The sequence below is a fragment of the Flavobacterium sp. HJSW_4 genome, from assembly GCF_042436695.1.
Classification (GTDB): Bacteria; Bacteroidota; Bacteroidia; order Flavobacteriales; family Flavobacteriaceae; genus Flavobacterium.
Genome location: NZ_JBHNPP010000011.1, coordinates 57,672 through 173,014 on the forward strand (window position 1 = coordinate 57,672; position 115,343 = coordinate 173,014).

The 115,343-nt window shown below is 33.8% G+C and carries 97 protein-coding genes and 4 tRNA genes (2 of these 101 cut by a window edge); 57 read left to right on the forward strand and 44 right to left on the reverse strand.

Annotation, left to right across the window (positions count from 1 at the left end):
* The 5 genes from ACE01P_RS12275 to ACE01P_RS12295 form a co-directional block, all read left to right on the forward strand.
* Positions 1-748 carry the 3' portion of a hypothetical protein gene (locus ACE01P_RS12275; protein ID WP_379698073.1) on the forward strand. The gene continues 20 nt to the left of window position 1, outside the view, so 748 of the gene's 768 nt are visible here — the last part of the coding sequence; its start codon lies beyond the left edge, outside the window; its stop codon occupies positions 746-748.
* A 101-nt stretch (positions 749-849) separates the two neighbouring features.
* Entirely contained in the window at positions 850-1,806 is a 957-nt protein-coding gene (locus ACE01P_RS12280) for a GSCFA domain-containing protein (protein WP_379698076.1), read from the forward strand.
* Positions 1,807-2,006: 200 nt separating this feature from the next.
* Positions 2,007-7,118, forward strand: coding sequence for a translocation/assembly module TamB domain-containing protein (locus ACE01P_RS12285; protein WP_379698078.1), 5,112 nt, complete (start codon positions 2,007-2,009; stop codon positions 7,116-7,118).
* Entirely contained in the window at positions 7,102-9,420 is a 2,319-nt protein-coding gene (locus ACE01P_RS12290) for a BamA/TamA family outer membrane protein (protein ID WP_379698081.1), read from the forward strand. The genes ACE01P_RS12285 and ACE01P_RS12290 overlap by 17 nt, the downstream gene beginning before the upstream one ends.
* Positions 9,421-9,612: 192 nt before the next feature.
* Positions 9,613-10,242: a DUF4230 domain-containing protein gene (locus ACE01P_RS12295; protein WP_379698084.1), complete on the forward strand. Its 630-nt coding sequence runs from the start codon at positions 9,613-9,615 to the stop codon at positions 10,240-10,242.
* Positions 10,243-10,445: 203 nt separating this feature from the next.
* On the opposite strand, the gene ACE01P_RS12300 is transcribed toward ACE01P_RS12295, so the two are convergent.
* The 3 genes from ACE01P_RS12300 to ACE01P_RS12310 all read right to left on the reverse strand — a co-directional run bounded on the left by ACE01P_RS12300 (position 10,446) and on the right by ACE01P_RS12310 (position 13,287).
* Complete coding sequence (locus ACE01P_RS12300; RefSeq protein ID WP_379698086.1) at positions 10,446-12,218, reverse strand: aromatic amino acid hydroxylase; 1,773 nt, start codon at positions 12,216-12,218, stop codon at positions 10,446-10,448.
* A 137-nt stretch (positions 12,219-12,355) separates the two neighbouring features.
* On the reverse strand, positions 12,356-12,799 hold the full coding sequence (locus tag ACE01P_RS12305; protein ID WP_379698089.1) for a hypothetical protein: 444 nt from the start codon (positions 12,797-12,799) through the stop codon (positions 12,356-12,358).
* A 77-nt stretch (positions 12,800-12,876) separates the two neighbouring features.
* Positions 12,877-13,287 (reverse strand): group III truncated hemoglobin, encoded by a 411-nt coding sequence (locus ACE01P_RS12310; protein WP_379698091.1) that lies wholly within the window; start codon positions 13,285-13,287, stop codon positions 12,877-12,879.
* 374 nt (positions 13,288-13,661) lie between these two features.
* On the opposite strand from ACE01P_RS12310, the gene ACE01P_RS12315 reads away from it, so the two are divergent.
* Entirely contained in the window at positions 13,662-15,830 is a 2,169-nt protein-coding gene (locus ACE01P_RS12315; RefSeq protein WP_379698093.1) for an RICIN domain-containing protein, read from the forward strand.
* Between the two features lie 81 nt (positions 15,831-15,911).
* Here the strand turns inward: ACE01P_RS12315 and ilvA are convergent, their stop codons facing one another.
* The 5 genes from ilvA to ACE01P_RS12340 all read right to left on the reverse strand — a co-directional run bounded on the left by ilvA (position 15,912) and on the right by ACE01P_RS12340 (position 21,467).
* Positions 15,912-17,156 (reverse strand): threonine ammonia-lyase IlvA, encoded by a 1,245-nt coding sequence (gene ilvA / locus ACE01P_RS12320; RefSeq protein ID WP_379698096.1) that lies wholly within the window; start codon positions 17,154-17,156, stop codon positions 15,912-15,914.
* Positions 17,157-17,483: 327 nt separating this feature from the next.
* Positions 17,484-18,023, reverse strand: coding sequence for a DUF4136 domain-containing protein (locus tag ACE01P_RS12325; protein WP_379698099.1), 540 nt, complete (start codon positions 18,021-18,023; stop codon positions 17,484-17,486).
* Positions 18,024-18,052: 29 nt separating this feature from the next.
* Positions 18,053-20,029 carry a urocanate hydratase gene (locus tag ACE01P_RS12330; protein WP_379698102.1) on the reverse strand — a complete coding sequence of 659 codons (1,977 nt, stop codon included), beginning with the start codon at positions 20,027-20,029 and terminating at the stop codon, positions 18,053-18,055.
* 272 nt (positions 20,030-20,301) lie between these two features.
* Positions 20,302-21,276: a 2-hydroxyacid dehydrogenase gene (locus ACE01P_RS12335; RefSeq protein WP_379698105.1), complete on the reverse strand. Its 975-nt coding sequence runs from the start codon at positions 21,274-21,276 to the stop codon at positions 20,302-20,304.
* Positions 21,277-21,287: 11 nt separating this feature from the next.
* Positions 21,288-21,467, reverse strand: a complete 180-nt coding sequence (locus ACE01P_RS12340; protein WP_095928730.1) for a DUF5522 domain-containing protein — start codon at positions 21,465-21,467, stop codon at positions 21,288-21,290.
* Between the two features lie 116 nt (positions 21,468-21,583).
* Here ACE01P_RS12340 and ACE01P_RS12345 point away from each other — a divergent pair, with 116 nt between their 5' ends.
* The 4 genes from ACE01P_RS12345 (at position 21,584) to hemL (ending at position 25,109) form a co-directional block, all read left to right on the forward strand.
* Entirely contained in the window at positions 21,584-21,919 is a 336-nt protein-coding gene (locus tag ACE01P_RS12345) for a hypothetical protein (RefSeq protein ID WP_379698107.1), read from the forward strand.
* The gene (locus tag ACE01P_RS12350; RefSeq protein ID WP_379698111.1) at positions 21,916-22,824 is read left to right on the forward strand and encodes a 1-aminocyclopropane-1-carboxylate deaminase/D-cysteine desulfhydrase; all 909 of its coding nucleotides are present in this window, start codon (positions 21,916-21,918) and stop codon (positions 22,822-22,824) included. The genes ACE01P_RS12345 and ACE01P_RS12350 overlap by 4 nt, the downstream gene beginning before the upstream one ends.
* Positions 22,817-23,716 (forward strand): glucosaminidase domain-containing protein, encoded by a 900-nt coding sequence (locus ACE01P_RS12355; RefSeq protein WP_379698113.1) that lies wholly within the window; start codon positions 22,817-22,819, stop codon positions 23,714-23,716. The genes ACE01P_RS12350 and ACE01P_RS12355 overlap by 8 nt, the downstream gene beginning before the upstream one ends.
* Positions 23,717-23,822: 106 nt before the next feature.
* A complete protein-coding gene (gene hemL, locus ACE01P_RS12360; RefSeq protein WP_379698115.1) occupies positions 23,823-25,109 on the forward strand; it encodes a glutamate-1-semialdehyde 2,1-aminomutase in 1,287 nt (428 codons plus the stop codon).
* 47 nt (positions 25,110-25,156) lie between these two features.
* Here hemL and ACE01P_RS12365 read toward each other — a convergent pair whose 3' ends face one another.
* Positions 25,157-25,888 carry a hypothetical protein gene (locus tag ACE01P_RS12365; protein WP_379698118.1) on the reverse strand — a complete coding sequence of 244 codons (732 nt, stop codon included), beginning with the start codon at positions 25,886-25,888 and terminating at the stop codon, positions 25,157-25,159.
* Positions 25,889-26,041: 153 nt separating this feature from the next.
* The gene (locus tag ACE01P_RS12370; RefSeq protein ID WP_379698120.1) at positions 26,042-26,458 is read right to left on the reverse strand and encodes a hypothetical protein; all 417 of its coding nucleotides are present in this window, start codon (positions 26,456-26,458) and stop codon (positions 26,042-26,044) included.
* Positions 26,459-26,782: 324 nt separating this feature from the next.
* On the opposite strand from ACE01P_RS12370, the gene ACE01P_RS12375 reads away from it, so the two are divergent.
* The 8 genes from ACE01P_RS12375 (at position 26,783) to ACE01P_RS12410 (ending at position 34,689) form a co-directional block, all read left to right on the forward strand.
* Positions 26,783-28,252: a nitrate/nitrite transporter gene (locus ACE01P_RS12375; RefSeq protein ID WP_379698123.1), complete on the forward strand. Its 1,470-nt coding sequence runs from the start codon at positions 26,783-26,785 to the stop codon at positions 28,250-28,252.
* Between the two features lie 4 nt (positions 28,253-28,256).
* Positions 28,257-29,306 carry an MFS transporter gene (locus ACE01P_RS12380; RefSeq protein WP_379698126.1) on the forward strand — a complete coding sequence of 350 codons (1,050 nt, stop codon included), beginning with the start codon at positions 28,257-28,259 and terminating at the stop codon, positions 29,304-29,306.
* Between the two features lie 126 nt (positions 29,307-29,432).
* Entirely contained in the window at positions 29,433-31,649 is a 2,217-nt protein-coding gene (locus ACE01P_RS12385) for a molybdopterin oxidoreductase family protein (protein WP_379698129.1), read from the forward strand.
* A gap of 19 nt (positions 31,650-31,668) precedes the next feature.
* Positions 31,669-32,238 carry a 4Fe-4S dicluster domain-containing protein gene (locus ACE01P_RS12390; RefSeq protein WP_144215177.1) on the forward strand — a complete coding sequence of 190 codons (570 nt, stop codon included), beginning with the start codon at positions 31,669-31,671 and terminating at the stop codon, positions 32,236-32,238.
* Positions 32,239-32,249: 11 nt separating this feature from the next.
* On the forward strand, positions 32,250-32,759 hold the full coding sequence (locus tag ACE01P_RS12395; RefSeq protein ID WP_379698132.1) for a ubiquinol-cytochrome c reductase iron-sulfur subunit: 510 nt from the start codon (positions 32,250-32,252) through the stop codon (positions 32,757-32,759).
* Positions 32,760-32,777: 18 nt separating this feature from the next.
* A complete protein-coding gene (locus tag ACE01P_RS12400) occupies positions 32,778-33,032 on the forward strand; it encodes a DUF6755 family protein (RefSeq protein ID WP_379698134.1) in 255 nt (84 codons plus the stop codon).
* 13 nt (positions 33,033-33,045) lie between these two features.
* Complete coding sequence (locus tag ACE01P_RS12405; protein ID WP_379698136.1) at positions 33,046-34,065, forward strand: 2-hydroxyacid dehydrogenase; 1,020 nt, start codon at positions 33,046-33,048, stop codon at positions 34,063-34,065.
* A gap of 27 nt (positions 34,066-34,092) precedes the next feature.
* Positions 34,093-34,689, forward strand: coding sequence for a hypothetical protein (locus ACE01P_RS12410; protein ID WP_379698138.1), 597 nt, complete (start codon positions 34,093-34,095; stop codon positions 34,687-34,689).
* 77 nt (positions 34,690-34,766) lie between these two features.
* On the opposite strand, the gene ACE01P_RS12415 is transcribed toward ACE01P_RS12410, so the two are convergent.
* The 5 genes from ACE01P_RS12415 to lysS form a co-directional block, all read right to left on the reverse strand.
* Entirely contained in the window at positions 34,767-37,562 is a 2,796-nt protein-coding gene (locus ACE01P_RS12415; RefSeq protein ID WP_379698141.1) for a VIT domain-containing protein, read from the reverse strand.
* Positions 37,563-37,643: 81 nt separating this feature from the next.
* Entirely contained in the window at positions 37,644-38,795 is a 1,152-nt protein-coding gene (locus ACE01P_RS12420) for a serine protease (protein WP_379698144.1), read from the reverse strand.
* A 230-nt stretch (positions 38,796-39,025) separates the two neighbouring features.
* Positions 39,026-39,325, reverse strand: coding sequence for a type II toxin-antitoxin system RelE/ParE family toxin (locus ACE01P_RS12425; protein WP_379698147.1), 300 nt, complete (start codon positions 39,323-39,325; stop codon positions 39,026-39,028).
* On the reverse strand, positions 39,310-39,543 hold the full coding sequence (locus ACE01P_RS12430; protein ID WP_379698150.1) for a hypothetical protein: 234 nt from the start codon (positions 39,541-39,543) through the stop codon (positions 39,310-39,312). Before ACE01P_RS12430 ends, ACE01P_RS12425 begins: the two co-directional genes overlap by 16 nt.
* 98 nt (positions 39,544-39,641) lie before the next feature.
* Positions 39,642-41,342, reverse strand: coding sequence for a lysine--tRNA ligase (gene lysS, locus ACE01P_RS12435; RefSeq protein ID WP_379698153.1), 1,701 nt, complete (start codon positions 41,340-41,342; stop codon positions 39,642-39,644).
* A gap of 276 nt (positions 41,343-41,618) precedes the next feature.
* Between lysS and ACE01P_RS12440 the strand changes: the two genes are divergently transcribed.
* The 5 genes from ACE01P_RS12440 (at position 41,619) to ACE01P_RS12460 (ending at position 45,805) form a co-directional block, all read left to right on the forward strand.
* Positions 41,619-42,344 carry a hypothetical protein gene (locus ACE01P_RS12440; protein ID WP_379698156.1) on the forward strand — a complete coding sequence of 242 codons (726 nt, stop codon included), beginning with the start codon at positions 41,619-41,621 and terminating at the stop codon, positions 42,342-42,344.
* Between the two features lie 56 nt (positions 42,345-42,400).
* Complete coding sequence (locus ACE01P_RS12445; RefSeq protein ID WP_379698159.1) at positions 42,401-43,204, forward strand: hypothetical protein; 804 nt, start codon at positions 42,401-42,403, stop codon at positions 43,202-43,204.
* A 67-nt stretch (positions 43,205-43,271) separates the two neighbouring features.
* The gene (locus ACE01P_RS12450; RefSeq protein WP_379698162.1) at positions 43,272-44,012 is read left to right on the forward strand and encodes a hypothetical protein; all 741 of its coding nucleotides are present in this window, start codon (positions 43,272-43,274) and stop codon (positions 44,010-44,012) included.
* A gap of 5 nt (positions 44,013-44,017) precedes the next feature.
* Positions 44,018-44,716, forward strand: a complete 699-nt coding sequence (gene lipB / locus ACE01P_RS12455; protein ID WP_379698165.1) for a lipoyl(octanoyl) transferase LipB — start codon at positions 44,018-44,020, stop codon at positions 44,714-44,716.
* 237 nt (positions 44,717-44,953) lie between these two features.
* Positions 44,954-45,805 carry a nuclear transport factor 2 family protein gene (locus ACE01P_RS12460; protein WP_379698167.1) on the forward strand — a complete coding sequence of 284 codons (852 nt, stop codon included), beginning with the start codon at positions 44,954-44,956 and terminating at the stop codon, positions 45,803-45,805.
* A 27-nt stretch (positions 45,806-45,832) separates the two neighbouring features.
* On the opposite strand, the gene ACE01P_RS12465 is transcribed toward ACE01P_RS12460, so the two are convergent.
* Positions 45,833-46,495: a ribonuclease HII gene (locus tag ACE01P_RS12465; protein ID WP_379698170.1), complete on the reverse strand. Its 663-nt coding sequence runs from the start codon at positions 46,493-46,495 to the stop codon at positions 45,833-45,835.
* Positions 46,496-46,663: 168 nt separating this feature from the next.
* Between ACE01P_RS12465 and ACE01P_RS12470 the strand changes: the two genes are divergently transcribed.
* From ACE01P_RS12470 to ACE01P_RS12490, 5 genes are all read left to right on the forward strand, one after another.
* Positions 46,664-48,649 (forward strand): putative porin, encoded by a 1,986-nt coding sequence (locus ACE01P_RS12470; protein ID WP_379698172.1) that lies wholly within the window; start codon positions 46,664-46,666, stop codon positions 48,647-48,649.
* A 48-nt stretch (positions 48,650-48,697) separates the two neighbouring features.
* On the forward strand, positions 48,698-50,059 hold the full coding sequence (locus ACE01P_RS12475; protein WP_379698175.1) for a pyridoxal-phosphate dependent enzyme: 1,362 nt from the start codon (positions 48,698-48,700) through the stop codon (positions 50,057-50,059).
* Positions 50,060-50,138: 79 nt separating this feature from the next.
* On the forward strand, positions 50,139-50,621 hold the full coding sequence (locus ACE01P_RS12480; RefSeq protein WP_379698178.1) for a 3'-5' exonuclease: 483 nt from the start codon (positions 50,139-50,141) through the stop codon (positions 50,619-50,621).
* A gap of 75 nt (positions 50,622-50,696) precedes the next feature.
* The gene (locus ACE01P_RS12485) at positions 50,697-51,968 is read left to right on the forward strand and encodes a DUF2851 family protein (protein WP_379698180.1); all 1,272 of its coding nucleotides are present in this window, start codon (positions 50,697-50,699) and stop codon (positions 51,966-51,968) included.
* Between the two features lie 63 nt (positions 51,969-52,031).
* Entirely contained in the window at positions 52,032-52,259 is a 228-nt protein-coding gene (locus tag ACE01P_RS12490; protein WP_008466940.1) for a PspC family transcriptional regulator, read from the forward strand.
* A gap of 49 nt (positions 52,260-52,308) precedes the next feature.
* Here the strand turns inward: ACE01P_RS12490 and ACE01P_RS12495 are convergent, their stop codons facing one another.
* Complete coding sequence (locus ACE01P_RS12495) at positions 52,309-53,775, reverse strand: APC family permease (RefSeq protein ID WP_379698183.1); 1,467 nt, start codon at positions 53,773-53,775, stop codon at positions 52,309-52,311.
* Positions 53,776-54,036: 261 nt separating this feature from the next.
* Here ACE01P_RS12495 and ACE01P_RS12500 point away from each other — a divergent pair, with 261 nt between their 5' ends.
* The 20 genes from ACE01P_RS12500 (at position 54,037) to ACE01P_RS12595 (ending at position 72,721) form a co-directional block, all read left to right on the forward strand.
* Entirely contained in the window at positions 54,037-54,924 is an 888-nt protein-coding gene (locus tag ACE01P_RS12500; RefSeq protein ID WP_379698186.1) for a helix-hairpin-helix domain-containing protein, read from the forward strand.
* 13 nt (positions 54,925-54,937) lie between these two features.
* Positions 54,938-56,077, forward strand: a complete 1,140-nt coding sequence (locus ACE01P_RS12505; RefSeq protein WP_379698189.1) for an acyl-CoA dehydrogenase family protein — start codon at positions 54,938-54,940, stop codon at positions 56,075-56,077.
* 248 nt (positions 56,078-56,325) lie between these two features.
* On the forward strand, positions 56,326-56,520 hold the full coding sequence (gene rpsU, locus ACE01P_RS12510; protein WP_026730435.1) for a 30S ribosomal protein S21: 195 nt from the start codon (positions 56,326-56,328) through the stop codon (positions 56,518-56,520).
* A gap of 91 nt (positions 56,521-56,611) precedes the next feature.
* Positions 56,612-57,505, forward strand: a complete 894-nt coding sequence (locus ACE01P_RS12515; protein WP_379698192.1) for a tyrosine-type recombinase/integrase — start codon at positions 56,612-56,614, stop codon at positions 57,503-57,505.
* A 32-nt stretch (positions 57,506-57,537) separates the two neighbouring features.
* Entirely contained in the window at positions 57,538-57,840 is a 303-nt protein-coding gene (gene hpf, locus ACE01P_RS12520) for a ribosome hibernation-promoting factor, HPF/YfiA family (RefSeq protein WP_008466930.1), read from the forward strand.
* A 90-nt stretch (positions 57,841-57,930) separates the two neighbouring features.
* A tRNA-Thr gene (locus tag ACE01P_RS12525) sits at positions 57,931-58,004 on the forward strand.
* A gap of 59 nt (positions 58,005-58,063) precedes the next feature.
* Positions 58,064-58,144 (forward strand) — tRNA-Tyr (locus ACE01P_RS12530).
* 81 nt (positions 58,145-58,225) lie between these two features.
* Positions 58,226-58,297 (forward strand) — tRNA-Thr (locus ACE01P_RS12535).
* A gap of 55 nt (positions 58,298-58,352) precedes the next feature.
* Positions 58,353-59,540, forward strand: coding sequence for an elongation factor Tu (tuf, locus tag ACE01P_RS12540; RefSeq protein WP_026730432.1), 1,188 nt, complete (start codon positions 58,353-58,355; stop codon positions 59,538-59,540).
* A 57-nt stretch (positions 59,541-59,597) separates the two neighbouring features.
* Positions 59,598-59,668 (forward strand) — tRNA-Trp (locus ACE01P_RS12545).
* 18 nt (positions 59,669-59,686) lie between these two features.
* Entirely contained in the window at positions 59,687-59,884 is a 198-nt protein-coding gene (gene secE, locus ACE01P_RS12550) for a preprotein translocase subunit SecE (protein WP_008466927.1), read from the forward strand.
* 11 nt (positions 59,885-59,895) lie between these two features.
* Positions 59,896-60,447, forward strand: a complete 552-nt coding sequence (gene nusG, locus ACE01P_RS12555; RefSeq protein WP_008466925.1) for a transcription termination/antitermination protein NusG — start codon at positions 59,896-59,898, stop codon at positions 60,445-60,447.
* 68 nt (positions 60,448-60,515) lie between these two features.
* Positions 60,516-60,953 carry a 50S ribosomal protein L11 gene (rplK, locus tag ACE01P_RS12560; RefSeq protein WP_008466923.1) on the forward strand — a complete coding sequence of 146 codons (438 nt, stop codon included), beginning with the start codon at positions 60,516-60,518 and terminating at the stop codon, positions 60,951-60,953.
* A gap of 13 nt (positions 60,954-60,966) precedes the next feature.
* Positions 60,967-61,656, forward strand: coding sequence for a 50S ribosomal protein L1 (rplA, locus tag ACE01P_RS12565; RefSeq protein ID WP_132989545.1), 690 nt, complete (start codon positions 60,967-60,969; stop codon positions 61,654-61,656).
* 22 nt (positions 61,657-61,678) lie between these two features.
* Positions 61,679-62,182 carry a 50S ribosomal protein L10 gene (gene rplJ, locus ACE01P_RS12570; protein ID WP_379698197.1) on the forward strand — a complete coding sequence of 168 codons (504 nt, stop codon included), beginning with the start codon at positions 61,679-61,681 and terminating at the stop codon, positions 62,180-62,182.
* Between the two features lie 91 nt (positions 62,183-62,273).
* Complete coding sequence (rplL, locus tag ACE01P_RS12575; protein WP_276174946.1) at positions 62,274-62,645, forward strand: 50S ribosomal protein L7/L12; 372 nt, start codon at positions 62,274-62,276, stop codon at positions 62,643-62,645.
* A gap of 266 nt (positions 62,646-62,911) precedes the next feature.
* On the forward strand, positions 62,912-66,724 hold the full coding sequence (rpoB, locus tag ACE01P_RS12580) for a DNA-directed RNA polymerase subunit beta (protein ID WP_379698200.1): 3,813 nt from the start codon (positions 62,912-62,914) through the stop codon (positions 66,722-66,724).
* A gap of 282 nt (positions 66,725-67,006) precedes the next feature.
* Positions 67,007-71,314 (forward strand): DNA-directed RNA polymerase subunit beta', encoded by a 4,308-nt coding sequence (gene rpoC / locus ACE01P_RS12585; RefSeq protein WP_379698202.1) that lies wholly within the window; start codon positions 67,007-67,009, stop codon positions 71,312-71,314.
* Between the two features lie 10 nt (positions 71,315-71,324).
* Entirely contained in the window at positions 71,325-71,636 is a 312-nt protein-coding gene (locus ACE01P_RS12590) for a DUF3467 domain-containing protein (RefSeq protein WP_308066959.1), read from the forward strand.
* A gap of 332 nt (positions 71,637-71,968) precedes the next feature.
* Positions 71,969-72,721, forward strand: a complete 753-nt coding sequence (locus ACE01P_RS12595) for a hypothetical protein (protein WP_379698205.1) — start codon at positions 71,969-71,971, stop codon at positions 72,719-72,721.
* Positions 72,722-72,779: 58 nt separating this feature from the next.
* Here the strand turns inward: ACE01P_RS12595 and ACE01P_RS12600 are convergent, their stop codons facing one another.
* Entirely contained in the window at positions 72,780-74,372 is a 1,593-nt protein-coding gene (locus ACE01P_RS12600) for a peptide chain release factor 3 (protein WP_379698208.1), read from the reverse strand.
* A gap of 149 nt (positions 74,373-74,521) precedes the next feature.
* Positions 74,522-75,964, reverse strand: coding sequence for an alpha-amylase (locus ACE01P_RS12605; protein ID WP_379698211.1), 1,443 nt, complete (start codon positions 75,962-75,964; stop codon positions 74,522-74,524).
* 467 nt (positions 75,965-76,431) lie between these two features.
* Between ACE01P_RS12605 and ACE01P_RS12610 the strand changes: the two genes are divergently transcribed.
* The 4 genes from ACE01P_RS12610 (at position 76,432) to ACE01P_RS12625 (ending at position 84,434) form a co-directional block, all read left to right on the forward strand.
* Entirely contained in the window at positions 76,432-77,862 is a 1,431-nt protein-coding gene (locus ACE01P_RS12610; protein ID WP_379698214.1) for a peptidylprolyl isomerase, read from the forward strand.
* 78 nt (positions 77,863-77,940) lie between these two features.
* On the forward strand, positions 77,941-78,894 hold the full coding sequence (locus tag ACE01P_RS12615) for an AAA family ATPase (protein WP_379698217.1): 954 nt from the start codon (positions 77,941-77,943) through the stop codon (positions 78,892-78,894).
* 379 nt (positions 78,895-79,273) lie between these two features.
* Positions 79,274-82,045, forward strand: a complete 2,772-nt coding sequence (locus ACE01P_RS12620; RefSeq protein WP_379698220.1) for a bifunctional aconitate hydratase 2/2-methylisocitrate dehydratase — start codon at positions 79,274-79,276, stop codon at positions 82,043-82,045.
* A gap of 124 nt (positions 82,046-82,169) precedes the next feature.
* Complete coding sequence (locus ACE01P_RS12625) at positions 82,170-84,434, forward strand: aconitate hydratase (protein WP_379698223.1); 2,265 nt, start codon at positions 82,170-82,172, stop codon at positions 84,432-84,434.
* Positions 84,435-84,494: 60 nt separating this feature from the next.
* Here ACE01P_RS12625 and ACE01P_RS12630 read toward each other — a convergent pair whose 3' ends face one another.
* On the reverse strand, positions 84,495-85,871 hold the full coding sequence (locus tag ACE01P_RS12630; RefSeq protein ID WP_379698226.1) for a carboxypeptidase-like regulatory domain-containing protein: 1,377 nt from the start codon (positions 85,869-85,871) through the stop codon (positions 84,495-84,497).
* Between the two features lie 111 nt (positions 85,872-85,982).
* On the reverse strand, positions 85,983-87,371 hold the full coding sequence (locus tag ACE01P_RS12635) for a kelch repeat-containing protein (protein WP_379698229.1): 1,389 nt from the start codon (positions 87,369-87,371) through the stop codon (positions 85,983-85,985).
* Positions 87,372-87,610: 239 nt separating this feature from the next.
* Between ACE01P_RS12635 and ACE01P_RS12640 the strand changes: the two genes are divergently transcribed.
* A complete protein-coding gene (locus ACE01P_RS12640; RefSeq protein ID WP_379698232.1) occupies positions 87,611-88,771 on the forward strand; it encodes an NlpC/P60 family protein in 1,161 nt (386 codons plus the stop codon).
* On the opposite strand, the gene ACE01P_RS12645 is transcribed toward ACE01P_RS12640, so the two are convergent.
* The 9 genes from ACE01P_RS12645 to ACE01P_RS12685 form a co-directional block, all read right to left on the reverse strand.
* Complete coding sequence (locus ACE01P_RS12645) at positions 88,768-89,157, reverse strand: response regulator (RefSeq protein ID WP_379698235.1); 390 nt, start codon at positions 89,155-89,157, stop codon at positions 88,768-88,770. The two genes, ACE01P_RS12640 and ACE01P_RS12645, sit on opposite strands and share 4 nt — an antisense overlap.
* Positions 89,147-90,571 carry a sensor histidine kinase gene (locus tag ACE01P_RS12650; protein ID WP_379698238.1) on the reverse strand — a complete coding sequence of 475 codons (1,425 nt, stop codon included), beginning with the start codon at positions 90,569-90,571 and terminating at the stop codon, positions 89,147-89,149. Before ACE01P_RS12650 ends, ACE01P_RS12645 begins: the two co-directional genes overlap by 11 nt.
* A gap of 417 nt (positions 90,572-90,988) precedes the next feature.
* Positions 90,989-91,747, reverse strand: a complete 759-nt coding sequence (locus ACE01P_RS12655; protein WP_379698241.1) for a methyltransferase domain-containing protein — start codon at positions 91,745-91,747, stop codon at positions 90,989-90,991.
* A gap of 33 nt (positions 91,748-91,780) precedes the next feature.
* Positions 91,781-92,125 (reverse strand): hypothetical protein, encoded by a 345-nt coding sequence (locus ACE01P_RS12660; protein ID WP_379698244.1) that lies wholly within the window; start codon positions 92,123-92,125, stop codon positions 91,781-91,783.
* A gap of 182 nt (positions 92,126-92,307) precedes the next feature.
* Positions 92,308-93,861 (reverse strand): AAA family ATPase, encoded by a 1,554-nt coding sequence (locus ACE01P_RS12665; RefSeq protein ID WP_379698246.1) that lies wholly within the window; start codon positions 93,859-93,861, stop codon positions 92,308-92,310.
* Positions 93,862-94,389, reverse strand: coding sequence for a hypothetical protein (locus ACE01P_RS12670; RefSeq protein WP_379698249.1), 528 nt, complete (start codon positions 94,387-94,389; stop codon positions 93,862-93,864). It abuts the gene before it with no gap.
* Complete coding sequence (locus ACE01P_RS12675; protein WP_379698252.1) at positions 94,389-94,580, reverse strand: hypothetical protein; 192 nt, start codon at positions 94,578-94,580, stop codon at positions 94,389-94,391. Before ACE01P_RS12675 ends, ACE01P_RS12670 begins: the two co-directional genes overlap by 1 nt.
* An 18-nt stretch (positions 94,581-94,598) precedes the next feature.
* The gene (locus tag ACE01P_RS12680; protein WP_379698255.1) at positions 94,599-96,299 is read right to left on the reverse strand and encodes a hypothetical protein; all 1,701 of its coding nucleotides are present in this window, start codon (positions 96,297-96,299) and stop codon (positions 94,599-94,601) included.
* A 20-nt stretch (positions 96,300-96,319) separates the two neighbouring features.
* A complete protein-coding gene (locus ACE01P_RS12685) occupies positions 96,320-96,769 on the reverse strand; it encodes a hypothetical protein (RefSeq protein ID WP_379698257.1) in 450 nt (149 codons plus the stop codon).
* A 203-nt stretch (positions 96,770-96,972) separates the two neighbouring features.
* Between ACE01P_RS12685 and ACE01P_RS12690 the strand changes: the two genes are divergently transcribed.
* Entirely contained in the window at positions 96,973-98,382 is a 1,410-nt protein-coding gene (locus ACE01P_RS12690; protein ID WP_379698260.1) for an APC family permease, read from the forward strand.
* Between the two features lie 80 nt (positions 98,383-98,462).
* Here ACE01P_RS12690 and ACE01P_RS12695 read toward each other — a convergent pair whose 3' ends face one another.
* From ACE01P_RS12695 to ACE01P_RS12720, 6 genes are all read right to left on the reverse strand, one after another.
* A complete protein-coding gene (locus ACE01P_RS12695; RefSeq protein ID WP_379698263.1) occupies positions 98,463-98,867 on the reverse strand; it encodes an MFS transporter in 405 nt (134 codons plus the stop codon).
* Positions 98,868-99,015: 148 nt separating this feature from the next.
* Positions 99,016-99,477 (reverse strand): DUF1810 domain-containing protein, encoded by a 462-nt coding sequence (locus tag ACE01P_RS12700; protein ID WP_379698266.1) that lies wholly within the window; start codon positions 99,475-99,477, stop codon positions 99,016-99,018.
* 161 nt (positions 99,478-99,638) lie between these two features.
* A complete protein-coding gene (locus ACE01P_RS12705) occupies positions 99,639-100,265 on the reverse strand; it encodes an alpha-ketoglutarate-dependent dioxygenase AlkB family protein (RefSeq protein ID WP_379698268.1) in 627 nt (208 codons plus the stop codon).
* Between the two features lie 44 nt (positions 100,266-100,309).
* On the reverse strand, positions 100,310-101,689 hold the full coding sequence (locus tag ACE01P_RS12710; protein WP_379698271.1) for an exonuclease domain-containing protein: 1,380 nt from the start codon (positions 101,687-101,689) through the stop codon (positions 100,310-100,312).
* A 34-nt stretch (positions 101,690-101,723) separates the two neighbouring features.
* Complete coding sequence (locus ACE01P_RS12715) at positions 101,724-102,983, reverse strand: Y-family DNA polymerase (protein ID WP_379698274.1); 1,260 nt, start codon at positions 102,981-102,983, stop codon at positions 101,724-101,726.
* An 8-nt stretch (positions 102,984-102,991) separates the two neighbouring features.
* Positions 102,992-103,441, reverse strand: coding sequence for a LexA family protein (locus ACE01P_RS12720; protein ID WP_379698278.1), 450 nt, complete (start codon positions 103,439-103,441; stop codon positions 102,992-102,994).
* 98 nt (positions 103,442-103,539) lie between these two features.
* Between ACE01P_RS12720 and ACE01P_RS12725 the strand changes: the two genes are divergently transcribed.
* Genes ACE01P_RS12725 through ACE01P_RS12735 form a run of 3 tightly spaced genes read left to right on the forward strand, consistent with a single transcriptional unit; the run spans position 103,540 to position 105,332 of the window.
* Positions 103,540-104,313: an XRE family transcriptional regulator gene (locus tag ACE01P_RS12725; protein ID WP_379698281.1), complete on the forward strand. Its 774-nt coding sequence runs from the start codon at positions 103,540-103,542 to the stop codon at positions 104,311-104,313.
* A 29-nt stretch (positions 104,314-104,342) separates the two neighbouring features.
* Positions 104,343-104,870, forward strand: a complete 528-nt coding sequence (locus tag ACE01P_RS12730) for a hypothetical protein (protein ID WP_379698283.1) — start codon at positions 104,343-104,345, stop codon at positions 104,868-104,870.
* Between the two features lie 12 nt (positions 104,871-104,882).
* Positions 104,883-105,332: a GNAT family N-acetyltransferase gene (locus ACE01P_RS12735; RefSeq protein WP_379698286.1), complete on the forward strand. Its 450-nt coding sequence runs from the start codon at positions 104,883-104,885 to the stop codon at positions 105,330-105,332.
* Positions 105,333-105,408: 76 nt separating this feature from the next.
* Here ACE01P_RS12735 and ACE01P_RS12740 read toward each other — a convergent pair whose 3' ends face one another.
* The 8 genes from ACE01P_RS12740 to kdpA all read right to left on the reverse strand — a co-directional run.
* Positions 105,409-105,930: an exonuclease domain-containing protein gene (locus tag ACE01P_RS12740; RefSeq protein WP_379698289.1), complete on the reverse strand. Its 522-nt coding sequence runs from the start codon at positions 105,928-105,930 to the stop codon at positions 105,409-105,411.
* A gap of 76 nt (positions 105,931-106,006) precedes the next feature.
* Entirely contained in the window at positions 106,007-106,768 is a 762-nt protein-coding gene (locus tag ACE01P_RS12745; protein ID WP_379698292.1) for a phosphatase PAP2 family protein, read from the reverse strand.
* Between the two features lie 152 nt (positions 106,769-106,920).
* The gene (locus tag ACE01P_RS12750; protein ID WP_379698295.1) at positions 106,921-108,636 is read right to left on the reverse strand and encodes an ATP-binding protein; all 1,716 of its coding nucleotides are present in this window, start codon (positions 108,634-108,636) and stop codon (positions 106,921-106,923) included.
* Positions 108,637-108,757: 121 nt separating this feature from the next.
* On the reverse strand, positions 108,758-109,879 hold the full coding sequence (locus tag ACE01P_RS12755; RefSeq protein ID WP_379698298.1) for a sensor protein KdpD: 1,122 nt from the start codon (positions 109,877-109,879) through the stop codon (positions 108,758-108,760).
* A 149-nt stretch (positions 109,880-110,028) separates the two neighbouring features.
* Complete coding sequence (locus ACE01P_RS12760; RefSeq protein WP_379698300.1) at positions 110,029-111,105, reverse strand: porin; 1,077 nt, start codon at positions 111,103-111,105, stop codon at positions 110,029-110,031.
* A 396-nt stretch (positions 111,106-111,501) separates the two neighbouring features.
* Positions 111,502-112,053: a K(+)-transporting ATPase subunit C gene (locus ACE01P_RS12765; RefSeq protein WP_379698303.1), complete on the reverse strand. Its 552-nt coding sequence runs from the start codon at positions 112,051-112,053 to the stop codon at positions 111,502-111,504.
* A gap of 115 nt (positions 112,054-112,168) precedes the next feature.
* Complete coding sequence (gene kdpB, locus ACE01P_RS12770) at positions 112,169-114,226, reverse strand: potassium-transporting ATPase subunit KdpB (protein ID WP_379698306.1); 2,058 nt, start codon at positions 114,224-114,226, stop codon at positions 112,169-112,171.
* Positions 114,227-114,409: 183 nt separating this feature from the next.
* Positions 114,410-115,343, reverse strand: the 3' portion of a protein-coding gene (gene kdpA / locus ACE01P_RS12775; protein WP_379698309.1) for a potassium-transporting ATPase subunit KdpA. It continues 785 nt past the right edge of the window; only the last 934 of its 1,719 coding nucleotides appear in the window; its start codon lies beyond the right edge, outside the window — the gene reads right to left on this strand; its stop codon occupies positions 114,410-114,412.

Here is a 115,343-nt window from a genome sequence, read left to right on the forward strand (position 1 = left end):
TTTTGGTGCTTTAGCACTAGTTTTAACATCTTGTTCAAGCGATGATTCATCAGAATCTACAGATGCAGTATTATTACCAAAAAAAATTACTGAAACAGAAGTAATTAATGGACAATCAGGAAGTACTACTTACACAATAACTTATGACGGAAACAAGTTGAAAGAGATTGCTGTTTCAGATGCTTCTAGATCTGTTTACACTTACACAGGAGATTTAATTACCAAAGTAGAGGTATATTACTCAGGTATTTTGAATTCTACTGACGTTTATGCATATGAAAGCGGAAAATTAGTTTCTAGAATTACAACAAGAGAAGCTAATAAAACTATTCAAGATAAATTAACTTTCGTTTACAACGCAAACGGGACAGTTAATGTTAACGAGTCTGACATCATCAATAGACAAGAAATTAAGTATGATACAACAACGCTTTATACTTTTTCTAACGGAAACATTGTTTCTTCAGAATATATTAATGGAGAAAGAGAAAAAATTACAAGTACATTTGATGACAAGAAAAGCCCTTATACTAACATAACAGGAGTAAAAGCATTGTTAGATTTAGATTATTTCGATTTCTATTCAGCTAACAATACAACAAAAAATGTAACTGTAGATTATGATAGTGACGGAAAAGTTACACAAACAGCAACAGTAGAAAACGGTATTAAATACATTAGTAATTATTTTTCTGAAGCATTTTCTGGAGACACAAAAAACTCTTCTAAATTAGAAGTTGCTTACTAATTTAGTTTTAAATAAAAAGGAATCCCCAATTGACTAATGTTGATTGGGGATTTTTTTGATTGAAAAATGAGTATTAAACTGTATTTTTGAATAAAAAAGTCATGCAATTCAGAACTCAAATTCCAATTTCAAAAAGTAATAATCCGATTGATTATAATTCGAAAGTACTTTCTATTGGTTCTTGTTTTGCAGAAAATATGGCGGAGAAATTCGATTATTTTAAATTCCAGAATGAAACCAATCCGTTTGGGATAATTTTTAACCCAGCTTCAATTGAAAAATTATTTGATAGAATTTCTAAACAAGAAATGTTTGGAGAAAAAGATGTTTTCTTTCATAACGAACGTTGGCACAGTTATGATGTACATTCGGATTTGAGTAATTCAGATCGCCAAGAATTGCTGGAATCATTAAATAAAGCGATTACAGAAACCTACAAACAAATAAAAGAAGCGACACACATTATCATCACTTTCGGAACGTCTTGGATTTACAGAAACCTAGAAAAAGATGAAATTGTAGCCAATTGCCATAAAGTTCCTCAAAAGCAATTTTCAAAAGAATTATTATCAGCAGAAGTAATTCAGAAAAGCATTCAAAATACAATTGAAGCGATTCAGACTTTAAATCCAAATGTCAATTTCATATTTACCATTTCTCCAGTTCGCCACATTAAAGATGGTTTTGTAGAAAACCAATTAAGTAAATCGCATTTATTTACGGCTTTGCATAGTATTCTAAAATCTGAAATCTACAATCTAAAATTAGAATATTTCCCTTCTTACGAAATCATGATGGACGAACTTCGCGATTATCGTTTTTATAACGAAGATATGCTTCATCCTAACCAAATTGCGATAGATTATATTTGGAAGCTTTTCAGCGAAAATTACGTTGCAGAAAATGATTTTTCGATAATGAAAGAAGTAGACGAAATCCAAAAAAGTCTGCGCCACAGAAGTTTCAATCCAGAATCTGACCAGCATCAAAAATTCTTAGCAAAACTGCAACAGAAAATTGAAGCTTTAGGAGAAAAACAGCCACACATTAAATTTTAAATTGATTTTGCAATTTTCCACAACGTTAAAATAAAACTTTGTGCCTTTGCGTCTTCGTGGCAAAAGTAATTTAGCAGTAAAATTTTAGAATAATTCCTCATAATTATGTAAATTGTTAAGGTTTAAATTTTACATTTTTGTAAAATGTGTAACCCTGCTTTTTTCAGAAGCAATTTTAATCTAGAAGATTTTATTGACGTATGAATAAGAAACCGAAACATTTTCTAAAAAAAATACTTCGTGTACTCCTGTGGTGCGTGGTTTCTATAGTTGCACTTTTATTGCTTATCATAATTTTAATTCAAGTTCCGTCTGTCCAAAATTTCGTTAAGGATAAAGCGATAACGTATCTTCAAGGCAAGATAAAAACCAAAGTTTCTTTAGATAAAATATTAATTAAATTTCCAAAAGATGTAGTGCTGGAAGGTTTTTATTTTGAAGATCAAAAGAAAGATACTTTACTGGCTGGTAAACGATTAGAAGTTGATGTTGATCTTTTTAAATTAGTAAGCAGCGAATTGGAAATTAATTCGGTTTCATTAGAAAATGTAAAAGCCAATATTTCAAGAAACAAAGACGGCGTTTTCAATTTCGATTATATCATAAAAGCATTCGAATCTAAAGAACCAAAAGTTGAAGATCCAAATGCAAAACCTTTTAAAATTTCTGTTGTAAAGGTAAATCTCGATCAGGTTAAATTTAATTTTAAAGACGATTTTTCGAAAAATGATATTCGAGTAAATCTGACACATTTTGATACTAAATTCAAGAAATTCGATTTAGATCAAATGGATTTTAATATTCCAAACATCAATTTAAACGGACTAAAAGTCGTTTTAGATCAAGATGTTGTGGAGAAAATCGCTGAAGTTTCGGTTAAAACGGTCGATACCATTTCGAAAAGTCCAGATTTCAAACTGAAATTGGATAAAATAGCGTTGTCTAAAATTGATATTTTATATGATAATAAAGACTCGAAATTAAATTCGGGTATTAGTTTAGGGAATTTAAATTTATTAGTAAATGAGATTGATCTTAATAAACAGCTTTTGGATTTTGATACTTTTGAAGTTAAAAATCTTAAAGGAAATTTACGTCTGGGTGCAAAAGATAAGCAGATTCAGACACCAGATTTAGATACAACTGCTATAAAACAAGCGGGCTGGAAAGTAAAACTCAATGAAACCAATCTAGAAAATATCGCTTTCAAGTTTGACGATATGCAATCAAAACCCAAAACAAAAGGTTTAGATTATGCGCATTTAGATTTGAGTAAATTCAATTTTAAAGCAGAGAAATTGTATTACGGAAATGATACCATTTCTGGAAATATCCAAACTTTGACTGTAAACGAAAAAAGCGGTTTGCAGATTCAGGCTTTAAAAACAGATTTCTTTTATGGGCCGAAAAATGCTTCTTTAGAAAATCTGTATTTAAAAACACCTCAAACGCTTGTACAAGATAAAGTTAAAGCACAATATAAATCATTAGAATCACTTCAAAAAGATTTAGGAAATCTTGCGATTGATGCCAATTTAAAACAATCAAAAATTGGTTTTAAAGACATTTTATTGTTCGTTCCAGATTTACAGAAAACGAATCCGTTTAAGAGTAATCCAAATGCAATTTTATACGTCGACAGCCGTGTGAGCGGAAAAGTAAAAGATTTGAATATTTCGAAATTTGAAATGAGCGGAATTGGTTCTACAAAAGTTTCCCTTTCGGGGAAAATCGCTGGACTTCCTGATGCGCAAAAAGCGTATTATGATCTGAATATCAAGAAGCTTTCGAGTACTTCAAAAGACATTAATATGTTTGTGCCAGCGGGAACAATTCCGAAGAATATTCAATTGCCTTCGCAGTTAAGTTTGCAAGGGAAATTTAAAGGTTCGGTACAGAATTTTAAAACTAATTTGGCTCTAAACAGCAGTTTTGGAAACGCAAAAGTAGACGCTCTTTTTGATCAGAGAATTAAAAATAAAGAAAAATACGATGCAGATGTTTCGCTGCAGGAATTCGATTTAGGCCGATTGATTAAAAACGATTCAATCGGAAAAATTACGCTTAAAGCGAAAGTCAAAGGAAATGGATTAGACCCTAAAACCGCAAATGCTGCGATTGATGGTTTAGTGCAGAAAGCGGTTTTTAATCGATACACTTATAGGGATTTAGCTTTAAAAGGAAATATAGAAAATGGTTCTTTCGCCGTAAAATCTGGAATGAAAGATCCGAACTTGAATTTTGATTTAACCGCAAGCGGAGACACAAAAGACAAATATCCGACAGTAAAATTAAAACTGAATTTGGATATTGCCGATTTAGAAAAACTGAATTTGCACGCTGGCCCGATGAAACTTCGCGGAAATGTCGACGCCGATATTACCAACAGTAATCCTGATTTTCTTAACGGAAAAGTGTTTTTATCCAACATTCAGATTTTGCAAGATGTTGAGCCAATTGTTTTAGACTCGATTCGTGTTTTTGCTTTCGCAGATAAAGACAGCAATTCGATCAAAATTTCGTCTCAGTTTCTAAAAGCGGAAGTGACAGGAAAATACAAATTGACGACTTTGACGAATTCAATTCAAAAATCATTATCGAAATATATTGATCTTGAAAATCCGAAAGTTAACGCAGAATCAGACGAGCAAAGATTGGCGTTTACGCTGAAAGTAGATAATGATCCAGTACTTTTTAAATTATTGCCAAAACTGACAGGTTTAGAGCCTTTTACGATTAATGGGAAATACAATAATCAGACAGATTCTTTGGAAGTAAAAGGAACGATTCCGAGAATTGTTTATGCAGACAATACTATTTCAGATGGAAGAATTAATATTGAAGCAAAGGAAAATGCTCTAGAATATTCTGTTTCTGTTGCGACAATTGAAAGCGGTTCTTTAAAAATTCCGTTTACAAGTTTAAAAGGAAATGTTCAAAATAATATTTTGACTTATGCGCTTGAAGTTCAAGATGCAAAACAAAAACAGCAGTATTTTATTGCGGGCGAATTTAAAGCTGAAAATTCTAAAAATATAGTAAAACTGGATTCTGAAAACTTCATTTTAAATTATGATAAATGGAATGTTGATCCAGAAAATTCAATTGAAATTGGAGAAAAAAGATTGTATATCAATAAATTCAATTTGAATAATAACGGAAATGAATTAAAAATACAATCGCAAGGAAATCAAGACAATGCGCCGTTGCAAGTCGATTTTGTAAACTTCAAAATTGAGACCATTATGAATATGGTCAAAAAAGACGAATTGTTGATGCAAGGTTTGATAAACGGAAATGCTTTGGTTGAAAATGTAATGACCAATCCAACTTTTACATCAGATTTAAAAATAGAAGATTTTACTTTTAAAGGATCAAAAGTTGGTGATTTAGAGATAAAAGTTGACAATAAAACTGCCAATACGCTTGCCGCGAATGTAACGTTGAGCGACGAAGGAAATGATCTGAAACTGACGGGAGATTATCAATTAGACGCAGGAAATTTTGATTTTGATGTTGCGATTAACAAACTGTACATCAAAAGTATTCAAGGTTTCAGTATGGGAAATATTACGGAAGGACAAGGCTTTTTATCAGGAAATTTTAAATTGACGGGGAATACTTCGGCTCCAAAAATTAATGGAGAATTGAACTTTAATGATGCAGGTTTTAGAGTAACGCAATTGAATTCGTATTTTAAAACTAAAAATGAAAAAATCACTTTCAGTAACGAAACGATTTCATTCGATAAATTCTCTCTTTTCGACGAAAATGACAATGAATTGTACGTAAATGGAACAATCCAATCTCCCGATTTTGTTAAATATAATTTCAATCTAGTTGTTGAAGCAAACGATTTTAGAGCCATTCATTCAAAAGCAAAAGACAACGATTTGTTTTATGGCGATTTGTTTTTAGATACAAAACTGAACATCAAAGGAAATCTGGATAGCCCTGTTGTTGACGGAACGCTTAAAATCAATAAAGAAACCAAATTTACAGTTGTAATGCCTCAATCGGATCCTTCAATTGCAGATCGAGAAGGAATTGTAGAATTTGTTGATGAAGACAATGCATATCTTAAGCAAACGGTTGATATGCAGAATAAACTGAATCAATCGGAATTGAAAGGAATGAACGTCAATGTAGCCATTTCGATTGATAAAGAAGCAGAATTAACTTTATTGATTGATAAATCAAATGGCGATTATTTGAATTTGAAAGGTGAAGCAGAATTAGTCGGCGGAATTGATCAATCTGGAAAAACAACTTTGACTGGGAAATATGAATTTTCAGATGGTTCTTATCAAATGAATTTCAACGGAATAAAAAGAAAATTCGATATTCAGAAAGGAAGTTTCATTACTTGGAATGGTGAGCCGACCATGGCAACTTTGAATATTACAGCCATTTACAAAGTAAATACAGCGCCAATTGATTTATTAGGAAATCAGATAAAAAATCTGCCTCCGTCGGTTCAAAATACCTACAAACAAAAACTTCCATTTCAAACTTTGTTGAAAATGAATGGAGAATTATTGAAACCAGAAATCTCATTTGGAATTGTACTTCCAGAAGGAAATTATAATGTTTCTACAGATGTTGTAGAAATGACACAAACAAAACTGAAACAGTTGGAACAAGATCCAGCGGAATTAAATAAGCAGGTTTTTGCACTTTTATTATTAAACCGATTTGTGGGCGAAAATCCATTTGCGAGCGAAAGTGGTGGTGCAAGCGCCGAATCTTTTGCTAGACAAAGTGTGAGTAAAATTCTTTCGCAGCAATTAAATAATCTGGCAGGAGATCTTGTTGAAGGATTTGAAGTGAATTTTGATCTAGAATCGACAGAAGATTACACGACAGGAACGATGCAAAACAGAACCGATTTGAATGTCGAAGTTTCTAAAAAATTATTAGACGATCGATTGAAAGTTACTGTTGGAAGCAGTTTTGGAGTAGAAGGACAAGAACGCGCCAATGAAGAAACAACCAATATTGCAGGCGATGTTGCTTTAGATTATCAATTGACAAAAGACGGCCGTTATATGATTCGTGCGTATCGTAAAAATCAGTATCAGGTTGCGGTTGAAGGTCAGGTGATTGAAACTGGAGTTGCGTTTGTTATTACGATGAGTTACAATAAATTTAGAGAACTTTTTCATCGTTCAGAAAAAGAAAAGGAATTGATCAGAGAAGAGAAAATCCGCAAGGAAAAAGAAAAACAGAAAAAGAAAGAGCAGAAGGAAAAGGAAAAATTGCAGGAGAACGAAGACGAAAAAACAATTGAAGGAAATGAGCAGAAAACATAATCATATAAACCCATTTTATGTAAAGTGTATAGCACTGCTTACCTTATTTTTTGTTGTAGGATGCAGTAATACAAAATACCTTCCTGAAGGCGATTTGCTTTACACAGGCGGTTCTGTGACCATTAAAGATTCGATTATGAAAAAGAAAAATCGAAAAGCATTGGAAAAAGAACTCGAAGGTTTATTGCGTCCAAAACCAAACAAACAAATCTTCGGATTACGTCCTAAATTATTGATTTATAATCTTGCTGGCGAACCTAAAAAAGATAAAGGAACAAGATATTGGTTAAGAAATAAAGTAGGAGAACCGCCAGTACTTTTTAGTCAAGTTGATTTGGATTATAATGCATCTGTTCTTCGAAATTTTACTGAAAACAGAGGTTATTTTAAAACTCGTGTAAGTGCCGATTCTACTGTTCGAAATAAAAGAGTTACAGCAGAATATATCGTTACGCCAAGACAGCAATACATTATAAAAAGCGTCATATTTCCAGACGATTCTTTAAAGATGTCAAAGATTATTGCAAAAAGTCACAGAAGAAGTTTGCTTAAAGTCGGTCAACCTTATGATTTGGACGTTATAAAAGCAGAAAGAGAAAGAATCGATGCGAGATTGAAAGAGAAAGGTTATTTCTATTTTAATCCAGATTATATTTTGGCTAAAGTTGATAGCAGTAAAGGTGATCACGAAGTAAAAATAAGATTGGTTATAAAAGACGATACGCCAGTAAAAGCTTTGACTGCTTACAAAATTGATAAGATTTTTGTGTATCCAAATTATTCTCTAACGAATGATAGTGCGGTTTATCGAAAAAGAAATATTACGCAATACAAAGATTTCACGATTATTGATACGGCAGATACTTTTAAACCAAGAATTTACGATCGAACGATTTATTTCAAAAAAGGAGATGTTTACAACAGAAAAGATCATAATCTGACTTTAAACCGATTTGTAAATCTGGGGACTTTCAGTTTTGTAAAGAACGAATTTAAACCGTCAGACTCAATTCCGAATGCGTTAGATTCTTACTACTTTTTGACACTTTTGCCTAAAAAGTTTATTCGTGTTGAAGTTATTGGTAAAACGAATTCTGCGAGTTATACAGGAACTGAATTAAACTTAAATTGGAACAACCGAAACTTTCTAAAAGGAGCAGAATTGTTCACGGCTTCAGTTTTTGGTGGAGCTGATTTTCAACTTGGCGGAACAAACAAAGGGAAGAATATTTATAAACTTGGAGGTGAAGTAAGTTTGACTTGGCCAAGATTTATAACGCCTTTTAATATTGAAGGTAACAGCGAATATGTGCCGAGAACCAAAGCAACTTTGCGTTACGAATATCAAAAACGAACTCAACTTTATGCCTTGAATTCTTTTAATACTTCGTTCGGATATATGTGGAAAGAAAACATTCGTAAAGAACATCAATTGAATGTTGTTGATGTAACGTATGTGAGTCCAAATCATGTTACGCCAGAATATTTGGAAGACATTAAAACTGATCCAGCACTAGGAAAAGTAATTGAAAAACAGTTGATTTTTGGGCCAACATACAATTATACGTATACGAATACGATGCAAAAACGTAAAAAGAATACGATCTATTTTAATGGAGAATTAGATTTGGCTGGAAATTTAACGGGAGCGATTACTGGGGCTAATATCAAGAAAAATGATACGATAAAAATCTTCGATGTTCCGTTTAGCCAATATGTAAAAATCAAATCTGATTTTAGGCATTATTTAAAGCTTGGAAAAGAAAGTGAATTAGCCAGCAGATTGATTGTTGGAGCAGGTTTTGCTTATGGAAATTCAAGAACGCTTCCCGCATCAAAACAGTTTGTAGTAGGAGGTACGAATAGTATTAGAGCTTTTAGAGCGAGAACTTTAGGACCAGGAAGTTATGTTATTCCGCCTCCAACAAATAACAACTTTACGCCCGATCAATCAGCCGATTTAAAACTGGAATTCAATACCGAATATCGAGCTAAATTATTTAGCATTGTAAGAGGAGCTGTATTTGTAGATGCAGGAAATATTTGGCTTTTACATGCCGATCCTAATAAACCTGGAGCTGAAATTTCGAAAGATTTTATGAAAGAAATAGCGATTGGAGCGGGAGCAGGTTTGCGTTTCGATTTGTCGTTTTTGGTCTTAAGAACAGATTTAGCCATTCCACTTCGAAATCCAGCTTTACCAGAGGGACAAAGATGGGTAATTGATGATATTAATTTCGGAAGCAGTTCTTGGAGAAAAGACAACCTAATTTTGAATATCGCCATCGGATATCCATTCTAGTTTTTTGCTGGGGTCGATTCGCCACGAATTCACGAATTATTTTTAATTTGTTGATTGGCAGGGTCGAATTTTTCGAATTTGATTTGTGAAATACGTCCATATTTTAAACCCAAAGGAATTAGCGAAAATTCGTGAATTCGTGGCGAAAAAAAGAATAAAAAGAAGTAAATTGGTCTAAAATATTTTAAGAGAATGCAAAACTTGATCAAAAGAATTATTGGTGTTAGCGCAATTGTTTTACTTATTGTCTTGGCTTTTAAATATTGCCAATTCAAAAAAGAAGACGATTCAGATATAAACTACAATACCAATTTAATTCAGCAGCAGATTCTTAACGTTGGAAAATTAGTTGTAACCGAAGGACATTTCTCTGAAGTGATTACTTATAAAAATCAGCAGAAATATTTGATGGACATGGTTTCTTTTGAAAAGAAAGCATTGGTTGTCGTAAATGCAAATGTCACGGTTGCTTACGATTTGCATCAAATGAAATATGATATTGATGAAAAAAACAAAACCATCACGATTTTAAATATTCCAAAAGAAGAAATCACTATAAATCCAGATATTCAGTTTTATGATGTTGAACAAAGCAAACTGAATCCGTTTACGGGTGATGATTACAATAAAATCAATAAATCGGTAAAAGCGAATCTGGCTAAAAAAATCGAAAAATCTACACTTAAAACCAACGCTCAAAATAGACTGATCAGCGAATTGTCTAAGATTTTAATTATGACAAATTCAATGGGTTGGAAACTCCAATACAACGGAAAAACTATTGAATCAGAGACTGAATTGACTCAGGATTTGAAGCTTTAGGGAAGATTTCAAAGGGACAAAGTAACAAAGGTTCGGAGTTGCAAAGGCTTCCCGCAATCTTGTCATTTCGACGAAGGAGAAATCTCCGTAAGTAACTCCGCAACGAATATCCAATCTTTGCAGAGCTTCTTACGGAGATTTCTCCTTCGTCGAAATGACAAATAGTACTTTATTATTTTATATAGTATAAAAAACTTCGCGTCTTAGTGTCTTTGTGGCAAATTAGGCAAAGAATCAAAAATCAAATCCAATCCTCCAGAAATTAAATGTGCAACTTCAGGACGTCTCTCTTTCAATTGATCCAGATAAACTAAAACTTCTTGTAAAAGCTGTTTCTCTTCTGAATCTTTCAAAAGCTCAGTGATTTCAACACTTAACAACCAATCATTTGAATGATTGCTTTTGACTTTTTCAAAAACCGGTTTTAACTCCGCTTTAGAATCTTTATTATTTCTGATGTTTCGAACTGTGGCGTACAAAATTTCTAATTCGTCACGCTCATCTGTATGTTTTGCTTTAATAGTTTTAGTTGAAGGAACGATATTAATTAAGTCAAAACTATTGACATCGGCTGGGCCAGAAAAAGCAGAAATTACTTTTTTACCAATCGCCATATCGTAATTGCCCCATTCTGGCTGGAACAAAATAGTTTCTCCATGCGTTACGGTACAATTTCTAAAACTAATTAAAATGATTTCTCCGTGTAAGTTTCGAGAACCCGTAATAATTTCTCCTTCAACAAGAATATTGCCTTCAAACTCCAATTTTACCGTTTCGTTTTCAACAATGCTGTAAGCTTGTAAATCTTTCGGACTCATGTCTTCAATCGCAAGATTAAATCCTTTTAATTTGCCAATTGGACTACCAAATCCGTGTGGATGCGTTAGAGTTCCGTGGCCAACTAATTCTTTTTCACGATTTGAAAGCGCAGTTTTTCCAGTAGTTTGAATATAAACTGGTTTTCCTTCTTCTTCAATTACATTAGTGAAAACTCCTGAAATTTGTAAACCTGTACTCAATTCAATTGTTCCTAAAGCATTCGATTGAATCAGTTTTTTTATTCCAGATAACCCACCAGTTCGTAAAGCCATTTTATTAGCAAACTCTTCCAAAATCAAACTCAAATGAGAGAAAGTTGGCGTAACATAAAGCTGTGGCTGTAATTGCGTAATATCAAAATTCTGATTGGCAGCAGAAATATCATAAGGGATTTTCTTCACATTATCGGTCATGCAGTGCGCACTTTCTCCAATAGAAGAAAGCAATCCAGCACCATAAATTTTCGGATTTTCAACAGTTCCAATCAAACCGTATTCTACTGTCCACCAATGCAGATTTCGAATTTGAGCCATTTCAGATAATTCACCCATGTCATTTTGTAAATCGGCAACTGCTTTTTCAGCTTCGTCAATTTTTTCTTGTGGCGTATCTTCCGCTTCTTTTAAAATTGAAAGCAAACGAATCGCTTCGTACATCTGATAATCTTTATGAGAAGAAATCGCTTTGCAACCAATTTCACCAAAACGTCTTAAATATTCAGCATATTCCGGATTGGCAATAATAGGAGCGTGGCCTGCACCTTCGTGAATGATGTCTGGCGCAGGAGTATATTCAATATGTTCTAATTGTCTAATGTCTGAAGCAATAACCAAAACGTTATACGCCTGAAATTCCATAAAAGCATTTGGCGGAATAAATCCGTCAACAGCAACCGCAGCCCAACCAATTTCGCTTAGAATTCGGTTCATTCCGTACATACTTGGAATAGAATCAATTTCGATTCCTGTTTTGCGTAAACCTTCCAAATAAGAATGATGCGCAACTTTAGAAAGATAATCTACATTTTTACGCATAACATATCGCCAAACCGCTTGATTAATAGGAGTGTAGTCGCTATAATCTTGAGGTTTAATAAATTGCTGTAAATGCTTCGGCAATCGCTCTAATAACGGATTGGTTTCAATATTTGGATTCATTTCGAAAACGATGTAGATTAGATTGTAAAATTACGAATTTACAGCTCGATTTTTTACCATCCATCATAAAATTTTTATCCGAAAGTGCGTTTTATTGCATTTTTATTGATTTTGAAGCTTGCGTAGAAAACTGTTTTTTAGCAGTCGTTATTTTCAAAACTTACTCTTTCCATTGTGTTTTCGTAGTTTTCAATCTCCTTTTTCGTCATTGAAGCTTCTTTTACTTCGATTTTTAGCTGCTTTTTGGCATCAGGGCTAATCCATAAACCAGAGAAAGTATTTCCTGTTTTCTTTAAAATTAAAACGCCGCTAAAACCATGTTCAACCATGACAAATTCATTTTCAACCTTTTTACTTTGGGTAGGATAAAGTTGAATCCATTTGCCTGATTTATAACGATACATTGCAACATAGTCTAAATCGGCATTGCATTGATTTTCTCGAGTCTTAATATAAAAGGTTACGGGAGTTTTTCCGTCGACAGTTCCTTTGTATAAATTAGAAACTGACTCTTGAGATTGTGCTGATAATTGGTTGAAGAACGAGAAACAGATTGCAATAAAGAAAAGTGCTTTTTTCATAAATAAAAGAATATAGATTTGGGTTTAATTCATTTTAATCAAATATAAAACTCTACTTTTTATTTGAAAGAATTTCTTTAAGATTTTTTTGCTGCGTTTCTAAGTTCGTTTTCTGCATTTCTAAAATATTCAATTTTATGGCTGAACATAAAAGCCATATTGGTAGCACGCATTTTGGCTTCTTCTGTTATTGGTCCTGCAAATTGAGCATCTATTGTCGAATTAAAAATGGCAATCCAACGGTCAAAATGTGTTTTATCTACAGGCAATTGCTTGTGTGGAGGGAAAGGAGTTCCAGAATACGCACGAACATCAAACAGAATGGTCTGCCAAAAGTTGTACATTTTCTGTAAATGTGGCTCCCAGCGATCTTGCAATTTATCATTAAAGATTGGGCCAATTAAATCGTCTTTTCGAACATTAGCATAAAAGCTGTTAACCATTTGCTGAATGTCTTCTATAGTGGAAATATCTTTTAAAGTTGTCATTTTATTGTATTTAAAGTAAACTGCAAAAATACAATATATCTTTCTTCTCCTTCCCTGATAATTGTCATATGCCCTTTATTTGCTAGCAAAATGGCAATTTGTAAGGAATTGTATAGATTTTATATTTTATGATGAGTTATTTTGGTTTTAACAGGTAAGTTTTTTATGATTTTTAATTTTTTAAAATATTGTATATCAGTATTTTGAAAAACAATTAGATGCGTTTTTGTTATATCCGATTTTTCAATTTGATGTGTATTTGTAAAGTATTAAAAATGACAATATTGCAAAAATACTCATAATATTGTGCTGTTTTAGTAAAATAAAACTGAATAAATGTCAAAAAACTAATTATCAAACCAAAACCACAAAAAATGCACAAAACTACTCAAACACCTACAGATCGTGTGTGTAAAGCGTTGAAATTGCTATGTTGCAGTACGCTTTTATTTATGAACAGCTTAAATGCTCAGACGGTAACTCCTTGGATGACTACAGGAGATCAGACGAAACTGCTTCAACAGCAAGCAAATGTAAGTTTCGGAACCAATTCAGGAACTAATCCTTCTACAGTTACAGTAAATGCAGGAACTACTTATCAAACCATGGATGGGTTTGGTTACACACTTACAGAAGGAAGTTGCGAAGTCATTTCTGGAATGGCGGCCACACAACAAAATCAATTGTTGAATGATTTGTATAATCCAACAACAGGACTTAATGCAAGCGTAGTTCGTATTAGTATTGCAGCCTCAGATTTAAGCAGTTCTTCTTACAGTTATAATGAAACTTCAGGAGACACCAATATGAATAACTTCAGTTTGAATGGTCCTGATTTAACGTATTTAATTCCAATCATTAAAAAAATCCAACAGATTAATCCTAACATCAAAATTTTAGCAACGCCTTGGTCTGCGCCAAGATGGATGAAAACGAACGGATCTTGGGTTGGAGGTTCGTTGCAAACGCAATATTATGCCGCTTACGCGAAATATTTCGTAAAATATTTTGATGCAATGAAAGCACAAGGTATTAATATTTGGGCAATTACACCTCAAAATGAACCAGAAAATCCGCATAACGAACCAAGCATGCTGATGAATTCTACAGAACAAAAGAATTTCATCAACCAACAACTTGGGCCACAAATGGCAGCGGCTGGTTATGGCAATATAAAAATCATTGCCTTTGATCATAACTGCGATAATACAGCCTATCCAATTGATGTTTTAAATAACAGTTCTTATGTTGATGGGGCAGCATTCCATTTGTATTTAGGAAATATCTCTGCGATGTCAACAGTAAAAACACAAACGAATAAAAACGTTTATTTTACAGAACAATATACTGGCGCAGGCGGAAGTTTTAGCGGAGATTTCGGCTGGCACATGCAAAACGTTGTAATTGGAAGCACCACAAACTGGTCAAAAACTGTTTTAGAATGGAATACAGCGAATAATCCAAGTTTTGGTCCGCGCACTCCAGGAGGATGTACTTCTTGTTTAGGCGCGATTACGGTTAATAACAGTACAAGTTATACTAAAAATGTAGCATATTATATCATTGGTCAAATTTCAAAATTTGTAAAACCAGGAGCAGTGAGAATTGCTTCTTCAAGTACAAGCGGAAGTATCTCTTCAGTTGCATTCAAAAATCCTGATGGGTCAACAGCATTAGTTGTTTACAATTCAGGTGGATCGTCAAATACAATAAAAGTAGTTTCAGGATCAGCAGCGTTTAATTATGCAGTTCCGGCGTCTTCTGCAGTTACCTTCACTTGGGGAGCTACAACACCACCGGTTACTGGATTTCCTGGTTATTATAACATTATTTCAAGAAACAGTAATAAAGGTTTGGATGTTGCCGATAATTCTACTACAAGCGGAGGACGTATTCAGCAATATGATATCACAAACGGAGGAGGAAGCAATCAGCGTTGGAAATTTGTTTCTGATGGAAGCGGGAATTATTACATCATCGTAAAATCGACAGGAATGTATTTGGCTGTTGAAAATAATGGCACTGCAGATGGATTAAAAGTGCAGCAGAGAAGTTTTTCTTCTTCAAATGAATTCAAATGGACCGTAACAAGTCTTGGAACTGGATATTACAAAATTATAAATGTAAACAGCGGTAAATCGCTTGATGTTGAAAATGTTTCTACAGCAAATGGAGCTAACATTCAAGTTTGGGCTGATAGTGGAGGATTAAATCAGCAATGGCAATTGGTTCAAGTTGAAACTTCTGCAACAGCAAAAAGTACTTTAGCTACTGAAACCGTTGCAGTTGAAAATACTAATCCAAACGATATGATGATTTTTGTTGATGAAGCAGATGATACTTTAAAAATCGATACGAATCACGAAGGAGATGCTGATGTACAGATTTTCAATATTACTGGTCAGCCAGTTTTAAAGGAGAATGTAAATTTTATAAAAGGAAATCAAACTAAAGTAGGAATTTCTCGATTACCAAAAGGCGTTTATGTTGTAAAAGTAAAAGACAATAAAGGTTCGTATTCGAAGAAAATCTTAAAGCAATAATTACAATCCACACAATTCAATTAGTAATTTGTATTGAATGTGAAAAGGCTGTCATCCCATCTGACAGCCTTTGTTTTTTATTTATCCAATCAATTGTGTAAACAGATCTTGATTATCATTTAGATATTGAAATTCAAAACCATTTTCAGTCATTTTTAATTTAATTGGCATAATATCGTTTTTGTTTTTCAATTCTAAACCAACCACAACAGAACCAACTTCACGGCTGTTTTTCTTAGCAAACTGAAAATAAGTGATGTCGTCATCTGGCCCTAAAATGTTATTTACGAATTCTTTTAATGCTCCAGGACGCTGCGGAAACTGAATCATAAAATAATGCATTAAACCTTCGTAAAGTAGAGAACGCTCTTTTATTTCGGCAGTTCTTTCAATGTCATTGTTACTTCCGCTTACAATGCAAACCACGTTTTTTCCTTTAATTTTTTCTTTATAAAAATCCAAAGCAGCAATTGTCAAAGCGCCTGCAGGTTCTACAACCATTGCTTCTTCATTGTATAATCTTAAAATTGTAGTGCAGACTTTTCCTTCTGGAACTAGAATAATATCTTCTAAATTATAACGGCAAATTTCAAAAGTTTTGTCTCCAACTTGTTTTACTGCTGCGCCATCCACAAATTTATCGATTGATTTTAGTGTCGTATTTTTGTTTTCTTCGATTGAAGTTTTCATCGAAGGAGCGCCTTTTGGTTCAACTCCAATGATTTTGGTATGTGGACTTAAATGTTTAAAAACTTCAGAAAGACCAGATGCCAGTCCGCCACCGCCAATTGGAACAAAAACATAATCGATTGGCTCTTTAAAACTTTCTAAGATTTCTAATCCAACAGTTCCTTGTCCAGCGATTACTTTTTCATCATCAAAAGGATGAATAAATGTTTTGTGGTTTTTGATGGCATCAGCCGTTGCGGAAGCATAAGCATCATCAAAAGTATCTCCGGTTAAAACAATTTCTACAAACGATTTTCCGAATAATTGGACTTGTTTCACTTTTTGTTTTGGAGTGGTTTTTGGCATATAAATTTTGCCATGAATCTTCAGAAGATTACAAGAATAAGCAACGCCTTGCGCGTGATTTCCAGCACTGGCACATACAGTTCCGTTTGCTTTTTCTTTTTCGCTTAACGAAGAAATCTTATTGTACGCGCCCCGAATTTTATACGAACGAACAATTTGTAAATCTTCTCTTTTTAATAAAATAGTAGATTCAAATTCGTCTGAAAGATTTAAATTTTGTGTTAGGGGAGTAGCAGCAACGACATTTTCAAGTTGCTTTTTTGCGTTAAGTACTTCGTTAAATAGATCCATCGTGTTTAGGTTTTTTTGCCACGAATTACACGAATGAGCACGAATTGTTTTTTTTTAAATAAAAATTAGTGTCAATTGGTGTAATTCATGGCGATATTAAAAAATAAAAAACCTCCCAATTGGGAGGTTCTTATAAATTATATTTTACAAACTTATATAACACCTCGCCACTACTGCTGAATTGCAATAATGCTAATAATAGCGATAATAATGTTGTTAAAGTTTTTCATTTTTTTAGCTGATTGAATAACAAAAGTAAAAAATATATTTAAGTAGCCAACTTCAATTTTAAAGTTTTACATGAAAACTGGAAACTGAGACTGAAAACTATTTTTTAACTGGCGGATATTGCGCTAAAATTTTAGCTACGAATTCAGCAATTTTTTCATCTTTTTTATCAATGTTTCTTGTCAAAGTTCCGACTCCTTCACCTTGCCAGATCATTTCTTTCTTTTTAGCATCGATTAAATCAATGTACAAAGTTCCTTCAGTTGAAGTCGAAACTGTAGTTTGGTTTCCATACATCATATAAGGATTCCAACCCCAGCCCCAGCCGTAACCCCAGCCAGCACTAAATTGGTTTACATCTACTTGCTCTCTTGATTTAGTAAAAATGTTTATTAGCAAATCTGGATTGTCACTTTTTGTAAATCCTTTAGCTAGCATTTGATCATCAATCGCGCGAAGAATTCTTCTTTTGTCTAAATCTGATATTTCAACCTTGTCAATTCCGGGCTTAAAGTAAGCGTATGTTTTATAAGGCGCAAAATCGACAGTTTTGTCATAGTCAGAATAAACAGTCACACTGCTACATGAAGCGACAAGCATCAAGAGCAGGAAAAACGGAATTAACTTTAGTGTTTTCATATATTCAAAAATTAAGTGTTCAGTTTTAGTTAAAGCAAACTTTCGTCAACAAGATTTGGCAAAGTTACTTTTAATAAAGGCTCAACTTCCATTGCTCTTTTTATAGCAAAAACAGCACCTTCATTTCGAGCCCAGCTTCTTCTTGAAATTCCGTTGTTAACATCCCAGAAAAGCATTGATGCTAAACGCTTTGAAGCCTCAGTAGAACCATCAAGAACCATACCAAATCCGCCATTTATAACCTCTCCCCAGCCAACTCCGCCGCCATTATGAATAGAAACCCAAGTGGCACCTCTAAAGCTATCTCCAATAACGTTATGAATCGCCATATCAGCCGTAAAACGAGATCCGTCGTAGATATTTGAAGTTTCTCTGTAAGGTGAATCAGTTCCAGAAACGTCATGATGATCGCGTCCTAAAACCACAGCGCCAATTTCTCCTTTTGCAATTGCCTGATTAAAAGCTTCTGCAATTTTGATTCTTCCTTCAGCATCAGCATACAAAATACGCGCTTGCGAACCTACAACCAGTTTATTTTCTTGCGCGCCTTTAATCCACTTAATGTTATCCTGCATTTGCTGCTGAATTTCATTTGGAGCGGTTTCTGCCATTTTCTCTAAAACTTCGCAAGCAATCGCATCTGTTTTTAATAAATCTTCAGGTTTTCCAGAAGTGCAAACCCAACGGAAAGGTCCAAATCCGTAATCGAAACACATTGGCCCCATAATATCCTGAACGTAACTTGGATATTTAAAATCGATATTATTTTCTGCCATAACATCAGCTCCTGCGCGAGAAGCTTCTAATAAAAATGCATTTCCATAATCGAAGAAATATGTTCCTTTTGCAGTATGTTTGTTGATAGTATCCGCATGACGGCGCAAACTTTCCTGAACTTTTTCTTTGAATAAATCCGGATTTTCAGCCATCATTTTGTTAGCCTCTTCAAATGAAATTCCGACAGGATAATAACCTCCAGCCCAAGGATTATGAAGTGAAGTTTGATCTGAACCTAAATCAATTTTAATGTTTTCTTGATCGAAACGTTCCCAAACATCAACCACATTTCCTAAATAAGCGATCGAAACCGTTTCTTTTTTGGCTTTCGCCGAAGCTACTCTCGCAACCAATTCGTCAGTTGAAGTTACAACTTCATTAATCCATCCTTGTTCGTGACGAATTTTAGTAATCTTCGGATTTACCTCAGCGCAAACCGTAATACAACCCGCAATATTTCCTGCTTTTGGCTGCGCTCCAGACATTCCGCCAAGACCAGAAGTTACAAATAAATTTCCTTCTGGATTTTGTTTTATTTTTCTAAAACCATTCAAAACTGTAATCGTAGTTCCGTGAACAATTCCTTGTGGGCCAATATACATATAACTTCCCGCAGTCATTTGTCCGTATTGCGAAACTCCAAGAGCATTCATTTTTTCCCAATCGTCAGGTTTCGAATAATTTGGGATAACCATTCCGTTTGTAACCACAACTCTCGGCGCTTCTTTATGTGAAGGAAATAATCCCATAGGATGTCCAGAATACATCGTTAAAGTCTGTTCATCTGTCATTTCAGACAAATATTGCATTGTCAATAAATATTGCGCCCAGTTTTGAAAAACTGCTCCGTTTCCTCCATAAGTAATCAATTCATGCGGATGTTGTGCCACAGCATAATCTAAATTGTTCTGAATCATGTGCATGATCGCTTTTGCTTGCAATGATTTCCCAGGATATTCGTCAATTGGTCTTGCGTACATTTTATAATCTGGACGAAGACGATACATATAGATACGACCGTAAGTTTCTAATTCTTCTGAAAATTCAGGAAGTAATGCGGCGTGGTGTTTTGGATCAAAATAACGTAAAGCATTTTTCAACGCCAGTTTTTTTTCTTCTGCCGAAAGAATTTCTTTTCTTTTCGGAGCATGATTAATAGCTGGATCGTAAGCCTGCTTTGGTGGCAATATAGAAGGTATTCCTTGTTGTATTTGTTCTTTGAAAGTCATTTTTTAAGATGCTGAGTTGCTAAGATTCTAAGCTACTAAGTTGCTAAAGTAGTTTTGTTAGATTAACAACAGATTAATTTTTGTTTTTTAATTATCTAATAGACAAATTGTCACATTTTCTAATTAAAGAAACTAAGGATAACGGATATCCGACCTATGATACGATTTATGAATCGTAATCTTAAACTTTCTTGAACGAATATCCATATATAAATTTTAGATTGTCAATTTTAGAATTATCTAATTGTCGCATTTTCAAATTGCCACATTAATTAAGAATAAACTTCCTCATTAACACAAAACGGCATTTTTTTATCTTCAAAAAGCGCGATTATATTTTGCGCAGCGCAAACTGCCATTCCGTTTCGGGCTTCGTAAGTTGCTGAACCAATATGCGGTAAAATGCAACAATTTGTAAGCGATAATAACGGATTATCAAATTTCATAGGTTCTGGATTTGTTACATCCAATCCAGCTCCCCAAATTATATTGTTAGTTAAAGCGTGAAATAAATCATCTTCATTTTGAAATTTTCCTCTTGCGGTGTTAATGAAAATTGCATTCTTTTTCATTTTCGCAAAAGTGTTTTTATTGAAAAGTTCATTGTTTTCTTCACTGTAATTCGAATGAATACTCAAAACATCACTTTCTGCAAGTAAGGTTTCAAAATCTACATATTTTGCATCCAATTCTTTTTCGGCCGCTTCATTATGAGAACGATTATGATAAATAATATTCATTCCGAAAGCGGCTTTACATTTTTTAGCCATTTCAATACCAATTCTTCCTAAGCCGAAAATCCCTAAAGTTTTTCCATAAAGTTCTTGTCCTAAATTGGCTAACGGATCAAAACTTCCCCAATCATCATTTAGAATTCTTTTGTGATTGAAAAATGATTTTCTCGCAACGCTTTGCATTAATAAAAAAGCAACATCAGACGTCGCTCGGCTTAAAACATCGGGCGTATTTCCAACAGGAATTTTTCTGCTATTTGCTGACGGAATATTCACAGCATCAAATCCGACAGAAAATAAAGCGATTCCTTTTAAATTCGGACATTGTTGAAAAAAATCTTCGTCTAATTTATTTGTTCCAACATTCAAAAGCGCATCATGTTCCTGACAGATTTTTATAAACTCTTCTCTTGACAATACATTTTCGGTTGGATTTATTGTAAAGTTAATTCCTTTATCTTGAAGCAATTTAATGCCGGCTTCGGGTATATTTTTATTGATAAAAACCTTCATGTTGTGGTATTCTAATTTTTATTTATTCTTCCTGTTTTTTTATCATATCCGTACGGACAGTGGCGACAACCGCTTTTGCAGCAATAACCACGTTTTAAATGATGTTTTTCAGTAAAGCATTTGTAACCTTCGGGCGTATAGTAAAAATCTTCGCCTTCGATTAATTTATTTTCATTACTTTGCTCTTTCATAAATCTGTTTCGGGTTCAATTTCGAGTGAACTTAAAATCAAAAATAATAATATTTGATTATGATTTTATCGAAATTGAATAATTCTATAGCTACAAATTTATAAATTTTACAGCCAATGTTTCTGATTGTTGCTAAATATTTAATTCCGAAAGGATATCGAGGAATGGCTTTATTTCCTTTCGTTTTAGTTAAATATGATTTTGATAAAACAAACGGAACTTTCGTAAATCATGAAAAAATACATTTGCGCCAACAGTTAGAATTGCTGATTCTTCCGTTTTTTATTTGGTACGTTTTGGAGTTTTTAATTCGTTTAATTCAATACAAAAACAAAGATTTGGCATATCGAAATATTAGTTTTGAAAGAGAAGCTTACGCAAAAGAAATGGACTTAAATTATTTAAAAAACCGATCTTTTTTTCAGTTTTTAAATTACATCAAATTAAAATGAATACCGTTTTCAATCAATCCATAAATATTCAATTTCCGAATGCTGTTTCGCTGACTATAAAGCGTGAAGATTTAATTCATCCTTTTGTTTCAGGAAATAAATTCAGAAAACTGAAATACAATTTACTTCAGGCGAAAGCCGAAAATAAAACAACTTTATTGACTTTTGGCGGTGCATTTTCTAATCATATCGCTGCGGTTGCTTATGCAGGAAAGGAGGAAGGTTTTAAAACCATTGGCATCATTCGCGGAGACGAACTTTTAGATAAAATAGAAGAAAATCCAACTTTGAAATTTGCTCAGGAAAACGGAATGCAATTCGAGTTTGTTTCGAGAGAAGAGTATCGTTTAAAAAGCGAAATTTCATTTATAGAAAAGCTAAAGGATAAGTTTGGAGATTTTTATTTAGTTCCCGAAGGCGGAACAAACGAACTGGCCGTAAAAGGCTGCGAAGAGATTTTGACAGACGAAGATTCTGTTTTTAATTACGTTTGCTGTGCGGTTGGAACAGGCGGTACGATTTCGGGATTAATTAATAGTTCGCTACAAAATCAGAAAATTTTGGGCTTTCCAGCGTTAAAAGGTGACTTTTTAAACGATGAAATTCGTATTTTTGCAAAAAAAGATAACTGGAATTTAATTTCTGACTATCATTTTGGAGGTTATGGAAAGATAAATTTAGAATTAATCGAATTTATTAATGCTTTTTTTGAAGAAACAAAAGTGCCCTTAGATCCAATTTATACAGGAAAGATGGTTTTTGGCGTTATAGATTTAATTAGCAAAAATTATTTTCCTGCACATTCCAAAATTTTACTCATTCACACAGGCGGATTGCAGGGAATTGACGGAATGAATATAAAGTTGAAGCAGAAGAAATTACCAATACTCAAAACCAATGATTAAAAAAATTGTATTACTTCTCGTAATATTAGCTTTAGCAAGCTGCTCTTCTAGTAAGCCTGCCATCGCGACGACTAAAAAAGCGGCAGCAGTTCAATCTCGAACGGCGGCAACAAAAAGAAGTACTCCTGCTAAACCAATCGGTAAAAATTACCCTTCTACAAATAATACAACTGAGGTTATTCAATCTACTTCCAAAACGGTTGTTACCAGCGATTTAATTAATAATTATGTTTTGCAATACAAAGAGATTGCAATGGGAAACATGAAAACGTACGGAATTCCAGCAAGTATTATTCTAGCGCAGGGAATTTTGGAATCTGGTGCAGGTAGAGGAGATTTGGCTGTAGATGCTAATAATCATTTCGGAATAAAATGCCACAATGATTGGTTGGGAGAAAGTGTTCGCCACGACGATGATTCGGCTCAAGAATGCTTTAGGAAATATCCTCAAGCATCAGAATCGTATAGAGATCACGCTTTATTTTTGGTTGGAAAAAAAAGATATGCAACTTTGTTTACTTACGAAAAAGACGATTATAAAGCTTGGGCAAAAGGATTGAGAGCAGCTGGTTATGCAACAGATCCGAAATATCCAGACAAATTAATCAGTTATATCGAGCGTTACAATTTGCATCAATACGATTGTCAGGTTACAGGGAGAAATTATGAACCGATAAACAAATCGCTTCCTGCAAGAAGTTCATCTTCGGTTGCAAACTCTGATCCAAAGATAAATATGAATCCATATGATCCGAATTTGTACGAAGTTCAAAAAGGAGATACATTGTATTCCATTTCAAAGAAATTCAATTTATTGGTTGAGGATTTAAAAAGGAAAAATAATTTGACTGATAATGCGATTTCGATAGGGCAGAGGTTAAAAGTTAAGTAAGTTTCCAGTCGCAGTCTCAGTTTTCAATTCTGTTGAAATTAAGCTAGAAATTAAAATAGGTTTTCAGTTTTAATCTAAAATCTGAATTCTAAAATCAAAAATCACAATGTTATATAAAAGAAGTAGTCAGCTTTTTGCTGAAGCAGAAAAAGTAATTCCGGGAGGAGTAAATTCACCAGTAAGAGCATTTAAAGCCGTTGGCGGAACTCCAATTTTTGTAAAAAGCGCAAAAGGCGCTTATTTATATGATGAAGATGGAAATAAATTAATCGATTATATCAACTCTTGGGGGCCAATGGTTTTGGGTCATGCTTATCAACCAGTTGTTGATGCTGTGATTGAAAAAGCAAAACTAGGAACTTCATTTGGTATGCCAACAGAATTGGAAACAGAAATTGCTGCTTTAGCGGTTTCGATGGTTCCAAATATTGATAAAATTCGTTTTGTAAATTCAGGTACAGAAGCTTGTATGAGCGCGATTCGTCTAGCTCGCGGATTTACAAAAAGAGATAAAATTGTAAAATTTGCAGGTTGTTACCATGGACATTCAGATTCATTTTTGATTCAAGCAGGAAGTGGAGCTGTAACTTTTGGTTCGCCAAACAGTCCTGGAGTTACAGAAGGAACTGCAAAAGATACTTTGTTAGCCAAATACAATGATTTAGAAAATGTAAAAACATTGGTTGAAGCTAATAAAGGAGAAATCGCTGCAATTATTATTGAAGCAGTTGCTGGAAACATGGGATGTATTGTTCCGAAAGAAGGTTTCTTGCAAGGTTTAAGAGATTTGTGTACTGCAAACGGAATCTTATTGATTTTTGATGAAGTAATGACAGGTTTCCGTTTGGCTCGCGGTGGAGTTCAGGAATTGCATGGAATTGATGCTGATATCGTGACTTTCGGAAAAGTTATTGGTGGAGGACTTCCAGTTGGAGCTTTTGCTGCGCGCGAAGAAATCATGAATCATTTAGCACCTCTTGGACCAGTTTACCAAGCAGGAACATTATCGGGAAATCCGTTAGCAATGGCGGCTGGATTGGCAATGTTGAAAGCACTTGATTCTGATAGAGAAATTTTTACTCGTTTAGAAGAAAAAACAGCTTATTTAGAAGCAGGAATCGACAGAGTTTTAAAAGCGAATAATGTAGTTTTCACCATCAATAGAGTTGGTTCTATGATTTCGGTTCACTTTGATGCAAATCCAGTTACCGATTTCCAAACTGCTGCAAAAGGAGATAACGAAACATTCAAGAAATTCTTCCACGGATTATTGCAAGAAGGAGTTTACATCGCGCCATCTGCATACGAAACGTGGTTTATCACAGATGCATTGACTTACGAAGATTTAGATTTTACAATCAATGCGATTGATAAAGTATCAAAATCATTTTAATAAAAAAAGGAGGCTAAAAGCCTCCTTTTTCTTTTTTAGAACTAAGATTATTTTTTGTCTTTTTTGTGTTCTTTCATTTTGTCTTTATGCTCTTTCTGAATTGCAGTCCATTTTTTGTATTGGTCTGCAGTCAAAATAGATTTCATTTTGGCATCATAAGCTTTATGATCTACTTCCATTTGTTTTTTCATGGCTTTCTTTTCAGCGTCAGTTGGCTGAGCAGTAGAATCTTTTCTGCTTTTTTTAAGCATTGCCATTTTAGTGCTTCTGTCAGATAAAAGTTGGCTAACTTGTTTTTGCTGATCTGCATTTAAATTTAAATCAGTTGTCATTTTTTGCAAATGCGCTTGATCGCGTTCTTGAGTCGATTTATGATCTTTTCCTCTATGATGATCTTTATGCTCTTTTTTTAGTGCCGCCCATTTTGTGTATTGATCAGCATTTAAAATCGATTTCATTTTCGCGTCAGTTGCTGCTTTTTCTGCTTCCATTTGTTTTTTGAAAGCCGCTTTTTCTTCAGCAGTCGGAGGTGTTTTACTGTCTTTTCTACTTTCTTTAAACTTCTCCGCTTTTGCACTTCTTTCCGCGATAAGCTGTTTTACCTGATCTTGCTGTTTTTTATCTAGATTTAAATCAGAAGTTAATTTTTGCAAATGCTTTTCGTTACGCTGTTCTGGAGTTAATTTTTCTCGTTGATTACGTGTCGGCTTCTGATTGATGTCTTGCGCAAAACTTACTATTCCAACGAATAATAAAGCTGCAATAAATAATTTTTTCATTTTTCGTTTCTTTAAAGGTTTATAGCAATTAGACTTCAAGAGAATTATTAAGTTTAATGGCATTTTCAGGTTTATCTTTTATTTAACAGAAACTATTAAGGAAAGTTTAAAGAAGGCTTAGAAATAAAAAAGAGGCTCAATTGCCTCTTTCATTTAGTTTTTATCTTTTCTATATTCTTTCATTTTCTCTTTCGCTTTGTCTTTGTTTTCTTCTTGAATGGTTTTCCATTTCGTGTATTGGTCAGCATTCAAAATCGATTTCATTTTAGCATCGTTTGCTTCTTTCTCAGCTATCATTTCTTTTTTAAAAGCTTCTTTTTCTGCAGCAGTAAGTTTAGTGCCGTTTTCTTTTTGTTCTTGGCGAGCATCTCTCAGTTTTTCAGCTTTAGCGCTTCTATCTGCCAAAAGCTGTTTTACTTGAGTTTGCTGATTAGCATCAAGATTTAATTCTGTAGTTAATTTTTGCAAATGTTTTTCGTTACGCTGTTCTGGCGTTAATCTCTCTTTTTGTGCTTGTGCAAAACTTGCTATTCCAACAAATAACATAGCCGCGATTAATAATTTTTTCATGATTTAAGTTTTTTAATTGTTATAGGAATTAGACTTTTTTCAATAAAACAGGTTTAATGGAACTTTTAAAAATTATATTTTTTTTAACAAATTGAAAAACAGTGTTTTCAAATGATAATTGCAAAAAATAGGCTTACACTATAAGAATGAGTTTAAATAAGATTATCATAACGCTAAATGTTTATTTGTAAGTGTTTTACTTTAGATATTTTTTTTAACTTTAGTGAAAGTATTGTTTTTTAGATAATTATAAAAAAAACAGTCTTTGCGATTTTCCCATATTTCAGTAATAGATTCCAAAAACATAATTTAATACTTTTTTCTATGGCAGATCTTTCTCAATCTCATCGTATTCTTTTCCTAAACACTCTTGCTTTTGCTATTTGTTTTGCATGCTGGACACTCAACGGAGTGCTGGTTACTTTTTTAGTTGATAAAGAAATTTTCGACTGGAGTGTCGTACAAATCGGATGGCTTTTAGGAATTCCTGTGCTTACAGGTTCGATTATGAGGCTGCCAATGGGAATCTTAACTGATAAATTTGGAGGTAGAATTGTGCATTCAGCTTTATTGATTTTAGCTTCTATTCCTCTATTTCTTCTGCCATTTGCGACTTCTTTTACTGTTTTTGCCATCTTAAGTTTTTTGTTTGGAATGGTCGGAACCAGTTTTGCAGTCGGAGTAGCTTCAACTTCTGTCTGGTATCCAAAAGAATGGCAGGGAAGAGCTTTGGGAATTTTCGGAATGGGAACAGCAGGAGCTTCTATAACGCCATTTTTAGCGCCTTCATTATTGAGTAAATTTTCAGAAACCGATCCAGAAAATGGTTGGAAATGGCTTCCAGTAATTTATGGTTCAGCTTTATTATTGATGGGAATTGTATTTCTGATTTTCGCAAAAAGCAAAAAAAGCGAAGCTCAATCTAAAACTTTAACTCAATTAATTCAGCCTTTAAAAAGCGTGCGCGTTTGGCGTTTTGGAACGTATTATTTCTTGGTATTCGGTTCGTTTGTAACTTTCTCACAATGGCTGCTTCCTAATTTTATGAATGTTTATCATACGACTTTAATTCTTGGCGGAATCTTTACTTCTTGTTTCAGTTTGCCAGCCGGAGTTGTTCGCGCTTTTGGAGGTTTTTTGTCGGATAAATTCGGAGCCAGAAAAGTAATGTATTGGGTTTTGAGTTCTTCGGTAGTTTTAAGCTTTTTATTGTTGTTTCCGAAAATGGACATCACCACTTCAGGAAGCGGATTATTGTCAAGTAAAGCCGGAACAGTTACTTCTGTTGCACCAGATAAAATAGTAATAGACGATAAAGAATATGCCATAGCGCAAGAAGACAAAAATCAGCCGCATTCTCAATATTTTCCATCAAAAAAAACATGGCAGGAAGTGGTTGTTGAGCAAAATCAAAAAGTGCAAAAGAAAGATTTATTGGCAGAAGGAATCACACAAATTCATTTTGAAGCGAATATGTGGGTGTATCTGGTTTTGGTTATTCTAATCGGAATTTCTTGGGGAATTGGTTCTGCCGCGGTTTTCAAACATATTCCAGATTACTTCCCAAATGAAGTAGGTGTAATTGGCGGAATGGTTGGATTATTAGGAGGTTTAGGCGGATTCTTCGGGCCAATTATTTTTGGGTATTTACTATCATTTACAGGATTCTGGACAAGTTCGTGGCTATTTATTTTAGCATTATCTCTGACTTGTTTAATCTGGATGCATCGCGTAATTGTGAAAATGACTAAAGAAAAATTGCCTGAAATGGCTAAGGATATTGATCGAAAGTAACATCATGAAAGAAAGAACATTTAATACAAAAGCTTTATTAATTGCAACGGCAGCTTCTGTTTTTATGGTTGTCTTGGTTTTTTACGGATCAAGAAAACTGCAAAACTTTGACGCAGCTTTGATAACTTATCTGTTCGGAACGCTCTTTGCTTTTTTTGGAGTCGTTTATAGATATACGGTTTGGTTGCAACGTCCGCCAACTTGGATGTATTTTAAAAGAGGAATTCATTTTCTATTTACAGGAAAAGTATTTTCTCATTTATGGTTTTTAGGGAAAGAATCGGTTCAAAATATCGCTTTTCAGAAATTTATTTATCCAAGAGGGAAATACCGTTGGATAGCGCACTTTTGTATTGCAATTGGCTGTTTTTCTGCTTTTGCAATAACATTTCCACTAACATTTGGATGGATTCATTTTACATTGGCTCCAAACTCAATCTCGGTTTACGAAGCTCATTTTTTTGGTTTTAAAGTAATGGATTTTGAATTGGGTTCTATAATGGCATTTTTGACTTTTCACGCCTTAAACTGGTCTTCTTATTTGGTTATTTTCGGTTCGCTTTATTATTTAAGACGCCGTTTAACCAATCCTGGATTAATTGCCACACAGACTTTTGAAGGTGATTTATTGCCCCTTCTTTTATTGATTGCTATTTCGGTTACAGGTTTATGTTTGACATATTCTTATCAGTTTATGAAGGGATTTGCGTATGATTTTTTAGCTGTAGTTCATGCCGTAACGGTTATTATGTTTTTGATTTGGATTCCGTTTGGAAAATTCTTCCACATCATTCAGCGACCGGCTCAGATTGGTGCGCATATTTATAAAAAAGAAGGAATGAAAAAAGGAATGGCAATATGTCCCGAAACTGGAAAACCTTTTACAACACAACTTCATATCGATGATTTAAAAATTGTAACCAAACAACTAGGTTTTGATTTTAGTGATGATGAAGGAAATTCACATCTCGATTTAAGTCCAGAAGGAAAAAGAGACCGTTTGGCAAAAGCGCATTTAAAAGCAAGATTAGAAGGCGGGAATTTATTTGGATGATTTTTCAAGTCTCAGTCTCAGTTTTTAGTTTACAGCTAAAACTGTATACTGAAATTAAAATATAAAAAAGTACTCAGTCAAAGTTTATAATTGAAAACTGAGACTGAAAACCGAAAACTTAAAAAAATGGCAAAACTACCAGTATCAGCTGAAAAAATAATTGAAGCATTTGGTCCGCATTTGAATTATACTCCAAAAGAAGGATATGAAGGACGCGACGAACCAGACAAATCTGTAAAAACACATTGCTGTTTTTGCGGAATGCAATGCGGTATTCAATTATCTGTAAAAGACAATAAAGTAGTTGGTTTTGAACCGTGGATGGAATTTCCTTTTAACGAAGGACGTTTGTGTCCAAAAGGAGTCCAGCGTTATATGCAGAACAATCATCCCGATCGATTATTGCATCCGATTAAAAGAGTAGAAGGAAAAGGTTTTGAGAAAACAACTTGGGATGAAGCAATGGACAAAACCGTTTCAGAAATCAAGAGAATTCAGGAAAAATACGGGAAACATGCTTTTTCAATGCTTTCTGGAGTTTCACTTACGAATGAGAAAAGCTATTTGGTTGGAAAATTTGCTAGAGTCGCTTTAAAAACAAGAAATCTAGATTATAACGGACGCCTTTGCATGGTAAGCGCGGGTGCAGGAAATAAAAAAGCATTCGGTTTAGACCGAGCATCAAACAATTATTCTGACTTAGAATATGCTGAAGTAATTATTGTGGCTGGTGCTAATGTTAGCGAAACTTTTCCAACTTTAACCCATTGGATTTGGAAAGCCAGAGATCGAGGTGCAAAACTGATTGTTGTCGATCCGCGTGTTATTCCGTTGGCAAGAACTGCTGATATTCATTTGGATGTCAGACCCGGAACAGATTCGGCTTTATATGGAGCTATGCTGAAATATCTTGTAGATCACGATATGCTGGATCATGATTTTATTGATAATCATACTTCAGGATTTCAGGAAACTATTGATGCTGTAAAAGGCTATACGCTGGAATGGGCAGAAGAAGTTACAGGAATTTCTAAAGAAAAAATTAAAGCCGCGGCTGAATTATGGGGAAAAGCAAAAACAAGTTTTTTATTGCATGCAAGAGGAATCGAACATCATTCAAAAGGTGTTGATAATGTAATTGGATGCATCAATTTAGTTTTAGCAACAGGAAGAATCGGAAGGCCTTATTGCGGTTATGGAACGATTACAGGGCAAGGAAATGGTCAGGGCGGAAGAGAGCACGGTCATAAATGCGATCAATTGCCAGGAAACCGTGATATCGAAAACATGGATCATCGAAAATACATTGCTGATGTTTGGAAAATTAAAGAAGAAGACATGCCGCACAAAGGCATTACGGCGTATGAAATTATCGAAGCCATTCACAGTGGTGAAATAAAAGGATTGATTTCGATTTGTTTTAATCCGCTGGTTTCTCTTCCAAATAATAATTATGTGCGTTCTGCTCTTGAAAAATTAGAGTTTTACGTTGCCATAGATTTCTTTTTAAATGAAACTGCCCGTCATGCGGATATTGTTTTAGCAGGTTCATTGCAGGAAGAAGAAGAAGGAACAACGACATCAGCAGAAGGACGCGTGATCCGAATTAGACAAGCAGTTACCCCACCGGGAGAAGCACGAACAGATACTTCGATATTATTAGAATTAGCCAAAAGATTAGGAGAAGAAGAACGGTTTACTTACGCCGACAGCGAAGCTATTTTTAACGAATTGCGCGTAGCTTCAAAAGGAGGAACTGCTGATTACAACGGAATTACTTATAAAAGAATTGAGGATAATATGGGCGTTTTCTGGCCATGTCCAACTGAGGATCATCCCGGAACGCCAAGATTGTGGGAAGATAAAAAGTTTGCAACTCCAGACGGAAAAGCACATTTTAATCCTGCTCCGTATAAATTGCCAGGTGAAATTACAGATGAAGAATACCCGATAATATTAACAACAGGACGCGTTGTGTCGCAATATTTAAGCGGAACACAAACCAGAAGAATTGGGAAATTGGTCGATCAGTTTCCAGAACCATTGTTGGAAATTCATCCAGAAATGGCGCGAAAATATAATATTCAACAAAGAGAATTGGTAAAAGTTTCAACGCGAAGAGGAGAAGGAATTTTTCCAGCCAATATTGTAGAAACCATTAGAAAAGATACTGTTTTTGTGCCTTATCATTGGCCAGGGAAAAAATCAGCCAATCAGTTAACGCCCGGAACTTTAGATCCGATTTCTAAAATTCCAGAGTTCAAAGTTTGTGCTTGTAAACTCGAACCATTAGGAGAAATCGAAAATTCATCAGACAAACCAAATGCTTATGCAAGTGTTTAATCTATAAAAAGCAACCATTATGAATGTAACCAATTATAATAAAAACGAAGAGTTTTTTGTAGACTTACAAAGATGCATTGGCTGTAAAGCTTGCGAAATGGCTTGTGCAGAATGTGAAACCAACGGTCAAGAATCTATGATTCATGTTAATTATGTAGAACGTGAAGTTACAATTCAGACCACAGTTCAGGTTTGTATGCATTGCGAAGATCCAGTTTGTGCGAATGTTTGTCCTGCTGATGCGATTTCGCAAGACGAATTTGGCGTTGTTCATACTGCAAATACAGAACGTTGCATTGGTTGTTCAAACTGCGTAATGGCTTGTCCGTTTGGAGTTCCGAAGAAAATGGAAGAATACGATTTAATGATGAAATGCACAATGTGTTACGACAGAACCAGCGTTGGCAAAAAGCCAATGTGCGCAACAGTTTGTCCGAGTGGTGCATTGTTTTATGGAACTCGTGCTCAAATCGAAGAAATGCGTCCAAATAGTACTCCTGTAAATTCATTTGTTTTTGGTAAAGAACGCGTAAATACAAAAGTGAATATCATGATGCCGAAAGGAAGCACCGAATTACGAATATTCTAAAGCTAAAATCCATGTCTAAAGAAGATAATTTAAGTGAAAATTGGAAGAAAGATTTTCCATATAGAAAGCAAGAATCGACACAAGTCAGCCGACGTGATTTTGCCAAATTCCTTACACTGGTTTCTGGCGGTTTAATGGTCGGTAGCGGATTGGTTGCAGCAAAAGCGTATTTGTTGCCAGCTGATGAAGTTGTCGGCGAACATTTTGTATGCGAAATAAAAGATATTCCGTTGGGAGGAACAAGAGGTTTTGTGATTGAAGGAAGTACGATTCCGTATATTTTAGTGCATTTAGAAAGCGGCATGTTTAGAGCTTACGAACAAAAATGCACGCATCTTTCGTGTGCCGTTTTTTATAAACCAGGAACAGGAATTATTCATTGTCCTTGTCACGAAGGCTCTTTTGATGCTTTGACGGGAGACGTTATTGCTGGACCGCCGCCAAGAGCTTTACCTCAGCTAGAAGTGGTTCTAAAAGGAGATAAAATTTTTGTAAAAGAATTTGAAAACAAAGCAAGTTAATTGTCTAAGAAATATATTATGAGTACATTTAGAAAAAGCCAAAATCAGGCAAATCCAAATAAGTTGAATGTTATTCTGTCTACTTTAATATTTGTTTTAATCTTAAATGTGAGTATTCAAATTTGGTTGTTGTATGCCGCTTTAAACAATGCATTAGATAACAATAAAGAGATTTTGATTCCAGCATTTGTAGGTTCGCTTATTTTATTTTTAATTGGTTTTGGATGGCTATATTATCTCCCAAAAGGGAATTTTAAAAATAACAAAACATAAATAATTTACGATTATGAGCTCAAATTTTAGTGTAAACAAAATTGCTTTTTTCTCGACTCAGCCTTACGATAAAACGTTTTTCAATAAGTACAATGAAGATTTTGGATTTCAATTGGATTTTTTTGAAACACAACTTAACCCTCAGACAGTTGCATTAATTGAAGCTTGTGAAATTGTTTGTGTTTTTGTGAATGATATTGTAAACGAAACAGTTATTAAACAATTAGCAGAAAAAAAAGTAAAAATAATTGCGCTACGTTGCGCCGGATTTAACAATGTAGATTTAGAAGCCGCAAAAAAGCATAATATAAAAGTTTGTCGTGTCCCAGCTTATTCTCCGCAAGCCGTTGCAGAACATGCCATGGCCATGATTTTGACTTTAAATAGAAAAACTCATAAAGCTTACAATAGAGTTCGTGAACAGAATTTCTCTTTAAACGGATTGTTAGGTTTTGATTTATTCGGAAAAACAATCGGAATTATTGGAACTGGAAATATAGGAAAAGCATTTTCTAAAATCGCATTAGGTTTTGGCTGTAAAGTTTTGGCGTATGATATTGTTGAAAGCGAAGAAATGAAAAAGGACGGAGTCTATTTTGTCGATTTAGAAGAGATTTTCAAATCGAGTGATATTATTTCATTGCATTGTCCGCTAAACGATCAGACGAAACACGTTATCAATAAAACTTCGCTGACTTTTATGAAAGATAGCGTGATGATCATCAATACAAGCCGTGGCGGATTAATTGAAACTTCATCAGTTATTGAAGGATTGAAAGAAGGAAAAATTGGTTATTTAGGAATTGACGTTTACGAACAGGAAGAAAAACTGTTCTTTAGAGATCTTTCTGCAGATATTATTCAAGATGATGCGATTCAGCGTTTAATGAGTTTTCCGAATGTTTTGGTAACGGCACATCAGGCGTTTTTTACCAACGAAGCTTTAACTCAGATTGCATTGGTTACGTTCAATAATATAAAATCATTGTTGACACAGAATGATATTGAAAACAAAACAGCATTATTAGTGTAAACTATCGTGAATTCAAAACATATGATTATGAAAAATAAAATTCTGATTTTAGTTGCAATTTTGGCATTATCTTCTTGTCAAAACAAAGACAATTCGAAAAATATTGTAAAAACAATTGTTCAAGATACATTGTCTAAAACTCTTGGTGGGACAGCAGATTTAAGTGAAGTTTCTGAGAAAAATAATAAACAAGTAGAACTCATCAAAAAACAATTGTTGGTTTTATTGAAGAAAGATTTGCCAGCAATGACCAAAGAAGATAGATCTTTTTATTATGAAGCTTTCGATTTAAATAATGACAAGAAAGACGAATACTTTGTAGGTTTTTCTAATTCGTATTTCTGCGGAAGCGGAGGTTGTTCAGGTTATATTCTAAACAATGACGGAAGCGTAATCAATCGTTTTTCTGTAACCGATTTTCCGATTTTAGTAACAACCGATTCTTCAGAGAAATTCTATAATCTTCTAATGAAAAGTGGAGGCGCATTTCATCTCATGAAAATGAAAAACGGAAAATATCCATCAAATCCATCTGTACAAGAAAAATGGAAAGGAGAAGTTCCAAAAGAAACTACTTCTGTTTTAGATATTCAAGGAAAGCAATTGGAGAAGTATTCGTTTTAAATTATACTTGAATAAAAAAATAAACCCGACAGATTTTAAAATTTGTCGGGTTTAATATTTAGTAAACGTTGTAATTTCTAAAATTCAAATTCTCCAATTAGAATTTTACTGTCACTTTCGCGTTTGTTTTCTTTTTGGCTTTGGAAAACAGCAATTTTTCTTTCCTGTCTACCATCAGAGTAATAAAGGTAAACTTCTGCCATTACTGTTGTTGGTCCAGAAAGAATATTTTGTCTTTCACCAAAGAAATTAGTTTTGATTTTATATTTTCCTTTAATTGCTTTTTTAAGTAAAAACTGTTCAGGACCAAAACCTTGAGTGAAATCATTGCTTAACCTTCCTCCAATTTCTGTCGATTTATGTGAGTATGAACAATCTTCTCCTCTTGGATCTGTAACCCAAAGATCGATGTCTGTATTGTCTTTATTCCAGTTAATAACGATACGGATATCTACTGGAAGATTTGCTTTTAAACGATCATCTACTTTGCTTGCATCAACATTTTTGTTTTGACTCAAAATATTATTGATTTCCATAATCAAAATCTCTTCAATGCCATTGTCTCTTACAGAAATCTCATCGGTATATTCCTGATAAAGCATTCCTTTATAGATGTTAAGAGCTTCTTGAGGTTTTTTATTGTCAACCAAAGCCAATGCATAATCTCTATGGCTTTGAGCATCAAAAGGTCTCCATTCTAAAATCTTCTGAGTAATCCACAATTCTTTTTCATAATTACCTCTCTGTTTCAATAGATAAGAAATCGTTTTGTACAACTCTTCATTTTCTAAATCAAGTTCTGCTAATGTGCTTAAAACCTTTAAAGAAAGTGCTTTGTCTCCTTTTTTGAATAGCAGTTTAGAAACATCAAAATAGTAAGTTACTTGCTTCTCATATTTCGGACGATTTTCAAGATACTTTTGGTAAATCAATTCAGGAGACTGTAAAGATTGGAAATCTTTCATATACTCTTGAGTGCTTTCCACATCTACCAGAGTTATTTTTCCAGAAGATTTTTTATCGCTAATAGAGTAGGCCTCTTCGGAATTGGCAGCGCCTGAAACTGGTGATGATGATTCTCTTTTTGCCTGTTTGGAAACCTTAGGGTACTCTTTTTTTTCTGTAGGCTTAAATTCACTATTCCACCAAGTTGTCAGTTCACGTGTTTTATCAAAAGCTTTAGATAGAAGATTTCTTCTTTTTTCCAAAACTTCTCTTTTGTTTTGCGAAACGATTTTGTTGTATTCTGATAATAATTCCTCTGGAGGAGTAATGCCAAAACGTACATAATCATTCACATCTTCCAATACGATAAGACTGGTGTTCTTGCTTACAACTCCAAACTGCTCGCTCAGATTTCTGATTTCATCGCTGTTTTGTGTTGAATTAAGTTCAAGATCATTAATTTTTCGTTGTGCCCAAAATTGCGCAAGAGGCCAATTATCTACTTGTACAGCGTTATTGAAATCTACAGGCACTTCAAATTTCTTATTTCCTACTGAAAAAACAGCAGTAAGTTTACTTAAGTTTGAAGATGAAATTCCGAAAATATTGACAGGTTCATTTACTGCAGTTCCAACATTGGGGAACAATTCTTGAAGCGTATTTGTTTCTTTAAAACCTAAAAATACAATAGGAAGTCTTTTATATGTTTTTAGAGCAGATGGAGTATCTAATTCATTCAAATTGATAAAATTCCCTCCAGATTGTGAAGCTAAAAGTTTCAACAAATTAAAATCAGAAGTTGGCGTGCTCGTTATGCTGTTAACTGGTTTTTTGAACTTTAGAGTTAAATCTCCAAAATTTGAAATTCCGTCAGAAAATAAAAGATACTCGTCTATTGATGAAATTTCTTTTAAAGCACTGAAATCGGTTCCGCCATCATATTTAAGATTCAGAATTCTTTCTTTTAATGCATTCCAGTTTCCACCAGAAACAGTAAATTCTTCTGTTTTTTCAAGGGTATTATTTAGAAGAACAAAAGAAACAGCAACATTTTTGTTATCTAAGAAATAAGCATTAAGAAAGTCCAGTTCTTTTTGACGATCTCTCTTTGATCCGCTGAAAGAATTGTCCCAAATAATAGCAATTTTTTGAGATTTTGCTTTTTCTTGTACAGGGAAATTCATAGCAACACTTGCCGCAAAATAAGACTTATCATCAGAAGCTTTTTGAAGCATCACATTTGAAGATTCATTTACTTTTGGAATGCTTATTTTAAGGCTTTCAGTTGGCGTAAAATTCGTTTTCTTAATTTCAGCAACCCATTGATTTCCTTTTTTCAGGAAAGTAAAACTTCCATCTGGATTTTCCGTAATTTTTGGAGTTGTCAGACCTTCATTAACCAATACTTTCAAATTAAATTTTGGAATGCTAACGGCATTAGCAAAACTTAAAAAATACTGGTAATCAGTAGCCGAATTTTTTAATTCCTGATTGTATGTAATTCTAATGATTCTGCTGCCTCTAGCTGTAATGGGATAAATTCTAGTTCTGAAATTATTTCCAGCTACTTTTTCAATAATACCTGGATCTACATTTCTTTTTTCAATACTTTCAAATACTTCTTTAGCTCTTTCTTTTGGAACAGGAACAGCGTCTCTTAAACTTCCGTTAATATCTAAAGCATAACCGCTTACGCTAACTCCTTCTGGCAATGGAAGTGTAAAGTTTCCTTCTAAAATTCTGTCGCCAGGATTGTAAAATGTATAAGTTGCTGTAGTCGATGCAAGATTTCCTAAAATCTTGGTTTCAATTTGTACTTCCTGTAAGATTACTGAATTTTTTTTCTGATTTTCGACATCCAAAGTTGGAATCTGTGAAAAAGCGGCACTAAAGAATAGTAGTGCACAGATAGTAAAAATTTTATTCATAATTAATAAGCGCGATTTTATTTGATTTGAAATGTGAAAACCCGATTAGCTTTAAAGTCTTTATTTTTGAATTTTTTCAAATTAAAGGGATAGAATATGCTTAGCCACAATTCCAAAATTGAAACCCTGAACCTGATCAAATCCGCTGAAATTAACCGCGATTAGTTGGCCACATTCATTAAAAACCGGCGAACCACTAGCACCGTGTGTAGAAGTTATACTGTATTGAATTTTATTTCCATCAGATTCTTTACTTATCTGACCATCATAAAGTTGTACTTTAATACCTGAATTTGTCTGTGCCAAATCTATTCCCATCGGATAACCCACCATTATCGCTTTTTGCCCAGGAGATAAAGAAGCATCGTTGTCAACAATATTATCAAGACTAATGATATTGGTAACAGTTGACGGAGTTTTATGATCGGCTACTTGTAAAAGACCTAAATCAATATTGCTGTCATCAGAAACTTTTTTCATTTCACAATTAATCCATTCGCTATCAGAGTTATGAAGCGCAACCTGAATGTCAACAGTTTTTATAAATACTTCAATGTTTTCTATAGAAACATATTCTTTAACCGGAATAGAAGCTGCTAAATCAGTTGATACTTGAGACGTATCTGCTTCTGTTTCATTAGAACTAACAAATTCTTCACCTGCAGACTCACTAGTTTCTTCACTAGATTCCTCATAATCTCCATCTCCCTCTCCTTCGCCTTCACTATATGAAACCGAAGCATGCGACCAGTTGTTATTAATAAAACTTTCATATTCATCTTCAGAAACATCGGTCGTTAAAATAGAAGCAACCTTCATTCGTAGATTTCGTATGTTAGCATTTACTTTTTCGCTCTCTTCCTCTGTTGAATTCCATGGCTGTAAAACATGTCTATTGGTGATCATGTCTCCTTCTGTATCTACAAAAAAGCCAGTTCCGTAAATTGTTTCTTCCTTTGCATCTTCAGCAGTAAGTTGAAATTCTTTTCCATTAATTTTAACAAAATAGCCATATCTATGTTTTACAAGCACAACTGCATTTTTATAAGTATCATAGATTTTGGTGTCTGTGCCTAAGCAAACACTTTCTTTTTTTGGTTTAAAATATTTAAATCCTAAAAAGCCTGCAGCCGAGAGAACGATAATAGCGATAAGAACAAACTTGAAACGGTTTCTTTTTTTATTGACTGTTGTTTCTAAATCTTCGTTGGGAGAGATTTTTCTAATTTTCATTTAGAGTATTGGTTGAAAAATGTTAATTGAATGGGTTTTTGGGTTAAAGAATAGACTTTTATAAAAAGTCTATTTTTCGTGCCAAATGTAGTAATTTATTTCCCAAAAAAAACGAATGAAAAATCAATTTTATGTTCAATATTGAGTGAGATTTTTTTGTTTCTTAATGTTCTAGGCTTAAAAAAGAAAACCCGACAGATTTTAAAAATCTGTCGGGTTTAAAATTATTTTTATAATATTTTTGAAAGCCTTTTAGGATCTCTACGATTATCCCAAAATGCTACTATAATTAACTCTGAAGGGGTTATTTTGTAAATGATATTATAATGTCCTAATGTTGAAGCTCGAGTATCGGGAAATTCTGTTTTAATATAAGTTTCGGGATTATTGACTAAAAATTGAACCCTTTCTGAGATTTCTGAAACTAATTTTTTAGGATATTCTGCGGATTTATTTCTTTTCTTCCAATAGCTTAAAATTTTTCTTCTTTGGAGAGCTGCGGTTTTTGTCCAAATTATTTTGACAGCCATTCTAAGTCTTCATTATCTAAATCTTCTTGTGAAATTATTTTTCCATATTTTATATCTTCCTCACTTTCTTTAAGCATATCCAACTCATATTGTTCAAATTGATAAACATTTGAAGTGTCAGCATTTTTCAGAAGATTCTTGATTTTTTCCAATAGGCTTACATCTTCAATATTTTTGAGTTTATCAAATATCTCTAATTTTAATTCTAAAGTGCTCATAATAATATGATTTGATTAATTAAAGTCATGTAAAGTTAATAAAAAGCCCGACAGATTTAAAACCTGTCGGGCCATATTTATAATAATATAAGGTGAATTTACCCCACCAATTCCACAAATTTAAACTCGCCATCAACGACAACTTTAGTCAAACCGTGTTTAGATAAGTTTTTCATAGATGCATCCCATTTTTTACCGCTTAAGTTAGCTGTAATTTTAAGCTGTCCTAAATCCATTTTATTGTCATTTCCTTTCAATAAATCAACGATAAACTTCTCTTCGTCAGAAAGTTCAATGGTTTGTTTTTTCTCAGGACGCATTTGTGGGAACAATAAAACCTCTTGAATCGAAGCATTATTAGTCAAATACATAATCAAACGATCCATTCCAATTCCCATTCCAGAAGTAGGAGGCATACCGTACTCAAGCGCTCTTAAGAAATCTTCGTCGATAATTCCGTTTGCTTCGTCATCACCTTTTGCAGCCAAACGCATTTGATCTTCAAAACGCTCTCTTTGGTCAATTGGGTCATTTAATTCAGAATACGCATTTGCGATTTCTTTTCCGCAAACCATCAATTCAAAACGCTCAGTCAAATCTGGATTATCGCGGTGCTCTTTACAAAGTGGCGACATTTCTTTTGGATAATCAGTAATGAAAGTTGGCTGAATATAATTTCCTTCACATTTTGCTCCAAAAATCTCATCAATCAATTTTCCTTTACCCATTGTTTCGTCAACCTCGATTCCCATTCCGCGTGCCGCTTCAAACAATTCTTGTTCTGTTTTACCAGAAATATCAAAACCAGTAAAATGTTTGATAGAATCAGTCATGGTAACACGAGCGTAAGGCGCTTTAAAGTTGATTTTATGCTCACCAAAAGTAACTTCACTAGTTCCGTTAACAGCAATTGCACAATGCTCTAATAAGCCTTCTGCAAATTCCATCATCCAGTTGTAGTCTTTGTAAGCTACATATATTTCCATTGCAGTAAACTCAGGATTATGCGTTCTGTCCATACCTTCGTTACGGAAGTTTCTAGAGAACTCATAAACACCTTCAAATCCACCAACAATTAATCTTTTTAAATACAATTCGTTTGCAATACGCATGTAAAGCGGAATATCAAGCGAGTTGTGGTGCGTAATAAATGGTCTTGCCGAAGCACCACCAGGAATTGACTGTAAAACCGGAGTATCAACTTCCAAATATCCAGCATCGTTAAAATAACCACGCATTGCGCTAAATAACTTTGTACGTTTGATAAAAGTTTCTTTAACCTGCGGATTCACAGTTAAATCTACATAACGCATTCTGTAACGCAATTCAGCGTCGTTAAAAGCATCGTGTACATTTCCTTCTTCGTCAACTTTTGGCAACGGAAGCGGACGTAACGTTTTACTCAAGAAAGTAAATCCGCTCACACGAATACATTTTGCACCAACTTGTGTTGTAAACAATTCACCTTCGATACCAATAAAATCACCTAAATCAGTTAATTTTTTGAAAACTTGGTTGTACAAAGTTTTATCGTCACCTTCACACAAAACATCGCGATTTACGTACAATTGAATACGTCCTTCGCTATCTTGCAACTCAGCAAAACAAGCTTTACCTTGATCACGAACACTCATCAAACGTCCCGCAACGATAACCTTCTTACCCTCTTCAAATGTTTCCTTTATCTGCTTAGATGTATGATTTACAGGAAAAAGATTAGCCGGATAAGGATTGATTCCTAAGTTGCGTAAGTTCTGAAGTTTTTCTCTTCTAATGATTTCTTGTTCTGATAATGCCATTTTTGCTTTATTTTTTAAGTGTGCAAAGATAAAAAAAAGAATGTAGATTTTAGAATGCAGATTTTAGATTTTTTGCAGCATCAAATTATTGGGTTTCAATCAACTTTAGTCCCGCTATCCATTTCAATCTTTTATGCCGAACACCGGCATAAAAGGATTTCCATTTCTATCGGGGCTAGCTTAGAAATTTTTGTTTTCATAAGAGTTTTTAGTAGGAGCGTAGCGACTAAAAAACTTAGTATCTTAGCCACTAAGAACCTTAGAATCTTTAAAGTAATGAAATATTTAGCTGTTTTTTTAATGTTACTTTCTTTTGCAAGCTGTCAAATTACAGAAACGCTTACCATAAATCCTGACGGAAGCGGGACAATAGAAATGGAACAACTTCGAGAAGAAAATAGCTATATGCAATTGGCTGGAGAAGAATATTCTAAAGAAAACGTTTTTAAGGATACAACTTATGTATTCAAAGAGTACATCAAAAATTACAGTGAAAACTTTGAAAAATACAAGCTAGAAGAACAGCAGCTATTTAAAAAATATGCCAATGTGGAAGTGAAAATAAAAAGAAGCTCTTTCGAAAAAGAATTTAGAACGCTTTTTACGCTTCATTTTGATAAAACTTCAGAAATTCCAGATTTATTTAAAACAGAAGATTATGCTTCAGATATTCAGCATAATTATGCTTTAACGGCAGAAAATCATTATTTCAGAATTGCATATGCTTTCGATGGAAAAATTTTCCAACGTTCTGTTTCGATTATAAATACGTCTGAATTTGAAAAAGCAAAAGGAGACTCACAAAACTTCAAAGCAAAATACGGTTCTTCAAAATTGATGCAATCGTATACTTTAAAATATCATTTTCCAAAAAATATCAAATCAGTTTCAAATTCAAAAGCAATTGTAGGGGCAGACAAGAAATCTTTAACCTTAGAATTTCAGCTTTTAGATTTTCTTTATAATCCTGAAAGTAGTAATCTGAATGTTGTTTTAGAATAAAATTAAAATAATTAAGAAAAGAAAGTATCTTCGCTTGCATAACCAAAATCTAAAACATGAAGAAAATTTTACTTTGCTTTTTTATAATTTTTTCTATTACAAGCTGTACGCTTAAAGAAAAAGTGGTCGTAAACGAAGATGGATCGGGAACTTTCTCTTACGGATTTGACATGTCACCGATGTATAAACTCGGAATGAAAAAAGCAGATTCTACAAAAGTCAGTAAGGTAGTAGATACCACTTTTACTTTCAAAGAGATATTTGACAAAGTCAAAGACAGTATTTCTAAATTGCCAAATGGTGACAAAGAAAAATTGGAGCTATTGGAAAAAGAAAAGGAGAAACTTGAAATTCTACAGGATTTTAAAGTGAGCATAAAAATCAACGAAGAAAAAAAGGAATTTGAATACAGTATGATATTTGATTTCCCTAGCGGAACAGGATATAAAACTATTGCAACACCTGCCGAAAGTTTAGAAGGATTGGCTGCAGCAGATAAAAAAAATCTCGGACTCTTAAGTGCTATGCCCAAACCAGAAGAAAAATCGGCTACAACTATTTTTTATGATGGTAAGGTTTTTATTAAGGCTGTAACACTTGGTAAAGACGATAAAAAAGGTAAAAAGAAAAAAGAAGCCAAGAAAGAAAAAAACGATGATCCGTTCTCGAAAAAAATGGAAGAAATGATGAAAGAATGCAAGTATATTGCCGAATATCATTTTCCTAAAAAGATCAAAACTGTTTCGCTTAAAAACGCGGTTCTAACGCAAGATAGAAAAGGTTTTACTCTTGAAATTCCTTTAGACAATGCGCAGGAAAGCAGTGTAGATTTTGGTTTTAAAGTAGAATTTGAGCAATAATTGAGGGTTTCAATAAAATGTATTTTTAAAAATAGTCTTCGTATCTTTGATAAAAATATAACTGCAAATGAAATTATATAAACTACTGAGTTTTTCTTTTTTAATAGCCACTTTAACCAGCTGTACTTTCACTGAAAATATTTACATAAACGATAACGGAACCGGAAAATTCGCTGTCGATATGGATGGTTCTCCTATAATGGAAATGGCTGGTGATCAGATTGCGGGCCAAATGGGAGAAAATAAAAAAGATATTGATACCACTTTTACTTTCAAAGAAGTCTTTGCTGAGAAAAAAGACAGTATCGCTAAGTTGTCGCCAGAAACACAGAAAGAGCTTAAAAAACTGGAGAATTATGTTGTTTCAACAAAAATAAGTTCTGAGAAAAAAGTGTTTTTAATGAACATGGCAACTGACTTTAAAAACGTAAACGAACTGCAAGATATTTTACAGACATTAGGCACGCTTCAAAAATTAGAAGGAGGCAAAAATCCTATGGGAAGTGGCTTCGGAGATAATGGAAGTAAATTAAGTTATACTTATGATGGAAAGAAATTTACAAGAAAAGCAGTAGTAGATCAGCAAAAGGCAGTAAAACCGCAAGATGCAGAAGGAGATATGTCTAAAATGATGTTTGCTTCGTCTAGCTATATTGTAAAATATCATTTTCCTAAAAAAATAAAGAAAGTCTCTAATCCAACTGCTGTATTTAGCGACGATCGCAAATCAATTACAATTCAATACACTTTTACGGATTATATGGAGAATCCTGACAAACTGAACTTTGATGTTGAGTTTGAAAAATAATTAAAATGAATAAAAAAATTCAACTTCAGGATCTGGGCAAAAAAGATTATAAATCGACTTGGGAATATCAAGAAGAAATCTTTAAAGACATTGTCGATTTAAAAATCAAGAACAGAAGAGAAGAACTAGATCTGCCAACTCCAAATTATTTATTATTAGTTGAGCATCCGCATGTTTATACTTTAGGAAAAAGCGGCGATCTGGAGAACTTATTATTAAACGAAAAACAGCTCGAAGCCAAAGGAGCAACTTTTTATAAAATCAATCGTGGTGGAGATATTACATATCACGGACCTGGACAGATTGTAGGTTATCCAATTTTAGATTTAGAAAATTTCTTTACCGATATTCATAAATACCTACGTTTGTTAGAAGAATCAATCATTCTGACTTTAGCAGAATATGGTTTAGAATCGGGCAGGAGCGAAGGAGAAACAGGAGTTTGGCTTGGCGTTGGAACCCCGTTTGCACGCAAAATCTGCGCAATGGGCGTTCGCGCTTCAAGATGGGTAACCATGCACGGATTTGCTTTAAACGTAAATGTCGATTTAGGATATTTTGATAATATTATTCCGTGTGGAATTCGTGGAAAAGGCGTTACTTCTTTAAACGTAGAACTTGGTGTAGAAAAAGTAGACGAAGAAGAAGTAAAAGCTAAAATTATAAAACATTTTAAAGATCTTTTCGAAGCCGAATTTGTTTAAAAACAGCTCTAAAAAAGTAAACCGTTTCAAGTATTCTATTTGAAACGGTTTTTTATTTCGCTTCATTTTTTAGATAGAAAGCGGTTTTTTTCTAAAAATATATTGAAAAAAGGGAAAAACCATTTCGCAAAAGTTAAGATTTTGAAGGGATAACAAATTATAGAACAAACTTCATTCTCTCAGGTATTTATGCTAAATTTGAGTACTGACTATTAAAATTTTAATTCCTGATTGCTTATGAGAAAAATCTACTTATTCTGTTTCTTTTTTGTGCTTAATGGTCTTTTTGCCCAAAAGAAAGATAAATTATATCCAGTTGCAGTTTATGAAAAAGTGTGGCAGGAGAAAAATAGTGATACCAGATTAAAGATGATTAAATCGATCTGGTTAGAAGACAGCACTTTTGAAGACCCTTCGGCTTCTATAAAAGGAACTGTTGCATTTAATAATGTTATCAACGAATTTTACAAGAAAAACCCAGATGCAGTCTTAACATCAGGAGCTAAAATCGTAAAAGATAATTATGTGACTTGGGAATGGAAAATTCTCGATTCTAAAAACAATTTAGTAATGGTTGGGCGCGACTTTGCTCGTTTAAATGGCAAAGGGCAGGTAAGTAAAATTATTAGTTTTTGGGATAAGGGAGCAACTTTGTCTGAAGCGGATATTTTGAAAAATCTAGAAGCCGATAATCTAAAAGTAGTAGCGAAATATTATGAAAGTCTTTTTAAAACAAGAGATTTTGATGCTTTAGGAACTTTAATTGCAGACGGAGCAGTTTATAATCAAGCGACAGGTTTGCCTTATGGAGGAACTTATATTGGTTTTGGCGAATGGACTAAAATGTTTACAAAATCAACAGAGTTTTTTGATTTGCAGATAGAAAAAGAGCCAACTTATTTTAGTGATGCGTCTAAAAATGAAGTAATCATTTATTTTACAATAAACTGTAAATCAAAAAAATCGGGTAAGACAATGTCAGTTCCAATTTCAGAACATTTAGATTTGAAGGACGGAAAAATTACTGCTGTTAGACCTTTTTATTATGATACAAAAACATTTGCAGAATTTTTGAAAAGTAAAAAATAAAAAAAACGACCTGATTAGGTCGTTTTTTTATTCAAAAACAAGTTCTAATTGTTCTGGCAAAAGCCTAAAACTCATTCTGTGATATTTTGTTGTTCCGAATTCTTTAATGGCTTCACGATGTTCTTTAGTTGGATATCCTTTGTTTTGCTTCCAATTGTACATTGGAAATTCTTCATGAATTTGATCCATATATTCATCGCGATACGTTTTTGCTAAAACAGATGCGGCGGCAATACTCAGATATTTTCCATCTCCTTTTATAATACTTTGATTCGGAATGGATTTTAAAAGGGTAATTTCATCTTGAGAAAATTGTTTTCCGAAAGTATTTTTAAGTCCGAGTTTTGCATTTAAAGAACGATTTCCGTCAACAATGATAAATTCAGGAACATGTTTTAGTTTTAAAATACATTCCTGCATTCCTTTCATAGACGCATTTAGAATGTTTATTTCATCAATTTCATCTGGAAACAAATGCGTAACGGCAAAACATAAAGCTTCTTTTTCTATAATAGGTCTTAAAAGCGCTCTTGTTTTTTCAGACAATTGCTTACTGTCATTGAGAATCTTATTTTCAAAATGTTCGGGTAAAATTATAGCCGCTGCAGTAACTGGTCCAGCAAGACATCCTCTGCCGGCCTCGTCGGTTCCAGTTTCTAAAACAAATCCTGAGAAATTTTTTTCGAGCATTTTTTAGGTTTTAAATAACAAATTAGATGAAATTTTCAGCAAAAATATTCGTTTTCGTACTGTCAGCCAAGGCAATTGTATAAAATGAAGTGTTTTTTTATTTATTTGTTTTTTAATTTACCTTTGCTTAGCAAATTTTGTCAAAATAAATTTATACAAAGCCATCAAATGAGAATATTCATTTTTCTATATCTATTAGTTATTCCAACTTTATTGTTTTCGCAAGAAAAAAAAACCGCTTCTAAAAGTAATTTAGATATGAATACGGAATATTCTAGTGTTACAGATACCGTAAAAAAGAAAAAGCAGAAAATAGCTAAAATAGACCAGTACAAAATTGTCACTTTAGAACATGATACAATTTATGCAGATACTTCGCTAACGCTTAAAAGTGCATACAAACAAAATCATCTAAGAAAGGATCTTTTTGGACTTATGGAATTTTCTAATATTGGTCAGCCTTTAAATACGTTGCAATATAGTTTGACAAGTTTTTCTCCGTATCCTGAAATTGGTTTCAGCGGGAAGCACTCTCTTTATATGCAAGCGGATCAAATTAGATATTACTCAGTTGCAACGCCTCTTACTGAGTTATTTTTTAATACGACTATAAAAAAAGGACAAAATGTAGATTCTTTTATCACATTAAACGCTTCTAAAAACCTTAATTTCTCAATTGCTTATAAAGGATTAAGATCTGAGGGAGATTATAATAATCAATTGGTTAGTGCTGGTAATTTAAGAATTACAACTAGTTATGCTACAACCGAGAAACGATATGCAATAAATGCGCATTTTACGAATCAGGATATTATGAATGAGGAAAATGGCGGTATAACGAATGATGCTGATTTTGAAAGCGATAATAATGATTATAAAAATAGACAAAGATTACAGGTTTATTTAACTGATGCAGAATCATTTTTAAAAGGAAGAAGATTATTTTTTGATCATGCTTTTAGAGTAAATCCAAATGACGGGAGCAATAACCTTTACATAACGCATCAGTTTAATTATGAGTATAAAGCTTATGAATATAAGCAACCAACGGTACTTTCTACAATTACGGCCAACGACGGATCTTCAACGCGTATACAGCGATTTGGAGAATCGTATGCAGCAAGTAATATTAATGATCAGACTAAATACGAAAGGCTTTACAACAAATTTGGAGCAGCTTATGAAAATTCGCTTTTAGGTAAGTTTATATTTTTCATAGATGATTATCGATCTAATTACCAGTATAACCGAGTTATAGTCGATGAAAACGGAAATGCTATTCCTGATAATTTGTTTTTGCAGATTAATAATTTTGGAGGGCAGTATGAATATCAGAAAAATAAATGGAATGGTAGATTTTTGTATTCAAGATCAATTACCAATCAGTCACTTTCAGATTTAGATGCTAAGCTGCGATATGATATGAGCGAAAAAATTAAGTTTGACTTTAGATATCGTAACATTAATAAACTGCCTAATAATAATTATAATTTGTACCAGAGCAGCTGGATTTCGTACAATTGGTCACATAATTTTAAAAACGAAAAAATTAATTCGTTAAGTGCAGAAATTACAACTCCATGGCTTACAGGACAAGTTCAGTATACTGTATTGAATGATCATTTGTACTTTACAGATATGGCTTCAGTTGCAGAAAAAGCAGCAAGCCAACAAATCGTTAAGCCAATGCAATATGGTAATGCGATTAATTATTTAGAGATAAAAGCAAGCCGAGAGTTCAAATTCGGACCTTTTGCGTTAGATAACACACTTTTGTATCAAAAAGTAGATCAATCAGATTTAATTTTAAATGTGCCTGATTTTGTAACTAGAAATACATTTTATTATTCTAATCAATTCTTCAAAAAAGCGTTATTTCTTCAAACAGGTATTGTATTTAATTATCTTACTAAATATTATGGAGATGATTATAATCCTGTTATTTCTGAATTCTTTGTGCAGCAGGATAAAAAAATCGGTGGTTTTGCAACATTCGATTTCTTTGTGAATGCAAGAATACGCCAAACGCGTTTTTACTTAAAAGCAGAGCACTTTAATGCGGCTTTTACACAAAGCAACTATTACTCGGCGCCACATAATCCGTATCGTGATTTTGTGTTGCGTTTTGGTCTGGTTTGGAATTTCTTCCAATAAAAACCAGCTTATTTTTTATTTAGAACCACTAATAAAACTTAAATAAAAATGGACTTTTCAAATAATATTTTAGAAACAATTGGTAATACACCATTGGTAAAACTCAACAAAATTGTTGCTGAAATTGATGCGTTAGTATTGGCAAAAGTCGAAACCTTTAATCCTGGTAATTCTGTAAAAGACAGAATGGCTGTAAAAATGATTGAAGATGCAGAGGCAGATGGCCGACTAAAACCTGGAGGAACTATTATTGAAGGAACTTCTGGAAATACAGGAATGGGACTTGCACTTGTAGCAATCGTAAAAGGCTACAAATTAATTTGTGTAATCTCAGATAAGCAGTCTAAAGAAAAAATGGATATTCTTCGTGCTGTTGGAGCAAAAGTTGTTGTTTGCCCTACAGATGTTGAGCCTACAGATCCACGTTCATATTACTCGGTTTCTAGACGTTTAGCAGAAGAAACACCAAATTCTTGGTATGTAAACCAGTACGATAATATGTCAAATTCTTTGGCGCATTATGAGCAGACTGGACCAGAAATCTGGAAACAGACTGAAGGAAAAATTACGCACTTTGTCGTTGGAGTTGGAACAGGAGGAACTATTTCTGGAGTTGGGAAATACTTGAAAGAACAAAATTCAAATATTAAAATCTGGGGAATTGATACCTATGGTTCTGTTTTCAAGAAATACCACGAAACTGGAATTTTTGACGAAAACGAAATCTACTCGTATATAACAGAAGGTATTGGAGAAGATATCCTGCCTAAGAATGTTGATTTTTCTCTAATTGATGGTTTTACAAAAGTAACCGACAAAGATGCAGCTGTCTACACAAGAAAGATTGCTCTTGAAGAAGGTATTTTTGTTGGAAATTCTGCGGGAGCTTGTATAAAAGGCTTGTTACAGCTGAAAGAACATTTTAAGCCAGAAGATGTTGTTGTGGTATTATTTCACGATTCTGGAAGTCGATATGTAGGTAAAATGTTCAATGACGACTGGATGCGTGAGCGCGGATTCTTGGAAGAAAATGTGACAAAAGCAGAAGACGTTATAAAAGACCATATCGATAAAGAATTAATCGTTGTTCGTACAGAAGAATTGGTTTCGCATGCCATTGAGCGTATGCGTAAATATAAGATTTCGCAAATTCCAGTTGTAGATATCAACGGATTTGTTGGTTCTGTAGACGAAACAGATTTATTTAGAAGCTATGTAGCAGATAAAAATGTTGCTGAAAAACCAATTAAAGAAGTAATGGGCAAACCTTTCCCAATTGTAAAATTAGGAACGCCAATTGAAGAAGTTTCAAAACTTTTTAGCAAAGAAAATGATGCTGTTTTGGTTGATTTAGGAAATGGAAATCACCATATCATTACTAAATATGACATTATTGGCTCAATAAAATAAGCCTTTGCAAATAATATATAATCCATAAATCTTATTGTAAAACAATTAGGTTTATGGATTTGTCTTTTAAAAATATAAAATGAATTTTACTGCTATTGATTTTGAAACCGCAACAGGATATCATCCCTGTTCAGTAGGTATTGTGACCGTCGAAAACGGTATTATCGTTGACGAGTATGTAACTTTAATTAAACCGCCAAATAACGTTTATAATCCTTTTACGATTCGTGTTCATGGCATTTATCCAAAAGATACTGTCAACGCAAAATCTTTCTTTCAAATCTATCCTGAAATTGAAAAAAGACTGAAAAATAGAGTTGTAGTAGCGCACAATGAAAGTTTTGACCGCAATGTTTTAATGAAAACAATGTTGCTTCATGGTTTAAATTATGAAGATTTGAATATTGCTACAAAATGGGAATGTACAGTAAAGATATATAAAGGAAAAGGTATAAAACCTACAAAATTAAGTGATTGCTGCCGCGAAATGGATATTCAGCTGAATCACCACGAAGCTTTATCAGATGCAAGGGCTTGCGCTAAATTGTATATGCTTCGTTAAAAAAATTTATTTTGTAAGAATAGTATTAAAAAATAAATTACTTTTAGATTTTGTAATTACACTATAAAATCTAAAATGAAAGAAGACTTCCTTCATTATCTCTGGAAATTCAAGAAGTTTGATAGCTTGAATTTAAAATCGGCTCAAGGCGAATTAATAACTATCTTTAAATTTGGGGATTATCTGGAACTTGCTGGGCCTGATTTTTTTAATGCTCATATTGAAATTGGAAATCAAAAATGGGCAGGAAATGTGGAGATTCATTTAAAATCTTCAGATTGGTATTTGCACAATCACGAGAAAGATCCTGCTTATAAAAATGTTATTCTTCATGTGGTTTGGGAAAATGACACTGCTATTTTCAGAGAAAACAATACCGAAATTCCTGTTTTAGTTCTTAAAGATTATGTTTCAAAAGAAATAATCGAAAATTACAATGCATTAATCGCTCCAAAAACTTGGATCTCTTGCGAAAGGCAATTAAAAGAAATCGATGGTTTTGTTTTTAAAAATTGGCAAGAAAGATTGTTTTTTGAACGCTTAGAGCGAAAATCAAAGTTTATTTATCAATTATTAGAAGAAACCAATCAAGATTGGGAAGCGGTCTTATTTTGCCTTCTAGCGAAGAATTTCGGATTAAATACGAATGGAAATTCCTTTTTGCAAATCTCTCGGGCAATTCCATTTTCAGTAATCAGAAAAGAAAGTTTTGAAATTGAAAATTTAGAAGCGCTCCTTTTCGGAACTTCAAATTTGTTAGAAGCAGAAAAAGAAGATGTTTATTATAAAGATCTCAAGTTTCGCTATTTTTATTTATTGCACAAATATCAAATAGAAAAAATATATACAGAACCGCTTCAGTTTTTTAAACTTCGTCCTGATAATTTTCCAACAATCAGACTTTCGCAATTAGCGGGATTGTATCATAAACATCAAAATCTATTCTCAAAAATTATTGATTTAAAATCTGCCGATGCTGTATATCGTTTGCTGAACGTCTCTGCAAGCTCGTATTGGCAAAATCATTATCAGTTTGACAAAGAAAGTCCAAAGAAATCTAAAATGCTTTCTAAATCATTTATAGACCTACTAATTCTAAACACGATTATTCCGCTTCAATTTGCTTATTCAACTATTATGAGCGAGTCAATTGCCGAAGATTTAATTGATTTTATGAATGAAGTCATTTCAGAAAAAAATGCTATTATTGATAAATTTAATTTGTTTGGCATCAAGTCAAAAACGGCATTTGAAAGTCAGACATTATTAGAACTTAAAAATGAATATTGCGAGCGTAAAGCTTGCTTAAAATGTGCAATAGGAATAGAATTGCTTAAAAATAATTAGTGAATTAGAAAATTTGATAATTAGATAATTCTTATTTTTGTAAATCTAAAATCTAAAAAAGAAATGTCAGCAATTTTAAAACTCAAATTCTTTTTTGAAAAATATGGTTTCCATGTTTCTTCAAGACTAGCAGATAAACTCGGAATGCGTGTAACAAGCGTACGATTGTTTTTTATCTACATTTCTTTCGTTACAGCCGGTTTAGGATTTGGAGTTTATCTAACCCTTGCTTTCTGGATTCGACTAAAAGATTTAATTCGATCAAAAAGAACTTCAGTATTTGATTTATAAAAAAAAGCTCCAAATTTGAATTTGGAGCTTTTTTATGAAGTTGTATTTATTATTCTTCTGTTGTATTGTTAAGTCTAGATCTTTTCTTGCTATATCCAAAGTATACGATTATACCAATAAGTAGCCATCCAAAAGATAATAACTGTGCATCTTTACTTAAATTAAAAATCAAATAAGAATTGATTGCAATTCCTAATACCGCAATAACTGGTAAAGCAGGAACTTTAAAAGTTCTTGTTAATCCTGGTTGTTTTACTCTTAAAATCCAAACAGCGATACAAACCATTGTAAAGGCAAACAAAGTACCAAAACTTGTCATATCAGCCAATTTGTTGATTGGAGTAAAAGCAGCAACAGTTGCGATGATAGCACCAAGAATCATTAAGTTCGTTTTTGGTGTTCCAGAAATTGGGTTTACTTTAGAGAAAACAGAAGGAATTAAACCATCTTTAGACATTCCAAGGAAAATTCTAGATTGTCCCATAATCATTACCATTAATACAGAAACCAAACCAATAGTTGCAGCAACAGTAATAATAGAACCAGCCCAACCTTGTCCAGCGATATCAAATGCATAAGCTACAGGAGCTTTGATAGCTTCAGGATATTTTCCTAGTGGGTTGAAGTCTTGGTAATTCATCATTCCAGTTAATACTAAAGAAACTAAAATGTATAAAGTAGTACAAATTAATAAAGAAGCGATAATTGCAAAAGGAACGTCTTTTTTAGGATTAATAGCTTCTCCCGCTTGTGTAGAAACAGCATCAAAACCAACATAAGCAAAGAAAATAGCGGCAGCTCCAGAGATAATACCTCCAATTCCGTAAGCATTGTGTGTAGTTTCTTTTTCAATAATTTGAGTTGCTTCAGGAATAAATGGGCTCCAGTTTGCTGTGTTGATGAAGAAAAGACCAGCAATAATTACGAAAATTACAGCAGATACCTTTAAAATTACAATAGCATTATTAGCTTTAGCTGCACTTTTTGTTCCTTTAATAAGCAATGAAATAACCAAAATAACGATCAAGAAAGCTGGAAGATTCATAGAAAAACCTTCTCCTGTGTAGCTTGCAGGATCTGTAGTTAACCAATCAGGAAGGTGAATATGAAATATTTTAAGCAATTTATTAAAGTATCCCGACCAGGAAACCGCTACGGTCATTGATCCCATTGCATACTCGAGAATTAGTCCCCATCCGATAATCCAGGCAAAAACTTCTCCAATAGTACCGTAAGCATAGGCATAAGCAGATCCTTCAACAGGTAAAATAGAAGCAAATTCAGAATAGCAAAGAGCCGCAAAAACACACGCAATACCTGCGATGATAAACGAAATTGCTAATGCTGGACCTGCATGATAATAAGCCCCAGTACCTGTAAGTACGAAAATTCCACCACCGATAATGGCACCAACACCAATGGCAGTAAGGCTCCATTTTCCTAGGACTCTCTTTAAATCACTTTTTTTCATATCGGCCTCAAAGGCTGATATAGGTTTAACTCTCCAAATTGACATATTATTTTATTGGTTTATTTGTTATTAAGTGCCAAATGTATTGTTTTTTGTAAAAAATAAAAACAATTATCATGTTTTAAGTTATAAAATCTTTGTTTTTTTTACAGTAGTCGTAAGAAAGGTTCTCTAAGTATCGACATTCATTAAATTAATTGGTATTTTATAAGAGATTCAATAATTTTTTAAAAGATACTTTTCTTACTAATTTTCTTAATAAATTTGAAGGATTTTTCTTTCTTTATTTTTAAAGTAATATCTATTATGAATTTTAAATCTTTAAATAAGCACTTTCATTTTACAAAACAGCAACGCATAGGTCTTTTTGTACTCTTCGTAATCATGATCGGCTTGCAGATGTTTTATTTTTTGTCTGATTTTAGTATCTCCGAAACGAAGAGCTCAGAAAAAGAGCAATGGCTAGCTCTGCAATCAGAAATTGATCAGGAGAAATTGATCCATAAAAATGCAAAACCAATTATTTATCCTTTCAATCCTAATTTTATTTCTGACTATAAAGGATACAAACTCGGAATGTCGGTAGAAGAGATTGATCGTTTAATGGCATTTCGAAAAGAGAACAAATATGTAAACTCGGCAGAAGAATTTCAAAAGGTTACCGGAATTTCAGATTCATTATTAAACAAAATTTCACCACTATTTAAATTTCCAGATTGGAAACAGAATAAAAATAATTATAGTACTGAGAAAAAAGTATTCAGTATGAAGAGTTTTCCTAAAAAAGAAAAATTTATAATACTGGATATTAACGAGGCAACTCAAGAAGATTTGATGAAGGTTTACGGAATAGGAGAAGGGCTGTCTTCTAGAATTCTAAAACAAAAAGAAATTTTAGGTTCATTCGTTTCAATGGAGCAGATGAAAGATGTTTGGGGACTTTCGCCAGAAGTTATAAATGAATTAAGTATTCATTTTAAAGCTGTAATTCCTTCAAACCTCAAGAAAATAAATATAAACGAAGCATCATTAAAAGAATTAGCTCAATTTTCATACTTCAAATATGGACTCGCAAAACAAATAGTAATATACAGAAGTATGAACGGAAATTTTAATAATATTGAGGATTTAGCAAAAATTAAAGATTTTCCTGTTGAAAAAGCAAAAATAATTAGTTTATATTTGGAGTTCTAAAAGAAACTAACTCATGAACTTTGATTACAACGAAACACAGCTAATGATTGCACAGTCTATAAAAGACTTTGCAGAAAAAAATATTAGACCTTATATAATGGAATGGGACGAAGCGCAGATTTTTCCACTTCCGTTGTTTAAGCAACTTGGCGAGATGGGCTTCATGGGCGTTTTGGTTCCAGAAGAATACGGAGGTTCAGGTTTAGGTTATCACGAATATATTACAGTTATAGAAGAGATTTCGAAAGTAGATCCTTCAATCGGGTTGTCAGTTGCGGCGCATAATTCATTATGTACCAATCATATTTTAACTTTTGGAAATGAAGAGCAAAAGAAAAAATGGCTTCCAAAACTAGCTACAGCCGAACATATTGGCGCGTGGGGACTTACAGAACATAATACAGGTTCTGATGCCGGCGGTATGAATACAACAGCTGTTAAAGACGGAGACCATTGGATTGTAAATGGCGCTAAAAACTTTATTACGCATGCAATCTCTGGCGATGTTGCGGTTGTGGTAGTGCGAACTGGAGAAAAAGGTGATTCTAAAGGAATGACAGCTTTTGTTTTTGAAAAAGGAATGAAAGGTTTTTCATCAGGCAAAAAAGAAAATAAATTAGGAATGAGAGCAAGTGAAACCGCTGAATTGGTTTTTGATAATTGCCGCGTTCCAGATGAAAATAGATTAGGAGAAGTTGGTCAAGGTTTTGTTCAAGCAATGAAAATTCTTGATGGAGGAAGAATCTCTATCGGAGCTTTATCTTTAGGAATTTCAAAAGGAGCATATGAGGCCGCATTGAAATACTCAAAAGAAAGACATCAGTTTGGACAACCAATTAGCAATTTTCAAGGAATCTCTTTTAAGTTGGCAGATATGGCAACAGAAATTGAGGCTTCAGAATTATTGCTTCATAAAGCCGCTTTCTTAAAGCAAAAACACAAACCAGTAACAACATCTGGCGCTATGGCAAAAATGTATGCTTCAGAAGCGTGCGTTAAAATTGCCAATGATGCCGTTCAAATTCATGGAGGTTACGGTTACACAAAAGATTTTCCGGTAGAAAAATTCTACAGAGATTCTAAATTATGTACGATAGGAGAAGGAACAACTGAAATTCAAAAATTAGTTATTTCAAGAAATTTATTGAAATAATAATATCGATTTGGGCGTGCCCCTAAAAACAAAAGCCATTTAGCAAACGCAGAGTGGCTTTTATTTTTAGGGTCGGGCTTTTCACTACAATCTTTTTGTTTTTAAAGAAAAAACAAAAAGGATTTCCGTTGCAATCCCTCACGCATGCGGTAGAAATGGAGGTTTATGAAAATAATTTGAAATTTATCATTCATAATTCATAATTAATATATACATTTGCAGCCTTAACGAGAGGAGGTGTCTATATTATGTTAATTATACCAATTAAAGACGGAGAAAATATCGATAGAGCATTAAAGCGCTATAAAAGAAAATTTGATAAAACAGGAACTGTTCGTCAATTAAGAGCACGTACTGCTTTTATTAAGCCTTCTGTTATCAAAAGAGCTCAAATTCAAAAAGCTGCTTACATCCAAGGCTTGAAAGATAGTTTAGAGAGTTAGTATTAGCTTTTCAAAAATAATTACCGTTAGTGGTCAAAATGTTTTAATTTTGATACTAACGGTTTTTTTGTGCTTAATTTTTAGATTTATTATGAAAACGAATAAAGAAGCTTTTTCAGATTATCTTTTGTTGGAAAAAAAGTATTCTCCACATACGGTTGGGGCTTATTTGAATGATATAATTTCTTTTGAGTCCTTTGTTAAAGAATCTTTTGATCAGGATAGTATTGATTTGGTGAATTATAGTCAGGTCAGAAGCTGGATTGTTTTTTTGGTTGATCAAGATATTTCAAATGTTTCTGTTAATAGAAAAATGGCTTCTTTAAAAGCTTTTTATAAATTTCTTTTAAAAACTAAGCAAATAGAGGTTAGTCCAATGCTGAAGCATAAATCTTTGAAAACTCCTAAAGTGGTTCAGATTCCTTTTTCGGAAAAAGAATTAAATGATTTGCTTACTGTAATAGACGCTCCTGTTGGTTTTGAGGAAATTCGAGATAAACTTATTGTAGAAATGTTTTATGTGACAGGAATGCGTCGGGCAGAATTAATTCATTTAATGATTAAAAATGTCGATCGTTCGGCTGGTACGATTAAGGTTTTGGGAAAAAGAAATAAAGAGCGCATTATTCCGATTTTGCCAATTATTGCAGATCAAATCGATGCGTATGTAAAGGAAAGGGATGGTTTGGAAGGTTTGGCGGATTCTGACTATTTTTTTGTTTCGAAAAAAGGGTTAAAATTGAGCGAATCTTTTGTTTATCGTTTAATAAATTCATACTTTAGTAGGGTCTCAGAAAAGGTGAAAAAAAGTCCGCATGTGCTTCGTCATACTTTTGCAACTCACTTGTTAAATAACGGGGCAGATTTGAATTCAGTTAAAGAATTGCTAGGGCATTCTAGTTTGGCGTCTACTCAAGTTTACACTCATAATAGTTTGGCGGAACTTAAAAAAGTGTATATAGGTGCGCATCCAAGAAGCAAATAGTGATTCTAAATGTTAATCCTAAAATTTTTATTATGAAGGTAGATGTTCATGCAGTTAATTTTACTGTCGACAGAAAATTGGTCGATTTTATCCAAGAAAGAATGGGTAAGCTAGAGAAATACTACGATCGAGTGGTTTCATCAGATGTTTTTTTAAAAGTTGAAAGAACGAGTGATAAAGAGAATAAGGTGGTAGAGATAAAGATTAATGTTCCTGGTGACGATTTTTTGGTAAAAAAACAGTGTAAAACATTTGAAGAAGCCGTTGAGCTTTCGGCAGAATCGCTAGAACGTTTGCTTGTAAAAAGGAAGGAAAAAATTAGAGCGCACATTTAATTGAAATTTTTTTCGAAAAATGTTTTGATTAAAAGATAAAATAGCTACATTTGCAGTCCGTTAGAAATAGCGGACTTTTTTAATGCATTCGCCGATGTAGCTCAGCTGGCTAGAGCAGCTGATTTGTAATCAGCAGGTCGTGGGTTCGAGTCCCTCTATCGGCTCAGAAAATTTCAAATACGATTTGAAATTAGTTCTTTAAAATAATGGAATTTTAAAATTAGGGGAGATACTCAAGCGGCCAACGAGGGCAGACTGTAAATCTGCTGTGTGAACTTCGCAGGTTCGAATCCTGCTCTCCCCACTAAAAAGAAGTTGAAATTTATATTGTGAGATTTTAATTAATAAAATTATCTGCAATTTGAATTTAAACTCAGAACTCTCTGCCGGTGTAGCTCAGGGGTAGAGTGCTTCCTTGGTAAGGAAGAGGTCTCGGGTTCAAATCCCGACATTGGCTCAAGTAAGTAGGAAATTGAAAATTAATATATAACTAAGATTAAAAATTAAGTAAAATGGCAAAGGAGAATTTTAATCGTTCCAAACCGCACTTAAACATAGGTACAATTGGACACGTAGATCACGGAAAAACTACATTAACTGCTGCAATTACAAAAGTATTGTCAGATGCTGGTTACTGTCAAGCAAAATCGTTTGATCAAATCGATAACGCTCCAGAGGAGAAAGAAAGAGGTATTACTATTAATACATCACACGTAGAGTACGAAACTGCTAACCGTCACTACGCTCACGTTGACTGTCCAGGTCACGCGGATTACGTAAAGAACATGGTTACTGGTGCTGCTCAAATGGACGGAGCTATCTTAGTAGTTGCTGCTACAGATGGTCCAATGCCACAAACTCGTGAGCACATCCTTTTAGGACGTCAGGTTGGTATTCCAAGAATCGTTGTTTTCATGAACAAAGTGGATATGGTTGATGATGCTGAGTTGTTAGAGCTTGTTGAAATGGAAATTAGAGATTTATTATCTTTCTACGAATATGATGGAGATAATGGTCCTGTAGTTCAAGGTTCTGCTTTAGGAGGATTAAACAATGATCCAAACTGGGTACCTAAAATTATCGAATTAATGGAAGCTGTTGATGCTTGGATCGAAGAGCCAGTACGTGACGTTGCTAAACCATTCTTGATGCCAGTTGAGGATGTATTTACAATTACAGGTCGTGGAACTGTTGCTACAGGTCGTATCGAAACTGGAGTTGCTAACACTGGAGATCCTGTTGAAATCATTGGTATGGGAGCTGAAAAATTAACTTCTACTATTACAGGAGTTGAGATGTTCCGTAAAATCCTTGATAGAGGTGAAGCTGGAGATAACGTAGGTTTATTGTTAAGAGGTATTGATAAAGCTGATATCAAAAGAGGTATGGTTATTATTAAGCCAGGTTCAGTAAAACCACACGCTAAATTCAAAGCTGAGGTTTATATCTTGAAAAAAGAAGAAGGTGGACGTCACACTCCATTCCACAATAACTACCGTCCACAGTTCTACGTACGTACAACTGACGTAACAGGAGTTATTTCTTTACCAGCAGGTGTAGAGATGGTAATGCCAGGTGATAACTTAACTATCGAGGTTGCTTTATTAAGCCCAATCGCTATGAACGTAGGTTTACGTTTCGCTATCCGTGAGGGTGGTAGAACAGTTGGTGCTGGTCAGGTTACTGAAATCGTAGAGTAATTCTATTAAAATAAATAAAAAGCCAGTGGTTATTTTTTATAATCACTGGCTTTAATTACGGGCGTAGTTCAAGGGTAGAATAGCGGTCTCCAAAACCGTTGATGGGGGTTCGAATCCCTCCGCCCGTGCAATAAAAAATATATCAAATGACAAAAGTTACTAATTATTTATCAGAGGCTTTCGAAGAGTTAAAGTCAAATGTTACTTGGCCAGCTTGGGCTGAAGTTCAAAAATTGACAATTGTTGTAGCTGTATTTTCGATCTTATTCGCTTTGGCAACATGGGGAGTAGACGAATTTTTTGCAAAAGCTTTGGCTGGATTTTTTAACTGGTTAAAAGGATAATTTTTTTTGTGATGGCAGATAATAATGTGAAAAAATGGTACGTAGTTAGAGCGGTTAGTGGTCAAGAGAATAAAGTGAAAGCTTATATCGAGACTGAGATTGCGAGATTAGGTATGGAGGATTATGTTTCTCAGGTTTTAGTTCCTACAGAAAAAGTAGTTACTGTAAAAGATGGGAAAAAATCATCTAAGGATAAAGTGTATTTTCCTGGATATGTTATGATCGAAGCTAACTTGGTTGGTGAGATCCCTCATATTATTAAGTCGATTACTAGTGTTATTGGATTTTTGGGAGAAACTAAAGGCGGAGAACCTGTTCCTTTAAGACTTTCTGAAGTAAACCGTATGTTAGGTAAGGTAGATGAGTTAGCTGTTAATACAGATACTCGTTCGATTCCTTTTAGTGTTGGTGAAACGGTTAAGGTTATTGATGGACCTTTTAACGGATTTAATGGATCTGTTGAGAAAATCAATGAAGAAAAGCGTAAGCTTGAGGTAATGGTTAAAATTTTCGGAAGAAAAACGCCATTAGAATTAAGTTTTATGCAAGTAGAAAAAGTATAATTTTTTGTTACACTATAATAAACCATTGTAATCGCTTCCAATTGATTACAGTGTAAAATTTTTTAAAAATGGCTAAAGAAATTAGTAAGGTAGTTAAACTACAAGTTAAGGGAGGTGCTGCGAACCCGTCGCCACCGGTTGGACCTGCTTTAGGAGCTGCTGGGGTTAACATCATGGAGTTTTGTAAGCAATTTAATGCTAGAACTCAAGATAAACCTGGCAAAATTTGTCCAGTGCAAATCACTGTGTACAAAGACAAATCATTTGATTTTGTTGTTAAGACTCCTCCAGCGGCAGTTCAGTTAATGGAAGCTGCAAAGCTAAAATCTGGTTCTGGTGAGCCTAATCGTAAAAAAGTAGCTAGCGTTACTTGGGAACAAATTAGAACTATTGCTGAAGACAAAATGCCAGACTTAAACGCTTTCACAATTGAGAAAGCTATGAGTATGGTTGCTGGAACAGCTAGATCTATGGGTATAACTGTATCAGGAGATGCTCCTTTTTAATTAAGAAAAAGAAATGGCAAAATTAACAAAAAAGCAAAAAGAGGCTGCTTCAAAAATTGAAAAGAACAAATTATACTCTTTAAAAGATGCTGCGGCATTACTTAAAGTTGTTGCTTCTGCAAAATTTGATGAGTCTGTTGATATCGCAGTTCGTTTGGGTGTTGATCCAAGAAAAGCGAATCAAATGGTGAGAGGTGTAGTTACTTTACCTCACGGAACAGGAAAAGACGTTAAAGTATTAGCATTGGTTACTCCAGATAAAGAAGCGGAAGCTAGAGAAGCTGGAGCAGATCACGTTGGTCTTGACGATTACTTACAAAAAATTAAAGACGGTTGGACAGATGTTGATGTGATCATTACTATGCCTGCTGTTATGGGTAAATTAGGTCCATTAGGTCGTATTTTAGGACCTAGAGGTTTAATGCCAAACCCTAAAACAGGTACAGTAACTATGGATGTTGCTAAAGCTGTTCAAGAAGTTAAAGCTGGTAAAATCGACTTTAAAGTTGATAAAACTGGTATCGTTCACGCTGGTATTGGTAAAGTTTCTTTCGGGGCTGAGCAAATCGTTGAGAACGCACACGAAATTATTCAAACATTAATAAAACTTAAACCAACTGCTGCTAAAGGTACATACATCAAAGGTATTCACCTTACAAGCACAATGAGTCCTGCTATTGCATTAGACCCAAAAGCAGTATAATTGGTAGTTAAAAATTTTTAGTATGACTAGAGAAGAAAAATCAATCGCGATTGAAAATTTAACTGCGCAGTTAGCTGGTACAAATATCATTTACATTTCTGATATTTCTGGTTTAAACGCAGAGACAACTTCAAACTTACGTAGAGCTTGTTTTAAAGCAGGTATCAAATTAGAAGTTGTAAAGAACACTTTGCTTGCAAAAGCAATGGAGGCTTCTTCTAATGATTATGGTGATTTACCTACAGTTTTATCAGGTAACAGTGCTATATTTATTTCTGATGTTGCTAACGCACCTGGAAAAATTATCAAAGATTTCCGTAAGAAATCTGATAAACCAGTTTTAAAAGGAGCTTACATCAATTCTGAAGTATACATTGGTGATAATCAATTAGAAGCATTAGCTACAATTAAATCTAAAGAAGAGTTACTTGGAGAACTTATTGGATTATTACAATCTCCAGCTCAAAGAATTATTTCTGCTTTACAAAACAAATTCGCTGGAAGCGAAGAAGAAGGAGCAGAGTAATTATCGTAAGGGAGCTCGCTTCCTTGCTGCTTAATTAGCGCACAATAATTAAATTATATTTTTACACAAATCATTTTAAACGATAGAAAAAATGGCAGATTTGAAACAATTCGCAGAACAATTAGTTAACTTAACTGTAAAAGAAGTTAACGAATTAGCAACAATATTAAAAGATGAGTACGGAATCGAGCCTGCTGCTGCTGCTGTAGTAGTTGCTGCTGGTGGAGGAGATGGTGCTGCTGAAGAAGCACAAACTGAATTTACAGTTGTATTAAAAGAAGCTGGAGCTTCTAAATTAGCAGTTGTAAAATTAGTTAAAGAACTTACAGGTTTAGGTCTTAAAGAAGCTAAAGATGTAGTTGATGGTGCTCCAAGCACTGTTAAAGAAGGTGTTTCTAAAGAAGAGGCTGAAGGTCTTAAAAAATCATTAGAAGAAGCTGGAGCTGTAGTTGAATTAAAATAATTCAACTCGGTTTTAAGAACTAGGTTTAGGTCCTGAGTTAACACTCAAAGGCCTAAACCATTTTTCGTATAATAAAATACATTAAATTTTATTATCAAATTAGTTTAAAATACGAAAAAGTTTTTGATCAATACGAAGAAAAAAAATTGAACTGAATTCTTGGTTTATTTTTAAAGATGTATTGGTTTTAAAAAGAAAGTATAAACTACGCAGTGTGTTTTTACACAAAAAAAATTACTTTTTTTTAATCAAAATTTTGTCCATTGATGATAACAAATCAGACTGAAAGATTGAATTTTGCCTCTACAAAAAACATTCCTGACTATCCGGATTTCTTGGATGTTCAGGTTAAATCTTTTAAAGATTTCTTCCAATTAGAAACGAAATCTGACGAAAGAGGCAACGAAGGGTTATACAATACCTTCATGGAAAACTTCCCAATTACAGATACGAGAAATAACTTCGTATTGGAGTTCCTAGATTATTTTGTTGATCCGCCACGTTATACAATTCAAGAATGTATAGAGAGAGGTCTTACTTATAGTGTGCCTTTAAAAGCTAGGTTAAAACTATACTGTACAGATCCAGAACACGAAGATTTTGAAACAATTGTACAAGATGTTTATCTTGGAACAATACCTTACATGACTCCTAGTGGTACTTTTGTAATCAATGGTGCCGAGCGTGTTGTAGTATCTCAATTACACCGTTCTCCAGGGGTTTTCTTTGGACAATCATTCCACGCAAATGGAACTAAACTTTATTCTGCAAGAGTAATTCCTTTTAAAGGTTCTTGGATAGAGTTCTCTACAGATATCAACAGCGTAATGTACGCTTATATCGATAGAAAGAAAAAATTACCTGTAACTACTTTATTCCGTGCTATCGGATTCGAAAGAGATAAAGATATCCTTGAGATTTTCGACTTAGCTGAAGAAATTAAAGTTTCTAAAACAGGTATTAAGAAATATATTGGAAGAAGACTTGCTGCACGTGTATTGAATACATGGCACGAGGATTTCGTAGATGAAGATACCGGAGAGGTTGTTTCTATCGAGCGTAACGAAATCATCCTTGATCGTGATACAATTATCGACAAAGATAATGTTGAAGAGATCATCGATTCTAACGTTAAGTCTATCTTGTTACATAAAGAGGATAATAATCAAGCAGATTATGCTATTATCCACAACACGTTACAAAAAGACCCTACAAACTCTGAAAAAGAAGCTGTAGAGCACATTTACCGTCAGTTGCGTAACGCTGAACCGCCTGATGAGGAAACTGCTCGTGGTATTATAGATAAATTGTTCTTCTCTGACCAACGTTACAACTTAGGTGAGGTAGGTCGTTACAGAATGAACAAAAAATTAGATTTAGATATCCCTATGGATAAGCAAGTGCTTACTAAGGAAGATATCATTACAATCGTAAAATATTTGATCGAATTGATCAACTCTAAAGCAGAGATTGATGATATTGATCACTTATCAAACCGTCGTGTTAGAACAGTTGGAGAACAATTGTCTCAACAATTCGGTGTTGGTTTAGCACGTATGGCTAGAACTATTCGTGAGAGAATGAACGTTAGAGATAACGAGGTGTTTACACCAATTGATTTGATTAATGCTAAAACATTATCATCAGTTATCAACTCTTTCTTTGGTACTAACCAGTTATCTCAATTTATGGATCAAACGAATCCATTAGCGGAGATTACACACAAAAGAAGACTTTCTGCACTTGGACCAGGTGGACTTTCGAGAGAGAGAGCTGGTTTCGAGGTTCGTGACGTTCACTATACACACTATGGTCGTTTATGTCCGATTGAAACTCCTGAGGGACCAAACATTGGTTTGATTTCATCTCTTGGTGTTTATGCAAAAGTTAACGGAATGGGATTCATTGAAACTCCATACCGTAAAGTAACTAATGGTGTAGTTGATTTAGAAAGTACGCCAATTTACTTAAGTGCTGAAGAAGAAGAAGGAAAAATGATTGCTCAGGCAAACATTGAAATGGATGAAACTGGTAAAATTACAGCTAGCAATGTTATTGCTCGTGAGGAAGGTGACTTCCCGGTTGTTGAGCCATCAGTAGTTCATTATACAGACGTTGCTCCTAACCAGATCGCTTCGATTTCTGCATCTTTGATTCCTTTCTTGGAGCATGATGATGCGAACCGTGCGTTGATGGGATCGAACATGATGCGTCAGGCAGTTCCTTTGATCCGTCCTGAAGCACCAATTGTAGGTACAGGTTTAGAGCGTCAGGTAGCTTCAGATTCAAGAGTATTAATCAATGCTGAAGGGCATGGTACTGTAGAATACGTAGATGCTAACATCATTACTATTAAATACGACCGTACAGAAGACGAGAGAATGGTAAGTTTTGATGCTGATGAGAAAACGTACAATTTAATTAAATTTAGAAAAACCAATCAAGGTACAAGTATCAACTTGAAACCAATCGTAAGAAGAGGTGATAGAGTTGTTCCTGGTCAAGTATTGTCTGAAGGATATGCTACTCAAAATGGAGAATTAGCTTTAGGTAGAAACTTAAAAGTTGCGTTCATGCCATGGAAAGGGTACAACTTCGAGGATGCGATTGTAATTTCTGAGAAAGTAGTTCGTGATGATATCTTTACATCTATCCACGTTGATGATTATTCATTAGAGGTTAGAGATACTAAGTTAGGAAACGAAGAGTTAACAAACGATATTCCTAACGTTTCTGAAGAAGCTACTAAAGATTTAGATGAAAACGGTATGATTAGAATTGGAGCAGAGGTTAAACCTGGCGACATTTTGATCGGAAAAATTACACCAAAAGGAGAATCAGATCCAACTCCAGAGGAGAAATTGCTTCGTGCAATCTTCGGAGATAAAGCTGGTGATGTAAAAGATGCTTCATTAAAAGCTTCTCCATCTTTACATGGTGTAGTTCTTGACAAAAAATTATTTGCAAGAGCCGTAAAAGATAAACGTAAACGTACTCAAGATAAAGATGCTTTAGGCGCTTTAGAAATGGAGTTTGAAACTAAATTTGTTGAATTAAAAGACAGATTAGTTGAAAAATTATTCTTGATCGTTAACGGAAAAACATCTCAAGGTGTAATGAATGATTTGGGTGAAGAAGTTTTACCAAAAGGTAAAAAATATACTCAAAAAATGCTTTATGCAGTAGAAGATTTCGCTCACTTAAGCAAAGGTCAATGGGTTGCTGATGATGCTACAAATAAAATGGTTAATGATTTGATTCATAACTATAAAATTAAGCTAAACGACTTACAAGGATCTTTAAGAAGAGAAAAATTCACTATTACAGTTGGAGATGAATTACCATCTGGAATCTTGAAATTAGCTAAGATTTATATTGCTAAGAAACGTAAGTTGAAAGTAGGGGATAAAATGGCAGGACGTCACGGTAACAAAGGTATTGTTGCTAGAATCGTTCGTCATGAAGATATGCCTTTCCTTGAAGACGGAACGCCAGTTGATATCGTGTTGAACCCACTTGGGGTACCTTCACGTATGAACATCGGTCAGATTTATGAGACTGTATTAGGTTGGGCTGGTATGAACTTGGGTAGAAAATTTGCTACTCCAATTTTTGACGGTGCTTCTCTAGACGAGATCAATGCTTTGACTGATGAGGCTAACGTACCACGTTTTGGACATACTTACCTATTTGATGGTGGAACTGGAGAGCGTTTTGCACAAAAAGCGACTGTGGGTGTAATTTACATGCTTAAATTAGGACACATGGTTGATGATAAGATGCACGCACGTTCTATTGGACCATACTCATTGATTACGCAACAGCCACTTGGAGGTAAGGCTCAATTTGGAGGTCAGCGTTTTGGAGAGATGGAGGTTTGGGCACTTGAGGCTTATGGAGCTTCTAGTACACTACGTGAAATCTTAACTGTTAAGTCTGATGACGTTATTGGTAGAGCTAAAACTTACGAAGCTATCGTTAAGGGAGAAACTATGCCAGAACCAGGTTTACCAGAATCATTCAATGTATTAATGCACGAATTGAAAGGTCTAGGTTTAGATCTTCGTTTGGAAGAATAATAAAAGTTTTCAGTTACAGTCTCAGTATTCAGTTTAGCACTGAAAACTGGGACTGAGACTGTTTACTAAATGTTACAAGTTTTTAAAGATTTATACCCGTAACCCGTTCCGATTTTTTGTAACAATGCAAGGCATTTTATAACTAGCGCTTCAAATAAGAATTTGAAGTTTAGAGAAGTAACCCGAGGTAGTAGCTGAATGATTAACTCTTTAATTTTTTAAAGAGTAGATTATAAATCTAAATTCAATTTTTTAATTGCAAATAAATCAATAGTAAAAACTATGATGAATAACAGAAACAATAAAGATAAAAATCCAGTAAAAAGATTTAACAAAATCTCTATTGGATTGGCTTCACCAGAATCTATCTTGAAAGAATCAAGAGGAGAGGTTTTAAAGCCAGAAACAATTAACTATAGAACTCACAAACCAGAGCGTGACGGACTTTTCTGCGAAAGAATCTTCGGACCAGTAAAAGATTTCGAATGTGCTTGTGGGAAGTATAAAAGAATTCGTTACAAAGGTATCATCTGTGACCGTTGTGGTGTTGAAGTTACTGAGAAAAAAGTACGTCGTGATAGAGTAGGACACATCAACCTTGTTGTGCCGATCGCTCACATCTGGTACTTCCGTTCTCTTCCAAACAAAATTGGTTATATCCTTGGTCTTCCTTCTAAGAAATTAGATATGATCATTTACTACGAAAGATACGTAGTAATCCAAGCAGGTATCGCTAAAAACGCAGATGGAGAATCATTACAAAGATTAGATTTCTTAACTGAAGAAGAATACTTAAACATTTTAGATACTCTTCCACAAGAAAATCAATATTTAGATGATTTAGATCCTAATAAATTTGTTGCCAAAATGGGTGCAGAGTGTATTATGGATTTATTGGCTCGTATTGACTTAGATGAGTTGTCTTACCAATTAAGACACAGTGCTAACAACGAGACTTCTAAACAAAGAAAAACTGAAGCTTTAAAAAGATTACAAGTTGTTGAGTCTTTCCGTGAGTCTAACTTAAACCGCGAAAATCGTCCAGAATGGATGATCATGAAAGTGGTTCCTGTTATCCCACCAGAATTACGTCCACTTGTGCCACTTGATGGAGGTCGTTTTGCAACTTCAGATTTGAACGATTTATATCGTCGTGTAATCATCCGTAACAACCGTTTGAAAAGATTAATGGAGATTAAAGCTCCAGAAGTTATCTTAAGAAACGAAAAACGTATGTTACAAGAATCTGTAGATTCATTATTCGATAACACACGTAAAGCTTCTGCTGTTAAAACAGAATCAAACAGACCATTAAAATCATTATCTGACTCATTAAAAGGTAAACAAGGACGTTTCCGTCAAAACCTTTTAGGAAAACGTGTGGATTATTCTGCTCGTTCGGTAATCGTCGTTGGTCCAGAGTTGAAATTATATGAGTGCGGATTGCCAAAAGATATGGCATCTGAGTTATACAAACCATTCGTTATCCGTAAGTTGATCGAAAGAGGTATTGTAAAAACAGTAAAATCTGCTAAGAAAATCATTGATAAAAAAGAGCCTGTAGTTTGGGATATCCTTGAAAATGTAATTAAAGGACACCCAGTATTACTTAACCGTGCTCCTACTTTGCACAGACTTGGTATTCAAGCATTCCAACCAAAATTAATTGAAGGAAAAGCGATCCAGTTACACCCATTAGTATGTACGGCTTTCAACGCCGATTTCGATGGTGACCAGATGGCGGTTCACTTACCATTAGGACCAGAGGCTATTTTAGAGGCGCAATTATTAATGTTGGCTTCTCACAATATCTTGAACCCTGCAAATGGTGCTCCAATTACTGTACCTTCTCAGGACATGGTCTTGGGTCTATATTATATGACCAAAGAGCGTATTTCTACAGAAGATCACAAAATTATTGGTCAGGATTTGACTTTCTATTCTGCTGAAGAAGTAAACATTGCATTAAACGAAGGAAGATTAGAATTGAATGCTCGTGTGAAAATCCGTGCAAAAGATTTTAACGACGCTGGAGAATTAGTGTACCAAATTATTCAAACAACTGCAGGACGTGTATTATTTAATGAAGTAGTACCTGAAGCAGCTGGATATATCAATGACGTATTGACTAAGAAAAACCTTAGAGATATTATCGGACACATTTTAAGTGTGACTGATGTACCTACAACGGCAGCTTTCTTGGATAATATGAAAGATATGGGTTATAAATTCGCATTTAGAGGAGGTTTATCATTCTCTTTAGGTGATATTAGAATTCCAGAACAAAAAACGAAGTTAATTGCAGATGCTAGAGAGCAAGTTGAAGGTATCTCAACTAACTATAACATGGGTCTTATCACAAATAACGAGCGTTACAACCAAGTTATTGACGTATGGACTTCAGCGAATGCTCAGTTAACAGAATTAGCAATGAAAAATATTAGAGAAGACCAACAAGGTTTCAACTCTGTATATATGATGCTTGACTCTGGGGCAAGGGGTTCTAAGGAGCAGATTCGTCAGTTAACTGGTATGCGTGGTTTGATGGCTAAGCCTAAAAAATCTACTGCTGGTGGTGGTGAGATTATTGAAAACCCGATTCTTTCTAACTTTAAGGAAGGTCTTTCGATCCTTGAGTACTTCATTTCTACTCACGGTGCTCGTAAAGGTCTTGCGGATACGGCTCTTAAAACGGCCGATGCTGGTTACTTGACAAGAAGGCTTCATGACGTTTCTCAAGATGTTATTGTTAACATCGAAGATTGTGGAACTTTAAGAGGTGTTGAAGTTGCAGCATTGAAGAAAAATGAGGAAATCGTTGAATCTTTAGGAGAGAGAATTTTAGGACGTGTTGCATTACAAGACGTTATTAATCCTCTTACTAATGAAGTAATGGTTAAATCTGGAGAACAAATTACTGAAGCAATTATGAGAACTATCGAAGCTTCTCCAATTGAAAAAGTAGAAGTTAGATCTCCATTAACTTGTGAAGCTTTAAAAGGTATTTGTGCGAAATGTTACGGTAGAAACTTAGCTACTGGTAAGATGACACAAAGAGGTGAAGCTGTCGGAGTTATTGCGGCTCAGTCTATTGGAGAGCCAGGTACACAGTTAACACTTCGTACGTTCCACGTTGGAGGGGTTGCTGGAGGTATCTCTGAAGAATCTAGTATTGTTACAAGATTCGCAGGTAGACTTGAAATTGAAGATTTAAAAACAGTTAAAGGTGAAGACGGAGAAGGAAACTCTGTTGATATCGTAGTTTCTCGTTCAACTGAGTTAAAATTAGTTGACGAAAAAACAGGAATTGTTTTAAATACACATAACATTCCTTACGGATCTAGTATTTTTGTTAATGATGGAGATACTGTTGCTAAAGGAACTGTAATCTGTAAATGGGATCCATATAACGGTGTAATTGTTTCTGAATTTACTGGTAAGATTGCTTACGAAGATTTAGAGCAAGGACAATCGTTCATGGTTGAGATCGATGAGCAGACTGGTTTCCAAGAGAAAGTAATCTCTGAGGCTAGAAACAAAAAATTAATCCCAACTTTATTGGTTTACGGTAAAGAAGGTGAATTGATTCGTTCTTACAACTTACCAGTAGGTGCACACTTAATGGTTGAAAATGGTGAGAAAATTAAAGCAGGTAAAGTATTAGTTAAGATTCCACGTCGTTCTTCTAAAGCGGGCGATATCACGGGAGGTCTTCCTAGAATTACTGAGTTGCTTGAGGCTCGTAACCCTTCAAACCCAGCAGTTGTATCTGAAATTGATGGTGTTGTATCTTTTGGAAAAATTAAGAGAGGTAACCGTGAGATCGTTATCGAGTCTAAATTTGGTGAAATTAAAAAGTATTTAGTTAAACTTTCTAGCCAAATCTTAGTACAAGAAAATGACTTCGTAAGAGCGGGAGTTCCATTGTCTGACGGTGCAATTACACCAGATGATATCTTAAGAATTCAAGGTCCAGCTGCTGTTCAACAGTACTTGGTAAATGAAATTCAAGAGGTTTACCGTTTACAAGGGGTAAAAATTAATGACAAGCACTTTGAGGTAGTTATTCGTCAAATGATGCGTAAAGTAAGAGTTCAGGATCCAGGTGATACTTTATTCTTAGAGGATCAATTAATTCATACTAAAGATTTTATCGTTCAAAATGATAACTTATACGGTATGAAAGTAGTTGAAGATGCTGGAGATTCTTCAGTATTGAAACCAGGTCAGATTATTACACCTCGTGAATTACGTGATGAGAATTCATTATTGAAACGAAATGATAAAAATCTTGTTGTAGCAAGAGATGTAATCACTGCAACTGCAACGCCAGTTCTTCAAGGTATTACAAGAGCTTCGTTACAAACTAAATCATTCATTTCTGCGGCTTCATTCCAGGAGACAACGAAAGTACTTAACGAAGCTGCAGTAGCTGGTAAAGTAGATGATCTAGAAGGATTAAAAGAAAATGTAATTGTTGGACACAGAATTCCTGCGGGAACTGGTATGAGAGAGTACGATAACACTATCGTAGGATCTAAAGACGATTACAACGAAATGATGGCTAATAAAGAAGAATACATTTATTAATTAGGAAACTATGAGTAATCCGAAACAACAACAAGAGCAAATTAATATTGAGTTAGATGAAAGCATCGCAGAAGGAATTTATTCAAATCTTGCGATAATTAATCACTCGTCATCAGAGTTTGTTTTAGATTTTGTGAGCATTATGCCGGGTATTCCTAAAGCCAAGGTAAAGTCAAGAATTGTTTTGACACCACAACATGCTAAAAGATTATTGAAAGCAATAGGTGAAAACATCCACAGATTTGAAGCAGCTCATGGCGAAATCAAAGAAACGGAACAAGCGCCAATTCCGCTTAATTTCGGTCCAACTGGACAAGCATAAATTTAAAGCCCCTTTTTAAGGGGCTTTTTTTTTGAATACAGTAAAAGAATGTAGTTTATCTGATTTAAATTACTTTAATCGACTAAATTTCTTTTCAATTATGTATTGTTTTAAATTGGTATTACCTAAAAAAGATTGAATTTTGAAATATAATGACTTAGTAAAGGTTGATTAATTCAAATTATAAAAAAGCGCTAATACATTTAGCGCTTTTTTTATACTGAAAATTTAGTGTGAATTTTTTTTGTCTTCTTCCCAACCTTTTCATGTAAAATCTACTCTATATAATTAAGAAGTCTAATGAAAGATTTCTAATTTTAAATAGGAGTATCATGAAAAAGAAATTCACTTTAGAAATAGCAAGTCCATGTTCTGAAAATTTTGATAAAATGATTCCTAATGCAAATGGTTCATTTTGCGATTCTTGCATGAAAAATGTAATTGATTTAAGTAAAAAAACGAATTCTGAAGTTGCTAAATTCATTTCTGAAAACAGAGACCAAAATATTTGTGCAAGATTAAAAACAACACAGTTAGAGGAAGAATTTCAAATTAATGAAACATCTAAGATTAATAATTTAAAGTACGCTGCCGTTGCTGCTTCTCTTTTGCTTGCTTCGAATGTTACAGGGCAAGAAAAAACGACTGTTGAAACAGAAATTACAGTTCTTCAACCCGCTCATTATACAGTTGGTAAAGTTGCTTACGTTCAAAATACACAAGAACAGTCAATCTTTGTGAAAGGTAAATTGTTAGAAGCTAAAACTAATAAGCCCTTTGATAAAAAAACATACAGAAATCTTGAGATTAGTATTAATGGTTCAAGAAGTAATGTGAAAGTGAATTCGAAAACAGGAGAGTTTTTAATTCCAATTTTGGTTGCCAAAGATTCTAAAACATTTCAAATAGTCATTACAGCAGACGATTATTATCTGTCTAAAGCGGTTAATTTTGATGTGAGTTCAGTGAAAGATAATGTATTGCATCAAAATATAATTATCTCAGCTGATGAGCTTTCTAGAGTTTATATTGCAGGCGGATTAGGGGTTAATTATATCCCTGAAAAAACAACAAAGGAAATTTAGATAATAAAAAAAGGCTGTTTAAAATTTAAACAGCCTTTTGTATTTCAATAATGATATTTTAATCAAACTCCGATGTAAAGAATAATTTTACTGATGGATATTTGCTTTGCGTCATTTGAATTGTAAAATCAGAATCTGCTAAGAATACCAATTGACCGTATTTATCATGAGCAAGGAATTTTTGTTTGATACGTTTAAATTCTTTGAACTCTTCATTTTTAGCATCATCAGGTTTAACCCAACAAGCTTTGTGTACAGGGAAGTTTTCATATGTACATTTTGCGCCATATTCATGCTCTAAACGATATTGAATTACCTCATACTGAAGTGCTCCAACCGTTCCGATAACTTTACGGTTATTCATTTCTAAAGTAAATAACTGAGCCACACCTTCATCCATTAACTGATCAACTCCTTTTTCTAATTGCTTAGCTTTCATAGGATCAGCATTATTGATGTATCTAAAGTGCTCTGGAGAGAAACTTGGAATACCTTTAAAGCTCATGATTTCGCCTTCTGTTAAAGTATCTCCAATTTTAAAGTTCCCTGTATCGTGCAAACCAACAATGTCACCTGGATAAGAAATGTCTACAATTTCTTTTTTCTCAGCGAAAAAGGCGTTAGGACTAGAGAATTTTAAATTTTTCTTCTGACGCACGTGATAATAAGGTTTGTTTCTTTCAAAAGTTCCAGAAACGATTTTGATGAACGCTAAACGGTCACGGTGTTTCGGATCCATATTTGCGTGGATTTTGAAAACAAATCCAGACATTTTTTCTTCTGTAGGCTCAACTGTACGAGTTTCAGAATCTTTTGGTCTTGGAGAAGGAGCGATTGTAATGAAACAATCTAACAATTCACGAACTCCAAAATTATTCAAAGCAGAACCAAAGAATACTGGCTGGATTTTTCCATCCAAATAATCTTGACGTTCGAATTTTGGATATACTTCGTCAATTAATTCTAATTCTTCACGAAGTTTATTTGCTGCTTTTTCACCCACAATTTTATCTAATTCTGGATTGTTCTGAACATCAGAAAAAGCAATTGTTTCTTCAATATTTTTACGACTGTCTCCGCTGAAAAGGTTAATGTTTTCTTCCCATAAATTGTAAATTCCTTGGAAATCATAACCCATTCCGATTGGGAAACTTAAAGGCGTTACTTTTAAACCTAATTTTTGTTCTACTTCATCCATTAGATCGAAAGCATCTTTACCTTCACGGTCTAATTTGTTGATGAAAACAATCATAGGAATGTTACGCATTCTACAAACAGCAACTAGTTTTTCTGTTTGTTCCTCAACCCCTTTTGCAACGTCAATTACAACGATAACGCTATCAACAGCAGTTAAAGTTCTAAATGTGTCTTCAGCAAAATCCTTGTGTCCAGGAGTATCAAGGATGTTGATTTTTTTATCTTTATAATTAAAAGCAAGCACAGAAGTCGAAACCGAGATCCCTCTTTGGCGTTCGATTTCCATAAAGTCACTCGTTGCTCCTTTTTTAATTTTATTATTTTTTACAGCTCCTGCTTCTTGAATTGCACCTCCAAATAAAAGTAATTTCTCTGTTAGTGTCGTTTTACCAGCATCGGGATGCGAGATAATTCCAAATGTTCTTCTGCGTTGTATTTCTTTTAAAAAGCTCATATTTCGTATAAATAGGTTGCAAAAGTACTATTAAATTACGGCTTTATAAAAATATTCAGTTCTTAAATTTGGAAGTCTTTTTTCTGAATGGATTTTTAAAGAAAAAAATAAGGCTGTTTTGCAACAGCCTTAAATAGTCATTTTTAAAATTACTGATTAATTGACCAAATTGAATATCCTTTTGGAGGACATTGTATTTTTACCCATTTGTCTGCTTGAGTTGTTGGATACCAAGTTGAGTTTCCTGTGAAATCTTTAATTTGAGTATTGGCCCAATTGGTTTGAATCCATCTTTCTTGCCAAACATCGGAGTTGTTAATGTAAACTACCAATCCTGGATTTCCATTATATCCGTTTCTTTTAGCAACATATTCGTCATTATCAGAATATAAAATAGAAGTTGTTCCAGTTGCTTTATTATTGTGAATCCAAATTAGATTGTTCAACTTGTTTTTGTCTAACCATTCTTCGTAATCTCTGTAGAAAATTGTAGGATAACCTTCGTGAGTTAATATATAAGAGTACGCTAACATTTTGCTCCAAATTTCATCTGTATCATGATTGGTTACGAAAGTCACCGCTTTATACGGATTACGTTTCCACATCATATCATCATTTAAAAGCGCCAAATTATTTCCGTCAAAAGCATCATTCATTTTGTAATAACAAGCAAAATCGAAAACAGAACTGTTGGCATTGTTTGCCCAGTCATTTAATACATTTACATTAGAATCCCATAATTCTCCAACAGAAAATCCGCCAACATTGGCATTCCAAGCATTTACAACCCATGCACCAAAACCTTTTACATAATCAAATCTCCAACCATCAAATTTCATGGTGTTTTTATAATATTTTCCAACGCCGTCAGTTCTAAGCCAAAGCCAATTTTGAACATTTGGCGCAGCGTGGCATAAATCTGGAAAACCACCAAAAGATCCTTCGTCATTATTTCCGTAACTATTTTTATAGAAATCATTATAGGTACGAGGAAATTTACCCGAAGCAACTCCTGTAAAATTGGTCCAAGTATTTGTTCCCGTAAACGGATTTGCTTCAGATTGTCCGCCGCTATTATGATTAATTACAATATCTGCATACACTTTTATATTCTCATTATGTGCTGCTGTAATTAGGTTTACCAATTCAGTTTTAGATCCAAATCTTGTTTCGGTACTTCCATTCTGATTGTAATCTCCAAAATCAAAATAATCTGTTGGGTCATATCCCATAGAAAAAGCTCCGTTTTGTGCTTTTGAAGCTGGCGGAAGCCAAATAGAACCAATTCCGGCATTTCCCCATGCAGTAACTTTGCTGCTTACGGTATTCCACCAATTTCCTCCCGCAGGAACATCCCAATAGAAAGCTTGCATCATAACACCTCCACCAGGATTGTCAACATATTTTCCTGTTGTAGAGTTGCTTGAAACTCCTGTGCTAAAAGGTTTTCCATCGTGATGCGTAACATCAATAACTTTAAATTTCTGACTTTCAGCTTTTGCATCCGATTCGTTAATTTCATTTTGAGAACACGAATACAGTAGTCCGGTAAATGCCGTAATGAGGCATAATTTTAAAATAGGTTTTTTCATGATAGATGTGGTTAAGTTAAATAGTGAGTTTGCAATTATTCAATTTTGAGCTTTAAAAAGGCAAGTATTGTTATTTTTTAATATGGTAAATTGATAATTACGCATCTAAAGTAAAATTTTTTTGATTTAATTTTAATTTGTAAGAAAATAAGTTGTTACGAAAACGTTGTAGTATTGAGAACTTTTTATTATGGTGCTTATAATTAGATGTTTATTTATTGTTGAAAGCTAAAAAAAGGAAGCAATCATAGAAATGCATTCAGTTGAATTTGAAAAATAGAAATAGACTATCCTATAATTTTTTGTTAATAGTATATCGGATAGTTGGATTATGTAATTGAATTGTTATTTTTGTTCGTTATAAGTTACGAAAGAACTATACTTTAATTATTTATGTTTAAGTTCAACATCAATAATTTCAGGGGGATTATCTAAAACAGGCTTACATTCAAATAAAAATTAAAATAATGCTATTAAAAAAATTACAGCTAAAAACAATTGATTACAAGTTTGCACTAACAATTTGTTTTTTTCTTTTTTTTGCTCCAATTATAACAGCGCAAGAAATTATTCCTGATGTTGTTGCTCAAAAACCAGTTGAAGCTCCTACTGGTGGAAAATTGAAAATCGACGGAATCATTGCGACTGTAGGAGATTATATCGTTTTAGATTCTGATATCGATAAAGGATTTTTGGAAATTACTGCTCAAGGCGGATCTACAAAAGATATTACAAGATGTCAGATGTTGGGTAAGCTTTTAGAAGATAAATTATACGCTCACCAAGCAATTCAGGATAGTATTATTGTAAGTGATGCCGAGGTTAGAAGTATGATGGAAGAGCGTCTTAACTACATGACCCAGCAAGTAGGTGACATTAATAAGGTAGTTGAATACTATAAAAAAGGTTCTGTAGAAGAGTTTAAAACTTATTTTGCAGACATCTTGAAGGAGCAGAAATTAGCTTCTGAAATGAGAGACAAAATCATTAAAGATGTTGAAATTACTCCAGAAGAAGTTCGTAATTTCTTTAAGAAAATTCCAAAAGACGAATTGCCAACTTTTGGTGCTGAAATGGAAGTAGCACAAATTGTTGTTGAGCCTAAAATTTCTAAAGAAGACAAGCAAAAAGTTATTGATAGATTAAATGCTATAAGACAAGATGTTCTTGAAGGTTCTAGTTTTGCGACAAAAGCAGTTTTATACTCTCAAGATCCTGGATCTTCGCCAAACGGAGGATATTATAAAATGACAAGAAAAACTCCTTTTGTTAAAGAGTTTAAAGATGTTGCTTTTAGTTTACAAGCAGGTGAGATTTCTCAACCATTTGAAACTACTTTTGGATTCCATATTATTATGGTAGAAAAAATTAAAGGACAGGAGGTTGAACTTCGCCATATTTTGATTTCTCCAACGGTTTCAGAAGCTGCTTTAAAAGAAGCTAAAGAGAGAATTACAAATATTAGAAATAAAATCATCAATAAAGAATTGACTTTTGCTGAGGCTGCAAGAACTGAATCTGATGAAAAAGAAACTAGAACAAATGGAGGAACATTGGTAAATCCAACAACACAAGATACTAGATTTGAGTTGACTAAAATGGATCCAACTTTGTATAGCCAAGTTTCAAATTTAAAAGGAGATGAGATTTCTCAGCCACTTTTAAATACTGATGATAAGGGTAAAAAAACATATAAGTTAATTACAGTTACCAACAGAATTGACGAGCACACTGCAGATTATGCTAAAGATTATACTAAGATTAAGGAATTAGCATTAAAAGAAAAGCAGATCAACGCAATTGGAAAATGGTTTGATGCTAAAATTAAAGATACTTACATCAAAATTATTGGAGAGTATAAAGATTGTTCTTTTGCAAACAATTGGTTGAAAAAATAAGTTTTAATAAATAAATAAAAAGAGTTAGTTTTATGAATTCATAGAATTAACTCTTTTTAATTTTTAATACATTCATAAATGTCTGACGTAACAGCAATTCACAATTTAGTTCAAAAAAGAAACGAATTAAAAAAAGAAATAGCGAAGATCATTGTAGGGCAAGACGCCGTTGTAGATCAAATTTTACTTTGTATATTTTCCGGAGGGCATGCACTTTTAATAGGAGTTCCAGGTTTAGCAAAAACCTTAATGATAAATACTTTATCTCAGGCTTTAGGTCTAGATTTTAAAAGAATTCAGTTTACGCCAGATTTGATGCCTTCTGATATTTTAGGAAGTGAAATTTTGGATGAAAACAGAAATTTCAAATTCATTAAAGGGCCAATTTTCTCTAATATTATTTTGGCTGATGAGATAAACAGAACACCGCCAAAAACACAAGCAGCTTTGTTAGAAGCGATGCAAGAGAGATCGGTTACAATTGCGGGACAACATCATAAATTAGATTTGCCTTATTTTGTTTTGGCAACTCAAAACCCTATTGAGCAGGAGGGAACTTATCCTTTGCCAGAAGCTCAATTGGACCGTTTTATGTTTGCTATTAAATTGGAATATCCAACTTTTGAAGAAGAAGTTCAAGTAGTAAAAAGAACAACTTCTGATGTTAAAACAGAAATTAATCCGTTGTTTACTGCTCAGGAAATTATCGATTTTCAACATTTAATCCGTAGAATTCCAGTTGCGGATAATGTTATTGAGTATGCCGTAACACTAGTAAGCAAAACACGTCCTGATAATAATTTGACTAACGATTTTGTAAAAAACTATTTAGATTGGGGTGCAGGACCTAGAGCATCACAAAACTTGATTCTGGCAGCAAAAGCACACGCGGCTTTTAATGGAAAGTTTTCGCCAGATATTGAAGATGTTCAAGCAGTCGCGACAGGTATTTTAAGACACAGAATTATTAAAAACTATAAAGCAGATGCTGAAGGAATAACTGAAGAAGTTATTATTAAAAAATTGATGTAAAATCAAAAAATATATTTACTAGAATCCTGATAATTTATTGTCAGGATTTTTTGTTTTTAGCAAGTCTGAAAACTCTCCTCAAACGACGCTTAAAATCTCAACTATAACGTTATAATTGCTTATTTAGAAAGATTCTTCTTGAAAATAGGTGTAAAAACTTACTTGTTTTACAACAACGAATTTCGACTTTGTTAAAGAAAAGATCTTTAAATGTTAATAATTCATTATTTTGATGTAAAATTGAGTTTTCGGCAAAAACAAGCAGTGAAAATCGTTTTTTAGCAATAATAATTTTTGAAAAGGCTTGTTCTATTAAATTTTTTTTAATTATCGTCTTTAATGCTTAAATTTGCCTCAAAAAAATAAATCCGCTTTTATTATGAATATTTATCAGGATTACATTCAAGAAATTGAAGAAAGAAAAAATCAAGGGTTACACCCTAAACCAATCGATGGAGCTGAATTATTAAGCGAAATCATTGCTCAAATTAAAGATGTTGATAACGTAAATCGCGAAGACTCTCTTAAGTTTTTTATTTACAATACGTTACCGGGTACTACAAGTGCTGCTGGTGAAAAAGCAAAGTTTTTAAAAGAAATCATTTTAGGTCAATCAATTGTAAAAGAGATTACGCCTGCTTTTGCTTTTGAATTATTATCGCATATGAAGGGTGGACCTTCAATCGAAGTGTTATTAGATTTAGCTTTAGGATTTGATGATGCAATTGCTCAACAAGCGGCAGATGTTCTTAAAACTCAAGTTTTCCTTTACGACGCAGATACAGATCGTTTGAAAGAAGCTTTCAAAAATGATAATGCATTTGCTAAAGAAATTATCGAAAGTTATGCAAAAGCTGAGTTTTTTACTAAACTTCCAGAAATAGCTGAAGAAATTAAAGTTGTTACATATATTGCTGGTGAAGGAGATATCTCTACAGATTTACTTTCTCCAGGAAACCAAGCGCACTCTCGTTCTGACCGTGAACTTCACGGAAAATGTATGATTACGCCAGAAGCTCAAAAAGAAATTCAGGCGCTTCAGGCAAAACATCCAGATGCAAGTGTAATGTTAATTGCTGAAAAAGGAACAATGGGAGTTGGTTCTTCTAGAATGTCAGGTGTAAACAACGTGGCACTTTGGACAGGAAAACAAGCAAGTCAATATGTTCCATTCGTAAATATTGCTCCAATTGTTGGAGGTACAAATGGTATTTCTCCAATTTTCCTTACTACAGTTGACGTAACTGGAGGTATTGGAATTGACCTTAAAAACTGGGTTAAAAAAGTTGATGCAGACGGAAAACCAGTATTGAACGAAAATAACGAACCAATTCTTGAGCAAGCTTATTCTGTTGCTACAGGAACTGTTTTGACTATCAATACTCAAACTAAAAAATTATACAACGGTGATCAAGAATTAATTGATATTTCTAGATCATTTACTCCTCAGAAAAAAGAGTTCATCAGAGCTGGAGGATCATATGCAATTGTATTTGGTAAAAAATTACAAACATTTGCTGCTAAATTATTAGATATTGAAGCTCCTGCTGTATTTGCTCCATCTAAAGAAATTTCTAACGAAGGACAAGGTTTAACTGCAGTTGAGAAAATCTTCAACAAAAATGCTGTAGGTATTGCACAAGGTAAAGTGTTGCACGCTGGTTCTGACGTTCGTGTAGAAGTAAACATTGTAGGTTCTCAAGATACTACAGGTCTTATGACTGCTCAGGAATTAGAGTCTATGGCTGCTACAGTTATTTCTCCAATCGTTGACGGTGCTTACCAATCTGGTTGTCACACTGCTTCTGTTTGGGATAAAAAAGCTCAGGCTAATATTCCTAAATTGATGAAGTTCATGAACAACTTCGGATTGATCACAGCTCGTGACCCGAAAGGTGTTTACCACTCAATGACAGACGTTATCCACAAAGTACTTAACGATATTACTATCGACGAATGGGCAATCATTATCGGTGGTGACTCTCACACGAGAATGTCTAAAGGTGTTGCTTTTGGTGCTGACTCAGGAACTGTTGCTCTTGCATTGGCGACTGGAGAGGCTTCTATGCCAATTCCAGAATCTGTAAAAGTAACTTTCAAAGGAGACATGAAAGGTTATATGGATTTCCGTGATGTGGTTCACGCTACACAAGCTCAAATGCTTAAGAAATTCAACGGTGAGAACGTATTCCAAGGTAGAATCATTGAGGTTCACATCGGAACTCTTACTGCTGACCAAGCGTTTACATTTACAGACTGGACTGCAGAAATGAAAGCTAAAGCTTCTATCTGTATTTCAGAAGATGATACTTTGATTGAATCATTGGAAATTGCTAAAGGCAGAATCCAAATTATGATCAACAAAGGAATGGATAACGACAGACAAGTTCTTCAAGGCTTAATCAACAAAGCAGATAAGAGAATTGCAGAAATTAAATCTGGTGAAAAACCAGCTTTAACTCCAGATGCAAATGCTAAATATTATGCTGAAGTTGTAGTTGATTTGGATGAAATTGCTGAACCAATGATCGCTGACCCAGACGTTAATAATAAAGACGTTTCTAAACGTTATACTCACGATACTATCAGACCATTATCTTTCTATGGTGGAGAGAAAAAAGTAGATCTTGGATTTATCGGTTCTTGTATGGTTCACAAAGGAGATATGAAAATCCTTGCTCAAATGTTGAAAAACGTTGAAGCACAAACAGGAAAAGTTGAATTTAATGCTCCTCTTGTAGTTGCTCCTCCAACTTACAACATTGTTGATGAGTTGAAAGCTGAAGGTGATTGGGAAGTTCTTCAAAAATACTCAGGTTTCGAATTTGACGATAATGCTCCTAAAGGTGCAGCTCGTACAGAATACGAAAATATGTTATACTTAGAGCGTCCTGGATGTAATCTTTGTATGGGTAACCAAGAAAAAGCAGCTAAAGGAGATACGGTAATGGCAACATCTACTCGTTTATTCCAAGGTAGAGTTGTAGAAGATACAGAAGGTAAAAAAGGAGAATCATTGCTTTCTTCTACGCCAGTTGTAGTTCTTTCTACGATTTTAGGTAGAACTCCAACTATGGAAGAATATACTGCTGCGGTAGATGGTATCAACTTAACTAAGTTCGCGCCTTCTAACAAACAATTAGTTATGTAATCGAAAGATTATTTAATCATATTTTAAAAGCCCGAGTCATAAAACTCGGGCTTTTTTAGTAATAATTGTTCTATTTTTTGTAACTTGTCATGTTCAAAAAAGAATAATAAAAACAAAAAAATCTATGGCTTTTGATATCGAAATGATTAAAAAAGTGTACGAAAACATGCCCGGTCGCGTTGACAAAGCGCGCGAGATTGTTGGTCGTCCGCTTACTTTAACAGAGAAAATTTTATACAATCACCTTTGGGATGGAAATCCTACTAAGGCGTTTGGAAGAGGAGTTGATTACGTTGATTTTGCACCCGATCGCGTAGCTTGTCAAGATGCAACTGCACAAATGGCATTATTACAGTTTATGCATGCTGGTAAATCTAAAGTGGCAATTCCAACAACTGTTCACTGTGATCACTTAATTCAGGCAAAAGTAGATGCTGTAACCGATTTGGCTAGAGCAAAAACACAAAGTAATGAGGTTTTCGACTTCTTGTCGTCAGTTTCTAATAAATACGGAATCGGTTTCTGGAAACCAGGAGCTGGAATTATTCACCAAGTTGTACTTGAAAATTATGCTTTCCCTGGAGGAATGATGATTGGTACAGATTCTCACACTGTAAACGCAGGTGGTTTAGGAATGGTTGCTATTGGTGTTGGTGGAGCAGATGCTGTAGATGTAATGTCTGGAATGGCTTGGGAGCTTAAATTTCCTAAACTAATCGGAGTTAAATTAACTGGTAAATTATCAGGTTGGACGGCTCCAAAAGACGTAATTCTTAAAGTTGCTGGTATTTTGACTGTAAAAGGTGGTACTGGTGCTATTGTAGAATATTTTGGAGAAGGCGCAACTTCTATGTCTTGTACAGGTAAAGGTACTATCTGTAATATGGGTGCTGAAATTGGAGCTACAACTTCAACTTTTGGTTATGATGATTCAATGAGCCGTTACCTTCGTTCTACAAATAGAGCAGAAGTAGCAGATGCTGCAGACAAAATCGCTCCATATTTAACAGGAGATCCAGAAGTATATGCTAATCCAGAGCAATATTTTGATCAAGTGATTGAAATTAACTTATCTGAATTAGAACCGCATTTAAATGGACCATTTACACCAGATTTAGCTACTCCAATTTCTAAAATGAAAGAAGAAGCGGTTAAAAATAACTGGCCATTACAAATTCAAGTTGGTTTAATTGGTTCTTGTACAAACTCTTCTTACGAAGATATTTCACGCGCTGCTTCATTGGCAAAACAAGTTGCAGATAAAAATTTAAAAACAAAATCACAGTTTACAATCACTCCGGGTTCTGAAGTAGTTCGTTCTACAATCGAAAGAGATGGATTTATTGATACTTTCCATAAAATTGGAGCAACTGTTTTCGCAAATGCTTGCGGACCATGTATTGGTATGTGGGATAGAGAAGGAGCAGAAAAAGAAGAGAGAAACACAATTGTGCACTCTTTCAACCGTAACTTCTCAAAACGTGCAGATGGTAACCCAAATACATTGGCTTTCGTAGGTTCTCCAGAATTGGTAACTGCTTTGGCCATTGCAGGTGATTTAAGTTTTAATCCATTAACAGATACATTAATCAATGAAGATGGGGAAGAAGTAAAACTTGACGCTCCAACTGGAGATGAGCTTCCTTCTAAAGGTTTCTACGCTGAAGATCCAGGATTTCAAGCTCCGGCTGCTGATGGTTCAGGAGTTCAGGTTGTTGTAAATCCAACTTCAGAGCGTTTGCAATTATTGGCTCCATTTAACGCTTGGGATGGTAAAAATATCACTGGTGCTAAATTGTTGATTAAAGCATTCGGAAAATGTACTACAGATCACATTTCTATGGCTGGACCTTGGTTACGTTTCCGTGGACACTTAGATAACATTTCTAATAATATGTTGATTGGAGCTGTAAATGCTTACAACCAAAAAACAAACTCTGTTAAGAATCAATTAACTGGAGAATATGATGCTGTTCCTGCTGTAGCTCGTTCATACAAAGCAGCTGGAGTTCCATCTATTGTAGTTGGAGATCATAACTACGGAGAAGGATCTTCTCGTGAGCATGCGGCTATGGAGCCTCGTTTCTTAGGAGTTAAAGCGGTATTAGTAAAATCTTTTGCTCGTATTCACGAAACAAACCTTAAAAAACAAGGTCTTTTAGGATTGACATTTGCGAATGAAGCAGATTACGATAAAATTCAAGAAGACGATACAATCAACTTCTTAGATTTAACAGAATTTGCTCCAGGTAAACCTTTGACATTAGAATTTGTTCACGCTGATGGTACAAAAGATATTATTTTGGCTAATCATACGTATAACGAAGGTCAAATCGGTTGGTTTGTTGCAGGTTCTGCATTAAATTTAATCGCAGCTGGAAAAGCTTAATATTTAAGATTCTATTATATTAAAAACCGCTCTGTGAAAATGCAGAGCGGTTTTTTTATGCTAATTAATTTTTGCTGGATTTGATTCTAATGTTTTAAAATGACTGGGTTTTGTTGTTTGAAATTCATCAATTGAAACGCTGTATGTGTTTGCTGAAGGAGTTTTGGAATAATCGTTAAAGCTATAGCCACCAATTATATAAAGTTTGTCATTGTAAAAATGCATAGAAGAAAACTTTAAACTGAGATCAATTTGGTATTGTTTCAATTGCTTTGTTTTTAAATCATAGGTATAAAGCGTTGCGTTTTCGAAAAAATAAATAACATTATTATGATACGTTATCGCAGGTCTTTCTAATCCCGAAAATAATTCGCCTTCAGTCTCCCATTTTTGTGTAATCAAATTAAAAGTTTCAATTTTAGAAAGTGGCTGGCCGTTATTTCCTCCAATAAGATATATTTTGTCATCAATTAAAATTCCGTTAGTTTCTTTTGCCGTTGGCATATTGTCCAATTCATACCAATAACCCGTAGTAATGTTGTACAAATGCACTTTGTTGGTAAAAGCTTTTTTGCCGCTTTCAGTCATTTTTACAGAACCGCCCATTACAATAATATTGTCTTTATAAGTAAACGAAGCAAAATCTGCAGCTTGATGCGGATTTGTATTGTCGACTTTTATAGTTTGATTGGTAAGATTTAAAACTTCAATCTGATCTTGTAAATATTCGAATTTTCCATTTACAGAAATTCTTTTTCCACCTAAAACATAAATTGAATTATCGTATAGATGTATATTATGATGTGCTCTCTTTGTAAATTTTATAGGAGAAACTTCCCAAGCATCAGTTTTAATGTCGTATGTCGAGAAATCTCCTTTATAAAATAGAAAAGTTGGATTTCGGCTTAATTCATTTTGAAGATCTTTCATAGAAGGATCAGGTTTTTCTGCGGTAACTTTTTTCCAAGCATCGGCTTCAGATGATCCATTTCCGCCTATAACGTAAATTTTATCGTCTTTTAAAAATGATCCAAAAGAGAAGATCGGATATTTTAAAGGTGCTAGTTTATTGAAATCTAGCTTAGATTTTAATTTTAGCTGATGATTGGCGGCAATTGTCAATTCCGATAAATTCTCAACTTCATTAGCTAGAAAAACAGTAAACTTTGCTTTTTTTAAATCTTCTAATTTTATTTTTAAACTTGTAAATCCAATATGGGAGAATTCTAAAACTTCATCATCTTTAAATTGAGAAAGTAGTTTTAAAGAGAATTTCCCGTTTTGATCAGTTATTGTTCCTGCTTTGCTTGACAAGGCAAATACATTGGTGTTTTCTATAGGAAGATTGTCTTTTTTAGAAATTACTACGCCACTTATGTTCTGCGAAACAGAAAAAAAAGGAATTAAGATAAAAAATAAGAGTATTTTTTTTGCCATTTTTAGGTTTTAAAAATTAGATTTTTTTTGGAAAAAAAGTTTTTGATTCGAAAAAACTAATTTTTAAAATTGTCTCAATTTTCGTACCGAAAAACATAATTTGAAATAAAATTAGTTTGCTTTGGCAACAGCAGATCCTTGCGACAAGATTTTAGTTTTGTTTGGTCTTGTCTTTTTAAATTCATCTAAATCGATGCTAACTAATCTTGATGACGGTATTTTAGAATAACTGTTTTCAAAACGCCCGCCCAAGAGATAAAGTTTATTATTGTCATAATACATAGCGGAATACTTTAATTCAATATCTATTTCATATTCTTTAAGTACGGTGCTTTTTAAGTCGTAGGTATACATTTTTCTATCCTCAAAAAAATAAATCATATTATCATGATATGTTACAGCGGGTCTTTCTAATTCTGAAAATGCTTGACCTTCTATTTGCCATTTTCCAGTAGTTAGATCAAAAGTTTCAATGTCGGATAATAATTTGCCATTGTCGCCGCCAATCAGATAAATCTTGTCGTTTATTAAAATCCCTGTAGTTTCTTTTGCAGTTGGCATATCGGGAAGTTCATGCCAATAGCCGCTCGTAATATCGTAAAGATGCACTTTGTTTGTAAAAACCTTTTTGCCATCTTCGGTTGATGATACCGAGCCTCCTAAAGCAATAATGTTGTCTTTGTACGTAAACGATGCAAAATTGGCCGCTTGATGCGGATTTGTAAAATCGATTTTACTGCTAAGACTATCAATATCTACAACCTCTATTTGGTCTTGTAGATACTCCCAAGTGGTTCTAATATTAACATAGATTTTTTTTCCGCCTAAAACATAAATGGAGTTGTTGTAATAATGTATGTTGTGATAGGCTCTTCCTTTTGATTTTAATTTTGAAATTGGTGTTGTCCAAGTATTAGTTTTAATGTCGTAAACAGAGAGATTTCTTTTGTAATGCTGTTTGTCCATAGTATATTGAGACTGGGCAAGATAATCTGTTAAGGTGAAATCGGCTCTTTCAGATCTAAGTTTCTCCAGCCAATCGATTTCAGGAAAAGGATTTCCGCCCATCACATAAATTTTGTCATCTTTTATGAAGGAACCAAATGCAAAAACTGGATATTTTAGTTTTTTTAGTACATTGTATTCTAGTTTTGGTTTTAATTTTAATGTAGAAATAACCACTACTGCGGATAGATTTTCAATGCTCTCTTCTAAATGAATTTTGAAATTTTGCCTAGTTAAATACGTTATAGATACTCTTGAAGTTGTGTATCCAACGTGAGAGAATTCTAAAACTTCTTCATTCTGTAATTTCGTTTTTAAGTTTAAGGCAAACTCTCCGTTTTGATTTGTTTTGGTTCCGACTTTATTCAACGTTGCAAATATATTGACGTCTTTAAGGGGTTCGCCGTTTGAAGACAATACGATACCTTTTATATTTTGGGAAATAGAAAGCAACGGAAGAAACAGGATGATAGCGAAGAGTATTTTTTTTGTCATTTCTTTGGTTTTAGCATTAAAAAACTTTTAAAAATCGATCAATCTGTAAAAATCTGCTTTTCAAAAAGTTGGCTCAATTTCTATGCCGATGTTGTTAATTTGAAGTAAATTAATTGTTAAAAATGCTGATTTTTTTACTTTAAAAAGTTAAATTCGCCTTTTAGGCAATATATTTGTCTTTTTTGAGTTGAAATTAATGTGTAATTAGAAAAAAGTGTAAGAACTTTTAAAAATAGAGTATGGTTTATCGGTTAATAATAGTATTGTTTTTTTTCAGTGTTGGAGCTTTTGCGCAGGATAATTTTATTAAGCACAAAATTTCGCAAGGAGAAAATCTTTCTGTTATTGCTAAGAAATATGGAGTAAAAGTTAAAGATATTGCAGATGCGAATCCGAATGCTCCTAAAATTCTAAAACTAAATTCGACACTTTTAATTCCAAACAAAAATAAAAGTACTGCAAAACCAAAAGCTAAAAATGTTGAAGTTGCAGTAAATAATACTCCTCCTAATACTTCTGGAACTCACGAAGTAGCCTCAAAAGAAACACTTTGGGGAATTTCTAAAAAATACAATGTTTCTGTTGATGATCTAAAGAAAGCAAATCCGCTTTTGGAATCAGAAGGTTTAAAAATAGGACAGCAAATCATTATTCCTTCGAATGATGTGGCTGCAGTAAACGAAAACCAAGCGGAAACTTCTACCGAAATAGTTTCAACCGATGTAGAGCTTGTCAGGGAAGTTAAAACTAAAGAAACAAAATATGGTATTTCTAAGGAATATGGCATTACCGTTGCAGAGCTAGAACGCCAGAATCCTTTGGTTAAACGAAAAATGCCAGTTGGATATCAATTGAAAATTCGTGTTCCAAAAGAAAAAGCAGATGCAATTCAGGCAGCACAAGCTTTGCAAGAATCAAACGTACAAACAGATGCTTCTTCGAATCAAGTAGCTGAAACTGCTCCAGAAATCAAAAAGGATTCTTCTTTTGTTAGAACAATAGGAAATAATTCGGAGTTAATAGATCAACTTATTGCAAATGCTACCGAAAATATCGGAACAAGATACAGATCTGGTGGAACAACTAAAGCAGGTTTTGATTGCTCAGGTTTAATGATTTGTACTTTTAATAACTTTGATATTAAATTGCCAAGAAGTTCTATAGAACAATCGCGTGTCGGAACAAAAGTAAGTGCTGACGAAGCTCAAAAAGGAGATTTAATTTTCTTTAGAACTAATGGCCGACGTCATATTAATCATGTTGGAATGGTTGTAGAAGTGGTTGAAGGCGGAGAAATTAAATTTGTGCATTCATCGACACATGGCGGAGTAATTATTTCTTCTACAAAAGAGCCTTATTATACAAGAGCTTTTTCTCAAGTAAACCGAGTTTTAAATTAAACTTCAAGAAAAGCACTTTTCAATATTTCCAATCGAAAGGGTTTATTCAAAAAATCAGAAACGTATTTGTTTTCTCTAATTTTTTTGATTTCATCAGTATCCAAAGTTGAAGAAAGCACAAAGATTTCAATCCTTTCTTTTACATTTTCAGGAAGTCTATCAAATTCTTCCAAAAATTCAAACCCATTCATAATAGGCATTTGAATATCCAAAAGAATAATCAATGAATTTTGGTTCTGATTTTTTAAGAGCCAATTCATTCCTTCTTTTCCATTGTTAGCGATGCAAACCGGATTAATATCAAGGCCTTTTTTAAGCAACTTTTTAGTGACAAATTGATCTATCAAATTGTCTTCTATGATTATAAATTGAGATCTATACGGCATACGAATTTGGTATTGTTACTATAAATTTACTTCCAACACTACTTTCTGAAACAACAGAGATATCACCTCTAATATTTTCAACAGCTTCTTTTACAATATATAAGCCTAATCCAGAGCCTTTGTTTTTATTTGTTCCAAAATACATGTCAAAAATATTGGGTTTATGATCTTCATGAATTCCGATTCCATTATCTGTAACTTCAATTTTATTTAAGCCATCGCTAAAATAAGTTTTAATCGTAATAAACATTTCTTGTTTGTTGCAATCGGCATATTTTATGGCATTAGAAAGCAAGTTGTTGATAATGATTTTTAAACGAAGACCATCACTTTCAATTTGATCAACCAAAAGTTCCTGCGTGAATTTAATTTTATTTGCATTTTCAATATGCATTAATTGTAAAATAGCTTCATTGCACAATTCTTTTAGACTTACAGGCTCCATGATTATTTCTTTTCTTTTGTTTTTAGAATAATCAATAATGTCGCTAATAAATTGATCTTGCCTGGCAAGGCTTTGATGCATCATTTGAAGATAAGTTCGAACTTGCTGCACATCATCTTCTAATGCGGTTATTTCAATAAGTCCTTTTAATGAGGTAATTGGCGATCTCAAATCGTGTGAAGCACTGTAAACAAATCGATCCAACTCACGATTTACTAAAACTAGATTTTCGTTTTTCACTTCCGTTTCTTTCTTTGAAACCAAAAGCCTTTTAACCATAATAGAATAATACATGCAAACGCTGCAGATTATGATCAGGATAAAAACGATGTTTGTAATTATCAGCAAATCTTTTATTTTTCTAGTTCCTTCTCCTAATGTATTTGAAAAATTACGCTCATTAATAGTCAATCTGTCGCTTATTGTGCTGATTTGTTTTAGAAATTTCTTTTGATCTTCAGCAGTTAGTATATTTCGATCTATTTTAGCATTAATCTGTTGGCCAATAACAAATAAATCGAAAATTAATTTATCACCTTGTCCCCATTCGTGTATCGCTTTAGATAAGAAGCTTACATTTTTGAAGTTTTCAAATAACCAGATAATGTCGTCTAAATCATCTTCTTTATTTCTGCCTACAAGAAATCCCTTTCTAGCAATTTTATTGTCTCCTGCTTTTAAAAGCGTGATTCTTGCAATGCCGTCTCCTTGAGGAACTTTTAATTCTTCTAGATACAATTTCCATTGTGTGCGGTTTTTTGTAAATAAATAAGTGATTAAGTGTCTCGATGCATCTTTTTGTCCTTTTGAATAATGCGACTCTCCGTTTACATATGCTCTATTGGCAGATAAAATTTTAATAGTAAAAAAATTGATGCAGATTAGTAATGCGCATGAAATAAAAACGATTAAAATGAGGATGAAAACATTTGGAAAACGAAAATTTTTTAAAGCTTGCAATTTAGACATAATCTTAAAATTAGTAGGTTGATGAAAAAGTGTCTTTTGCGTGTTGTTTTTGTATATGAATAAATAGTATGGGGAAAATTTAATTCGTATAAACATTAAACACTTGTTAATATATTTCGTGGTTTGTAAATGCTATTGAAATGATTCTCTCAAATATAATAAAATTTATCTTATAGTTTTCGCAAAAATAATCATCTTGGTACAAAAATATTTTTATTTAAAAATATTTTGTTTAACTATTTTTAAATCAATTAGTTGAGTTGTTTTGTGGTGTTGCTTTTTTCAAGTTTTGGAATTGAAAAAGCTAATTTTCAATCAGAATTCAAAATTCAAAAAGAAAATAAAGAGGTATGAAATATAAAAAATAAAGCTTCTTTTTGTTTAAGTTTTGTAATAGGCTTTGTTGAGGTGTTTTTATTAAAATTTAGCGTAAATAATCAATCGTCTAAAGGCATAGATTGATGGAACTTGAGGAAAATAAGCATCTATTCTTTTCTTAAATTCGGTTGCTAATGCTTCAAATTCTTGTTCTTTCAATCTTTCTTGATAAACAGTTAAAGCAGAGCCAGATATGAAGTCGAAAAAGTCGTCTTTTTTAGTAGAAATTAGAGGATAAACTTTCTCATACAAAACCAAATCTTTACCGCCGTTTTCGAACAAGATTTTAGCGTATTCGTCTAATGTTAATACCGGGGAAGGACGTGTCCAGTTTTTAAGATAAGATGCAAAAGGTTCTTCTTGAACCAATTGAAAAAGTATTTTATTAAGAATGTTTTCATTTTGCTGTGGCATTTGAACTGCTAATTGCCCGCCTGCCTTTATACGCGAGATAATTTTTGGAAAAAGTTCGTAATGATTGTCAATCCATTGTAAGGCGGCATTCGAAAAAATTAAATCCCACTTAGTTTCGTCGTTAACCTGCTCTAAAATTGGCTTTTCTTTAAATTCAAGATTTTCTAACGTTGGAGCTTTTGCAAGCATTTCAGCGGAATTATCAATGCCAAGAACAAATGGATGAATAAGTTTTTGGTGCAACTTTTTGGTAAGTTCACCAGTTCCGCATCCGAGATCTATAACTTTCAGATTTGGTTTATCAATAATATGACTTGTAAGATCATCAAAAGGTTTAGAACGTTCTTCTTTAAACTCATTGTATTTTTTAGGATCCCAAGTCATAATATTGTTTTTATTTAAAATTAAGGAAAATTTCTAACGCTTCAAAACTAAGGGTAAAGGTTGTCCCATTTGTTTGAAAGTTCCTGCGATAGTTTGGTCTTTTCCAAGAACACCTTCGTATTCTATTTGCAAATTGGCAACAGTAAATTTAAGCGTCGAATTTTCGAATACCGTTGTGGTTACTGGAATTCCAAATGCTTTTTGGTCAACGCTATCTAGTGTTGCGCTCAAACCGTTTTCAGTTTTTGTAATGTGTAAAACAAGATTAAGCTCGGCACCAGGAACTTTTAAAAGACCTTTCCAATCGCCAGTAATGTCTTGAGCAAATGTGCTTAAAGTAGCTAAAAAGAATAAAAGTAAAAAAGCGAATTTTTTCATGTGTTTTAGAATTATAATGGAAGATTATTTAAAGCTATAAATTTAAATTTCAGTGACCTTGAAAAAATGATTGATCAAATATAAGTAATTGAAAATGTTTTAGTTTACGGGAATACGTAAAATGGGGCTTTATGAAAAAACTGCAAGTAGAGGAGCTTGCAGTTGCATATATATACTAAAATTTATATGATTATTGAACGCTTACCATTAGGTGTATCGTTTAAAGATCTATCCCAAGAAATTCCTGATGCAGGAACTGCTCTTTCGCGTCCCCAAATTCTAATTGACTCAATTTTTTCTGGTGCAGTTTTGCTGAGAGGCACAATATTTTTAAAACATTTTTCGAAAAGATTATTATCTACAATGCTGTCTCCGTGAATTACTGCCTGTACGGCAATATCTCTCACCGCCCCCTCAATGTCAGAACCCGCGAAACCATCTGAAATCTCGATAAGTTTATCTAAAGTTTCTGAAGAAGGCTCATTCAGTAAATTGCGTTTTATATAAAGATTGATAATATCTTTTCTTTCGGTTTCTCCTGGAAGGTCAACAAAGAATAATTCATCGAATCGGCCTCTTCGTAAAAGTTCAGGAGGTAATTTACTAACATCATTGGCTGTAGAAACAACAAAGACTTTTGCCATACTCTCTTGAAGCCAAAATAAAAATTGGCCTACCATTCTTGTTGACGTCCCTCCATCATTAGATCCTGTTGCACCAGAAAGCCCTTTTTCAATTTCGTCAATCCATAAAACACATGGGGCAGCATTGTCAGCAGATGCGAGAGCTTCTTTAAGTCTATTTTCAGATTGTCCAAGATATTGCCCTTGAATAGCGGCCAAATCAAGACGATATAATGGTAAATTCCAATTTGCAGCAATAAATTTAGCAGATAAAGATTTTCCACAACCAGGAACTCCAACTAAAAGGACGCCTCTAGGCGGTCTCATTTTTCTGGCTTTCAGATCAGCAGTCAAAAGTTGTTTCTGATTATCAAGCCAGTGTTGTAAACCGGATAATCCTGCAACAGAAAGAGTCGAAGGATCTATTTTTACTTTTTCTAATCCTGAAATGTCACTAAATAATTTATCTTTTGCATTACTAAGTTCTTTTATATCTTCTTTAGTTAAAGAACCTTTAGCCATTTGCGTTGCTAAAACATTTTCAGCTTCTATTTTGGTCATATTTGCTAAAATAGTTGCAGCCATTTTGTAATCTGTTTCTTCCCATTCTAATGGAATAGAACCTTTATATGGCATAACACATTCCTTTACAACCTCAAGCATTTCATCTTCATTAGGAGCGTCTAATGTAATAGTCATTCCTAAACGCTGTAATTGAGGCCAAATAGTTTTTGTAGTAATTAAACATATACTTCCTCCGCGTTCGATAGCTTGAATGACACAATCATATAAATGTCTTGAAACTAAATTATCGTCTTCAATATCACTTACTTCTGTGAAAACAAAAGTTAAATTTTGTCTTTGTGATATATTTTGGACTGCATAATCAAGCCCTCCTGCTACTGAGCGATCATCATTGACACTCTTTTTTGATTTTATATCGATAGTTCCATGTGATAAATTATGAAAATAAATAGGAATATTGATCTCTTCTGCCAACTGTTGTATAACTTCCAAAACTCTAGCTCTTTCTATACTACGAATTGAAATAAAAGGTATTCTTGCTCTAAACATTCGCAAAAGCGAAGTTTTAAATTCTGTTTTATTTGCCATTTAAAATATTATTTTTCTGTTTGTAGGAGCGATTATAGTATTGTCTTTTAGAAAGGCTTTCGAATTAACTTCTTCTTCAAAACTAGATGTAAGTTGAAAAGAATTTAGCAAGATTACTATTTTTTCACTTTTTCCAGAACTTTTTGTATTATTGGTTTTTAATGAAGTTCTTATTTCAGTTATAAAGCTTTCCAAATCTTCGTTTAGTGTTTTTTGTAAATCTTCAGGTAAACTTTTTAATGAGATAAAGTTTTTTAGAGTTACAAGATTTTGCTTGCCATTTCTTAATGCAATCTCGAAATCGTCTTCTGTCTTTAAACTTTGTAAATCAAAAAATCTCTGAAATTTATCCAACCAGTTTTGTTTTCTTTTTTTATAGATTTCTTCAATTTTATTGTAGAAACGATTTGCAGTTCCAGCGTCAATAATAAAAGTTCCGAGATTAAGCTCTTCTAATACTGAATCATTTCCGTCGCCAAATTTATTGAGGAGATTTATCCATTCAGAATAAGTTACAGGACCTTTCATTATTGATTTTTAATTCTTGGATTAATAAATTGAGTTGGTGGAATAATATCCCAATCTGGAAATTTTCCGTTTTGTAACTCAGCTTCAGTTCTTCCTTGAAAAAGGTTAGGTTTTACTTTTGTTTCTTTTTTTATTTCATTTGCAATATCTTCAGATTCTTCAGAATGATTGCCTAAAATTATTTTTGTCATAATCAGTTGATTTTATTATTAAAGAATACTTCTAGCAGCTTCTTTTGATACGCTCGAAAAATCTTCGGGAGTAATAGATGAAATAAGATGTCTTACTTGTTCAGCTTTATTATCTTCAAAAAGATGTTCTATCCTGTAATCTACAGTTTCCGCAATGCATCCTCTTAATACTTCTTTTCCTTTTTGTTTTCGTTCAGTAACGTTTTCAATAATTTTATTTTTAGCTTTTTTTTGTGTATTAATAGAATTCCAAATAATAACAGCGCCAGCTCCTAATCCTAAAATTCCAAGGAATGCTTGAATAGTAAAAAGCCAAATGCCTAGAAGGCATATTAAAGCTCCAATAACTACGAAAGCGTATGGAAAAGAAAGTTTACCTAATTCTGTTTCTAAAACTTTATCATAAAAAGTTTCTTGTTCTTTTAGCAATTCGTTTTCTTCACTTCCATCTTTGGTAGATATTTTAAAATCGTCAATAGATAATTCAACAGATTGTGGGATTTTATTTCGATATTGAGCTGTAAAAGTGTCGTATGCTTCTAATATCCAAGGCTGGCTTATTGAAACAGCAAGTGCTTGCGTTACTTTTGTGGCACCTGACAATTCAGGATTAAAAGAAGCATTGGTTAGTAATTGTAAAAAATCAACCTGCTCATTAAAAATATGTTTTTCGGCATCCATAACAGCTTGGGCAGCATTTTTGTCTCCATCCATTTGAATGATAAGCTGATTGAATCTTACCTGTTCTTGTAAAGGAAGTTCTTCATCATCAAAATTTGTAACCAATAAAGATAAAATTTCATCTAACTGTACTTTTGCACTTTTTGAAAAATCTGAAGAAGAAGAGATAATACTGTTAAAATGAGCATTTATGATATTATTTGTTTTTGCTTCTTTTAAAGAGTTTTCCAATGAACTCCAATTAGCAGCAAATTTTTCTAATAATGGATATTTCCTTTCGGACAAAGGCCCTATTGCTTCGAAAAAATTAATCCATTGTGATTTTTGTTCATTTATAAATGTATCTCCTTGAGTAAGTTGATCTAGCCAATTTTTAACATTTGTCATCATTAATTGGCGAGCCGCAGGAGGAAAAACACCTGTTGTAACGGCTTCAAGTACAATAATAAACTCGCGGTCAAGATCATGAGGATTCTGATGCATAAAATAACGTTCAAGCCATTTTAAGCTTGAATCATTACGCATTAATCGACGCATAACCATCATAAAAAACAAGGTTGTTTTGTAATCATCTCTTTTTAGGGCTTCATTCAAAGCTTTTTCTGTAACAATTTTATCATTTCGTATCCATGCAGTTAAAGATACCAATGCGGGTGCTAACCAATATCCTGGTGCCTTTATCATTACTTCTTCAGTAGTAAATCTTAGAGTTTCTTCACTTATTACCCCAGTATCTACTCCCTGAAGAATTCCTGTGGCCATTCTTCTAACTTCAGCATAATAACCAAATTTTATTTGTAAATCCTGTTTTAGATTTCCTTGCCTAGTTTCTGCAAGTTGTAAAGCTTTGTGTTTTAAATCTGCTTCTACAAAATCTGCGAAAGAATCTGCAAGTTTTACCAATTCACTTTCTAATTGATCTTGTTTAAAATTCAATGTTCCTAATTCAGAATGAACACCTTTCATATCTGAGCTAATAGACCTTAAAGCACTATTTATTATGGAAAGGTCTGCATAGGAGATTACTTGTTGTGACATAGTATTTAGTTTAATTGTTATTATAATTTTGATGCAGTTCCGTCTTCTCGTATTAGAATGATTTTGTCGTTATAGATTTCTACTATTGCATAAGCATTATGGTTGGCTAATGATCTTGCTTTCTCAAATTGAGGTTCCATTGCTTCTGTAATTTTATAGTGTTTGATAATCTGACTGCCGCTTAAATCAAGCGTATGTACTTCATAAGGATGCCCTAAAAAACATTTTGAAACGATGCCTAACGGGAGACTGGCAATGTCAGCTGTACCAAATTCTTCTTGAACCGCCTTGATAAGTTCAACCATTCCTTTTGTATTTGTTAATGTTTTAGCATCAAGTCCAGCAATTAGATTTAAATACTTTTCCGAACGCTTTTTTAATAAATCCCTATCACTAACAAAACCTTGATTTTGGTATTGTTTATTCATGTTAAGATCTACATTGTCATTTTGTAAAATTATTCTAGCCATCTTATTTCGAATTGAAATTTTATTTTCATCAAATTTAGATACTCTAAAAAGTTGTGTTTTATGGAAAACCGTAATTGGGCTTATTAAATTCTAGGATTTGCATAATTGCAGAATATGCTTTTTTTAAGAATTTATGGAATCTATAATTTGCAGATTAAGATTTCCAAAAAAAGTATATCTTTAGCCTACTTAAACCAATAAAAATGCAAGAAAACGACCAAGAAAATTTTAAAAGAGAACTCGGGCTCTTAGATGGAACCATGCTTGTGGTTGGCTCTATGATCGGATCCGGGATATTTATTGTAAGTGCCGATATTGCCAGACAAGTAGGTTCGGCAGGATGGCTTACATTGATCTGGCTTTTGTCTGGATTTATTACTGTTGTCGCAGCAGTTAGTTACGGCGAGTTGAGTGCGATGTTTCCTAAAGCTGGAGGGCAATATGTTTACTTGAAAGAAGCATATAATAAGCTAATTGCCTTTTTGTACGGCTGGAGTTTCTTTGCAGTTATTCAGACTGGAACTATCGCAGCGGTGGGAGTTGCTTTTTCTAAATTTGCAGCTTATTTGTATGAACCGTTAAGCGACGAAAATATTCTCTACGAATTAGGCGCTTTTAAACTGAATGCTGCTCAATTAGTTTCGATTTTGACCATTATTATACTGACTTTTATCAATAGTCGCGGAGTAAAAAACGGAAAAATTCTGCAAACTGTTTTAACAATAATTAAAATTCTATCGCTTCTTGGATTAGTCATTTTTGGATTAACGCTTGCCGCGAAAGCTTCTGTTTGGGATGCCAACTGGGCAGACGGGTGGAGCACAAAAACATTTGATAAAGAAAGCGGTTCTTGGTTGCCAATTAGCGGAACGGCTTTGATTTCTGGAATTTCAGCTGCAATGGTTGGATCATTATTTTCTAGTGACGCTTGGAATGGTGTGACTTTTATCGCGGGGGAAATCAAAAATCCGAAACGAAATGTTGGACTTAGTCTGTTTCTAGGAACTTTTATTGTAACGTGTCTTTATGTTGTAACAAATCTTATGTATTTGGCTGTAGTTCCGTTTGATGAGATTGCAACAGCAAAGTTTGATCGTGTTGCGGTTGTAGCTTCAGATTATATTTTTGGAAATATAGGAGCCTTAATTATCGCAATTATGATCATGATTTCGACTTTTGCCTGTAACAACGGATTGATTATGGCTGGAGCAAGAGTATATTATACGATGGCAAAAGATGGTTTGTTTTTCAAAAAAGCAGCTGTTTTAAATAGTTCAAGTGTTCCTGCTTGGGCGCTTTGGGCGCAGTGCATTTGGGCTTCGGCTTTATGTTTGACAGGAAAATATGGCGATTTATTAGATTTCGTAATTATCATCGTATTGATTTTTTACATCCTGACTATCTACGGAATTTTTCTTCTAAGAAAAAAGATGCCAGATGCAGAAAGACCTTATAAAGCATTTGGATATCCGTTTTTACCAATGTTATATATTATCGTAGCAACAGCAATTTGCATTTCGTTACTAATTACAAAATTTTCAACTTGCGGGTGGGGAGTATTAATTATGTTAACCGGAATTCCAGTTTACTATTTAACAAAACCAAGCGAATAATATTTTTGTTATAAGCAGAAAAAATTACTTAAATAAAAAAGCATCTTGAAAATCAAGATGCTTTTTTATTTTGATGTTTATTAATATCCAGATAAATCATTAGTAATTCTATCTTCTGTAGGTCTTAGAAAAATAAGATAAATGATGAGAAGGATTCCGAATATTATGAATTCAGGTTTTATGAATAATATTAAAAATGCAGCGCCTTCTAAAACAGCCCATCGCATAATAGAGGCAGCTTGATAAACAGGCAGTTTGTCTTCGAGTTTCAGTTTCGGATCAATCTGTCTTAATTGTGTTTTAAACAATATGCTGCTTAAAACTAAAGCTAGAATCGGAATTGCAAGATATAGTGCTGAAACAGAATCAATAATAGGAATCTGTAATGTTTCTAATGAAATATCGCCCATAATAAAATAAGCGATAACTGTTCCTGCACAAATAGCAAGATGGATAATTTGCAAAGCTTTGATTTTTTCGGTCATGATGCGGTTTAGATTTGAGGTTGAAAATGCAAGTTAAGGCTAATTATCTTTAAATGAATGTTTTATTTTCTAAACGGAATAGTTTGCAAACAAAAAAAGACACTATAATTAGTGTCTTTTAAATGTAAATAATCGTTGAAAACTCTAGTTATATTACAACTGGTTCGTCAACAGATTTTATAGTTGAATTAATAATAGATAAAGTAAGAGGATCAGTTTCTCCAGAGAAGAAAGCGTCTAAAATTTCTTGAAACACAGGATTTGAATTTTCAACCAAAGAAAACAAAGTCATACATGAACGCAATTTTCGAGCATCTAAATCTCCAAAAATTCCATCAGCTGATTTCATTTTAAAAGTTAAAAGCAACTCTGAAATCTCAATTAAATGTTTTCCTAAAATTGGGTGTTCCAAATAATCTGTAGCTTCTTTTAAATCATTAATGGCATAAAGATTTGCAGTATCGCTTTTTCCTAAGCCTTTTATTTGCGGAAAAATGAACCACATCCAATGCGTTTCTTTTTTCCCTTTACTGATTTCAGAAAGAGCGGTAAGATAAAGTTTGTTCTGTGCGTCTAAAAAACGCGCTAAATCATTGTTCGAATAAGCCATTACGGTATTGTATTTTAAAAAAGGTTGCAAAAATAGTAAAAAAGATAGGTTTTGCCTAGTAAAAGGTTCATATAGTGCATGTTTTAACTTTTTAAAGAAGGAATATCTTACGTTGATTTGAGTAAAAATTGCTTCTTTTTAAAGATTCAATGCTATAAAAATCAAAGATTTCGATTGGTTCTTCTAAAGGTAAGATTGATCCTTGGCAAAACATCTCGAGCTGTTTTCGGAACTTGATGTTGCCAAAAACTATTCGTCGTTCCAGCCATCAATAAGAAGGATCCATGATGTAAAGGAATCTCAATTGGCGGAATTTCTTTCCTGAATTTATGTCGAAGTTTAAACATTCTCGTTTCTCCAAAAGTAACCGAAGCAATAATAGGATTTGGTCCTGTATTATCTTCTCTGTCGCTATGCCAGCCCACGCCATCATTTCCGTCGCGATATAAATTGAGCAGAACGGCATTAAAATCAACCTGTGTTTCTCTTTCAACGCGGCCTCTTATTTTTAGTAATTCGTAGGTCCAATCTGGGCCTTTTGGATCTGCGCCTTCGTTATCTTTGTCTTCGTACCAAGCAATCATTCTAGGAACCGTATAAGTTTTATCATAAATCTCCATTTCATGTTCTCTCCATTTGGTCTTGCGAAGTATTCTTTCATAAAAACTATCAGATTCTTCCTTGGTGAAAAAGTTGTCAATCAAAATCAATTCAGAATCTGGAATGTCAAATATTTTTTTCCCTCCCAAACCTGTAGTAAATAATTCGGTATCGCTAAATAGTGTCATAATTCAGATTTTAGTTTTACAGCTCTATTTTATTTGTATTCGGTTTAGGAAACGAAAAGTTTATTAAAGAATATTTTTTTTGGATGTTTTTCTGCGTAAGCAAAAATTAACTGTTCTATATATTGATTGCTTTTATATGGCGTGACATAATTTTTAACCTCATCAGAATCGTTGATCGCAATATCTCTCGGAATGTAGCCCATTCCATAAAAATGACCATTTTCAATCCAGATACAGCTTCTTTCATCTGATGATCTTCCTTTGTCTATAATGGCAAAACTTGGTCTGTTGTTTAATAAAAAATCAATTGCATTATCGACTTGTCTGTTGTGAAGTATCGGATCTGGCAATTCTTTTATTTCATTATTATAGAAAAATTCGCCTTCCTCAGGTCTTGAATATTTACAGAAACGATGATCGATTTCAAATTGTTCTGCAAGATTTCGCAATAAATGAATGCCAGTATGTTGGTTGTTGAATTCGTGAATACAAGTTTGGAATTTGCTCATTTTTCCGATTGCCAGATATTTATAACCGTTTCGAGCTTCGTATTGGTAAATGCCAAATTTAGCTTCAAAACGTTTTAAAGTTCTATTGTAAGCCGGCCAAAGTTTTTTGATTTCGGTACATTCTAAAAGAAGCGCCATAAGTTCGGTCGCACAGATTTCGAAAGAAATTCCGTGAATATCTCTTAAAAAATGTTGCCTTTGAGGATTAATATTATTTCCTGTAAAGTGCGATGTAACTCGCTTTTTTAAATTGATAGCTTTTCCAACATAAATTACTTTTTTCTGCTGATTGTAGAAATAATAAATTCCAGGTTTAGCGGGTAAATTATTAAAATCGGCTGCAGGAAGATTTGGCGGCAATCGCTGATCTTCTGATGTTTTCTTGATCATTTTATCTATTTCTCCAGCATCGTCCCATTCTAATAAAAGAGAAAATAATAGAGCAGTTGCATCGGCATCTCCACCAGCGCGGTGTCGATTTTCTAAAGAAATATTTAAAGAATTGCACAGATTTCCTAAACTATAAGAACCTAATCCGGGTTTGATTTTTCTCGCAGCACGAACGGTACAAAGTTTTCTCGCAGACCATTTAAAACCAGCCTGCTCCAATTGATGATGAACGAACGAATAATCAAAGTTGACATTGTGCGCAACAAAAATTCTATCCGTTAGCATTTCTAAAACTTTTTCTGAAATATCATCGAAGATTGGCGCATTGGCTACCATTTCATTATTAATTCCTGTCAATCCAAAAATAGAAGGAGGAATATCCTGTTCGGGATTTACAAGTGTTTCGTAACGATCCAACACATCTGTACCGTCATGAATAATAATGGCAATTTCTGTAATACGGCTTCCACTGGCGTTACCGCCTGTGGTTTCAATATCGACTATGGCATATTCTTGCTTCTTCATTTGTATATAACGTAAAATGTTCTTTTTCTGTTGTTTAAGCTTTAACCGTAATAACATCTTTAAGAGATGTGGAAAATTTTGGAGATAATCTGTTTTGCTTCATTTTCCATTGTCTTCCTAAAGATTGCACTCCGAATTTAATTTTATTGTTCCCGTAATTTTGGTTCATTTTATCTATCACACTCATTAATGGCTGATGTTTTGGATTTGAAGTTTCGAATAAATTCAGTTGTGTTTCACTGTTTGGCGTTAGTCCCATTACAATTACACCAGCTTTTTTATAACGATATCCTTCTTTGAAAATAGTTTTAAATCCTTTCTGTGCAGCAGCATTAAGTTCTATGGTTGAGTTAGTTGGAAAATCAGTTGTAATCGTAATGCTTCTTGAATATTTAGAATTTTCGTCGCCCAAGAAATCAGTTTGAATAAAAACCGTTACCATATTGCAATGACAATTTTGACGTCTTAATTTTTCGGCGCAAGAAGCTGTAAACGTGCTAATTCGTTCTGATATTTCTTCATAAGTAGTATATCTTTTTTCGAAAGATCTTGTAGTCGCAATCATTTTTCGATCTGCCGCTTCTTCTAATTCTAAAGTTGGTTTTCCTTCTAATTCATGCTTTAATCGAAGTCCGACTACAGACATTTCTTTTCTTACCCAAGCATCTGGAAGTTGAGTAAATTCATAAGCCGTATTGATTTTTTTAGCTTTAAGTCGTTTGGCATGTTTTCTTCCAATTCCCCAAACATCTTCAATTTTAGTCCATTTTAAAGCTTTAACTCTTTTTTCTTCAGAATCAATACAATAAACGTTCTGTGTGCGATCGGCAAATTTTCGAGCAATTTTATTTGCCATTTTTGCCAAAGCTTTGGTGGGTGCAAAACCTACACTAACAGGAATTCCCGTTCCTTGTGTTACTTCTTTTCGCATTTTTAAACCCAATATATTTAGGTCAAATAAATCGTAACCTGAAAATTTTAGGAAAGCTTCATCAATACTGTATATTTCAATTTCTGGAGTATAAGTTCGAAGCAGATTCATAACCCGATTACTCATATCGCCATAAAGCGGATAATTAGAAGAATAAACAAAAATATTTTTTTCTTTAAAAATAGCTTCATATTTAAAAGCCGGAATAGCCATAGGTATTCCTAGAGCTTTAGCTTCATCAGAACGCGAAATAACACAACCATCATTATTAGAGAGAATTACAATAGGTTTTCCTCTTAAATGCGGTTCAAATACTCTTTGGCAAGAAGCATAAAAATTGTTACAATCGACTAAAGCAAACATTTCTAAACTTAAAAAGATTTAATACAATGAATTACAATTCCCCAAATCACAAAATTATTTTCTGGAGTTACTTTTATAGGCTGATAATCTTCATTTTCGGCAATAAGCCAAATAATGTCTTTTTCTATTCTGATGCGTTTTACAGTAAATTCGCCATCGATTTGACAAACAGCAATTTTATTGTTTTGAGGCTCCAAGCTTTTATCAATAATTAATAAATCACCGTCATTGATGCCAACGTTTTTCATAGAATGTCCTTTTACTCTAGCAAAATAAGTCGTGTATTTATGTTTGACGAATTCTTTGTTGAGATCAATCGTTAATTCTATAAAATCATCAGCAGGCGAAGGAAAACCAGCACTGATACCCACATCAAAAAAAGGCAGTTTTATTTCCGAACTTATATCGGGAATATAGAATTCTATTGATTTTGTGGTATTTATATTTTTCAATTTCATGATCACTTCAAAAAAGAGTATTTTTTCATATTACAAAATTAGTACAGGTGGTAACATTTTTTCGTATATTTGCTGTTCCAAATTATAACAAATTAATTATGTCCTTATTTTCAGACAACATCCGAGCATTAAGGGTTAAGCATAAAATATCTCAAGAGAAATTAGCTGAAAACCTTAGCATTACCAGAGGCAGATACGTAAAATATGAAGATGGAACTTCAGAAGCTCCGTATGATATCTTGAAGAAGATTGCCTTGTATTTTCATATGAGTATCGATTTGATATTATCTGTCGATATACGTAAAATTGATGTGCAAAATTTGATAAAACTGGAAGGCAACCGACTTATTTTGCCTATTCAAGTGGATAGTTTTGGAGAAAATTTTATTGAAATTGTATCTCAAAAAGCAAAAGCAGGTTATCTAAACGGCTATGCTGATCCAGAATATATTGAAAGTTTACAGCAGATTACACTTCCGTTTTTAGGACCTGGAAAACATCGCGGATTTCCCGTTGAGGGCGATTCAATGCCTCCTCACGAAGACGGTTCTATTATTATTGGTCGTTATGTAGAAAAGCTAGGAGAGGTCATGGATGGAAAAACTTATATTCTGATTACTAAAAATGAGGGAATGGTTTATAAGCGTCTCAATAAAAACAAAAAGAACTCTTTGGTTTTAGAATCAGACAATAGTTTTTACCCGAATTATGAAGTGAAAGCTTCTGATATTTTGGAGATTTGGGAATACGAATGCAACATCGGACGCTCGGATAAAAAACAAGAAATGACAGAGACTGGAGCAATGAAAGATTTGCTTTTGGAATTGAAACGTGAAGTTCGAGAGATTAAGAATAATACTTCGAATGCTTAAATTCATTAAAAAAATTAAATTAAGAATTAATGATATTTATTGTTCATACAGGTACAGTAAGTTTTATAACAAGAACAGAATTAACACTTGCAGAGTGGGATAAACGATTTGATAAGTTTCTAAGAGTTATTGGTTTTATTAGTGATGAAGAATTCCTTGATGAGCTTCGGTTTTCATATCGTGTTGATGACAAAACTGTTGAGGAGATTAATGAAATAATCAGCAAAAAGAATTTTGTCAGTATCAGAATTAAAAGCAACATTTTTAAAGGTTTTGAATACGCTGAAAATTATTTAAACTTTATGAATGTCGAAGGACAAATTTTGTATTTCGAAGATTGGAATTTTATATTTCGAGTATTTAATGAAGAATACTTTCTTTGGTGCTTTTTAGGCGGAATAGCTGATGTCCAAAGAGAAATCAAGTTAAGCGAAGAGGATATAAAAAAATATAAAGAAATTGGCTTAGCGCAAATAGATTATTTGATTGATAATTTACAGAAAATGGATTCAATCGAATACGAAAAAGCAATTGCCGAAAATAGAAAACTACTTTAACAGAGAACTTTAATGAATATCCAAAAGGCTAAAACCGAAGATCATATCCGTTTAACGGAAATCACCAAAAAGTCAAAAGCCTATTGGGGATATTCTGAAGAACAAATGGAGAAATGGAGTAATAATCTAACCGTAACTGCAGATTATATCGAAAGAAATCCTGTTTTTAATTTAATTGATGAAAATCAAATCATTGGTTATTATTCTTATTTAAAAGAAGAAGATAATCAAGTGAAATTGGACAACTTATTTATTTTGCCTGAATATATCGGAAAAGGATTTGGTTTGTTTTTAATGAATGATTTTTTGGAAAGAATGAGAAACGAAAAATTCAAAAAAATCATTTTAGATTCAGAACCTAACGCCGAACAATTTTATCAAAAAATCGGATTTACAAAAATCGGAGAATTTGAAACTTCCATCAAAAATAGATTTATGCCGATTATGGAAATGAAACTATAATTTTTCGCCACGAATTCACGAATTATTTTAAATAAAATCCGTGAATTCGTGGCGAAAAAGTTTTTTTAATTAAATTTTATTTTAAATCAATTTTTAATTGCATTTCATTTTTCATATGCAATAATACCTCAGCATTTCCCATGGCATCGTCAACAGGATTATGTGTATGCTCTGTTTTTCGAAGATGTTTCCATTGGGCAAAAGTATCATTTACTAAACCGCAGTATAAATCGCCTATTCTTCTTGATGAATATCCAAAAGGATTTCTATTTAAAAAATGATGAAAATACCAACAGATAAACATCCAATCAAAACCATTGTTATCACTGATAAATATTGGTCTTCCTTTTGAATTCTCTTTTATCCATTCTTCGAAATTTAGCATTACGGTTTTAGGATCATCAAACTCTAAAGTTGTTTCTCTGTCGAAACCTGAAATTGCTAAAGCTTGCGGATCGAATTGATTGGAAATAGGCTTCAGTTGTCCGTAAAATGTTTTGTCTAATTTGTCATTTACAATGACAGCACCAAAAGAGATCATAGAATAATCTCCTGGAATCGGCCCGTCTGATTCGATATCTACAACTATATAACTCATTTAATTTTTGATTTGTTTTCTAACAAACTTAAAACATTAAATAAAGAAATAATCGTATTTTAAGACAAATTATAATTTAAAAAACCTTCGCAAATCCCAAACCATATTGTTGGCCATTATAAAAAGGCATAATCATAGAAGTCGATTTATTTTCGGCAGATGATTTAAAAAGCTTTTTAGTGATATACGGATTAATCCAATAAGCAACTTTCGTGCTCAAAATCCCAATTCCAGCTCCAGCAGCAACATCGGTCAGCCAATGGCGATTATTGTAAATTCTAAAAAGTCCGGTTCCAGTTGCAACAGCGTATCCTGCAATTCCGTACCAAATCGATTTGTCTTTGTATTCTTGATATAAAAATTCGGCTCCAGCAAAAGCAGTTGCAGTATGTCCAGAAGGAAAGGAGTTATTCGAACTTCCGTCAGGTCTTTCCTCATGTACAATCGATTTTAAACTCAAAACCGTTGTTGCCATAATAATATACGAAGTTGCAAATATGACCGAACGATCGCGCAGATTATTTTTCCCCTCTACGCCAAAGGCATTCAGAGCGTAAACAGAGGCAGCGGGTGCGTATTGTGAGAAGTCATCAATTGTAATTTTCTCGTCAATATCTTCTTTAACTTCTGCTCTGATTTGCGAGTTAAAACTCAAAAGCTGATCACTTTCTAAGCCAATTACTCCATAACCAATCAATACCGTTGGGATTATTAGTTGTTTGTAATTGAATTTCAAATGATTTGACGTACTGTCAATTTTTGCAATAGAATCATTTTGCTGCGCGTTGGCAGAAAAGAATCCAAATAAAAATAGGAGGAAAATCGCTTTGTAGAACATTTTTTTGGGCTGTTATATTTTACAAATTAACGAATGTTTTGAACCTAGTATTTTGTACTTAATTGAACCTTAAGTGAATATTAATTAAGGATAAAATTCAATTATAAAGATATTATATTTTTTTAAATTTTTATAAGAATTGTTTTATTTATTTAAACTTTTAAAGTAAACCAAAACGTACTTCCCAATCCTAAATTACTTTCTACGCCCACATTTCCGTTTTGCGCTTCAATAAATTCTTTGCTGATCGCTAAACCCAATCCAGTTCCTGATTTCTGACTTCCCGGAATTTGGAAATATTTATCGAAAACTTTGTCTTTGTATCTCGGTTCGATTCCTTTTCCAGTATCAATAACCTGAAAAACCATCTGGTTATTTTCTTCTTTTAATTTAATGAGAATCGTACTTTTTTCAGATGAATATCTGATCGCATTTGATAAATAATTAATCAAAACCCAGCCTGTTTTTTCAGCATCGGCTTTTACGTTTTTGAGATTTTCATCAGCATCCACAATTAACTGAATTTGTTTTTGATCTGCTTGAACTTTTACAGCTTCTACGGCATATTGTACAATTTCATGCGGATTGCTTTTGCCGATATTCAGCTGAATATTTCCAGTTTCCAATTGTGATAGATTCAACAATTCCCCTGTGATTTTCAACAAACGCTGACTATCATCTTTAATACTTTCAACCAATTGTTTCTGGTCGTCGTTCATATCGCCCGTTTTGGTATTTTCAAGCAATTGAAGACTCAATTTTATAGACGCAATCGGAGTTTTTAATTCGTGTGAAACGGTTGCAATAAAATTGGTTTTAGCAAAATCCAATTCTTTAAAAAGTGTAATATTTCGCAGAATAATTACATCTCCAATATTGATTTCTTTTTCTTCGCCTGTTGGTGTTATCGTGATATTGTGGATTTCCTTTTCGAAGTAACTTTCTTTTCCGTGAGCAAAAATTTTGAGAGGCTGTTTTTTCGGAGTTTCATTTTCTTTCAGAATTAAAGAACGAATTAAATCATTCGAAATTGCTAATTCAGATGCCTGTTTCCCAATAATATCTTCCGATTTCAAACCAATAATTTTCAGCGCTTCATCATTCACAAACAAAATAATTCCCTCGTTATCCAAACCAATAATCGGATCGTTCATATTATTGATCAATGTTTCCAATCGTTTTTTCTCAAAAAGAAGTTTATAAACATTGCTGTCATGATATTCCTCCAGTTTTTGCGCCATGGTATTAAACGACTTGGCAAGATCTCCAAATTCACTATGACTTGTAAAATGAACGCGTTCCGAATAATTTTTATTGGCAATTTCCTTAATACTCAGCGTCAATTCTTTAATCGGATTCGCAATATTATTCGGAAGATTAACCAACAAATTAAAAGCAATTAAAAAACACAAAGTCCCTACAATCGCAATCGACAAATTAGCCGTTTCAGCTGATTTTTTAGCAATATCACTTTTCTGTTTTATGGCGTCGAGGTTCAATTTCATGATCGCAAAAATATCCTGACGAATTTGTGCTTTTACAGTTTCATCAGCAGTATTTTTAGATAAAAGAGCAAAGCTTTCTTTCAGTTTTTCGGTCGCTTGTTTTTCTCCTGGTTCTGTAATATTTCGGGTTTGCTTTTCGAGATTTTCCTCAAAATTCAAAATCGTTTTCTTCGAATCCAATTTCATTCCGTCCAAAGCAAAAATCATATTTCGCGAATATTCCAGTGTGTTGTAATTCGATTTCAGAATATTCTCTGTGTCCTGCTTAATCAAAAAAACAGAATAAGCACTCACTAACGAGAGAATGATGATCATTAAAAATAATAATCCAACACCCAGATTCAATTTGGTTTTAATTCTCATAGAAAACATTTTTTTTCACCATATAAGTGATATAAGTTCATTTAATTAAATGAGCTTAAATTTTTTTTGTGTTTAAAGAATCTGCTTATATTTCTTATATGAACTTATATGGTTCAAAAAATCAAGACAGTATAACAAGGTCGACATTTGACAATGACAATTTATTCAACAAGCGCCTGAAAATTGTTGTAGACAAAATTACTTTAAATAAATTCAAATGCGGTTTCCCAATGCAGACAGTTGTAATTTGTTTTTCTTCTACGGTTGTCAAAATTGCATTGGCAATATTCGAATTTTCTAATTTAATAACTTCGGCTCCCAATTGCACAGCGAGCTTAAAGTTATTAATTAAATGTCTTTGTTTGTCAAGCGCAATTCGTGTACTGCTTTCTTGTGGTGTTTCGACATACAAAACATACCAGATTCCGTTATAATAACTTGCCAAACGAGCTGCTTTCCGAATTACGATTTTAGCCGTTTTTTCATTACTGCTAATGCAAGCCAACAATTTTTCATGACGCAAAGCATGCAGATTCGGAACTTCATTTTCTACTTTTCGTACGACTTGACTTGCCACTTCTTTCAAAGCCAATTCACGCAACTGGAGAATTTGTTCCGATTTGAAAAAGTTCTGTAAAGCCATCTGAATTTTATCTGGCGTATAAATTTTTCCTTCTTTCAAACGAGCAATCAAATCTTCGGAAGTCAAATCGATATTCACCACTTCATCGGCCAGACGCAAAACATTATCTGGAATTCTTTCCTGAACATCAATGTTTGTAATACGTTTTACATCTTCATTTAAACTCTCAATATGCTGAATATTGACTGCCGAAATCACATTAATTCCAGCTTCTAGAATCTCCAAAACATCTTGCCAGCGTTTTTCGTTTTTGCTTCCTTCCACATTTGTATGCGCCAATTCATCAACGATAACCACTTCTGGTCTAAGGTTGATGATAGCCTGAACATCGAGTTCTTCGAGTTCTTTTCCTTTATAAAAAATTGTCCGCCTCGGAATAACCGGCAGACCAGACAATAACTCATGCGTTTCCTTTCGCATATGCGTTTCGATGTAGCCGATTTTTACATCGATTCCGTTTTTCAATAACGAATGCGCTTCCTGAAGCATACGGAAAGTCTTGCCCACACCAGCGCTCATCCCAATGTAGATTTTAAATTTCCCTTTCCGAGATTTCTGAATCAAATCCAGAAAGTGCTGTGCGTTATTTTCGTTTTCCATTTTTAGGGTTTTTGCCACTAAGGCTCTAAGACACTAAGTTTTTTTGTTTCACGCAGATTTATAAAGATTTAAGCAGATATTCGCAGATTATTTAAATAAAAATCCAATTTAATCTGCCTTAATCTGTAAAATCTGCGTGAAATAATTTTTTAGAAACTAATCGCCAAAGCAGATGTTACAAAAGTATTCGCATCTGTTGGCAGATTGTTTTTGGTGAAAATTTCATCTTTGCTTGACAGATTTCTCGCTTCAATCCTAAACATAACATTATCAGTAATTAAGTAATCAAAGTTAGCTGAAAATCCGTAAGTTTTGAATCCGTTTGGTGTTTCTGTCGCGATAATTACACCTTTTTCATCACTGTAATATTCACCTCGTGCCGCCAGCTGAATTTTATCTGTTGGCTTATATTGCAGAATCAAAACAGGCGAAAACCACGTATCATACTTATTACTATTTTTAGCCGATTGTTGTGAACCAATATCAAAACCAGCCGTTAGATTTGTTTTTTCTGTTACTTTAAATTGTCCGTAGAAATTATTAAAGTAACGCCATTTTTTATCAATATCAGGTTGTTCGTTTCCTGCGTAGGTACTCCAATTCAAAACCACTTTGTCTGTAGGTTTAAATGTAACCTGCGTTCCAAAAGCCGGAGTTTGATTCCCGTCTATTTTCTGAATTCGCTGCCAGCCGTTCAAATACATCGCAGCCAAATACCATTTTCCAGAATCAGAAGTATATCCAATTTTTACACCCGCTTCATAATAAGGCGAATTCTCAGCCAGAATGCTTCGAGTTAAATTCGCACAATCTTTTCCAATCGCACTTTCAAAACCAATATGCGCTGGCATAATTCCCGCATCAATCCACAAATCATGTTTTTGTGAAATCTTCACACCAACATTTGCTTCATAAATGTTTTTCAGCAAATCCTGTTCAGCTGACATATTATATTGCGCATAAGTTCCTGCCATAAGCGCAAAATTCCCTCGAACATTTCCTTTCGAATAATTCACTTTCGCCAAACCCAAATTTAGATTTACTTCATTGCTTCGGTTATAATTATAAAAAAAGTTTGGCCGTGTATGATTTTCCGGTTTCCCGAAATCATAACTATAATAAACGTCTACATATCCAGAAAATGTAAACGGACTTTTAGATTCTTCTTGTGCATGTAAATTGCTAAAACCAAAAGCGATTAAAGCGGTAAGTATTATTTTTTTCATAAGTCATTGCGAGGAACGAAACAATCGCCCTCATTAATTAAATTAATATTTAGTAGATTTTTTAGGAGCTATTTCCCGCTATCCGTTTCAATCTTTTGTGCCGAACCCCGGCACAAAAGGATTTCCACTACTATCGGGGCTAGGACATTTGGGGTAAAAAGGCGTCTAGTATCCTAACAGGTTTCCAAAAGTTGTTAGGTATTTTTTTTAGTTTAGTTTGTCATTGCGAGGAACGAAGCAATCTCACTAACAATTAAGGTTGATTTTGTAAATGAGATTGCTTCGTTCCTCGCAATGACATAAAAATGACGAAATCACTTTGGCATACCTACAAGGTTTTGAAAACCTTGTAGAAAAAAAACTTATAATCTTAGCAACTTAGAACCTTAGCATCTTTTAACGCAACGCATCTAAAGCCACATTCAACTCCAAAACATTCACAGTTTCAGGTCCAACAACAGCTGTATTAATTTTTGATTCCACCAAAGCTTTTACTTTAGTTTCAGCTAGGTTTCTTTCTCTAGCCACGCGTTTTACTTGAACTAAAGCGCCTTGAGGAGAAATATTCGGATCTAAACCACTTCCTGAAGCAGTAACCATATCAGCTGGAATTTCAGCTTTTTTCAAATAAGGATGAACTACAAGGAAAGTATCGATTCTCTTTTGAACCAAAGCTAAATACTCCGCATTGCTCGGACCTTTATTGCTTCCAGCACTTCCCGCAGCATTGTAATCAACTGCCGAAGGTCTTCCCCAGAAATAATTCGATTTATCGAACTTCTGTCCGATTTTCTGATAACCAATGACTTTTCCGTTAACCGAAAGTGTTTCTCCTTTTCCTTGATTAGGAGCAATTTGTGCGATTCCGTAAATCGCAAGAGGATAAATAACTGCGAATAAGATTAAAGTAACCGCAGTAAGTTTTAGGAGTGAAAAAATTGTTTTCATTTTTTTGAGATTCTAAGGGACTAAGTTGCTAAGATTCTAAGTTTTTCTTCTCAGAACCTAGCAATTCAGAACCGATGTTTTTATTTTAGTTTTTACAAACCTGTCGGGTTTAATTTTACATGAATAGTGCAACAATCACGTCGATCAGTTTGATTCCAATAAAAGGAACAATCAAACCGCCTAAACCATAAATCAAAAGATTACGTTTTAGAATCGCGCTCGCACCAATTGGACGATATTCAACACCTCTCAACGCCAGCGGAATCAAGATCGGAATGATAATCGCATTGAAAATAACAGCGGATAAAATAGCACTTTCTGGACTGTGCAAATGCATGATGTTTAAACCTTGTAATGCAGGAATCGCAGTAATAAAAAGTGCAGGAACAATGGCAAAATATTTGGCAACGTCATTGGCAATTGAGAAAGTGGTTAAAGTTCCGCGAGTCATTAAAAGCTGTTTTCCAATTTCGACAATCTCGATTAATTTTGTTGGATCATTGTCAAGATCGACCATATTTCCAGCTTCTTTAGCAGCTTGAGTTCCGCTGTTCATAGCAACACCTACATTGGCTTGGGCAAGGGCAGGAGCATCATTTGTTCCGTCTCCCATCATGGCAACGAGACGACCTTCAGCTTGTTCTTTTCGGATGTAATTCATTTTATCCTCAGGCTTCGCTTCAGCAATAAAATCATCAACTCCAGCTTTTTCAGCAATAAATTTCGCAGTAAGCGGATTATCACCCGTAACCATAACCGTTTTGATTCCCATTCTGCGTAAGCGCTCAAAACGTTCTTTCATTCCGGTTTTAATGATATCCTGCAATTCGATAACACCTTGAATTTCGTTGTTTTTGATGACCACTAAAGGCGTTCCTCCGTTAGAAGAAATTGAAATAACTTGTTGTAAAGTATCTTCAGGAAAAGCATTTCCAGCTTGTTCTGCGATTTTTTTAGCAGCGTCTTGCGCACCTTTTCGAATATTGGTTCCGTCTTTTAAAACCACACCCGAAGTTCTGGTTTCAGCCGTAAATTTGATGGTGTGTGAGATATCAGAGGTTGTTTGTAAAAAGCTCGCTTTTGCTTCATTTTTCACATCGATCATTTCACTTAATTCTAAAATACTTTTTCCTTCAGGAGTATCATCTGCAAGGGAACTCAACACAGCAGATTTAACGAAATCTTCGAATGAAATGCCTTTTGTTGGGTAAAAATTGGTTGCTTTTCTGTTTCCGATGGTGATTGTTCCCGTTTTATCCAAAAGCAGAACGTCAATATCTCCAGCTGTTTCAACTGCTTTTCCCGATTTTGTGATCACATTGGCACGTAAAGCTCTGTCCATTCCCGCAATTCCAATGGCAGAAAGTAGTCCTCCAATTGTCGTTGGAATCAAACAAACAAACAAAGCAATAAAAGCAGCAATAGTAATAGGAGCGTTGGCATAATCAGCAAAAGGTTTTAAGGTAACGCAGACAATCACGAAGATTAAGGTAAAAGCGGCTAACAAAATAGTCAAAGCAATTTCGTTTGGCGTTTTCTGACGGCTCGCACCTTCAACCAAAGCAATCATTTTATCCAAAAAGCTTTCGCCAGGTTCTGAAGTTACTTTTACTTTGATTTTATCAGATAAGACTTTTGTTCCTCCAGTAACAGAAGATTTGTCTCCGCCCGCTTCCCGAATTACAGGAGCACTTTCCCCCGTAATCGCACTTTCGTCGATTGTAGCCAAACCTTCAATAATTTCTCCGTCGGCAGCAATTAAATCGCCTGCTTCACAAATGAAAATATCGTCTTTTTTTAATTGTGAAGAACTGATATTTCTGATTTCTCCATTTGGCAGAATCTGTCTTGCAGGAGTTTCTTCACGGGTTTTTCTTAAACTATCGGCTTGTGCTTTTCCTCGTGCTTCGGCAATAGCTTCGGCAAAATTGGCAAACAAAAGTGTCACGAATAAAATTAGGAAAACAATTAAATTGTAAATAAAACTGCCCTGATCTGTTGCGCCCATTAAGATCGAAACGCAAACGGCAAACATAATTGCAGTTCCAATTTCTACGGTAAACATTACCGGATTTTTAATCATCATTTTTGGATTCAGCTTCACAAAGGACTGCAATAATGCTTCTTTTACCTGTTTGCTTTCAAACAATGATGTGGATTTATTAGTTGTCATTTTCTTGTAAAAAGTTAAATGTTATTTGTTAAATGTCATGCGATGCAAAAACACATAGTTTATAGAACATAGCCAACGGTTTCAACCGTTGGGACGCAACGTATATTTTCAATCTTTGTCCCCAAAGTTGAAACCTTGGGCTATGTTTTTAATTACTTTATGTTGTTAAAATGCCTAACATTATTAAAGTGAAAAGTATTCTGCCAATGGTCCCAATGCCAACGCTGGAAAGAAAGATAAAGCAGCAACAATAGCGATTACAGCAAAAATCATAATTCCGAAAATTGTTGTATCAGTTTTTAAAGTCCCTGCGCTTTCTGGAATGTATTTTTTATTTGCCAATAAACCTGCGATTGCCAAAGGTCCAATAATCGGAATGAAACGGCTTAACAGTAAGACAATTCCTGTAGTGATATTCCAAAACGGATTATTATCGCCTAAACCTTCAAAACCAGAACCGTTGTTGGCCGCGCTCGAAGTATATTCGTATAACATTTCAGAGAATCCGTGATTTCCTGGATTGTTCAGCCAGCCCGTTGCGTTTCCGCTAAACCAATAGCCCATTGCAGTATCATTAGCAGCAAAATAAGAAGCTAAAGCTGTTCCGGCTAAAATCAATAAAGGATGAAGAATAGCAATAAAGGCAGCAATTTTTACCTCCCGAGCTTCGATTTTCTTTCCGAAAAACTCAGGAGTTCGACCAACCATTAAACCAGAAATGAAAACAGCCAGAATAATGAAAATGTAAAAGTTGAGGTAACCAACACCGCATCCGCCGTAAAATACATTGACCATCATAGCCAATAACTGCATAGCTCCTGAAACTGGCATTGAACTATCGTGCATACTATTTACAGAACCTGTAGAAATTACCGTTGTAGCAATACTCCAGAAACCTGAAATAGCTGGACCAAAACGAACTTCTTTTCCTTCCATCGCTCCGTTTAATTGAGAAATTCCCATTTTTTCGATCGCAGGATTTCCACTGATTTCGCTTGACATTGTCGGAATTACCAAGAGTAGGAATCCAACCGTCATTACACCAAAAATGATGTAAGCAAATTTTTGTTTTTTAAGGAAGAAACCAAGCGCAAAAATCATCGCAAATGGAACAATC

What these genes read in the sequence shown, in the direction of transcription:
- nusG (WP_008466925.1), top strand. Translation starts at nt 59,896, where the DNA reads ATGGCAGATAATAATGTGAAAAAATGGTACGTAGTTAGAGCGGTTAGT.
- ACE01P_RS12380 (WP_379698126.1), top strand. Translation starts at nt 28,257, where the DNA reads ATGAAAGAAAGAACATTTAATACAAAAGCTTTATTAATTGCAACGGCA.
- ACE01P_RS12470 (WP_379698172.1), top strand. Translation starts at nt 46,664, where the DNA reads ATGAGAATATTCATTTTTCTATATCTATTAGTTATTCCAACTTTATTG.
- ACE01P_RS12505 (WP_379698189.1), top strand. Translation starts at nt 54,938, where the DNA reads ATGAACTTTGATTACAACGAAACACAGCTAATGATTGCACAGTCTATA.
- ACE01P_RS12425 (WP_379698147.1), bottom strand. Translation starts at nt 39,325, where the DNA reads ATGGCTGTCAAAATAATTTGGACAAAAACCGCAGCTCTCCAAAGAAGA.
- tuf (WP_026730432.1), top strand. Translation starts at nt 58,353, where the DNA reads ATGGCAAAGGAGAATTTTAATCGTTCCAAACCGCACTTAAACATAGGT.
- ACE01P_RS12335 (WP_379698105.1), bottom strand. Translation starts at nt 21,276, where the DNA reads ATGAAGGTTTTTATCAATAAAAATATACCCGAAGCCGGCATTAAATTG.
- rplL (WP_276174946.1), top strand. Translation starts at nt 62,274, where the DNA reads ATGGCAGATTTGAAACAATTCGCAGAACAATTAGTTAACTTAACTGTA.
- ACE01P_RS12405 (WP_379698136.1), top strand. Translation starts at nt 33,046, where the DNA reads ATGAGCTCAAATTTTAGTGTAAACAAAATTGCTTTTTTCTCGACTCAG.
- ACE01P_RS12660 (WP_379698244.1), bottom strand. Translation starts at nt 92,125, where the DNA reads ATGAAAAAATTCGCTTTTTTACTTTTATTCTTTTTAGCTACTTTAAGC.
- ACE01P_RS12600 (WP_379698208.1), bottom strand. Translation starts at nt 74,372, where the DNA reads ATGAGCTTTTTAAAAGAAATACAACGCAGAAGAACATTTGGAATTATC.
- rplK (WP_008466923.1), top strand. Translation starts at nt 60,516, where the DNA reads ATGGCTAAAGAAATTAGTAAGGTAGTTAAACTACAAGTTAAGGGAGGT.
- ACE01P_RS12725 (WP_379698281.1), top strand. Translation starts at nt 103,540, where the DNA reads ATGTCCTTATTTTCAGACAACATCCGAGCATTAAGGGTTAAGCATAAA.
- hemL (WP_379698115.1), top strand. Translation starts at nt 23,823, where the DNA reads ATGTTATATAAAAGAAGTAGTCAGCTTTTTGCTGAAGCAGAAAAAGTA.
- ACE01P_RS12625 (WP_379698223.1), top strand. Translation starts at nt 82,170, where the DNA reads ATGGCTTTTGATATCGAAATGATTAAAAAAGTGTACGAAAACATGCCC.
- ACE01P_RS12755 (WP_379698298.1), bottom strand. Translation starts at nt 109,879, where the DNA reads ATGGAAAACGAAAATAACGCACAGCACTTTCTGGATTTGATTCAGAAA.
- ACE01P_RS12430 (WP_379698150.1), bottom strand. Translation starts at nt 39,543, where the DNA reads ATGAGCACTTTAGAATTAAAATTAGAGATATTTGATAAACTCAAAAAT.
- ACE01P_RS12355 (WP_379698113.1), top strand. Translation starts at nt 22,817, where the DNA reads ATGATTAAAAAAATTGTATTACTTCTCGTAATATTAGCTTTAGCAAGC.
- ACE01P_RS12670 (WP_379698249.1), bottom strand. Translation starts at nt 94,389, where the DNA reads ATGAAAGGTCCTGTAACTTATTCTGAATGGATAAATCTCCTCAATAAA.
- ACE01P_RS12615 (WP_379698217.1), top strand. Translation starts at nt 77,941, where the DNA reads ATGTCTGACGTAACAGCAATTCACAATTTAGTTCAAAAAAGAAACGAA.
- ACE01P_RS12450 (WP_379698162.1), top strand. Translation starts at nt 43,272, where the DNA reads ATGAAATTATATAAACTACTGAGTTTTTCTTTTTTAATAGCCACTTTA.
- ACE01P_RS12630 (WP_379698226.1), bottom strand. Translation starts at nt 85,871, where the DNA reads ATGGCAAAAAAAATACTCTTATTTTTTATCTTAATTCCTTTTTTTTCT.
- hpf (WP_008466930.1), top strand. Translation starts at nt 57,538, where the DNA reads ATGAAGGTAGATGTTCATGCAGTTAATTTTACTGTCGACAGAAAATTG.
- ACE01P_RS12750 (WP_379698295.1), bottom strand. Translation starts at nt 108,636, where the DNA reads ATGAGAATTAAAACCAAATTGAATCTGGGTGTTGGATTATTATTTTTA.
- ACE01P_RS12605 (WP_379698211.1), bottom strand. Translation starts at nt 75,964, where the DNA reads ATGAAAAAACCTATTTTAAAATTATGCCTCATTACGGCATTTACCGGA.
- rpoB (WP_379698200.1), top strand. Translation starts at nt 62,912, where the DNA reads ATGATAACAAATCAGACTGAAAGATTGAATTTTGCCTCTACAAAAAAC.
- ACE01P_RS12590 (WP_308066959.1), top strand. Translation starts at nt 71,325, where the DNA reads ATGAGTAATCCGAAACAACAACAAGAGCAAATTAATATTGAGTTAGAT.
- ACE01P_RS12305 (WP_379698089.1), bottom strand. Translation starts at nt 12,799, where the DNA reads ATGAAAAAAGCACTTTTCTTTATTGCAATCTGTTTCTCGTTCTTCAAC.
- ACE01P_RS12485 (WP_379698180.1), top strand. Translation starts at nt 50,697, where the DNA reads ATGAAAGAAGACTTCCTTCATTATCTCTGGAAATTCAAGAAGTTTGAT.
- ACE01P_RS12295 (WP_379698084.1), top strand. Translation starts at nt 9,613, where the DNA reads ATGCAAAACTTGATCAAAAGAATTATTGGTGTTAGCGCAATTGTTTTA.
- ACE01P_RS12420 (WP_379698144.1), bottom strand. Translation starts at nt 38,795, where the DNA reads ATGAAAATTAGAAAAATCTCTCCCAACGAAGATTTAGAAACAACAGTC.
- ACE01P_RS12365 (WP_379698118.1), bottom strand. Translation starts at nt 25,888, where the DNA reads ATGAAAAAATTATTTATTGCAGCTTTATTATTCGTTGGAATAGTAAGT.
- ACE01P_RS12765 (WP_379698303.1), bottom strand. Translation starts at nt 112,053, where the DNA reads ATGAAAACAATTTTTTCACTCCTAAAACTTACTGCGGTTACTTTAATC.
- ACE01P_RS12760 (WP_379698300.1), bottom strand. Translation starts at nt 111,105, where the DNA reads ATGAAAAAAATAATACTTACCGCTTTAATCGCTTTTGGTTTTAGCAAT.
- ACE01P_RS12400 (WP_379698134.1), top strand. Translation starts at nt 32,778, where the DNA reads ATGAGTACATTTAGAAAAAGCCAAAATCAGGCAAATCCAAATAAGTTG.
- ACE01P_RS12290 (WP_379698081.1), top strand. Translation starts at nt 7,102, where the DNA reads ATGAGCAGAAAACATAATCATATAAACCCATTTTATGTAAAGTGTATA.
- ACE01P_RS12410 (WP_379698138.1), top strand. Translation starts at nt 34,093, where the DNA reads ATGAAAAATAAAATTCTGATTTTAGTTGCAATTTTGGCATTATCTTCT.
- ilvA (WP_379698096.1), bottom strand. Translation starts at nt 17,156, where the DNA reads ATGGATCTATTTAACGAAGTACTTAACGCAAAAAAGCAACTTGAAAAT.
- ACE01P_RS12700 (WP_379698266.1), bottom strand. Translation starts at nt 99,477, where the DNA reads ATGGCTTATTCGAACAATGATTTAGCGCGTTTTTTAGACGCACAGAAC.
- ACE01P_RS12735 (WP_379698286.1), top strand. Translation starts at nt 104,883, where the DNA reads ATGAATATCCAAAAGGCTAAAACCGAAGATCATATCCGTTTAACGGAA.
- ACE01P_RS12650 (WP_379698238.1), bottom strand. Translation starts at nt 90,571, where the DNA reads ATGTCTAAATTGCAAGCTTTAAAAAATTTTCGTTTTCCAAATGTTTTC.
- ACE01P_RS12465 (WP_379698170.1), bottom strand. Translation starts at nt 46,495, where the DNA reads ATGCTCGAAAAAAATTTCTCAGGATTTGTTTTAGAAACTGGAACCGAC.
- ACE01P_RS12325 (WP_379698099.1), bottom strand. Translation starts at nt 18,023, where the DNA reads ATGAAAACACTAAAGTTAATTCCGTTTTTCCTGCTCTTGATGCTTGTC.
- rpsU (WP_026730435.1), top strand. Translation starts at nt 56,326, where the DNA reads ATGTTAATTATACCAATTAAAGACGGAGAAAATATCGATAGAGCATTA.
- lysS (WP_379698153.1), bottom strand. Translation starts at nt 41,342, where the DNA reads ATGGCATTATCAGAACAAGAAATCATTAGAAGAGAAAAACTTCAGAAC.
- ACE01P_RS12475 (WP_379698175.1), top strand. Translation starts at nt 48,698, where the DNA reads ATGGACTTTTCAAATAATATTTTAGAAACAATTGGTAATACACCATTG.
- ACE01P_RS12685 (WP_379698257.1), bottom strand. Translation starts at nt 96,769, where the DNA reads ATGGCTAGAATAATTTTACAAAATGACAATGTAGATCTTAACATGAAT.
- ACE01P_RS12740 (WP_379698289.1), bottom strand. Translation starts at nt 105,930, where the DNA reads ATGAGTTATATAGTTGTAGATATCGAATCAGACGGGCCGATTCCAGGA.
- ACE01P_RS12480 (WP_379698178.1), top strand. Translation starts at nt 50,139, where the DNA reads ATGAATTTTACTGCTATTGATTTTGAAACCGCAACAGGATATCATCCC.
- ACE01P_RS12610 (WP_379698214.1), top strand. Translation starts at nt 76,432, where the DNA reads ATGCTATTAAAAAAATTACAGCTAAAAACAATTGATTACAAGTTTGCA.
- ACE01P_RS12680 (WP_379698255.1), bottom strand. Translation starts at nt 96,299, where the DNA reads ATGTCACAACAAGTAATCTCCTATGCAGACCTTTCCATAATAAATAGT.
- ACE01P_RS12460 (WP_379698167.1), top strand. Translation starts at nt 44,954, where the DNA reads ATGAGAAAAATCTACTTATTCTGTTTCTTTTTTGTGCTTAATGGTCTT.
- ACE01P_RS12620 (WP_379698220.1), top strand. Translation starts at nt 79,274, where the DNA reads ATGAATATTTATCAGGATTACATTCAAGAAATTGAAGAAAGAAAAAAT.
- ACE01P_RS12595 (WP_379698205.1), top strand. Translation starts at nt 71,969, where the DNA reads ATGAAAAAGAAATTCACTTTAGAAATAGCAAGTCCATGTTCTGAAAAT.
- ACE01P_RS12280 (WP_379698076.1), top strand. Translation starts at nt 850, where the DNA reads ATGCAATTCAGAACTCAAATTCCAATTTCAAAAAGTAATAATCCGATT.
- ACE01P_RS12655 (WP_379698241.1), bottom strand. Translation starts at nt 91,747, where the DNA reads ATGACTTGGGATCCTAAAAAATACAATGAGTTTAAAGAAGAACGTTCT.
- ACE01P_RS12635 (WP_379698229.1), bottom strand. Translation starts at nt 87,371, where the DNA reads ATGACAAAAAAAATACTCTTCGCTATCATCCTGTTTCTTCCGTTGCTT.
- ACE01P_RS12705 (WP_379698268.1), bottom strand. Translation starts at nt 100,265, where the DNA reads ATGACACTATTTAGCGATACCGAATTATTTACTACAGGTTTGGGAGGG.
- ACE01P_RS12395 (WP_379698132.1), top strand. Translation starts at nt 32,250, where the DNA reads ATGTCTAAAGAAGATAATTTAAGTGAAAATTGGAAGAAAGATTTTCCA.
- ACE01P_RS12300 (WP_379698086.1), bottom strand. Translation starts at nt 12,218, where the DNA reads ATGAATCCAAATATTGAAACCAATCCGTTATTAGAGCGATTGCCGAAG.
- ACE01P_RS12340 (WP_095928730.1), bottom strand. Translation starts at nt 21,467, where the DNA reads ATGAAAGAGCAAAGTAATGAAAATAAATTAATCGAAGGCGAAGATTTT.
- ACE01P_RS12310 (WP_379698091.1), bottom strand. Translation starts at nt 13,287, where the DNA reads ATGACAACTTTAAAAGATATTTCCACTATAGAAGACATTCAGCAAATG.
- ACE01P_RS12390 (WP_144215177.1), top strand. Translation starts at nt 31,669, where the DNA reads ATGAATGTAACCAATTATAATAAAAACGAAGAGTTTTTTGTAGACTTA.
- ACE01P_RS12710 (WP_379698271.1), bottom strand. Translation starts at nt 101,689, where the DNA reads ATGAAGAAGCAAGAATATGCCATAGTCGATATTGAAACCACAGGCGGT.
- lipB (WP_379698165.1), top strand. Translation starts at nt 44,018, where the DNA reads ATGAATAAAAAAATTCAACTTCAGGATCTGGGCAAAAAAGATTATAAA.
- ACE01P_RS12675 (WP_379698252.1), bottom strand. Translation starts at nt 94,580, where the DNA reads ATGACAAAAATAATTTTAGGCAATCATTCTGAAGAATCTGAAGATATT.
- ACE01P_RS12665 (WP_379698246.1), bottom strand. Translation starts at nt 93,861, where the DNA reads ATGGCAAATAAAACAGAATTTAAAACTTCGCTTTTGCGAATGTTTAGA.
- kdpB (WP_379698306.1), bottom strand. Translation starts at nt 114,226, where the DNA reads ATGACAACTAATAAATCCACATCATTGTTTGAAAGCAAACAGGTAAAA.
- rplJ (WP_379698197.1), top strand. Translation starts at nt 61,679, where the DNA reads ATGACTAGAGAAGAAAAATCAATCGCGATTGAAAATTTAACTGCGCAG.
- ACE01P_RS12350 (WP_379698111.1), top strand. Translation starts at nt 21,916, where the DNA reads ATGAATACCGTTTTCAATCAATCCATAAATATTCAATTTCCGAATGCT.
- ACE01P_RS12745 (WP_379698292.1), bottom strand. Translation starts at nt 106,768, where the DNA reads ATGTTCTACAAAGCGATTTTCCTCCTATTTTTATTTGGATTCTTTTCT.
- ACE01P_RS12490 (WP_008466940.1), top strand. Translation starts at nt 52,032, where the DNA reads ATGTCAGCAATTTTAAAACTCAAATTCTTTTTTGAAAAATATGGTTTC.
- ACE01P_RS12370 (WP_379698120.1), bottom strand. Translation starts at nt 26,458, where the DNA reads ATGAAAAAATTATTAATCGCGGCTATGTTATTTGTTGGAATAGCAAGT.
- ACE01P_RS12495 (WP_379698183.1), bottom strand. Translation starts at nt 53,775, where the DNA reads ATGTCAATTTGGAGAGTTAAACCTATATCAGCCTTTGAGGCCGATATG.
- ACE01P_RS12285 (WP_379698078.1), top strand. Translation starts at nt 2,007, where the DNA reads ATGAATAAGAAACCGAAACATTTTCTAAAAAAAATACTTCGTGTACTC.
- ACE01P_RS12330 (WP_379698102.1), bottom strand. Translation starts at nt 20,029, where the DNA reads ATGACTTTCAAAGAACAAATACAACAAGGAATACCTTCTATATTGCCA.
- ACE01P_RS12730 (WP_379698283.1), top strand. Translation starts at nt 104,343, where the DNA reads ATGATATTTATTGTTCATACAGGTACAGTAAGTTTTATAACAAGAACA.
- ACE01P_RS12640 (WP_379698232.1), top strand. Translation starts at nt 87,611, where the DNA reads ATGGTTTATCGGTTAATAATAGTATTGTTTTTTTTCAGTGTTGGAGCT.
- secE (WP_008466927.1), top strand. Translation starts at nt 59,687, where the DNA reads ATGACAAAAGTTACTAATTATTTATCAGAGGCTTTCGAAGAGTTAAAG.
- ACE01P_RS12385 (WP_379698129.1), top strand. Translation starts at nt 29,433, where the DNA reads ATGGCAAAACTACCAGTATCAGCTGAAAAAATAATTGAAGCATTTGGT.
- rpoC (WP_379698202.1), top strand. Translation starts at nt 67,007, where the DNA reads ATGATGAATAACAGAAACAATAAAGATAAAAATCCAGTAAAAAGATTT.
- ACE01P_RS12445 (WP_379698159.1), top strand. Translation starts at nt 42,401, where the DNA reads ATGAAGAAAATTTTACTTTGCTTTTTTATAATTTTTTCTATTACAAGC.
- rplA (WP_132989545.1), top strand. Translation starts at nt 60,967, where the DNA reads ATGGCAAAATTAACAAAAAAGCAAAAAGAGGCTGCTTCAAAAATTGAA.
- ACE01P_RS12415 (WP_379698141.1), bottom strand. Translation starts at nt 37,562, where the DNA reads ATGAATAAAATTTTTACTATCTGTGCACTACTATTCTTTAGTGCCGCT.
- ACE01P_RS12500 (WP_379698186.1), top strand. Translation starts at nt 54,037, where the DNA reads ATGAATTTTAAATCTTTAAATAAGCACTTTCATTTTACAAAACAGCAA.
- ACE01P_RS12375 (WP_379698123.1), top strand. Translation starts at nt 26,783, where the DNA reads ATGGCAGATCTTTCTCAATCTCATCGTATTCTTTTCCTAAACACTCTT.
- ACE01P_RS12440 (WP_379698156.1), top strand. Translation starts at nt 41,619, where the DNA reads ATGAAATATTTAGCTGTTTTTTTAATGTTACTTTCTTTTGCAAGCTGT.
- ACE01P_RS12315 (WP_379698093.1), top strand. Translation starts at nt 13,662, where the DNA reads ATGCACAAAACTACTCAAACACCTACAGATCGTGTGTGTAAAGCGTTG.
- ACE01P_RS12645 (WP_379698235.1), bottom strand. Translation starts at nt 89,157, where the DNA reads ATGCCGTATAGATCTCAATTTATAATCATAGAAGACAATTTGATAGAT.
- ACE01P_RS12695 (WP_379698263.1), bottom strand. Translation starts at nt 98,867, where the DNA reads ATGACCGAAAAAATCAAAGCTTTGCAAATTATCCATCTTGCTATTTGT.
- ACE01P_RS12690 (WP_379698260.1), top strand. Translation starts at nt 96,973, where the DNA reads ATGCAAGAAAACGACCAAGAAAATTTTAAAAGAGAACTCGGGCTCTTA.
- ACE01P_RS12715 (WP_379698274.1), bottom strand. Translation starts at nt 102,983, where the DNA reads ATGTTTGCTTTAGTCGATTGTAACAATTTTTATGCTTCTTGCCAAAGA.
- ACE01P_RS12345 (WP_379698107.1), top strand. Translation starts at nt 21,584, where the DNA reads ATGTTTCTGATTGTTGCTAAATATTTAATTCCGAAAGGATATCGAGGA.
- ACE01P_RS12720 (WP_379698278.1), bottom strand. Translation starts at nt 103,441, where the DNA reads ATGAAATTGAAAAATATAAATACCACAAAATCAATAGAATTCTATATT.
- ACE01P_RS12515 (WP_379698192.1), top strand. Translation starts at nt 56,612, where the DNA reads ATGAAAACGAATAAAGAAGCTTTTTCAGATTATCTTTTGTTGGAAAAA.